This window comes from Algorimicrobium algoritergicola, assembly GCF_008086165.1.
Classification (GTDB): domain Bacteria; phylum Bacteroidota; class Bacteroidia; order Flavobacteriales; family Flavobacteriaceae; genus Algorimicrobium; species Algorimicrobium algoritergicola.
This window is the reverse complement of the sequence record NZ_VSKL01000002.1, coordinates 1-115,343: the sequence shown is the minus strand read 5'-3', so window position 1 is coordinate 115,343 and position 115,343 is coordinate 1. Positions and strand designations below refer to the sequence as shown.

General features: G+C 34.2%; 112 protein-coding genes and 2 tRNA genes (1 of these 114 running past the window's edge). 61 read left to right on the top strand and 53 right to left on the bottom strand.

Annotation, left to right across the window (positions count from 1 at the left end; all coding sequences use genetic code 11):
* The 5 genes from ES675_RS06500 to ES675_RS06480 form a co-directional block, all read right to left on the bottom strand.
* Window positions 1-4,739, bottom strand: partial view of a T9SS type B sorting domain-containing protein gene (locus tag ES675_RS06500; protein WP_066249668.1) — the 5' portion only. Its footprint begins 4,912 nt before the window's first position; only the first 4,739 of its 9,651 coding nucleotides appear in the window; its start codon is at window positions 4,737-4,739; the stop codon falls past the left edge of the window.
* Between the two features lie 71 nt (window positions 4,740-4,810).
* Window positions 4,811-7,531: a PorP/SprF family type IX secretion system membrane protein gene (locus tag ES675_RS06495; protein WP_082985877.1), complete on the bottom strand. Its 2,721-nt coding sequence runs from the start codon at window positions 7,529-7,531 to the stop codon at window positions 4,811-4,813.
* Complete coding sequence (locus ES675_RS06490) at window positions 7,532-8,932, bottom strand: T9SS type B sorting domain-containing protein (RefSeq protein ID WP_231931264.1); 1,401 nt, start codon at window positions 8,930-8,932, stop codon at window positions 7,532-7,534.
* A 197-nt stretch (window positions 8,933-9,129) separates the two neighbouring features.
* Window positions 9,130-10,431, bottom strand: a complete 1,302-nt coding sequence (locus tag ES675_RS06485; protein ID WP_066249659.1) for a hypothetical protein — start codon at window positions 10,429-10,431, stop codon at window positions 9,130-9,132.
* 281 nt (window positions 10,432-10,712) lie between these two features.
* Window positions 10,713-11,165, bottom strand: a complete 453-nt coding sequence (locus ES675_RS06480; protein WP_066249655.1) for a hypothetical protein — start codon at window positions 11,163-11,165, stop codon at window positions 10,713-10,715.
* A gap of 257 nt (window positions 11,166-11,422) precedes the next feature.
* Between ES675_RS06480 and ES675_RS06475 the strand changes: the two genes are divergently transcribed.
* The 4 genes from ES675_RS06475 to ES675_RS06460 all read left to right on the top strand — a co-directional run bounded on the left by ES675_RS06475 (window position 11,423) and on the right by ES675_RS06460 (window position 15,400).
* Window positions 11,423-12,202, top strand: a complete 780-nt coding sequence (locus ES675_RS06475) for a DUF3108 domain-containing protein (RefSeq protein WP_066249651.1) — start codon at window positions 11,423-11,425, stop codon at window positions 12,200-12,202.
* Window positions 12,203-12,209: 7 nt separating this feature from the next.
* Window positions 12,210-12,608, top strand: a complete 399-nt coding sequence (locus ES675_RS06470) for a hypothetical protein (protein WP_066249644.1) — start codon at window positions 12,210-12,212, stop codon at window positions 12,606-12,608.
* 85 nt (window positions 12,609-12,693) lie between these two features.
* Window positions 12,694-13,731: a M28 family peptidase gene (locus ES675_RS06465; RefSeq protein ID WP_066249640.1), complete on the top strand. Its 1,038-nt coding sequence runs from the start codon at window positions 12,694-12,696 to the stop codon at window positions 13,729-13,731.
* 112 nt (window positions 13,732-13,843) lie between these two features.
* Window positions 13,844-15,400 carry a M28 family peptidase gene (locus ES675_RS06460; RefSeq protein ID WP_066249636.1) on the top strand — a complete coding sequence of 519 codons (1,557 nt, stop codon included), beginning with the start codon at window positions 13,844-13,846 and terminating at the stop codon, window positions 15,398-15,400.
* A gap of 166 nt (window positions 15,401-15,566) precedes the next feature.
* Here the strand turns inward: ES675_RS06460 and ES675_RS06455 are convergent.
* From ES675_RS06455 to ES675_RS06445, 3 genes are all read right to left on the bottom strand, one after another.
* Window positions 15,567-15,642: transfer RNA gene (locus tag ES675_RS06455), tRNA-His, on the bottom strand.
* A 60-nt stretch (window positions 15,643-15,702) separates the two neighbouring features.
* On the bottom strand, window positions 15,703-16,425 hold the full coding sequence (gene bshB1 / locus ES675_RS06450; RefSeq protein ID WP_197503506.1) for a bacillithiol biosynthesis deacetylase BshB1: 723 nt from the start codon (window positions 16,423-16,425) through the stop codon (window positions 15,703-15,705).
* 2 nt (window positions 16,426-16,427) lie between these two features.
* On the bottom strand, window positions 16,428-17,585 hold the full coding sequence (locus ES675_RS06445; RefSeq protein WP_066255143.1) for a trans-sulfuration enzyme family protein: 1,158 nt from the start codon (window positions 17,583-17,585) through the stop codon (window positions 16,428-16,430).
* A 189-nt stretch (window positions 17,586-17,774) separates the two neighbouring features.
* Here ES675_RS06445 and ES675_RS06440 point away from each other — a divergent pair, with 189 nt between their 5' ends.
* Window positions 17,775-18,146 (top strand): hypothetical protein, encoded by a 372-nt coding sequence (locus ES675_RS06440; protein ID WP_066255148.1) that lies wholly within the window; start codon window positions 17,775-17,777, stop codon window positions 18,144-18,146.
* A 10-nt stretch (window positions 18,147-18,156) separates the two neighbouring features.
* Here ES675_RS06440 and mscL read toward each other — a convergent pair whose 3' ends face one another.
* The 4 genes from mscL to ES675_RS06420 form a co-directional block, all read right to left on the bottom strand.
* Entirely contained in the window at window positions 18,157-18,600 is a 444-nt protein-coding gene (mscL, locus tag ES675_RS06435) for a large conductance mechanosensitive channel protein MscL (protein ID WP_066255151.1), read from the bottom strand.
* 16 nt (window positions 18,601-18,616) lie between these two features.
* The gene (ccsA, locus tag ES675_RS06430; RefSeq protein ID WP_066255157.1) at window positions 18,617-21,829 is read right to left on the bottom strand and encodes a cytochrome c biogenesis protein; all 3,213 of its coding nucleotides are present in this window, start codon (window positions 21,827-21,829) and stop codon (window positions 18,617-18,619) included.
* Window positions 21,830-21,952: 123 nt separating this feature from the next.
* Window positions 21,953-22,357, bottom strand: coding sequence for a group III truncated hemoglobin (locus ES675_RS06425; protein ID WP_066255160.1), 405 nt, complete (start codon window positions 22,355-22,357; stop codon window positions 21,953-21,955).
* Between the two features lie 8 nt (window positions 22,358-22,365).
* Window positions 22,366-22,662 carry a hypothetical protein gene (locus ES675_RS06420; protein ID WP_066255163.1) on the bottom strand — a complete coding sequence of 99 codons (297 nt, stop codon included), beginning with the start codon at window positions 22,660-22,662 and terminating at the stop codon, window positions 22,366-22,368.
* 71 nt (window positions 22,663-22,733) lie between these two features.
* Here ES675_RS06420 and ES675_RS06415 point away from each other — a divergent pair, with 71 nt between their 5' ends.
* The 7 genes from ES675_RS06415 (at window position 22,734) to corA (ending at window position 28,055) form a co-directional block, all read left to right on the top strand.
* Window positions 22,734-23,321 (top strand): Crp/Fnr family transcriptional regulator, encoded by a 588-nt coding sequence (locus ES675_RS06415; protein WP_066255166.1) that lies wholly within the window; start codon window positions 22,734-22,736, stop codon window positions 23,319-23,321.
* Window positions 23,322-23,340: 19 nt separating this feature from the next.
* Window positions 23,341-24,132: a Rossmann-like and DUF2520 domain-containing protein gene (locus ES675_RS06410; RefSeq protein ID WP_066255168.1), complete on the top strand. Its 792-nt coding sequence runs from the start codon at window positions 23,341-23,343 to the stop codon at window positions 24,130-24,132.
* 109 nt (window positions 24,133-24,241) lie between these two features.
* Complete coding sequence (locus tag ES675_RS06405) at window positions 24,242-24,772, top strand: KdsC family phosphatase (RefSeq protein ID WP_066255172.1); 531 nt, start codon at window positions 24,242-24,244, stop codon at window positions 24,770-24,772.
* A 58-nt stretch (window positions 24,773-24,830) separates the two neighbouring features.
* Window positions 24,831-25,748 (top strand): geranylgeranylglycerol-phosphate geranylgeranyltransferase, encoded by a 918-nt coding sequence (locus tag ES675_RS06400; RefSeq protein WP_082985982.1) that lies wholly within the window; start codon window positions 24,831-24,833, stop codon window positions 25,746-25,748.
* Window positions 25,748-26,338, top strand: a complete 591-nt coding sequence (locus ES675_RS06395) for a Maf-like protein (protein ID WP_066255175.1) — start codon at window positions 25,748-25,750, stop codon at window positions 26,336-26,338. The genes ES675_RS06400 and ES675_RS06395 overlap by 1 nt, the downstream gene beginning before the upstream one ends.
* Window positions 26,339-26,408: 70 nt before the next feature.
* Complete coding sequence (locus ES675_RS06390) at window positions 26,409-26,954, top strand: mechanosensitive ion channel domain-containing protein (protein ID WP_066255178.1); 546 nt, start codon at window positions 26,409-26,411, stop codon at window positions 26,952-26,954.
* Between the two features lie 33 nt (window positions 26,955-26,987).
* Window positions 26,988-28,055 carry a magnesium/cobalt transporter CorA gene (gene corA, locus ES675_RS06385; protein WP_148367331.1) on the top strand — a complete coding sequence of 356 codons (1,068 nt, stop codon included), beginning with the start codon at window positions 26,988-26,990 and terminating at the stop codon, window positions 28,053-28,055.
* Between the two features lie 339 nt (window positions 28,056-28,394).
* Here the strand turns inward: corA and ES675_RS06380 are convergent, their stop codons facing one another.
* Window positions 28,395-29,207, bottom strand: coding sequence for a TlpA family protein disulfide reductase (locus ES675_RS06380; protein WP_066255185.1), 813 nt, complete (start codon window positions 29,205-29,207; stop codon window positions 28,395-28,397).
* Window positions 29,208-29,334: 127 nt separating this feature from the next.
* Between ES675_RS06380 and ES675_RS06375 the strand changes: the two genes are divergently transcribed.
* The 4 genes from ES675_RS06375 (at window position 29,335) to ES675_RS06360 (ending at window position 34,440) form a co-directional block, all read left to right on the top strand.
* A complete protein-coding gene (locus ES675_RS06375) occupies window positions 29,335-31,833 on the top strand; it encodes a PIG-L family deacetylase (RefSeq protein WP_066255187.1) in 2,499 nt (832 codons plus the stop codon).
* 123 nt (window positions 31,834-31,956) lie between these two features.
* Entirely contained in the window at window positions 31,957-33,648 is a 1,692-nt protein-coding gene (locus tag ES675_RS06370; protein WP_066255193.1) for a sodium:solute symporter, read from the top strand.
* A gap of 125 nt (window positions 33,649-33,773) precedes the next feature.
* A complete protein-coding gene (locus ES675_RS06365; protein WP_066255195.1) occupies window positions 33,774-34,250 on the top strand; it encodes a hypothetical protein in 477 nt (158 codons plus the stop codon).
* Window positions 34,240-34,440 carry a helix-turn-helix transcriptional regulator gene (locus tag ES675_RS06360; protein ID WP_066255197.1) on the top strand — a complete coding sequence of 67 codons (201 nt, stop codon included), beginning with the start codon at window positions 34,240-34,242 and terminating at the stop codon, window positions 34,438-34,440. Before ES675_RS06365 ends, ES675_RS06360 begins: the two co-directional genes overlap by 11 nt.
* Before the next feature lie 60 nt (window positions 34,441-34,500).
* On the opposite strand, the gene ES675_RS06355 is transcribed toward ES675_RS06360, so the two are convergent.
* Window positions 34,501-35,349 (bottom strand): DUF2911 domain-containing protein, encoded by an 849-nt coding sequence (locus tag ES675_RS06355; protein ID WP_066255201.1) that lies wholly within the window; start codon window positions 35,347-35,349, stop codon window positions 34,501-34,503.
* A 91-nt stretch (window positions 35,350-35,440) separates the two neighbouring features.
* Entirely contained in the window at window positions 35,441-35,875 is a 435-nt protein-coding gene (locus ES675_RS06350) for a hypothetical protein (protein ID WP_148367329.1), read from the bottom strand.
* A gap of 138 nt (window positions 35,876-36,013) precedes the next feature.
* Here ES675_RS06350 and ES675_RS06345 point away from each other — a divergent pair, with 138 nt between their 5' ends.
* The 15 genes from ES675_RS06345 (at window position 36,014) to ES675_RS06275 (ending at window position 47,382) form a co-directional block, all read left to right on the top strand.
* Window positions 36,014-36,658, top strand: a complete 645-nt coding sequence (locus tag ES675_RS06345; protein WP_066255208.1) for a TetR family transcriptional regulator C-terminal domain-containing protein — start codon at window positions 36,014-36,016, stop codon at window positions 36,656-36,658.
* 5 nt (window positions 36,659-36,663) lie between these two features.
* Window positions 36,664-37,974, top strand: coding sequence for an ABC1 kinase family protein (locus ES675_RS06340; protein WP_066255210.1), 1,311 nt, complete (start codon window positions 36,664-36,666; stop codon window positions 37,972-37,974).
* Window positions 37,974-38,594, top strand: coding sequence for a flavin reductase family protein (locus tag ES675_RS06335; RefSeq protein ID WP_066255213.1), 621 nt, complete (start codon window positions 37,974-37,976; stop codon window positions 38,592-38,594). Before ES675_RS06340 ends, ES675_RS06335 begins: the two co-directional genes overlap by 1 nt.
* Window positions 38,595-38,608: 14 nt before the next feature.
* Window positions 38,609-40,030 carry an SDR family oxidoreductase gene (locus ES675_RS06330; RefSeq protein ID WP_066255217.1) on the top strand — a complete coding sequence of 474 codons (1,422 nt, stop codon included), beginning with the start codon at window positions 38,609-38,611 and terminating at the stop codon, window positions 40,028-40,030.
* 149 nt (window positions 40,031-40,179) lie between these two features.
* Complete coding sequence (locus ES675_RS06325; protein ID WP_066255261.1) at window positions 40,180-40,608, top strand: hypothetical protein; 429 nt, start codon at window positions 40,180-40,182, stop codon at window positions 40,606-40,608.
* Entirely contained in the window at window positions 40,605-40,880 is a 276-nt protein-coding gene (locus ES675_RS06320) for a TIGR03643 family protein (RefSeq protein WP_066255220.1), read from the top strand. The genes ES675_RS06325 and ES675_RS06320 overlap by 4 nt, the downstream gene beginning before the upstream one ends.
* A 52-nt stretch (window positions 40,881-40,932) precedes the next feature.
* On the top strand, window positions 40,933-41,628 hold the full coding sequence (gene folE, locus ES675_RS06315; RefSeq protein WP_066255224.1) for a GTP cyclohydrolase I FolE: 696 nt from the start codon (window positions 40,933-40,935) through the stop codon (window positions 41,626-41,628).
* A 3-nt stretch (window positions 41,629-41,631) separates the two neighbouring features.
* Window positions 41,632-41,856 carry a hypothetical protein gene (locus ES675_RS06310; RefSeq protein WP_066255228.1) on the top strand — a complete coding sequence of 75 codons (225 nt, stop codon included), beginning with the start codon at window positions 41,632-41,634 and terminating at the stop codon, window positions 41,854-41,856.
* A gap of 12 nt (window positions 41,857-41,868) precedes the next feature.
* Window positions 41,869-42,552, top strand: a complete 684-nt coding sequence (locus ES675_RS06305; RefSeq protein ID WP_066255232.1) for an SDR family NAD(P)-dependent oxidoreductase — start codon at window positions 41,869-41,871, stop codon at window positions 42,550-42,552.
* Between the two features lie 30 nt (window positions 42,553-42,582).
* Window positions 42,583-43,101: a glutathione peroxidase gene (locus tag ES675_RS06300; protein WP_066255234.1), complete on the top strand. Its 519-nt coding sequence runs from the start codon at window positions 42,583-42,585 to the stop codon at window positions 43,099-43,101.
* Window positions 43,102-43,103: 2 nt separating this feature from the next.
* Entirely contained in the window at window positions 43,104-43,274 is a 171-nt protein-coding gene (locus tag ES675_RS06295; RefSeq protein ID WP_148367327.1) for a Lacal_2735 family protein, read from the top strand.
* 1 nt (window position 43,275) lies between these two features.
* The gene (locus ES675_RS06290; RefSeq protein ID WP_066255239.1) at window positions 43,276-43,740 is read left to right on the top strand and encodes a TspO/MBR family protein; all 465 of its coding nucleotides are present in this window, start codon (window positions 43,276-43,278) and stop codon (window positions 43,738-43,740) included.
* Complete coding sequence (locus ES675_RS06285) at window positions 43,740-44,201, top strand: SRPBCC family protein (RefSeq protein WP_066255243.1); 462 nt, start codon at window positions 43,740-43,742, stop codon at window positions 44,199-44,201. The genes ES675_RS06290 and ES675_RS06285 overlap by 1 nt, the downstream gene beginning before the upstream one ends.
* A gap of 2 nt (window positions 44,202-44,203) precedes the next feature.
* Entirely contained in the window at window positions 44,204-45,508 is a 1,305-nt protein-coding gene (locus ES675_RS06280; protein ID WP_066255248.1) for a cryptochrome/photolyase family protein, read from the top strand.
* 140 nt (window positions 45,509-45,648) lie between these two features.
* Window positions 45,649-47,382 carry an FG-GAP-like repeat-containing protein gene (locus ES675_RS06275; protein ID WP_066255253.1) on the top strand — a complete coding sequence of 578 codons (1,734 nt, stop codon included), beginning with the start codon at window positions 45,649-45,651 and terminating at the stop codon, window positions 47,380-47,382.
* A gap of 74 nt (window positions 47,383-47,456) precedes the next feature.
* Here ES675_RS06275 and murA read toward each other — a convergent pair whose 3' ends face one another.
* From murA to ES675_RS06260, 3 genes are all read right to left on the bottom strand, one after another.
* Window positions 47,457-48,776, bottom strand: coding sequence for a UDP-N-acetylglucosamine 1-carboxyvinyltransferase (murA, locus tag ES675_RS06270; protein ID WP_066252751.1), 1,320 nt, complete (start codon window positions 48,774-48,776; stop codon window positions 47,457-47,459).
* Between the two features lie 9 nt (window positions 48,777-48,785).
* Window positions 48,786-49,442 (bottom strand): DUF4290 domain-containing protein, encoded by a 657-nt coding sequence (locus ES675_RS06265; RefSeq protein ID WP_066252752.1) that lies wholly within the window; start codon window positions 49,440-49,442, stop codon window positions 48,786-48,788.
* 67 nt (window positions 49,443-49,509) lie between these two features.
* The gene (locus ES675_RS06260; protein ID WP_066252754.1) at window positions 49,510-49,803 is read right to left on the bottom strand and encodes a DUF493 family protein; all 294 of its coding nucleotides are present in this window, start codon (window positions 49,801-49,803) and stop codon (window positions 49,510-49,512) included.
* A gap of 91 nt (window positions 49,804-49,894) precedes the next feature.
* On the opposite strand from ES675_RS06260, the gene ES675_RS06255 reads away from it, so the two are divergent.
* The 5 genes from ES675_RS06255 (at window position 49,895) to ES675_RS06235 (ending at window position 54,440) form a co-directional block, all read left to right on the top strand.
* The gene (locus ES675_RS06255; protein ID WP_066252886.1) at window positions 49,895-50,437 is read left to right on the top strand and encodes an AAA family ATPase; all 543 of its coding nucleotides are present in this window, start codon (window positions 49,895-49,897) and stop codon (window positions 50,435-50,437) included.
* The gene (locus tag ES675_RS06250; RefSeq protein ID WP_066252756.1) at window positions 50,437-52,344 is read left to right on the top strand and encodes a RecQ family ATP-dependent DNA helicase; all 1,908 of its coding nucleotides are present in this window, start codon (window positions 50,437-50,439) and stop codon (window positions 52,342-52,344) included. The genes ES675_RS06255 and ES675_RS06250 overlap by 1 nt, the downstream gene beginning before the upstream one ends.
* Window positions 52,341-53,291 carry a methionyl-tRNA formyltransferase gene (gene fmt / locus ES675_RS06245; protein ID WP_197503493.1) on the top strand — a complete coding sequence of 317 codons (951 nt, stop codon included), beginning with the start codon at window positions 52,341-52,343 and terminating at the stop codon, window positions 53,289-53,291. The genes ES675_RS06250 and fmt overlap by 4 nt, the downstream gene beginning before the upstream one ends.
* A gap of 191 nt (window positions 53,292-53,482) precedes the next feature.
* Window positions 53,483-53,755, top strand: a complete 273-nt coding sequence (locus tag ES675_RS06240; RefSeq protein WP_048331437.1) for an HU family DNA-binding protein — start codon at window positions 53,483-53,485, stop codon at window positions 53,753-53,755.
* A gap of 124 nt (window positions 53,756-53,879) precedes the next feature.
* Window positions 53,880-54,440, top strand: a complete 561-nt coding sequence (locus ES675_RS06235; RefSeq protein WP_066252760.1) for a YqgE/AlgH family protein — start codon at window positions 53,880-53,882, stop codon at window positions 54,438-54,440.
* Here ES675_RS06235 and ES675_RS06230 read toward each other — a convergent pair.
* Window positions 54,433-55,278, bottom strand: a complete 846-nt coding sequence (locus tag ES675_RS06230) for an aminotransferase class IV (RefSeq protein ID WP_066252762.1) — start codon at window positions 55,276-55,278, stop codon at window positions 54,433-54,435. The two genes, ES675_RS06235 and ES675_RS06230, sit on opposite strands and share 8 nt — an antisense overlap.
* Before the next feature lie 56 nt (window positions 55,279-55,334).
* Window positions 55,335-55,721 carry an START-like domain-containing protein gene (locus tag ES675_RS06225; protein WP_066252764.1) on the bottom strand — a complete coding sequence of 129 codons (387 nt, stop codon included), beginning with the start codon at window positions 55,719-55,721 and terminating at the stop codon, window positions 55,335-55,337.
* A gap of 177 nt (window positions 55,722-55,898) precedes the next feature.
* On the opposite strand from ES675_RS06225, the gene ES675_RS06220 reads away from it, so the two are divergent.
* The 4 genes from ES675_RS06220 (at window position 55,899) to ES675_RS06205 (ending at window position 58,721) form a co-directional block, all read left to right on the top strand.
* Window positions 55,899-55,972, top strand: a tRNA-Met gene (locus ES675_RS06220).
* Between the two features lie 523 nt (window positions 55,973-56,495).
* Complete coding sequence (locus ES675_RS06215) at window positions 56,496-57,239, top strand: hypothetical protein (protein WP_148367325.1); 744 nt, start codon at window positions 56,496-56,498, stop codon at window positions 57,237-57,239.
* Between the two features lie 138 nt (window positions 57,240-57,377).
* On the top strand, window positions 57,378-57,956 hold the full coding sequence (locus ES675_RS06210; protein WP_066252769.1) for an NUDIX domain-containing protein: 579 nt from the start codon (window positions 57,378-57,380) through the stop codon (window positions 57,954-57,956).
* A gap of 525 nt (window positions 57,957-58,481) precedes the next feature.
* The gene (locus ES675_RS06205; RefSeq protein ID WP_066252771.1) at window positions 58,482-58,721 is read left to right on the top strand and encodes a type II toxin-antitoxin system ParD family antitoxin; all 240 of its coding nucleotides are present in this window, start codon (window positions 58,482-58,484) and stop codon (window positions 58,719-58,721) included.
* Window positions 58,722-59,094: 373 nt separating this feature from the next.
* Here ES675_RS06205 and ES675_RS06195 read toward each other — a convergent pair whose 3' ends face one another.
* The 10 genes from ES675_RS06195 to ES675_RS16595 all read right to left on the bottom strand — a co-directional run bounded on the left by ES675_RS06195 (window position 59,095) and on the right by ES675_RS16595 (window position 64,890).
* Window positions 59,095-59,478, bottom strand: a complete 384-nt coding sequence (locus ES675_RS06195; protein WP_148367323.1) for a hypothetical protein — start codon at window positions 59,476-59,478, stop codon at window positions 59,095-59,097.
* Window positions 59,427-59,711, bottom strand: a complete 285-nt coding sequence (locus ES675_RS06190; protein WP_148367321.1) for a hypothetical protein — start codon at window positions 59,709-59,711, stop codon at window positions 59,427-59,429. The genes ES675_RS06195 and ES675_RS06190 overlap by 52 nt, the downstream gene beginning before the upstream one ends.
* 60 nt (window positions 59,712-59,771) lie before the next feature.
* Window positions 59,772-60,236, bottom strand: a complete 465-nt coding sequence (locus tag ES675_RS06185; RefSeq protein WP_231931295.1) for a hypothetical protein — start codon at window positions 60,234-60,236, stop codon at window positions 59,772-59,774.
* 275 nt (window positions 60,237-60,511) lie between these two features.
* The gene (locus ES675_RS06180; RefSeq protein WP_066252783.1) at window positions 60,512-61,822 is read right to left on the bottom strand and encodes an Lcl domain-containing protein; all 1,311 of its coding nucleotides are present in this window, start codon (window positions 61,820-61,822) and stop codon (window positions 60,512-60,514) included.
* Window positions 61,823-61,834: 12 nt separating this feature from the next.
* Window positions 61,835-62,305, bottom strand: coding sequence for a T9SS type A sorting domain-containing protein (locus ES675_RS06175; RefSeq protein ID WP_066252785.1), 471 nt, complete (start codon window positions 62,303-62,305; stop codon window positions 61,835-61,837).
* A 212-nt stretch (window positions 62,306-62,517) separates the two neighbouring features.
* A complete protein-coding gene (locus ES675_RS06170) occupies window positions 62,518-63,579 on the bottom strand; it encodes an Lcl C-terminal domain-containing protein (RefSeq protein ID WP_066252787.1) in 1,062 nt (353 codons plus the stop codon).
* Window positions 63,580-63,591: 12 nt separating this feature from the next.
* Window positions 63,592-64,062 carry a T9SS type A sorting domain-containing protein gene (locus ES675_RS06165; protein ID WP_066252789.1) on the bottom strand — a complete coding sequence of 157 codons (471 nt, stop codon included), beginning with the start codon at window positions 64,060-64,062 and terminating at the stop codon, window positions 63,592-63,594.
* Window positions 64,063-64,274: 212 nt separating this feature from the next.
* Window positions 64,275-64,466, bottom strand: coding sequence for a hypothetical protein (locus tag ES675_RS06160; protein ID WP_066252791.1), 192 nt, complete (start codon window positions 64,464-64,466; stop codon window positions 64,275-64,277).
* Between the two features lie 169 nt (window positions 64,467-64,635).
* Complete coding sequence (locus ES675_RS16550) at window positions 64,636-64,785, bottom strand: hypothetical protein (protein WP_197503495.1); 150 nt, start codon at window positions 64,783-64,785, stop codon at window positions 64,636-64,638.
* 39 nt (window positions 64,786-64,824) lie between these two features.
* The gene (locus tag ES675_RS16595; RefSeq protein WP_231931298.1) at window positions 64,825-64,890 is read right to left on the bottom strand and encodes a hypothetical protein; all 66 of its coding nucleotides are present in this window, start codon (window positions 64,888-64,890) and stop codon (window positions 64,825-64,827) included.
* Window positions 64,891-64,930: 40 nt separating this feature from the next.
* On the opposite strand from ES675_RS16595, the gene ES675_RS06150 reads away from it, so the two are divergent.
* Both ES675_RS06150 and ES675_RS06145 read left to right on the top strand, forming a co-directional pair.
* The gene (locus ES675_RS06150) at window positions 64,931-65,119 is read left to right on the top strand and encodes a hypothetical protein (protein ID WP_148367319.1); all 189 of its coding nucleotides are present in this window, start codon (window positions 64,931-64,933) and stop codon (window positions 65,117-65,119) included.
* A 9-nt stretch (window positions 65,120-65,128) separates the two neighbouring features.
* On the top strand, window positions 65,129-65,722 hold the full coding sequence (locus ES675_RS06145; RefSeq protein ID WP_066252797.1) for an NUDIX domain-containing protein: 594 nt from the start codon (window positions 65,129-65,131) through the stop codon (window positions 65,720-65,722).
* A gap of 78 nt (window positions 65,723-65,800) precedes the next feature.
* Here ES675_RS06145 and ES675_RS06140 read toward each other — a convergent pair whose 3' ends face one another.
* Window positions 65,801-67,273 carry a T9SS type A sorting domain-containing protein gene (locus ES675_RS06140; protein ID WP_066252799.1) on the bottom strand — a complete coding sequence of 491 codons (1,473 nt, stop codon included), beginning with the start codon at window positions 67,271-67,273 and terminating at the stop codon, window positions 65,801-65,803.
* 519 nt (window positions 67,274-67,792) lie between these two features.
* On the opposite strand from ES675_RS06140, the gene map reads away from it, so the two are divergent.
* Complete coding sequence (gene map / locus ES675_RS06135; RefSeq protein WP_066252802.1) at window positions 67,793-68,557, top strand: type I methionyl aminopeptidase; 765 nt, start codon at window positions 67,793-67,795, stop codon at window positions 68,555-68,557.
* A gap of 193 nt (window positions 68,558-68,750) precedes the next feature.
* Here map and ES675_RS06130 read toward each other — a convergent pair whose 3' ends face one another.
* From ES675_RS06130 to ES675_RS06120, 3 genes are all read right to left on the bottom strand, one after another.
* Entirely contained in the window at window positions 68,751-69,074 is a 324-nt protein-coding gene (locus tag ES675_RS06130) for a hypothetical protein (RefSeq protein ID WP_066252804.1), read from the bottom strand.
* A 54-nt stretch (window positions 69,075-69,128) separates the two neighbouring features.
* A complete protein-coding gene (locus ES675_RS06125; RefSeq protein WP_148367317.1) occupies window positions 69,129-69,341 on the bottom strand; it encodes a hypothetical protein in 213 nt (70 codons plus the stop codon).
* A gap of 133 nt (window positions 69,342-69,474) precedes the next feature.
* The gene (locus ES675_RS06120; RefSeq protein WP_066252808.1) at window positions 69,475-70,641 is read right to left on the bottom strand and encodes a HEPN domain-containing protein; all 1,167 of its coding nucleotides are present in this window, start codon (window positions 70,639-70,641) and stop codon (window positions 69,475-69,477) included.
* Between the two features lie 152 nt (window positions 70,642-70,793).
* On the opposite strand from ES675_RS06120, the gene ES675_RS06115 reads away from it, so the two are divergent.
* The 10 genes from ES675_RS06115 to ES675_RS06070 all read left to right on the top strand — a co-directional run bounded on the left by ES675_RS06115 (window position 70,794) and on the right by ES675_RS06070 (window position 77,501).
* The gene (locus tag ES675_RS06115; RefSeq protein ID WP_066252810.1) at window positions 70,794-71,018 is read left to right on the top strand and encodes a helix-turn-helix domain-containing protein; all 225 of its coding nucleotides are present in this window, start codon (window positions 70,794-70,796) and stop codon (window positions 71,016-71,018) included.
* A 314-nt stretch (window positions 71,019-71,332) separates the two neighbouring features.
* On the top strand, window positions 71,333-72,670 hold the full coding sequence (locus tag ES675_RS06110) for a hypothetical protein (protein WP_066252811.1): 1,338 nt from the start codon (window positions 71,333-71,335) through the stop codon (window positions 72,668-72,670).
* A gap of 402 nt (window positions 72,671-73,072) precedes the next feature.
* Window positions 73,073-73,561, top strand: a complete 489-nt coding sequence (locus tag ES675_RS06105) for a hypothetical protein (RefSeq protein WP_066252819.1) — start codon at window positions 73,073-73,075, stop codon at window positions 73,559-73,561.
* A gap of 338 nt (window positions 73,562-73,899) precedes the next feature.
* Window positions 73,900-74,730 carry a nucleoporin Nup88 family protein gene (locus ES675_RS06100; RefSeq protein ID WP_066252821.1) on the top strand — a complete coding sequence of 277 codons (831 nt, stop codon included), beginning with the start codon at window positions 73,900-73,902 and terminating at the stop codon, window positions 74,728-74,730.
* 2 nt (window positions 74,731-74,732) lie between these two features.
* The gene (locus ES675_RS06095) at window positions 74,733-75,056 is read left to right on the top strand and encodes a hypothetical protein (protein ID WP_066252823.1); all 324 of its coding nucleotides are present in this window, start codon (window positions 74,733-74,735) and stop codon (window positions 75,054-75,056) included.
* 285 nt (window positions 75,057-75,341) lie between these two features.
* Complete coding sequence (locus ES675_RS06090) at window positions 75,342-75,866, top strand: SHOCT domain-containing protein (protein WP_066252824.1); 525 nt, start codon at window positions 75,342-75,344, stop codon at window positions 75,864-75,866.
* An 18-nt stretch (window positions 75,867-75,884) separates the two neighbouring features.
* A complete protein-coding gene (locus ES675_RS06085) occupies window positions 75,885-76,265 on the top strand; it encodes a hypothetical protein (protein WP_246126227.1) in 381 nt (126 codons plus the stop codon).
* A 6-nt stretch (window positions 76,266-76,271) separates the two neighbouring features.
* On the top strand, window positions 76,272-76,700 hold the full coding sequence (locus ES675_RS06080) for a J domain-containing protein (protein ID WP_066252829.1): 429 nt from the start codon (window positions 76,272-76,274) through the stop codon (window positions 76,698-76,700).
* A 7-nt stretch (window positions 76,701-76,707) separates the two neighbouring features.
* Window positions 76,708-76,914, top strand: coding sequence for a hypothetical protein (locus ES675_RS06075; RefSeq protein ID WP_066252831.1), 207 nt, complete (start codon window positions 76,708-76,710; stop codon window positions 76,912-76,914).
* 32 nt (window positions 76,915-76,946) lie between these two features.
* On the top strand, window positions 76,947-77,501 hold the full coding sequence (locus ES675_RS06070; protein ID WP_066252833.1) for a hypothetical protein: 555 nt from the start codon (window positions 76,947-76,949) through the stop codon (window positions 77,499-77,501).
* Window positions 77,502-77,526: 25 nt separating this feature from the next.
* Here the strand turns inward: ES675_RS06070 and ES675_RS06065 are convergent, their stop codons facing one another.
* The 5 genes from ES675_RS06065 to ES675_RS06045 form a co-directional block, all read right to left on the bottom strand.
* A complete protein-coding gene (locus ES675_RS06065; protein WP_066252835.1) occupies window positions 77,527-80,736 on the bottom strand; it encodes a type I restriction endonuclease subunit R in 3,210 nt (1,069 codons plus the stop codon).
* Window positions 80,733-83,186, bottom strand: a complete 2,454-nt coding sequence (locus ES675_RS06060) for a DUF262 domain-containing protein (RefSeq protein ID WP_066252837.1) — start codon at window positions 83,184-83,186, stop codon at window positions 80,733-80,735. The genes ES675_RS06065 and ES675_RS06060 overlap by 4 nt, the downstream gene beginning before the upstream one ends.
* Complete coding sequence (locus tag ES675_RS06055) at window positions 83,179-85,092, bottom strand: DUF262 domain-containing protein (protein ID WP_066252839.1); 1,914 nt, start codon at window positions 85,090-85,092, stop codon at window positions 83,179-83,181. The genes ES675_RS06060 and ES675_RS06055 overlap by 8 nt, the downstream gene beginning before the upstream one ends.
* A 306-nt stretch (window positions 85,093-85,398) precedes the next feature.
* Window positions 85,399-86,700, bottom strand: a complete 1,302-nt coding sequence (locus ES675_RS06050; protein WP_170244076.1) for a restriction endonuclease subunit S — start codon at window positions 86,698-86,700, stop codon at window positions 85,399-85,401.
* Complete coding sequence (locus ES675_RS06045) at window positions 86,700-88,280, bottom strand: type I restriction-modification system subunit M (protein ID WP_066252843.1); 1,581 nt, start codon at window positions 88,278-88,280, stop codon at window positions 86,700-86,702. The genes ES675_RS06050 and ES675_RS06045 overlap by 1 nt, the downstream gene beginning before the upstream one ends.
* A 335-nt stretch (window positions 88,281-88,615) precedes the next feature.
* Here ES675_RS06045 and ES675_RS06040 point away from each other — a divergent pair, with 335 nt between their 5' ends.
* The 3 genes from ES675_RS06040 to ES675_RS06030 all read left to right on the top strand — a co-directional run bounded on the left by ES675_RS06040 (window position 88,616) and on the right by ES675_RS06030 (window position 89,775).
* On the top strand, window positions 88,616-89,056 hold the full coding sequence (locus tag ES675_RS06040) for a DUF2752 domain-containing protein (RefSeq protein ID WP_066252846.1): 441 nt from the start codon (window positions 88,616-88,618) through the stop codon (window positions 89,054-89,056).
* A gap of 16 nt (window positions 89,057-89,072) precedes the next feature.
* Window positions 89,073-89,240: a DUF2367 domain-containing protein gene (locus ES675_RS06035; protein WP_082985932.1), complete on the top strand. Its 168-nt coding sequence runs from the start codon at window positions 89,073-89,075 to the stop codon at window positions 89,238-89,240.
* A gap of 181 nt (window positions 89,241-89,421) precedes the next feature.
* Window positions 89,422-89,775 (top strand): DUF6567 family protein, encoded by a 354-nt coding sequence (locus ES675_RS06030; RefSeq protein WP_066252848.1) that lies wholly within the window; start codon window positions 89,422-89,424, stop codon window positions 89,773-89,775.
* Window positions 89,776-89,926: 151 nt separating this feature from the next.
* Here ES675_RS06030 and ES675_RS06025 read toward each other — a convergent pair whose 3' ends face one another.
* From ES675_RS06025 to ES675_RS16400, 5 genes are all read right to left on the bottom strand, one after another.
* Window positions 89,927-90,160: a hypothetical protein gene (locus tag ES675_RS06025; protein ID WP_082985933.1), complete on the bottom strand. Its 234-nt coding sequence runs from the start codon at window positions 90,158-90,160 to the stop codon at window positions 89,927-89,929.
* A 5-nt stretch (window positions 90,161-90,165) separates the two neighbouring features.
* Window positions 90,166-91,068: an endonuclease/exonuclease/phosphatase family protein gene (locus ES675_RS06020; RefSeq protein WP_082985934.1), complete on the bottom strand. Its 903-nt coding sequence runs from the start codon at window positions 91,066-91,068 to the stop codon at window positions 90,166-90,168.
* A gap of 75 nt (window positions 91,069-91,143) precedes the next feature.
* Complete coding sequence (locus ES675_RS06015) at window positions 91,144-92,145, bottom strand: PorP/SprF family type IX secretion system membrane protein (RefSeq protein ID WP_066252852.1); 1,002 nt, start codon at window positions 92,143-92,145, stop codon at window positions 91,144-91,146.
* 8 nt (window positions 92,146-92,153) lie between these two features.
* Window positions 92,154-98,015 carry a PKD domain-containing protein gene (locus tag ES675_RS06010; protein ID WP_066252853.1) on the bottom strand — a complete coding sequence of 1,954 codons (5,862 nt, stop codon included), beginning with the start codon at window positions 98,013-98,015 and terminating at the stop codon, window positions 92,154-92,156.
* Between the two features lie 241 nt (window positions 98,016-98,256).
* Window positions 98,257-98,427 (bottom strand): hypothetical protein, encoded by a 171-nt coding sequence (locus tag ES675_RS16400; protein ID WP_170244075.1) that lies wholly within the window; start codon window positions 98,425-98,427, stop codon window positions 98,257-98,259.
* 360 nt (window positions 98,428-98,787) lie between these two features.
* On the opposite strand from ES675_RS16400, the gene ES675_RS06005 reads away from it, so the two are divergent.
* Entirely contained in the window at window positions 98,788-99,498 is a 711-nt protein-coding gene (locus tag ES675_RS06005) for a hypothetical protein (protein WP_066252854.1), read from the top strand.
* 227 nt (window positions 99,499-99,725) lie between these two features.
* Here the strand turns inward: ES675_RS06005 and ES675_RS06000 are convergent, their stop codons facing one another.
* The 7 genes from ES675_RS06000 to ES675_RS05970 all read right to left on the bottom strand — a co-directional run bounded on the left by ES675_RS06000 (window position 99,726) and on the right by ES675_RS05970 (window position 107,749).
* Window positions 99,726-100,391, bottom strand: coding sequence for a DUF5932 domain-containing protein (locus ES675_RS06000; RefSeq protein ID WP_066252857.1), 666 nt, complete (start codon window positions 100,389-100,391; stop codon window positions 99,726-99,728).
* Between the two features lies 1 nt (window position 100,392).
* Window positions 100,393-102,054, bottom strand: a complete 1,662-nt coding sequence (locus ES675_RS05995) for a tetratricopeptide repeat-containing sensor histidine kinase (protein ID WP_148367315.1) — start codon at window positions 102,052-102,054, stop codon at window positions 100,393-100,395.
* A gap of 320 nt (window positions 102,055-102,374) precedes the next feature.
* The gene (locus ES675_RS05990) at window positions 102,375-103,211 is read right to left on the bottom strand and encodes a universal stress protein (protein ID WP_066252864.1); all 837 of its coding nucleotides are present in this window, start codon (window positions 103,209-103,211) and stop codon (window positions 102,375-102,377) included.
* 73 nt (window positions 103,212-103,284) lie between these two features.
* Window positions 103,285-104,112: a universal stress protein gene (locus tag ES675_RS05985; protein ID WP_066252867.1), complete on the bottom strand. Its 828-nt coding sequence runs from the start codon at window positions 104,110-104,112 to the stop codon at window positions 103,285-103,287.
* A 308-nt stretch (window positions 104,113-104,420) separates the two neighbouring features.
* Window positions 104,421-105,164, bottom strand: coding sequence for a succinate dehydrogenase/fumarate reductase iron-sulfur subunit (locus ES675_RS05980; protein ID WP_197503499.1), 744 nt, complete (start codon window positions 105,162-105,164; stop codon window positions 104,421-104,423).
* A gap of 7 nt (window positions 105,165-105,171) precedes the next feature.
* On the bottom strand, window positions 105,172-107,082 hold the full coding sequence (locus ES675_RS05975) for a fumarate reductase/succinate dehydrogenase flavoprotein subunit (RefSeq protein ID WP_066252872.1): 1,911 nt from the start codon (window positions 107,080-107,082) through the stop codon (window positions 105,172-105,174).
* Between the two features lie 7 nt (window positions 107,083-107,089).
* Complete coding sequence (locus tag ES675_RS05970; RefSeq protein ID WP_066252875.1) at window positions 107,090-107,749, bottom strand: succinate dehydrogenase cytochrome b subunit; 660 nt, start codon at window positions 107,747-107,749, stop codon at window positions 107,090-107,092.
* Window positions 107,750-108,165: 416 nt separating this feature from the next.
* Here ES675_RS05970 and ES675_RS05965 point away from each other — a divergent pair, with 416 nt between their 5' ends.
* On the top strand, window positions 108,166-108,789 hold the full coding sequence (locus tag ES675_RS05965; protein WP_066252877.1) for a hypothetical protein: 624 nt from the start codon (window positions 108,166-108,168) through the stop codon (window positions 108,787-108,789).
* Here the strand turns inward: ES675_RS05965 and ES675_RS05960 are convergent.
* Window positions 108,773-110,299 (bottom strand): GH3 family domain-containing protein, encoded by a 1,527-nt coding sequence (locus ES675_RS05960; protein WP_066252879.1) that lies wholly within the window; start codon window positions 110,297-110,299, stop codon window positions 108,773-108,775. The two genes, ES675_RS05965 and ES675_RS05960, sit on opposite strands and share 17 nt — an antisense overlap.
* Before the next feature lie 160 nt (window positions 110,300-110,459).
* Window positions 110,460-111,785: a T9SS type A sorting domain-containing protein gene (locus ES675_RS05955; protein ID WP_231931297.1), complete on the bottom strand. Its 1,326-nt coding sequence runs from the start codon at window positions 111,783-111,785 to the stop codon at window positions 110,460-110,462.
* Window positions 111,786-111,910: 125 nt separating this feature from the next.
* On the opposite strand from ES675_RS05955, the gene ES675_RS05950 reads away from it, so the two are divergent.
* The 3 genes from ES675_RS05950 to ES675_RS05940 form a co-directional block, all read left to right on the top strand.
* On the top strand, window positions 111,911-112,300 hold the full coding sequence (locus ES675_RS05950; protein WP_066252881.1) for a hypothetical protein: 390 nt from the start codon (window positions 111,911-111,913) through the stop codon (window positions 112,298-112,300).
* 38 nt (window positions 112,301-112,338) lie between these two features.
* Window positions 112,339-113,352 (top strand): TQO small subunit DoxD, encoded by a 1,014-nt coding sequence (locus ES675_RS05945; protein ID WP_066252884.1) that lies wholly within the window; start codon window positions 112,339-112,341, stop codon window positions 113,350-113,352.
* A 466-nt stretch (window positions 113,353-113,818) separates the two neighbouring features.
* On the top strand, window positions 113,819-115,343 hold a 1,525-nt coding region (locus ES675_RS05940), incomplete at its 3' end, for an HYR-like domain-containing protein (protein WP_148367313.1).

Here is a 115,343-nt window from a genome sequence, read left to right as displayed (position 1 = left end):
GTTAAAGTAATGGTATAAGATCCTGCAGCAAGACCTGAAGTTTGTGTTCCATAATCAAACCCTGTTGTTGTATTATAAACATTAATTACAAATACAGGCTCGCCAACTGTTGTGTTAATTACAACATCAATTGCAGCGTTTTCATCACCATGACATAAAATAGGTTGTGTTTGCGTTACTGAAGCAATTTCAGGTAAAGTAAGCGTATCAATGGTGTTAACAGCTGAAAGTGCTGTACAGCCTTGCGCATCAGTTATTTGAAATTGGTACGTTCCATCAGTTGCGGTAGCATACGTAAATGGAGAACCTGTTGCGCCTAACGAAGTAAACGCACCTCCATTAATAGATACCTCGTAGGTAAATGGTGGATAACCTCCAGCAATAGTACCCGTAATAATGGCATCTGGCGCTGTTGTACAATCCAAGTCTTTAGTTACAATTGTACTTACGGTTAATTGAGCTGCAATAGTTTCAGCAGGCATTGTAAAAGTACATCCATACGCATCTCTTACTATAATAGTATATGTTCCTGGAACTAAATTATTAAACGTATTATTTGAAGTAAATGGCGCACCATTGATACTATATTGATAAGGTGGCTGACCACCAGATGCAGTCACCTCAAGGGTTGCTGCATTGATTGCATCATAACAATAGTCTGAAGTTACATTAATAGTAGCTGTTGGACTTGTTGGTACAAGTAAATCGAAAGTGGTTGTTACTGTACAACCTTGCGCATCCATTACAGTTGCTGTATACGTTCCTGTTTGTAATAGATTTGTAAAGGTATTACTCGCTTGCGCAGGAATTATAGTTCCATCTGGTAAGGTTAAACTATAGGAATTTCCGCCCCAACCTCCTGTTGCATTTATTACTACTTGTCCATTTCCATTACAGGTAATCGGGCTAATAGTTGTTGAAATACTTAAAGCTGTAGATGGACCATCTATAGTTAATGTTTCTGTAGCTTCACAATTAGTTGTCGTATCGGTTACAACAATTGTATACGTATCAGCAGATAAACCATTCAAAACTATAGGAGATGTTCCTGCTGTTGAAGCGCCTCCATTAATTGTATAGGTGAATGTTGTTGAACCAGATACCGTAAATTGAATAGATCCGTCTGAATCTCCAAAACATGTAACATTACTGATGTTTTGACCAACAACTGATAATGCTGGTAACGGATTAATAGTATATGATTCAATATAGGTACAATCATTTTCATCGCTAACTTGGAATGTATAGGTTCCAGGAGCTAAATCAGCAAATACATTGGACGTTTGGTAAGGTGTTGCCTCTGTTGCAGGTGCAATTATTTGATATTCTAAAACGCCAATACCACCCGTTGTTCCTGTAATCGTAATTGTTGACGTGTTTAACGGACAACTCAAAGCGGAATTATCAAACGTTAAATCTGTTGGAGGATTTAATGGATCAATAATAATACTACCTACAATAACCGCACATCCACTGCCATCTTGAACAGTAATAGTATATGTTCCATTTGATAAACCAGAAAACGTGTTTCCTGTTTGGAATGTAACACCATCTATACTATACGTATAAGGCAACGTTCCTCCTGAAACTCCTGAAACAGTAATTTCACCATTTGTCGTACAGGTATACGGCGTCGTTAAAGTAAGGGTTCCCGTTATAGGGTCGCTTTCAGTAATTGTTATCGTTTGAGGATCTGTAACACAAACATCCAGTCCGGATGTATATTGAACAACTACATTATAATCTCCTGCAGTTAGTGCTGTAAATACATTAGAACTCACAAATGTAACACCGCCATCAATACTATACATTAAACTGTTTCCGTTTGGATTGGTAACATTTACTGTAATGGAACCATTTTCGGAACCTTCACAAGCAATATTAGTTTGATCTACCGTAAATTCTGGTGCTAAAGTCGCTTCGACTGTTATAGAAGTTGTTGCTTCACAGTTATTAGAATCTATAACTGTAATATTATAAACACCTGGTGCTGTAACTACAATTTCAGGAACCGTTTGAAAAATTGTTGTACTATTTACAAAGTAAAAATAAGGTGGTGTTCCGCCATTGGCATACACTGTAATTTCACCATCTGTACAAGTTAAAGGGCTTGTAAGTGCTGAAGTAGCTGTCAATAATGGTGGTTCAATTATTTCAACATCTTCGGTATGCGTACATCCATCTTCAGTTTCAACTAAAGTTGTATAGGTTCCAGGATTTAAGTTTGAAAATGTGTAATTATTCTCTGTGATTGGTCCGACACTATTTACAAGTGTTGCACCATCATAGATAGAGAAGAAATATTGTGGACGCACATCATTGGCTGCCAACGTAATACTTCCTTTATCACCATAACAAAGTGGTTGTGCTACCGTTAAAGAAACGGTGAAATCGCGCGCTCTAATTTGAACATCTGGTACTGTAAAAACACACGGATTTGTTGATGCGCCTAACTGTCGGATGAAAATTGTATAAGTTCCTGCAACGCTAATTGGGAAAACATTACTTGCTTGGTACGTAACGCCATCAATGCTATATTCGTAACCATTTGGCACACCTCCAACAGTAATCTGTCCAGGAGTTGTACAGATAATATCATTACTAGTTACGGTTGGGTTTAAAACATTTTGATAAACATTAAAATAAAATTGATTGAAACAACCACCTTCATAATTTATCGTTAATCTAAATTGTCCAGAAGTATTCGCATTAAAGTTTGAACCAGTTCCTACTTGATTCCAAGTACAAGATCCATCTTCATTTGCACAATCTGCATTGACAACAGGCGTACAACTCCCTTCATCTAATTGTTCCCATATAATTGATGATGCATCTGTAATTTGTGTTTCAATTAACGTAAAATCATTAGCTCCACATAAAAAGATATTTGGTAATAATTTTCCATCATTTGGACACGTAACAACTTCATCGGCAAACGGAATAACTGGGTTTGTTAGTGTTGTACCTCCATAATTAGTGACTACAAAAGTTTGGGTTATAGATTGACAAGGTGCAATTGCTGTATTATATACATAATAAGTTCCTGTAGCATTAACGGTAATGGATTGTGTAGTTCCTATAACAGGTGTTCCTGTTGGACTTGTTGACCATGAATAAGAATCATAACCGTTACCCGCTGTTAATTCAACCGTATCGCCACAAAGAATGACGTTTTCAACGAATGCACAATCTAAATCCGCTAAAAAGTTAGTTGCTTGCGGTATAATTAAACAGCCTGTATTGGTATTTAAACTAGGATCGTCTGAAATGATAAAATTTGGATTTTCAATACCACCATAGGTTGCAAAAGCTTGATTGTTTACTATGTTTGAGCAGGCATCTGCTAAACTATCGCAACTTTCTACGACTTGTACATGGATTCGAATTTCAGTAACAGGATCGCCTTGTTCTACAATAGAATTATCGACGTTAAAAATAAGTTCTCTTGTAGCAGGATTATAACTTTGAACAGTTACGCCAGGAGGTAAAATACCCAAGTCGGCTGGGTAATTAAAAATAATATTTATAGGAAGTACGTCTCTAATCGTTAAGTTATTGGCATCATCATTTCCTGTATTATTAAAACCAATCACATAATTTAATGATGTACCTAAACCTACTGTTTGACCACCAATATCGACTCCAAAATCATCTTCTACTATTTTGGTTAACACGATTCTTGGTTCAATAATTTCGACAGCAAAAGCACAGAAGTAAGCAAAATATTGATCTTGATTACTTTCCAACCTAATTGTTGCTGATGTATCTCCATTTCCAATTACGGTATTTCCTGGATTAGGAATTACCATAATACCCGTATCAAAACCTAAAGTGTTTGCACTGTTAGGAACTCTGTTGTTAACAGGTAAGGCACTTAGTTGGGTAACGGTGGAATTAAAAAAGTTGTTTGCTGGTCTATCTACCGCAGACATCGTAACACCATTTAGTATCAATCTATCATTCTGAATAGGACTATCACCTTCTAGAGCAGCAAAAGCAAAGTTTGCCCTAACTGGAATAGGTGCCGGAACCGTGCGGAATCCTGAAACTGGAATGTTAACGTTAACAGAGCTATTTATAGAGCTAAAACCATCAAAACTAGTGATAGATTTCCCTGGTAATGTAGGATCTTCAAAAACAATAAAAAGTGACCATCCTGCTGATAAACCAGTTCCATTATAAGGATTAAAATTAGACGTCTCTCCTTGTAATGTTGACACGTTTCCTACGGTATAAGTCCCTAAATCGTTAGCTAAACCTGTAACAATTGAAGTAACATCTGCATAGCAGGAATATGGAAAACTACTTCCCGTTTCAACGCCATTGGCTTCATATATAACCGTTCCTACCACATCATTATAACCGCCAGTGGGTCCTTTAAACTTGACATTGGTTATTGGGTCGCTTCCATTCGTAACGGCTCCCCAATACAAACCTGCATGAACAATTCTATAACAGTTTGGGTTTGGAATTTCTAAATCGGCACTCGTAGAGTTAAAGGTTGATGCATCTCCATCAATATCAATATAGCGCATATCAACATTATGATTGTATACTGACGTGTTGTTGAATGGATTATTGCTTGGCCCTAAGATATTGTTTCCAATGAGACGAATATCGCCTTTTAAGTCACTGTTAAATCTTGGTGTGAAGGGCACAAAGTTTTGAGCTATTGTTTGGAAACTCATAAGAAGTATGGTTACAACAATGCTAATCTTAAAAAAAGTAGGTTTTTTCATGATATCTTAATTTATGTAATCATTCAATCTTTTTAAGGGGCATTAAAAAGAGCAAATGGGGTATTCTATGTTTAATCTTCTATCTTAACTACAGACATTTTTTGGTTATAGGGTTTATCTCCTTTCGTTTCTAGGGCTCTCATAGCCTCTTCTACATAATCAAATTTTTGATAGTAAATAAAATATTTACTGGAATTTACATCAAAAAAGAAATTAATATTTGATTGTCCAGCCGAAATAGCTTTTTCTAAAAAGGCATCTCTTTCGCTGACATTTTTATGCACGGCAACTATCATATAGTATCCATTATCAACGTTTTGAACACCTTTTAAAATTTGCACGTTACTACTCTGCTCCTCACCAGAATCAAAATCTTCAGCGGTAAAAGGAACCGTACTTATAGGCGTGCTGTTTTTAATTCTTTCTAGGGTAGCCATATCTTTATTATACCTATCCTTTTCATTATCGTAAAGCGCACGTTTAATTCGTCGTTTTCTTTCTATTTCTGTCGCTAATTTTATAGATTCTAATGTAGACACTAAACTAGCTCTTGTACGTTCTGCTTGTGCTTGATCAGCTTTTAAATCTCGAATTGTTTCTAAATAATATTTAGTGGTTTCATCATTCTTATTTGAACCTTTTTGAATTCGTTGAATGTATAGATTTTCTAAATTCTTAATGTCTTCGTTACGCTTATTTATAACAATATCTAAATCAGATTTTATAGCTTCCATAGCTCTGTTTTCCGCTGAAATACTCTTAAATGGTTTAGGTTCCATATAGATACCTTGCTCACTTAAATCATTTTCTTCTTTAAGATCTTTCAAGTCTTTATTTTTAGAAATAACAACTTCGTTTAATCGCACTAATAGTATTTCTTGTTCTTTTTCAGAATCTTTCGTGGATTCTGTAATAGTGTACATTGATTTAGCTAAATCATCTTTTTGCGTTATAGCAACATTCGTTTCTATTGCAAGTGTTTCGGCTGCTAATCTTGCTTCCTCTGCTACTTGATCTTGTGCGGTTGCTTCGGCTGCTAATCTGGCTTCCTCCACTGCTTGCGCTTGTGCGGTTGCTTCGGCTGCTAATCTTGCTTCCTCTGCTACTTGATCTTGTGCGGTTGTTTCGGCTGCTAATCTGGCGTCTTCCGCTGCTTGCGCCTGTGCTGTTGCTACGGCTGCCAATCTTGCTTCCTCTGCTGCTTGCGCTTGTGCAGTTGCTTCGGCTGCTAATCTAGCTTCCTCTGCTGCTTGCGCCTGTGCGGTTGCTTCGGCTGCTAATCTGGCTTCCTCTGCTACTTGAGCCTGTGCGATTGCTTCGGCTGCTAATCTGGCTTCCTCTGCTGCTTGCGCCTGTGCGGTTGCTTCGGCTGCTAATCTGGCTTCCTCTGCTGATTGCGCTTCCGCTGTTGCTTCGGCTGCCAATCTTGCTTCCTCTGCTGCTTGCGCCTGTGCTGTTGCTTCGGCTGCTAATCTAGCTTCCTCTGCTGTTGCTACAGCTGCTAATCTTGCTTCTTCATCTGCTTGAGCTTGTGCTGTTACTTCAGCTGCCAATCTATCCTCTTCTGCCGCTGCAGCTTCAGCCGTTAATCTTGCTTCTTCATCTGCTTGAGTTTGGTTTACACCTTCGTCTTGAGATTCGGCTAATGCTGTAGCCTTCGCTTCTCTTTCTATTCTAGCTTCTTCTTTTGCTTCTTCACGAGCAATCGCTTTAGCTTCTATAGCTAATCTTTTTTCTTCTAACTCCAAAACTTTTTGTTCAGCCAATTCTGCTTTGGCATCGGCATCCAATTTTGAGTTACTGCTCGATGAGGCAAGTGTACGTTTTTTCTGTTTTTTAATAAGTAGCGCTTGTTCTCTATCGTCACCACTATATTTAAATCGATTTCTAGTATTAAATTTATAAGCCAAGGTAAATTCATGAGATGAACCAAAGGTTGCTAAATCTCCCATAGCCTTTTCATAGTTATATTCTACAGAAATTTGTTCTGTCACATTCATTCCAATGCCTCCTGTTACGCCATATACTGTATTATAGCCAAGTTGCGCCCAAATACCTTTTGGAACCATTAACATGGCGACACCTGAAAAAATGGTTTGATCTGTTTTGAATTCAGATTTAACTAGTGCTGAAAATTTACTTTCATCAAAAAAACCACGACTATACATATATCCTGTGTACATAACATGTGCCTGAATACTTCGTTGTGGATCTTCTTTTAGTAGTTCGGAAGATTTTAAATTATATTGGACTAAATTATTTACAGACACACCAATATCGAAAAAAACCAATCCGTAGTTAATACCTGGACTGACGGTAAAAATTGAATTTTTAGAAATATTATCTAAAGAAGGATCTGGTTCGTTTAATACGACGCTTCCTTCATTAATACTGCTTGTATAGAATCCAAGATTCAATCCAAAAGTTAAATTACTATCTGTTTGAAGTTGGGCATTATAAGCCAAGTTAACAATCCCGCCAAATGTGGTTAAAACACCATGATTTTGTTGAAATAAGCCAACACCTACTCCCATGTTTTCACTATAACGTCCTGAATAGTTTATTAAATAGGTTACTGGTGCGTCTTCAAATTGAATCCACTCTCTTTTGTTCGTTATATTAATATACGTGTTTTGCTCTCTCACAAAACTAAAAGTTGGATTGGTTAAATATCTATTAAACTTTAAAGAACTTCTTACCGGAATAGCTAACGACACAACACCATCCTCCTGCGAGAAAGAAAGTTGTGTGGAACACAAGATTAAAGCTATTATTAGAAAAAATGTTCTCATTTATTTTATGATGGTTATAGAACCTTTTTTTGTTTTATTATCTGTTGTGGTAATCACATAGTAATAAACAGGATTTACACTATTAAAATTGATTTCGTTTTCTGGCCAATTATTTTGATAATCGGTTGTTTTAAGCGATACTTTTCCATAAGAATCCATGATAAGGACTTCAGTATTTGTTCCACTTACATATTCATTTGGAATAATCCATGTATCGTTAATACCATCAGCATTAGGACTTATAACATTTGGAATTTTTTCAACACTTGGGAAAGGGTCTATTGGTGCTTCAACTACAAACAAAAATTCATCTGAAACAAGGCAGCCTGTGGTTTGGTTAATAACGACTTGGTAATCTCCATATTCTGAAGCATCATAGGTGTTTCCATTTGCGCCAGGAATAAGTACGTTATTCAAAAACCATTGAAATTCTGGATTATTAGCTGAGGTTGTTACGTCTACATATAATGTATCACCAGAATCCAAGACGTTTACGTCGTCCACATTGATACTACTTGTAAAGCCTTCACTATCTAGATCAATAGATGCTGTTGTTGTACAACTTCCTAAATCAATACTTACAGAAAAAATTCCAGATAATGTCGTTTCGTAAGTTTGATTAGTTGCTCCAGAAATAACTTCGCCATTTAAAAACCACTGATAACTATTTCCTACTGTTGTTGTTAAAGTTGTTGCGCCACCACTTGGGCAAAATGGATTTCCTAGACTGGAAATAATGGCCATTGTTGAACCAGACGTAGATTCTGAAACTGCTACGCGATTAGAATATGAGTCTGAAGTACATGTACCGTAATTCGTTTCTACAAAATAAGTTCCAGGTGAATTAACGGTTAAAGTCTCGCCATCTTCCACAAAAACGGAAGTTGATGGACCTGTTGCTCTGTACCATTTATAGGTTAATGACGGGTAATTTAAAGGGGAATCGTTTATTCCAGTTCCTGGATTATCTATTGTTAAAATATAACTTCCGCCAGCACAATACGTTGCTACTGGAATTAAACTGTTAATTGAAAACGGTGTGTCTTGAATTTTATAATAGGCGGCAAATGTTGAAGATCCTGAACTTGTTGCTACTGGAGCCGTACTTTTAACGCGTAATCTATATGACTCACCAGATGTTGTAGTTGGTAAAGCAAAACTTAAAGTAGCTGGTGATGTTGTGATTGCTCCTGCTGTTGAAGTAGTAACCGTTGTGGCACTAGCAAAACTACCAGTTGCATCCGATAGCTCAATTATAAATTGATTTGTAGGATTTAATCCTGCTTCTGGAGAAAAACTAAAATTGACATTAAACGTATTAAAAGATTCCTTTGCACACGCTTGGGTAAATCCAATATTTGGAACACCAAAAGTTATCTGAGCCTTTATGCTCTGACTCATGGTTAGAACAAAAAAACACATTACAAAAAAGGAATTTTTTACAAAAGTAGTTTTATTCATACACTTTATTTATTGGTAGTCAGTACAAAAACAATGATTTATAAAAAAATTATGTTTATACATTTGAGGGGCTTAATAATAATTTAGACTTAATTAAAATGAATCTTCTAAAGAAGATTCATATAAAAACTAGAATTTTAATCATCATTGGATGCTATAATTTTATTTATACGCAATCTAAAATCTGGTTTTCTAGAATTTTGTAAATCAATAAAAGTTTCAGAATCCAATCCTTTTGAATACACATTGAAGAAACTACTATTTCCGTACCAGCTCTCTAGGTCTTCATTATTAGATTTATATTCTGTGAAAATATTTCCATTACAGTTATTGAAATACATTTCTGTAAATCGCACTTTATCTAAAGTTTCATTATTGATTCTAATTTTATTCTCAAATAATACAGCTGGATTAAATCCAGAGATTACACTCTTACTCATATCTAATTCTGCATATTCAGCAATATAAATAGCTTCTTTAACTAACCCTACTTTTATTTCAGACTGCAAATTATCACTAGCATTTATAAATGTTAAGTTAGTAGCCATAACGGATGTCTGTGGCTTTGAGAAGTCAATCTCCTCTTTATCGTTATTGTAGGATGCTACTTGTAAACACCTTGAACCTTCTGGGCTTGATATGTAAGATGATCTTACAGCTAGACTGTTATATAAGTTACATTGTGCGCCATAATTAAAACTGTAGTCTACTCTATTCGATTTATATGAAACGGCTTTACTTAAATTAACTTGTCCGCCATAAACATCAAACGAATTACCTTCAGAAAAACTGACCATAATGTTTTCTAAAATAGTTTGACTACCAACACCAGCCAATAATAACGCATTAAAATTCTCACCACTCTTTAGCTTCTTGCCAGCATATTCAATTCGTACATAACGTAAAACACCAGAGTTACTTCCGCCATTTTCACCACCATAGCTAATATGGTCATAAGAAGCAGATTTAAAATTATGGTTTACGGAAGATCCATTACCGAATTTATTGATTGGTGCATCTCCTAGAATAATGATTCCTCCCCAATCACCAGCTTTTTTCACACTTCTATTTGAAGTAAAAACAATAGGGTCGGTTTGTAAACCATCAGCAATTATGGTAGCGCCTTTAGTAATAATTAAAGCACCATTAGATTTAAAGTCTCCAATAATAACGGTTCCAGGCTCAATAAATAATGTCGCATTATTTGTAACAAAAACATTACCTAATAACATGTAGGTGTTTTTTTTACTAAGCTTTGTATCTGTTGAAATGTTTCCTGTTAAAATTTCGGTGGCTTCACCATATTCATTTAATTCTGGCTTAAATTCTGTCCAAGAATTTAACCAGTTATCAGTGCCAATAATACCCTTCTCTTGTTGAGAGTATGAATTGCAAAACACTAATAAAAAAATGCATAAGAGTTGGGGCAAATTTTTCATAGTTAAAATAGTTATTTATTAATCATAAATATTCTTTTTATTATATATCAAACATATAAATAAATTCCACTAAATACAAATAATAGCGACAAAATGCACAAATTAGCTCTATTTTGAGGTATTTTCTTACAAATATTAATATATTTTAAATAACTAGTAATTATTTAAGAATAAAGAAGAGTCTTGTAGAAAAAATCATTTAGAAAATACGCGCCAGAATTATCGTTGGTTTATAAAAAAGCAGGCTTACTTTCATATATGCTTTAATTAATAGACTTAAATTAAAATCTATTGTTTTCGCTATATATATGTAAGGCTTTTAATGTTTCTTCATAAAACAGAATAGCAGCAATTAAATTTGTCCTATCAGAATACGGTAAAATTTTATTCTGAAAATCCATGGTACTTAAAAAATAATCTCTAGTAGCATCAATTTGGGTATCTAATGCCGTTCTATTGTCTTTCGTATCTGGAATACCAAAAGTAGACATGGTAACGCCGGGCTTTGTTGCAAAAGCAATATATGGTAGAATTTTAATAATAATTTCAATTCGCTCATTATATAGCCCTAACAATACACCTTTTTGCATTTGCTCAAGTTCCTTTCTGTCATGGTATTTAGAAATACCAACATCTTGACTGATAATACTTTTAGGGGCATCCTTATTTTGGGCAGATGCAACGCCTGCCATCAATAGACAGGTTAAACAAAACAAAGTAATTTTAGATTTCATGTTGTAGGTTTTGGGGTTTAATATCACAAATTTATGCAATTAAACGAAAAAACCAAGCGTTTTGTCGATTATTTCATGTTTTTGCACATTTATTTTTTGTTGATAATGAAATCAAAACGCTAACATTCAGATAATAATGGAATTATGAAAACTTTAACACTTAAGAAATCTCTGAAATAAGCATACACTTTTTATAACATTTTACTTTCGGCACAATAAATGTTATTACCTTCGTTATACTAAAAACTAAAAATTATATGTTTAAATATTTTTTCATATTAAGTCTTTTTGTTGCTTCAGTAGGCTATACCCAAAACACAGCCGTTTCAATGAATGAAAGCTTAAAATTTACTGCAGCTTACAACATGTCTGGTATTATGACTGATTTAGCTGAAGTAACCATGGAAACGAGTCTTGTAAAGACTTCAAAAGTTACGCTTTTGCGTTTAAAAACTACGGCAACCACCTACAGCAAATGGGATAGTTTTTTTAAAATTCGTGATTTATACGAAAGCTATGTAAGTCCAAAAACTTTAACGCCTTATTTACATAAGCGTGATATTAATGAAGGTGGATATTACAAAGCTATGCAGTATAAGTTCAAAAATAAAACGAATACTGTTGAAAGCATCAAGAAAAAAAGACGTCGTGATGGCACCATATGGGAAGAAAAGAAAAACCTAAATATAGGTAGCTCAACCAACGATATTGTAACTACCATTTACAAAATGCGTAATCTAAATTTAGAACAAGCAACGACTGGAAAAAGCTTTCCATTAACTGTAATTTTTGATAATAAGGAGTTTAAAATTTCTGTCGTGTATTTAGGTACTGAAACGATTAATACTGCCATTGGAAAAAAATCGTGCTATAAATTAGGGATTTCCGTTAACAACAGCTCTGTCCTAAAAGGCTCTAATGACAATTTGTTATGGCTAACGGCAGATTCGAATAAAGTGCCTGTTTACGCTAAATTTAAAATAGCCGTTGGTAATGGTGAATTAAAAATAAAATCTGCTTCAGGATTAAAAAACTAAATACAACATGAGAATACTAATTATAATTTTAAGTTTAATTTCAGCTGCTTTTGCTGTAATTCTATCTATTTTACCAGTATCAAATTTGGCATTTATTCCTGCTATTCTAGCCTTTGTTCTTGGTTTTATTGGTTTCTATTTAACCAATAAAAAAGAAAAGCCAAAACACACTATAAAATTAGCCTTCCTATTAACTATAATTGCATTATCAATTTCCACATATAAAGCCATTTTTAATACATCGGAAGTTGGTAATACGGAACAATTAGAACTTACAGAACAACAATCTGAACAAGAAGCAATAGAGGTGTTAGAAGATTTGGATTTAGAGGATATGGAAGACATTGACTTGGAAGGTGTCGAATTTGAAGATGTCGATGTAGAAGAGATTGACATAGATATATAAAAATAATATATTCCAGTAATTTAAAAAGATAATACCTTCGGTATTATCTTTTTTTTCGCTTTATTTATAGGCTAAATAGCTATTAATGAAAGGACTTGTTATTGCTTCGGCACTTACATTAGTTGGTTCTTGTGCCACGACCCGTTATTCAACTAAAATTGAAAACATAAAAAACAATATCCAACTTACGGATAGTGCTATAGTTATGCGTTTTGCTAACACTATAACCGCTAACGAGTTAGAAACCCACCTTTTTGCTTATGCTTCAAATGATTTTCAAGGCAGAAAAACAGGAGAACTTGGTCAGAAAAAAGCGGTCAATTTCTTAAAAAAATACTACCAATCTCAAGAAATTTATTCACCAATAAAGGACTCTATATATTTTCAAGAAATTTCAAAAGAGTTTTTACCTGACGATATCAAATCCACAGAAAATGTTTTGGCTTATATAAAAGGATCCGAAAAGCCTGATGAAGTTGTTATTATTTCTGCACATTTAGACCATTTAGGAATTGAAGATAATAAGGTTTTTAATGGTGCTGATGATAATGGATCTGGAACAACTGCTTTAATGGAAATGGCCCAAGCTTTCCAATTGGCAGTAAAGGAAGGCTTTACTCCAAAACGAAGCATTCTATTTTTACATTTAACTGGTGAAGAGCTAGGCTTGTATGGTTCAACATATTATATTGAAAATCCTATTTTCGATTTGGGTAAAACCATCGTCGATTTAAATATTGATATGATCGGTCGTATAGATAAAAAACATAAAGACAATCCGAATTATTTGTACCTCATTGGAGCTGATAGAATCAGTAAAGAGCTCCATTTTATCTCTGAAAAAATAAATGATACGTACTTCAATTTAGATTTAGATTACACTTATAATGATGAAGAGGATCATAACCGTTATTATTATAGATCAGACCATTATAAATTTGCTCAAAAAAACATTCCCGTCATTTTTTATTTCAATGGTGAGCATGACGATTATCATCAAGTTACAGATACACCAGATAAAATTGAGTATGATTTATTAGCTAAACGCACACGACTAATCTTCAGTACAGCTTGGTATTTAGCAAATAAAGACCAAAAATTAATTCACAACGAAGATATTTAATAGCTTGTTAAAGTTTGTTAAATGTAAATGGTCATTTCCTTGAAGTGATTGGTTATTTCGTAATATTGTCTTTAACACAAAAATTATTTATTAACATCACTTATTTATAATTATGAGAAAATCAGTTTTTATTCTAAGTGCTACTCTTTTAGCATTTAGTTGTGGATCAACACAGGAAAAGCAAACACCTACAAAGGCTACAGAGATTGCTAATCCTATTGAATATGCTAATACCATAACGTCTGCCGAGCTAAAAGAAATGTTATACACCTATGCTTCTGATGAATTTGAAGGTAGACTTACAGGTGCAAAAGGACAAAAAATGGCTGTTGAATATTTAAAGCAACAATACATTACTATGGATGTTCCTGCAGCAAAAGCTGATGGAAATTATTTTCAAGATGTACCTTTAGAAGTTATGGAAGCACCAAAAGTTAACTTAACAGTTAATGGAAAATCATTTAAAATGATAGATGACTTCGTTTCAGCTTCAACATCTAATAATGGATCCCTTTCTGTGAACGATATTATTTTTGTCGATTATGGTATTGATGACGAAAAATACAACAGTTATGAAGATCTAACCGTTAAAGGTAAAGTGGTTTTAATCAAATCTGGTGAACCTAAAGCAGCTGATGGAAACTATGTAATTAGTGGTTCTGATGAAAGTTCAAAATGGTCAAATTTCAGACAAGAATATGCCGCTAAGCGGGATGCTGCTAAAGAACGTGGTGCTGTTGCAGTTTTATTTTATTATCCAGAAATTTATGCTATGGCTGCCCAACGATTTGGAGGATCTAGTGGAAGAATGTCATTACGAGGTGATGCAGATGATATGTTCTATTTTTTAATTAATACGGATTTAGCGAAAGCTATTATGCCAACTATTGAAACAGCTTCAAAAACAGAAACACTTGCCGTTCCAATGAATGTGGAGTATATAAATGCTTCGAATGAGTTTATGTCTGAAAACGTTGCTGCCTTTATTAAAGGTTCTGAAAAGCCAGATGAAATTATTGTGCTTTCTGCACATTTAGATCATGAAGGTATTAAGGATGGTGAAATTTACAATGGTGCAGATGATGATGGTTCTGGTACAGTTGCTATCATTGAAATTGCTGAAGCTTTTAAAACAGCCGTTAAAAATGGTCACAGACCAAAACGTTCTATCTTATTTTTACACGTTACAGGTGAAGAAAAAGGTCTATTAGGCTCCCGTTACTATACAGATACAGATCCTATTTTTCCTTTAGCAAATACCGTAGCTAACTTAAATATTGATATGATTGGTCGTACAGACCCAAAACGTACGGAAGGTGCAGATAACTATATTTACTTAATTGGAAGTGATAAATTAAGTCAAGAGTTACATGATATTTCTGAAGAAGCAAATAAGACCTATATGAACATTGAATTGGACTACACCTTTAATGATGATAATGATCCAAATCGTTTTTATTACCGTTCTGATCATTATAACTTTGCTAAAAATAACATTCCAGTTATCTTTTATTTTAATGGAACACATGATGATTATCACCAACCAAGTGATACACCAGACAAAATCCGTTATGATTTACTAGAAAATAGAACGCGATTAGTATTCTATACGGCTTGGGAATTAGCAAACCGCGAAAACAGAATTACGGTTGATAAAGTAAAAGAGTAACCCGTTACCAAATAAAGTTAAAAAAGCCTTTTAGAATTAAACTAAAAGGCTTTTTTGTTTTCAAATACATATGTAATTTGCTGCTAAATAATTAGTTGCAAATTAAAACAGCAAACAGCACATACAAAAAAAGCCTTTCAGAAATTCTGAAAGGCTTTATAATTTTGGGTGGAAGACGGGATTCGAACCCGCGACCCTTGGTACCACAAACCAATGCTCTAACCAACTGAGCTACAACCACCATTTTAATAGGTCTGCAAAGATAATTTAATTCCTATTTCCTGCAAAGTATTTTTGAGAAATTATTTCAAATCAAACAAACTATTTATTGCTGGGTAGCGTTCTACTGTAAAACCTTCAGCATAATTAACGCCAACAATCCGCCCTAAATCTCGAGCCCTATAGTCCACACTATCAGTAAAGTTCTTACTTGAAATAGGTGTTTCAGGCTCTGTACTTTTAGGATCAAAAAACTGGGTTTTATAAGCATAAACTGCAGCTAATTTTTTTTCCATATAACCGGAAATATCCACTACAAAATCTGGTTCTAGGTATTTCCATTGTATATAATGATACACTAGTTTTGGCCGCCAAGGCTTTTGCTGTGTATTGGACTCTGATAATGTGGTTTCAATTTTAAGTAATCCGCTTAAAAAACAAGCATTACTTACCACATCGCTACCCTTTCCATGATCAATATGTCTATCATCAATAGCATTGCATAAAACCATTTCAGGTTGATATTTCCGTATCATTTTTATAATCTCTAATTGATGGGTTTTATCATTTACAAAAAATCCATCTGAAAAACCTAAATTTTCACGAACAGAAACACCTAAAATTTGTCCGGCTTCAGCAGCTTCAGCATCGCGTGTTTCTGCAGTTCCTCTAGTTCCTAATTCACCACGCGTTAAATCAATTATTCCAACTTTTTTACCATTAGCTATTTCCTTTGCTATTGTGCCTCCGCAACCTAATTCCACATCGTCAGGATGTGCACCAAAGGCTAAAATATCTAGTTTCATACTTATTTAGTTTTTGTTTTATTTATAGCTTGCTCAATATCAGCTAATAAATCCTTTTTAGTTTCAATACCTACAGAAAAACGAATTAGTTGATCGCTAATACCAATCGCATCGCGTTCCTCTTGTGTTAATAACGCATGCGATGTTAAATATGGCGATAAAACCGTACTCTCAACACCTGCTAAACTCATAGAAGATTTAATAAGTTGTAAGTGCTTTTGGAATTCTAATGCATCCAAACCATCTTGCAATTCAAAGGACATCATAGCACCAAATCCATGCATTTGCGCTTTAGCCAATTTATATTGGGGATGTGATTTAAGTCCTGGATAATATACTGCTTTTACATCCGGATGCTTTTCTAGATATCTAGCAATTTTGTTTGCATTTTTAGTTTGTGCTTTAACACGTAAAGCCAGCGTTTTCATACTACGTTCCAACATCCAAACGGTATAATCACTTAAATTACCACCAAAGTTTTTAGCTACATGCCAGATTTGACTTATTAAATCATCTGAAGCGGCTAAAGCCCCAGCCAATATATCACTATGACCACCCAAATACTTGGTTGCCGAATGCATGATAATATCAATACCAAAATCAATTGGGTTTTGATTAATAGGGCTTGCAAACGTATTATCAATACTCGTTAAAATATTATGAGCCTTTCCTAATTTGGCAACACCTTTAATATCTGTTATAGTAAGTAGCGGATTTGAGGGTGTTTCAATATGAATTAATTTCGTATTAGGTTGAATAGCGGCTTCAAAATCCGAAACGTCATAACCGTTTGTAAAAGTGAATTCAATACCAAATTTAGGAAACTCTTCACGTATAAAATGGCTAGCGCCTCCATACAATGTATTTTGAACCACTAAATGATCACCAGATTTTAAGAACGTAAAAAACAGGGCACTTAAAGCTGCCATTCCCGATCCGAAAATTAACGCAGATTCTGTATGCTCTAATGCCGCAATTTTTTTGGATAAATGCTCTTGGTTTGGCGTATTAAAATATCTTGGATAACGTTTCATATCAACATCATCAAACTCATAAGATGTGGAGACATAAATAGGTGAAACAGCTCCTTTAAACTGCTTATCCTCTATTTCTCCAATGTGTGTGCATATCGTATTAACACCATATTTTGAATGCTTCATAAACTTAAATTTTAGAACAACTAAATTACAAATTATCTACACGTAATAGTGCAAAATGCAATAGGCTTTTTAGGATTTCTTATCATTAAATCGCCTAAATATATATGGTAAATAAAATATTATATTGATTGTCAGGTTTTTAACATATTTTTTAAAATTTACATCAAAATTTTTACTATATTTGTAATTATGACTTCAACAGAACTACAAGAAAGCACCGCGTTTTTAAAAGAATCTTTAACCTATTTAGAGAATTTAGGTTACGACAACATCAAAGCCGATATGGAAGGATATGAATCTCCAAAATCATATCATAAAAAAGGTTCAGATGTAACTATCACACCTAATATAGTTGCAGAAAAAGCAGGAAGAAAGCACTATTTTGAAATTAGCTTAAAATCTGACGAACAGATTTTATTGAAATCAAAATGGCGTTTTTTAGATGTTTTAACGCGCATGAAAGATCATCGTTTTAGAATCATCACGCGTCGTGGTCATTACAAATTTACACAAGACATGTTGGATGATTTAAATATGGATAAGGATCTTATTAAATTATAAGTCCTACCTCCTATTTAGATTTTTTCATTAATTTATTTTGTTCCTCCATTAAATCAGTCAATTTAGTGAGTAACTCAATATCCTTTGGCGTGGAAACCGTATGGTTTTTCGGGTCTTGAGATTTCGCACGCAATCTATTCAGAAACTTTACGATTATAAAAATAGTGAAACCTACAATTAAAAAATCTAAAAAGGCTTCACTAAAAGCACCATATCCAATAGCGACTTCATCTGCAATAGTCTTACCAGCATCGTTTAAAACTTCATGACGTAAAATAATACGTTTATCCGACAGATTAACACCTTCTACTAGCAAAGACAATGGTGGGAGAAATACCTGTTTCACTAATACATCTACCAATTTATTAAAAGCAGCACCTATAATGATACCGATAGCCATATCCATCATGTTGCCTTTTACAGCAAACTCTTTGAATTCCTTTAACAACTTCATGAAGACCTACCGTTGTTTATTTTTTATAAAATTTGGCGTGTTTTCTATATGCAAAGAATCCTATTACAGCAACAATACCAAAAGCTATAGCTATAAACTTCACACTTACAATCTGATCACCACTTGCGTAAGAATGTAGACCTGCTAGGTAGAAATTCACTCCAAAATAGGTCATCATAATACTTGAGAACGCAATAATGGAAGCAAAATTAAATCCAAATCGACTACGTAAACCAGGAACTAAACGCATGTGAATAACAAATGCATACACCATAATACTAATTAAAGCCCATGTTTCTTTTGGATCCCATCCCCAATAACGACCCCAACTTTCGTTGGCCCACATACCTCCTAAAAAGTTACCAATGGTTAGTAGAACTAAACCAACTGTAAGTGCCATTTCATTTATAATGGTTAACTCTTTAATATTGATTAATAATTTATCTTTATTATCTTTTGTGGTAAATATCATTAAGAATAACACCACAAGGCCCAATATTAAACCGAGTGCAAAAGGCCCATAACTTGCCACAATAATTGACACGTGAATCATTAGCCAGTAACTATCCAAAACTGGCTGTAAGTTAGCAATAGCTGGATCCATCCAATTCCAATGTGCCACCATTAATATAATGGCCGTTACAAATGCTGTTGCTGCAATGGTTAAATCGCTTCGTTTTCCAAATGCTAATCCGAAAAACATAGTTGCCCAGGCAACATAAATCATGGATTCATAGGAATCACTCCAAGGTGCATGACCTGAAATATACCAACGTACAGCTAAACCTAATGTATGTACTATAAAAAGTAAAAGGATAACAACCTTGAAAACGGTTACTACTTTATCAATGGTTCTATTATTATCCCTAAAAATCTGAATAATAAGAATGATAAACATCAACGCTGACGCATACATATACCAACTAAACAAATTCTTGAAAATATCGTAATGATTGTAAAGAACTTCTGTCTTTACTTTTTCGTCTGAAAGCATTACATCACTTCCATACTTTTTCTGTGTTTTGGTGAAGGATTCTAAAATTTCATTAACCTTTGTATAATCGCCAGATTTTTTAGCCAAATTTAATGTCATTAAATATGCGCTAAATCCATTGTTTATAAAGTTTCCATAAAGTGAATCTTTAATATTTTCACGATGTCCATCACGTCTGAATTCAACAGAGGATATCCATTTATTATTTTCATCGTCTGGAATTGGAAAAATGCGTAATGCATAACCATCAATTGTATTGTATAATAAATTAACACGTTGATCGGTTTCTTTAAATTCCTTTTGATGACCATTAGGTATTTGTGCTTTATAGGCTTCTTCTAAATAAGGCGCTAACTTGTAATTTCCTTCAGGCGTGAAGAAATCAACAAGGGGAACATATTCTTGATCTTTTGGCACACCAATTAGACTTCTAATAGAATCTCCTTTTTGACGCTTTAAATATATAATAGGAACATTATACCAAAGTAATGGGCTTTCTTGAATGGATAAGAAAACCTGATTGGCATCAAAATCTTCGTAAGTATCGTGCTTACTTAACTTCCGAAGCATTTCTGAAGCAAATGTATTAACAGGCATCATACGTCCACCAATATCTTGAATCACCAAATGTCCAAACTTATCAGCGTGTTCTTTTGGTGTTATATTGACAGCTAAAACCGAATCAATTTGAGCCTTTGTAGGTCTGCTATCATTATGACCATGACCATCATTAGGTGTATGTACTTGAGCAAAACCAGTTAAGGTAAACGCTAACATTAAAATACTGGCTACTTTGGTTTTAAATCTATTACGCTTCTTGTTTTTAATGGCTGTTAGTTTTCTTTCCAGATCGCCAAAACGGGTGTTTTTATCAAATAATATAGCCATTAATCCTAGATATAATAACATGTAACCTATGTAAGTCACCCATGTGCCTAACATATCATGATTTACTGATAATTTGGTTCCTAATTCATCGGGATCAAAACCTGCTTGGAAAAAGCGATAACCACGATGGTCTAAAATATTATTCATAAAAACGCGGTAATCAAAATCGCCTTCCTCTTTATCAATAATAGTTACTTCACTCGCAAAAGCTGAATAACTGTTGTCAGTTCCAGGATACTTATCAGCAATAAAATCATTTAACTTAATACTAAATGGTAACTCTAATACTTTAGAGCCATACTTTACAGCAATATCCAAACCGCCTATTTTAACTTGCTCAAAAGGTTTACTATACCCTTGACCTCCTAATAGTTTAACGCGTTTCGTTTCGCCAGCTGAAGTTACTTTTAAAACCACTCCATTTTCATCGCCACGTAATAACTGGGATTTTTTTACCACATCAAAATCTCCTCTAACCACAGGTTTTGGAAATACCATTTGCATATTACCAATAACGTAACGCGATCTTAAAATAAGTGGCTGTATGCTATCCTTTACCAATAACCCGGTTTGTCCTGTTGCCATGGTCATGTACTCACCTTCAAAAGGCGATTCAATACTTAATTCCCCATCTTTATAGGTGATATTTACCGCACCATCTTGAGGTTTATTCAAAGAAAAAAGTACGTTATGTAAACTTTGTGTTTCACCTACTTTTAAGAAGTGATTATGTGGTGCACCATCTCCTGCTTCCACTATTTTTAAATATTCATCACCTGTTTCATTTGGAACCACATCTAATTCGGCACCGCCAATATATTTTTCTAATTCAAATTTTACATCTTGACCATTATAATCGGTAGCATAAGAAAAATCATTTTCTAATCTTGGTGAAAAATCAACTTCTTCTTCAATAATTTTTCGTTGCGCCATTCCGTCCACCATAAAATCGCCATCAATATAAGCCGTGATGTAGGTTTTTTGGGTTAGGAAAGAGTTTTCTGTTTCGCCTTCACGAATAGCCATCATACCTTCAAAACCAATATATCTAGTAATTCCAGCACCTAAAATGATTAATATAAAGGACAAATGTAGCGTGAGTGTTGCCCACTGATTTAAACGCCACAAGCGGTATTTTTTAATGTTTCCTATAAAATTAATTATGAACACCAACATGATGCCTTCAAACCACCACGTGTTATAAATCAGATTTCGACTGTAAGGTGTTGGGGATGTTTCTTGTCCTGCATCCATAAAGGTGCCAATTGCCATAGCTGCGGCAAAAGCAATAAATAATACAGATGTTAATCGGGTTGAAAATAGAAATTTAGCGAGTTTATTTAGCATAACTTGAGACTCAAAAATTGAATTGTGCAAATTTAAGGTTTTGTTTTATAAATTATAGCAAATAAACCAAGACTTTTATAGATATGTTTTATCTCGATATAATTAACAAAATGTAAAAAATGCTTAAGTTGTTGATGGTCTAGCTTGAAAGATATTTAAATACATAAAACTTCCCATTTTTCGAGCACGACGCTTGGCGTTTTCAGCGACTTCGCCATCAAAATGCTCTTCTATTGTTTCAAACCATAAATTTAACCAAGCACCAAAATGATGTTCGGTAATAGCGTGATTATTTTCCTTATCTACCTGAACATGCACTTCAAGGGGGTTTCCGTAATATTTTTTTTCTAGTTTCCGAGTCATAAATAAACTCGTTTCCCAGAAAGTTGTTAAACGATCAATATGTGCATCCCAATCGGTTATCACACGATTAAAAAAAGGTCCTAAAAATTCGTCAGCACGAACTTTATCGTAAAATGAAGAGACTAAAAGAAAGACATCGTCTCGGGTTTCTATATTTTTTTTCATGCGAAGCGTTATGACAATTGATATACATTAATTGCTATCAGCAAAATATTGGTAGTGATACTTGCTAATAAAATGGGAAAAATAATTTTAGTTTTAATTTGCGCAAAAATTACGGCATTATAACTCATGGCTAAAACTACGCACAAAGTTAGTTCAAAAAATTTAAACGATCCGTTTGGACTATTCATTAAAATATACATGGCTGCAATAGATCCAATACAACTTTGCAAAATAATAGTTAATGGAATATAGAGAATATAGTTCTCATTAAAGTCTGTAATAGCTTGTTTATATAAAGATTTCATAATAGTGTTTTTTTGTTGAAACAAAATTCTAAAACTTATCTTTGTTTATTTATGATTCAAATCATATCACCATGATTCCAATAGCTATTTTAGAGAAATATCAAGCAACCCTTAAAACCTATTCTAAAGGTCAAGTGATTTTTAGAGAAAATGAGGAAGCACATTTTTATTTTCAAATTAAACAAGGGAAACTAAAAATGTTTAATCATTCGGAAGATGGAAAAGCCTTTATTCAAGGTTTTTTTGAGTCTGGAAAATCATTTGGTGAACCACCATTATTTCAAAACTCTAATTATCCTGCTTGTGCACAATGCATTACAGATTGTAGCATCTATATGCTACCTAAAGATCGCTTCTTTGAATTATTAGAAAACCACCCAAAGGTGCATTTAAAACTCACCAAGATTCTATGTAAGCGCATGATTTATAAGGCTAAAATAATTCAAGAACTTTCTATCCATCCGCCAGAACATCGGATTTTAACCTTATTAAATCACTTTAAAGAAACAGCGAATACTGCAGAACTTTATGAGGTAAAGCTAACACGACAACAAATTTCCGACCTTACAGGATTGCGAGTTGAAACCGTTATTAGAACCATAAAACAATTAGAAAAGGATAAAAAATTAATCCTAAAACGTCATAAAGTTTATTTATAATTATGCGTATTTTAGCCTTATGATTTCAGTAAGTATTATTGGCGCAGGAAATGTGGCCACCCACCTATATAAAGCATTTATTAACGCAGAAACTATTTCAGTTGTACAATGGTACAATCGAGATATTAGAAAATTAGCCATGTTTCAAAGTGACGTGGAAACAATTGATGATTTATCGCTACTAAAGCCAGCCGATATTTATATAATTGCTGTTAGTGATGATGCTATTTCGGGTATTTCCGAACAACTCCCTTTCGAAAACCGATTTGTGGTTCATACCTCGGGAAGTGTTAGTGTTTATGATATAGACAAGAAAAACCGTCGTGGTGTTTTTTATCCATTACAAACATTCTCTAAAAACGTTCCTATGAACATGGAAACGGTTCCTATTTGTATTGAAACTATAGGTAAAAAAGATGCGCCTCTGTTAAAATTGCTAGGTAAAAGTATGGGCTGTAAAACGCATAAGGTGAATAGTGATCAGCGTAGAACATTACATTTAGCAGCTGTTTTTGTTAATAATTTTACCAATCAATTATATCGTGTGGCTCATGAAATTACAGAATCTGAAGGTGTAGAATTTGATATTTTAAAACCGCTCATTTTGGAAACCGCTAATAAGGTTCAGAATATTTCGCCGTATTTAGCGCAAACTGGACCAGCCAAACGCAACGATAAAAAAACAATTAAAAAGCATTTAAAATTGCTTGAAGATGAACAGCATCAAGCTATCTATAAATTGTTTACAGCATCCATCAAAAAAACCCAAGGTGTTAGTAATAAAAAAGTAGTTAAAAATAAAACACAATAGCTTGTTACGAGTTTCAATAGAAAGCATGAAATTGCAATTTCTTATTGAATAATTAGCTTATTCACCTCAAAACTCATTTACTAATTACCCAATAACATATTAATAAATTATGGAAACTAAAAGTTATAAAGAATATCTAGAACATATTACCACTTTTATATTTGATGTGGATGGTGTTTTAACTGATGGAACGGTAACCGTTTTAACATCTGGTGAAATGCTTCGTAAAATGAATATTAAAGATGGTTATGCTCTAAAAACAGCAATAAATAAAGGATACAAAATCTGTATTATTTCTGGCGGCTCCAATGAAGGTGTTCGTGCTAGATTACAAGGTTTAGGCATTACAGATGTGTTTTTAGGCTCACATGACAAAATTGAACAGCTAAATTTATATATGTCACAAAATAACATCAAGTTGGAAAACGTATTATATATGGGTGATGATATCCCCGATTATCCAGTTATGAAACTTGTAGGCTTACCTTGTTGTCCGCAAGATGCGGTTCCTGAAATTAAAGTCATTTCAAAATATATTTCTCATAAAAACGGTGGTCAAGGTGCTGTTCGCGATGTGATTGAACAAGTTTTAAAAGTTCAAGATAACTGGCAAGGTAATTTTGATGCCAAATATGATTAATTTCTTTTTTAATAAACCAGAATCTAACGCTTCACTAAACACCTACTAAAAATCAATTATGCAAAGTATTTTATCACTAATTCGTTGGAAAAATTTACTCATGATTGCCTTGGTGCAATTACTCATTAAATATGCTTTGTTGGAGTCTTTTGGTGTAACCATTACCTTAAACGGGTTTGGGTTTTCATTACTTATTATAGCAACACTATGTTTAGCTGCAGGTGGTAATATTATTAATGATATTTTCGATCAAGATACAGATGCTGTTAACAAACCCAAAAAGGTGATTGTTGGCAAATCCATTTCTGAAAAAACGGCTTACAGTCTTTTTATTGGCTTTAATGTGGTTGGTGTGCTTATTGGTTTCTATTTATCGCATTTGGTTGGCCGCTCTGGATTCTTCGCCCTTTTTGTGGTTGTTTCTGGACTACTTTATATTTATGCTTCCTATTTAAAGCAAATGATATTAGTTGGTAATATTGTTATTTCGGCATTGATTGCTTTAAGTATTATCATGGTGGGATTGTTTGAATTATTACCAGCCATTACACCGCAAAATCAAGAAACACAACTCACTTTCTTTAAAATTATATTAGATTACGCCCTGTTTGCTTTCTGCATTAATTTAATAAGAGAATTAGTAAAAGACATTGAAGATATTGATGGCGACTACAAAGTTGGCATGAACACACTACCAATTGCTATTGGTCGTGCTCGTGCAACACATGTTACGTTGGCACTGACGTTTATTCCGTTGGCTGCCGTTATCTATTATGTCATAACATATCTGTATCACAACCTATGGATTGTAGGTTATTTTTTAATTTTTATTATAGCGCCATTAATTTATATCATTATTCGTTTGTTTCAAGCAAAGCTAAAAACTGACTATCATTTTATTAGTAGTTTGCTTAAAATAATTATGCTTTTCGGAATGTTATCGCTGCTCATATATAAATATAAACTCCTTGGATAATGCTCAACGAACAATTAAAAAACTTCAGACTCATACTTGCTTCAGGTTCTCCGAGAAGGCAGCAGTTTTTTAAGGAATTGGAATTGGATTTTGAGATTATTTTAAAACCTATAAAAGAAGAATTTCCAGAGCGTTTAACTCATTTTGAAATCAGCGATTACTTGGCTCAATTAAAGTCCTTACCGTTTAAAGCCGATTTAAATCCCAGTGACATTCTCATTACCAGTGACACCATAGTTTGGCACAATAATAAAGCGCTTGGAAAACCTAAAGATGCAGAAGATGCTTTTAATATGATTAAATCCATGAGCAATACAACGCATGAGGTAATAACTTCGGTTTGTTTTACTACTATAGAAAAGCAGAAAACCGTAAATGCAGTCACTAAAGTCACATTTAAGGCGTTAACAGATGCCGAAATTAATTACTATATAAATACCTGTAAACCGTTTGATAAAGCTGGTGCTTATGGCATTCAAGAATGGATTGGACAAATAGGCATCACTAAAATTGAAGGGTCATATTTTAATGTGGTGGGATTACCAACGCATTTAGTTTATCAAACCCTTCAGCAATTTATTTCTTCTTAAATATACCATAAAACAAATCTATTTTCACAGTTTCTATACTATCTTTGCTCACTTAAAATATTGATTATTCATGGAGTTTTTTGAAACCTATAAATCTGAATTTTTAGCGAGTATTATCTTACTCGCCATTTTATTAATTATCCGTTTTATTGCTAAAACACTTATCAGGAAAATAGGTCATAAAGCTGGCATTAATGATGCGCGAATTCATTTAATTTCGCGTTATGCTACTGCTACCCTTGTTCTTATTTGGTTGTTAATTGAAACCATTATATTAGGTGCAAAATTTGAAGATTTAGCATTAGTTTTTTCTTCTGTATTTGCTATCATAGGAATTGCTCTTTTTGCTATATGGTCCATTTTAAGCAATATTACTTCAGGAATTATTATGTTTTTTAATTTCCCGTATAAAGTAGGAGACAAAATTTTAATCCACGATAAAGACTTCCCAATTGAGGCTATTATTGAAGATATTGCTGCATTTCAATTGCATTTACGTTTGGATAATGGGGATTTAGTAACCTATCCAAATAATTTAATTCTACAAAAACCAGTTACCCTACTAAAAAAGGATGCTATTGCCTTACCACTAGACGATGGTACTGATGCTATATAATTTTTTCAAATAATTGTTGTAAATTTCAATATTATGGGTAAGAAAAGAACATCAAAATACAAGAAACATGTTGGCAAATCGCCTGGTGCTATAGTTTATACAGGTGAAAAAAATGCACAAAAACTCTTCATTGAATCGTTTGACTACGGTCCCGATTTCATAAATGAGCAGGAACTTCAAAATATTGACGAGGTCTTTAAATTCAAATCCACCGATTCCATTACATGGATTAATATTAACGGACTAAATCACATTAACGAAATTGAAAAAATAGGCGCACATTACAATTTACATCCGCTTGTTTTAGAAGATATTGTCAACACATCTCAACGTCCAAAAATTGATGAATACGAAGATTATATTTTTGTGTCTTTAAAAATGCTGTATTATGATGTTGACGAAAATATTACCATCGAACAAGTCAGTTTTGTATTAGGAAAAAATTACGTGCTCACCTTTCAGGAATCCGAAGGTGATGTTTTTGATACGGTTCGGGAGCGACTGCGTGCTGGAAAAGGCCGAATTCGCACCTTGGGTTCTGATTATTTACTTTATGCTTTAGTAGATGCTGTGGTAGATCATTATTATATTGTGAGTGAAACCATGGGTAATAAAGTGGAAGATTTAGAAGACTTACTTTTTAGCGGAAACGTTAAAGACGATTTAAGCCAGCAAGTATTAAGCCTTAAAAAAGAACTATTAAAAGTCCGACGCTCTATATTTCCATTGCGTGAAATAATCAGTCGCATTCAAAAAAGTGATAGTGATTTGATTCTTAAAAAAAATCTTCAGTTTTATAATGATGTCTACGATCACATTATTCAATTATCCGATAGTATTGATATTTTCCGCGAAATGATTTGGAGTTTAATGGATATGTACATGACGACCATTAGTAATAAAATGAACGAGGTCATGAAAGTACTAACCATTATTGCTACTATTTTCATTCCTCTAACCTTTATTGCGGGTATTTATGGTATGAATTTCGATAATATTCCCGAATTACATAATCCCTACGGTTACTATATTTTATGGGGAATTATGTTCCTTATTTTTATTGGAATGATTTATTATTTTAAACGGAAGAAGTGGTTGTGATTTATAAAATAAGGAGCCATTAGATGACTCCTTTAAAATTACTATTTCTTTTTTTGAAATTTTTTTAGTGATGCAAAGAAAAGGTATTTGACTACTTTATTAACAATAAAAAAAATTATAACACCTATCAAATAAGCTAATATAAATTTTAAAATATTGTCATACCAAAGGTTTCTATAATTTTCATAAAAAGTTAATAGCAAGAGTAAAATGAAAACAAAACCAAAGTCATATATCTTGTCAGATTTTTTAATATTTCTATTTTTCATGACATGTTGTTTTAATTTCCGCCAAATATATCTATTATTAAATAGTAACTTTTTAGTTAAATCAAAAACATCACATTGGCGGAGGCGGTGGAGATCGCCTATTATTGTTTAAAGTAGAAAGATGCTCTAAATCCAATACTTTAAGTAAGTCACGCACATTATTTAATACCTTTTTTATTTTACCATCTTTATTAATTATAAAATGCGTAGGAAACATTTGAACGTTAAGTGAATCTGAAATAAAACTATTTTGATTAGGAATTACGGCATAATTAAATTGAGTATTTTTAAGAAAAACCTCCAAATCTGGCTTTGAATCTAATGCTAGGCTTACAAAAATTGTATCATTTGATTTTCTTCGTTTGTTGACAATTTTATTTAGAATTGGCATTTCTTCAACGCAGGGCTTACAAGCAACAAACCAGCATTTTAGAATGATTGTTTTTCCTTTCAGTGAATTTGTACTAAAAGAATTTCCTTCTAAATCTTCAAAATTAAATTCTGGAAAATACTTGCCTTCATAAGAATAATGATTCATGGCTATTTTTGCTCTTATTTTTACAATATGACTAACGCTTTTATTCGACGAATCACTCATTTTGAACAATTGGTATGCTTCTGCTGAATCCTTTCTTTTAATTTTCAAAGGAAGGTACTCGCCAGATGCTAATTCTTGTAAAAACAATTCTTTTGATATAATAATAGACCTCTCATCAACTCCTAAAAAATCTACATTCAAATCAATATTTTCATTATAATATGTAACCCATTTCTGGCTGTCATTTTCCAATGATTCCATGTGCCCAATTATAACAAACTCTTGCTTATCATTTAAACAAGAGCTAAATAAAAGTAAAACACCTAAAATTATATTGATTTTCATGGTTTAAAATATTTTTGGTGTTGTTAAGATATAAAAATAAGAGAAATATATTTCGTTAAAAAACCATTAAATCAAACCATCGAAGCAACTGACTTTATTATATTTGGTCTTTTATCACAAAGCCATTATGACGAAACAATTACGCATACTTTTTTTACTAGCTTTAAGCATTACATTTTCCTACGCACAACAGCCCAAAAAACCCAATAGCTCCGAGATTTATGAGTCCATTAAAAAACTCAACTTTTTAGGATCGGTTTTATATGTCGCAGCTCATCCAGATGATGAAAACACACGCCTTATTTCCTATATGGCAAATAACGTCAAAGCAAGAACTGCCTATTTATCCTTAACACGTGGTGATGGTGGTCAAAACCTCATTGGTCCAGAAATTCGAGAACTTTTAGGTGTTATTAGAACGCAAGAACTCTTAACAGCTAGATCTATTGATGGTGGCGAACAATTATTTACACGTGCCAACGATTTTGGTTATTCCAAACATCCAGATGAAACGTTAGCCATTTGGAATAAAGAAGCCGTTTTATCTGATGTGGTTTTAGCAATCAGACAATTTCAACCAGATATTATTATCAATCGTTTTGATCATAGAAGTCCAGGAAGTACACATGGTCACCATACCAGTTCAGCTATGTTAAGCTTGGAAGCTTTTGATTTGGTTGGCGATGCATCGGTTTATCCAAATCAATTAGATACTACTACAATTTGGCAACCACAACGTATATTTTTTAATACATCGTGGTGGTTTTATGGTAGCCAAGAGAAATTTGATAAAGCGGATAAAAGCAAATTAATTGGCTTGGATACCGGAATCTATTTTCCTTCTAGCGGTTTAAGTAACCCTGAAATTGCTGCGCTAAGCAGAAGTCAGCATAAATCACAAGGTTTCGGAAATACTGGAACTCGTGGTAGCGAAATGGAATATATTGAATTGATAAAAGGTACCATGCCAACCAATCAAACCAATTTATTTGAAGGTATTGATACCAGTTGGAATCGTGTAAAAGGTGGTGCCAAAATTGGGACTATTTTAAAAGATGTGGAAGCCAATTACGATTTTAAAAATCCTTCTGCTTCCCTTCCGAAGTTAGTTGAAGCCTATACAGGTATTCAGAATTTAGAAAACAAGCATTGGAAAACTATTAAAACCAAAGAAATTAAAGCCATTATTGCTGCTTGTGCTGGTTTATTTGTAGAAGCTGTTGCCGAAACGAATCAAGCGACATCAGGTGAAAGTATTCAACTAAATTTAGAAACTATTAATAGAAGTTCCGCAAAAATGACGTTGGTTTCATTCACCAATCCAGATGGATTAGAAGTTCAGAAAGGCATTGCGTTAAATGAGAATGAATCCATAAAAATTCAAGAAATATTTCACATACCAAATACCGATAATGCTCCTGTAACAACACCTTATTGGTTAATTGAAAAAGGAAGTTTAGGCATGTATAAAGTTTCGGATGAATCTCTAATCGGCAAACCGGAGTCACCAGATTATTTCAATGTAACTTTCAACGTGAATATAGCAGGAACGAGCATTCCATTTACCAAACCTGTAATTTATAAAACCAACGATCCTGTTAAAGGCGAAGTCTACAAGCCTTTTGAAATTATCCCAGAAGCTTCGGCTAGAATTGCTGAAAAGGTCATCATTTTTGAAACAGAAAACACCAAAGATATTCCGGTTAGCGTTAAAGCTGGTCATGATAATTTAGAAGGAACGGTTCGTTTATCAGTTCCTAAAGGCTGGAGCGTTTCTCCTGAAAACCATGATATCAACATCATTAATAAAGGCGAAGAACAAACGGTTTTATTTTCGGTAACGCCTCCTATTAATCAAAGTGAAGGTTCTATCAAACCAATTATTACGGTTAATGGGAACACCTACTCCAACGAACTCATAGAAATAGATTACGATCATATTCCTTACCAGACAGTTTTATTACCTAGCGAAAGCAAAGTGGTTCGATTAGATCTTAAAAAGAAAGGTGAAAACATAGCCTATATTGCTGGTGCTGGTGATGTAGTTCCAGAAAGTCTACAACAAATTGGTTACACAGTAACGACAATTGAACCAGAAGCAATCACCTCTGAAAACTTAAGTCGTTTTGACGCAGTTGTCATTGGAATTCGTGCTTATAATACAGTTGAAACTTTAAAATTCAAACAATCTGTTTTGTTCGATTTCGTAAAGAATGGTGGTAATATGGTGGTTCAATATAATACCAGCCGCGGATTAGTAACTGATGAATTGGCACCTTATACATTAGAATTATCGCGCGATCGTGTAACCGATGAGTTTGCCGAGGTTAAATTTTTAGCGCCAAATCATCCTGTTTTAAATATACCTAATAAAATAACGCAAACAGATTTTGAAAACTGGACGCAAGAACGTGGATTATATTTTCCAGATACATGGAGTAAAGACTTCACACCTATCTTGTCCATGCATGATAAAGGCGAATCTGCCAAAAAAGGAAGTTTATTAGTCGCACAATACGGAAAAGGGTACTACATCTATACAGGTTTAAGTTTCTTCAGGGAGTTTCCTGCAGGTGTTTCTGGTGCGTATCGCTTATTTGCAAATATTCTATCATTAGGAAAATAAAACTGAAAAACTAAAAACCATGAAGCCAGAAAAATACAAATGGGAAAAAATGTATACGATTTTACTCGTTGCTAATGCACTTTATATCATAGCGTTTTATTTCATCATGCAAGCCTTTTAACTATGCAAACTCTCGACTGGATTGTACTATCCATTACTTTATTTACAATTGTTGCTTACGGAACCTATCAAACACGAGGCAGTAAAAATGTTCAAGATTTTTTAAAGGGTGGTAATACCTCTAAATGGTACACTATTGGTCTGTCAGTAATGGCAACGCAAGCCAGTGCTATTACTTTTCTATCAACACCAGGACAAGCCTTTAATGACGGAATGGGTTTTGTGCAATTCTATTTCGGACTGCCAATTGCCATGATTGTCATTTGTATGGTATTTATCCCTTTGTATCACAGACTAAATGTGTATACCGCCTATGAATTTCTTGAAAATCGTTTCGACTTAAAAACCAGAACATTAACCGCTATCCTATTCCTTATTCAGCGTGGTTTGGCTGCTGGTATAACCATTTTTGCGCCTGCCATTATTTTATCAGTTGTATTAGGTTGGAATTTATTATTACTAAATGTCATTATCGGAATCCTTGTTATAATTTATACAGTTTCTGGTGGTACCAAAGCGGTAAATGTGACGCAGAAACACCAAATGGTCGTTATTTTTACAGGAATGATTATCGCTTTTATTCTTATTGTGAATAAACTACCAGAAAATATCACATTTAGCAATGCTTTGGATATTGCTGGTGCGAGCGGTAAAATGGAAATTTTAGATTTCTCATTCGACCTAAATAACCGCTATACATTCTGGAGTGGTATTATTGGTGGAACGTTTTTAATGCTTTCTTACTTCGGAACGGATCAAAGTCAAGTGCAACGCTATTTGTCTGGAAAATCAGTTCGTGAAATGCAATTGGGCCTTATGTTTAACGGGCTTTTTAAAATCCCTATGCAGTTTTTTATACTGTTGGTTGGTGTTATGGTATTTGTGTTTTATCAATTTAATAAAGCGCCAATTAACTTTAATCCTGTAGCAACTGAAGTGGTTTTAAATACAGAATACGCTGAAGAATACGAACAACTTCAAGCTGAACAAGATGCCATTTACGATACCAAACAATTATTAATCGCCGATTTTATAGCCAATAAAAATGAAGCTTCCATAGCAGGCGTTGCTTCTGCAAATGCTAAAAATGATAGTATTCGTGAGCGTGCGCGCTATTTAATTGATAAAGCTGGCGAAACTAAAGGTGTTAAAGTAGAAAGCAATGATAAGGATTATGTGTTTATCAACTTCATTTTAAACAATTTACCACGTGGTTTAATTGGTCTCTTATTAGCCGTTATATTAAGCGCAGCTATGTCAAGCACATCTAGTGAATTAAACGCCTTAGCTTCTACAACAACTATTGATTTATTTAAAAGAAACACGCGCGAAAGAACTGATACCGAAATGGTAAAAGTATCACGTTGGTTTACATTAGGTTGGGGAGTTATGGCTATTCTAGTTGCTTGTGTCGCCAATCTTGCCGAGAATTTAATTCAGTTAGTTAATATAATTGGTTCTATTTTCTACGGAAATGTATTAGGAATTTTCTTATTAGCCTTTTTTGTAAAAGCTGTTAAAGGTCGTGCTGTATTTATTGCAGCCATAATAACCCAATTTTTAGTAATCTCATTGTTTTTATTAGACTCGTATGAATACATAAATTTACCATTCTTATGGTTGAATTTTGTAGGATGTGCCATTGTTATGGCTATTGCTATAATGATTCAGTTTACGAGCAAAAAACTAATTTAAAGCATTAATAATCCATCTCCTTTTAGTTTTCTAATTGTCTAGTTCTCATACCTTTTTGTCAAATTAACTTGTCAATATGTAAAGTTTATTTTACATTTGAATTGTCAATTTAAAATCGGACAATTATGAAAACTAATTATTTATTGCCACACAAGTACAAGGTAGTTGGTTGGGTATTGCTTATTCTTGGACTACTTTCAGGTATCTTTTTATATGCTACAGATTTTGAACCTAATATAATAAAACTAAACGTTTTAAGCATTTATAATGGTGATAGTCTATTTACAGGAACTGAAGAAGGATGGTTTAAAATTATAAAGAATGGAATCGTTGATGAACTTTCAGCGCTCGCTATCATTATTGGTGGCTTAATAGTTGGTTTCACCAAAGAGAAAATAGAAGATGAATTTATTTACAAACTCCGAACCGAATCGCTGGTTTGGGCTATAATTGTAAATTATACCATTTTAGCGTTTGCTGTCATTTTTGTTTATGATATGCTATTTTTTAACGTGATGATATTTAATATGTTTACACCACTTTTCATCTTTATTATTCGCTTTAATTTCTTAAAATTAAAATCTACTAGCCATGACGAATAATTTAAAAGTAGAGCGTGCCAGACATAACATGACCCAAGCAGATTTGGCTGTGGCTATTGGAGTTTCCAGACAATCCATAAATGCCATGGAAAAAAACAAGTATGTACCATCTACTGTTTTAGCCTTAAAGTTAGCACGACTATTTAGCAAACCTGTTGAGGAATTGTTTCAATTAGATAGTACCGATTAACCATAAAAAAAAGCGACTCGGTTATACCAAGTCGCTTTTGTGTTTTATTTGGATTACTAATTAATTAGCTCCCCATTCTTTTAATGATTCCTCATTAAATTTCACATATTGCATGTTGCCAGCTTCTTTTGAAGCTTCCATAGATTTTTTAGCTAATTCAATAGCACCTTTAGTATCACCAGCTTTTGCATAAATTAAAGACTGCTGTCTTAATTGATAAAAAGCAGGTTCATCCATCATACTCATAGCTTTATCAATCCATTCTTTAGCTTGTTTAATGTCCTTACCTTCGCTGTAGTAGTACGCTGCAGAAGCGTAGTAATCACTAGCTTTCGGTGAACCATTTAAAGCATCATTAATAGAAGCTAAAACTTTAGAATCCGTAGGCACGGTAAATGGTACACCTATATATGTGTTTTCCCATAACATTTCTAAAGTAGCACCTCCTGTTTGGATGTTATTAATATCAATAGTAAATGTTTCAACAGTAAATGGAATTGGCTCTACCTTCACTTTGGCAATAGCAGCAACTTGACTTTCGTCCCATTTTTCTGGCGTTCCCCAGTTATTGGTATCTGAATAAAAATAAACTTCCCACATAGATTCTCCTGGCTTTGCAAAAATAGCATAAGAACCTGCTTTTAATTTATATTCGTTAATAGTAACAGGGTCACTAAATGTAATAATGGTATTCTTGTTAGCGCCTGTTCGCCACATTTTATCAAAGGCCTCAAGACCTCCAAATATTTTTCTTCCTTTAACACCTGGTCGTGAATATTCAATAGTCACATCAGTTAATCCAACCTTTTGTTCCACTTTACTTAACGGACTTGGTTGCGGTGTTGTTACTTGGGCTTGAATGCTAAATGTTAACACAAAAGTCGCTAAAATTAGTATTGCTTTTTTCATAGTAATTAAAATTAAATTGATTTATTTTTTATAGTCCACAAAAATACGATTAAACAGCTTAAAGCTTGTTAACTAAAGTATAAATTAATGCCTAATCATTAGAATCTTTAAAGTCCCATTTACTATAAATACTGCGTTGAATTTGACCAAAGTTTTCTAAATGATTCACATATTGATCCGTTGTTAAAATACCTTTTAATTCGCCATTCATTTTACCAACTAATACGTTATATTTTTCGTGTATTTCATCACGTGTGTAACTTTTATCTGAATCGTTTAAGCGGCTCATATCAAAGACATACTTATTTACAATACGGTCATATTCATCACGGAGCTCTGGTGATAATTTCATGTCATTAACACGATCATAAAACCAGCGCTGCATATTTGCTCGCTCTTCAATAGAATAAATGGTATCTACTTTTACTTGCTGAAGTTCCGATTCTTTAACGGTTTTGTTTTGAGCAAAACTCATGTTTGCTACTAATAAAAAAATACCTAAATATAGTATGTGACTTGTTTTCATAAATGTTAAGTTTTCTTTAACAAAGATACTATTTTTTATCAATGGATGACGTACTATTTTAGGACTCACAAAATTACTGTTTAACTTTTACTTAAATCACTTAAACATTTTGTACCTTTACACAAGAATTTAATTATTATGGCAAAAAAGAAAAATATCACCCAAGACAAGCTTATTTCATTCTACATGGATCATGTTTTAATGAACAACCATGCACCAAAAACCGTGTATGCATTTGCAAAAGACAACAATTTTGAGGAAGCTGATTTTTATAAAAACTTTGCTTCTTTTGAAGCTTTAGAGAAATCTATTTTCAAAGCATTTTTTGAAAACACCTTACAAATGTTAGAGAAAAGCGACGAATATCAACATTTTGATGCTAGAAATAAACTATTAAGCTTTTATTTTACCTTTTTTGAAAATCTAACGGTAAACCGAAGTTATGTAGTTTATGCGCTTGAAAACAAAGGTTTAAAATCATTAAGTACGCTTTCTGAATTACGCCACGCCTTCAAAAAGTATATTGATACATTAGAAATTGAAACTCTTGATGTTAAGGAACCTCGTATTGTAAAACTTCAAGATTACTCTAAACAAGAATCTTTTTGGATTCAACTTTTAATGATTATAAAATTTTGGTTAGATGACACATCACCTTCCTTTGAAAAAACAGACATTTTTATTGAAAAATCGGTGCACGCTGGTTTTGATTTAATGGATATCAAACCACTAAAAAGCGTTTTAGATTTAGGGAAATTCCTCTTTAAAGAAAAAATGCAGTAAAGCCTATGAAAACAATTGATAGTATTCCGACAAGCAAAATACAGCGTGCTAGCAAACTGGTAAAAACAGGCGCTAAAGTTGGTGTGAATTATTTAAAATATTATGGTGATAAACTCACCAAAACTGAACAGGAAGCTAAAGAGAAACTAAACCAGAATAATGCGGAAGATATTTATGATGGCTTAAAACAATTAAAAGGTAGCGCACTTAAAGTTGCCCAAATGTTAAGCATGGAAAAAAGTATTTTACCACAGGCTTATGTGGAAAAATTCTCGTTAGCACAGTTTTCTGTTCCACCATTATCACCACCTTTAGTAGTAAAAACATTTAGAACCTATTTTGGAAAACCACCAGAAGAAATTTTTGACACCTTCAATTCCACTTCGGTCAATGCTGCTAGTATTGGACAGGTTCACATGGCCGAAAAAGATGGAAAAAAGTTGGCTGTAAAAATCCAATACCCTGGTGTTGCCGAAAGTATCCAATCCGATTTGGCCATGGTAAAACCCATCGCTATTAAAATGTTTAACATTAAAGGTAAAGATTCTGATAAATACTTTAAGGAGGTTGAAAATAAACTAGTTGAAGAAACAAATTACATCTTAGAGCTTGAACAAAGTCAAGAAATAGCCAAGGCATGTTCTCATATTCCCAATTTAAAATTTCCCGAATATTATCCAGAATTATCCTCCGAACGGATTATCACTATGGATTATATGACTGGCGATCATTTATCTGAATTTACGGTAAAAAACACCAATCAGGATTTGGCAAATACAATCGGACAATCGCTTTGGGACTTCTATATGTTTCAAATTCATAAGCTCAAAAAAGTTCATGCCGATCCGCATCCTGGAAATTTTTTAATTTCAGAAGAAGGCAATTTAATAGCGTTGGATTTTGGATGTATGAAAACCATACCTGAAGATTTTTATGTGCCGTATTTTGAATTAGCTGAAAAAGAAAGCATAGAAAACCCGACTATCTTTCGTGAAAAAATGTTCAAATTAGAAATATTAAGACCAGACGATTCGCCAGAAGAATTAGAATTTTTCTCAAATATGTTTCATGAAATGTTAAGTATTTTCACGCAACCATTTCATGCGGAAACTTTCGATTTTTCGGATCCGTCATTCTTTGGCCGTATTGCAGACTTAGGTGAGAAATATTCAAAAAACACCGAATTGCGCAAGATGAATGGAAATCGAGGTTCCAAACATTTTATTTATATAAACCGAACGTTTTTTGGGTTGTATAATTTAATGTTCGATTTAAAAGCGAAAGATGTAAAAATCAATAATTTTTATAACCTATAATGAAGCATTTTAGCCATGAAGATATTTCGGAGTTGGAACACCTATATAAAATAAACCTTATAAATAGTTGTTCTGGTTTTAAATCGGCCAATTTAATTGGCACCAAATCTGTAGATGGCATTGAAAACGTGGCTATATTTAGTTCCGTTACGCATCTTGGTTCAGATCCACCTTTATTGGGTGTTTTTATGAGACCAACAACGGTTGCCAGAAACACCTATGATAATATAAAGGAGACTGGTTTTTACACATTAAATCATGTGCATGAATCTATAGTTTCTGAAGCGCATCACACATCGGCTAAATATGATAAACAGATTTCTGAATTTGATGTTACCTCTTTAAAAGCCGAATATAAATCTGGAATAGATACGCCTTTTGTAGAAACAGCACCTGTACAGATGCACATGGAATTTATTGAGGAATACAACATTAAATCCAATGGAACCATATTAGTTATTGGTAAAATAAAAAATCTATTTATTCAAAATCATTTATTAGAAACTGATGGTTTCGTTAATTTATCCAAGGCACAAGTTGTCACCATCAATGGATTAGATGGCTATGCTATTCCAGAATTAAAGGAGCGTCACGCGTATCAACGACCGAAACCAATTTAAAATACCCAATAAAAATGAAAATTCTTGTCACAGGTGCAACAGGTTATATTGGCAAACGCTTAATACCATTACTTGTTCAAGATGGTCATCACGTTATTTGTGTGGTTCGCGACATTTTAAGAGCCGATAAGCTTTATGTTGAAGATCCTCATATCGATTTTATTGAAGGTGATTTTCTAAAACCAGAAACATTAACTAACCTTCCGGAAGATATTGATGTGGCTTATTATTTAATCCACTCCATGTCTAATTCCTCCAAAGATTTTGAAGATTTAGAAGCGCGTTGTGCCGAAAATTTTAAAACTGCCATTACAAAAACCAATGTTCAACAAGTTATCTATTTAAGCGGTATTACTAATGATAAAGAGTTATCTAAACATTTGCGCTCACGCAAACAGGTTGAAGAAATTCTAAAATCTGATAGTTATGCCACCACTATTTTCAAGGCAGGAATTATTGTAGGTTCTGGAAGCTCATCATTTGAGATTATTCGCGATTTAGTAGAAAAATTACCTTTTATGATTGCACCAAAATGGCTTAATACCAAAACACAACCATTAGCCGTTCGGGATGTTTTAAATTATTTATCAAAAGGTGCTGGAGACAAACGGTTATATAATCAGTCTTATGATATTTTCGGCCCTGAAGTGCTCACATACAAACAAATGTTATTGGAATTTGCCGAAGTCCGTAAACTCAAACGCTACATTTTAACAGTTCCAGTTATGACACCCAAGTTATCATCATACTGGTTGTATTTTGTTACATCAACATCCTACAAATTAGCATCGTCTTTAGTGGATAGTATGGGTGTTCAAATAATTGGTAAACCAAGCAATATAGAGGAACTTTTAGATGTAAAACCTTTGTCATATAAAGAAGCTGTTTCCTTGGCTTTTGAAAAAATAGAGCAAAATAGTATTATTTCTAGTTGGAAAGATTCCATGGTGAGTAGTGGACGACTTAAAGATAGTTTTCATAAATATGTGAATGTGCCAAAGTATGGTTGTTTTAAAGATTACAAGGAACGTCCAGTTACAGACCCAGAAGAAACTATTCGGAAAATTTGGGCAATTGGCGGCAATACTGGTTGGTATTATGGCACGCGTTTATGGCGCTTACGTGGCTATATGGATAAAATGGTTGGCGGTATTGGCTTACGTCGTGGACGCACAAGTCCAACCGAATTACATGTAGGTGATTCACTCGATTTTTGGCGTGTTATTTTTGCCGATAAAGACAAACAAAAGCTCCTACTCTATGCTGAAATGAAATTGCCTGGCGAAGCATGGTTAGAGTTCAAAATTGAAGATAATAAACTGAAACAAACCGCAACATTTAGACCACGTGGATTAGCAGGACGACTGTATTGGTATAGCGTATTGCCGTTTCATGGTTTTATTTTTACAGGTATGATTAACAAACTTGTCACCTAGTTGACGAAATTAGATTTATTATTTTCTATTATCATTTTTAAAACAAATATCTCAATATCTAATTCTATCCCAAACAATTGTTAATTTTTGTTTAACTTCTACTAATAATTGTTAAACATTTTGTAACTTTGATATTAAATGCAAGTAATTTGATATTAAACAGTACATATCACGACAAAGGACATAAAGAAGTTATTTCGGACCTCATTGGAAAGCCTTATAGTTTTTTTCAGGCTATGAGGCTAAAAGGTATTGGGTCTAAACGTATGGTTATTAACGAGACTAGTCCTAATTTACAACCCTATTTAAACCGCGTGTCAGATATAAATTATGCAAATATTGAAATGCGTTCGGGTGGTATTATAATTTATATCAATAAAGGTTTACAAAATTTTTCGTGGGTAATTCCATATTATCAAGTGGTATTATATAAAACCAATGGTGCGAGTATCCATGCTCAAGGAAAATTTATCAACTTTAAAAACAATACCATGTTTAAAGAAAACAAAATCTTCTTTAAACGCTTATTAGACGCTAAGGTGGTTTATGACCAACGTTTTAATTTTAGAGATTCATGACAGTATTTACAGAACGTGAGATTGACAGAATTATTGAAATGGCCTGGGAAGATCGAACCACATTTGAAGCTATTCAGTTTCAATTTGGATTAGAAGAGCAGGATGTTATAAACCTTATGCGACGAGAAATGAAACCAAGCAGTTTCAAAATGTGGCGTAAACGGGTTCAAGGCAGAAAAACAAAACATGAAAAATTACGCGCTTTTGAAAAAGGACGTTTTAAATGCAGTAGACAAAAACAAATTACCCACAATAAAATAAGTAAACGCTAATGGTGCTTTGCCTTATTAAGAAAATAAGGACAGCACGTAATAAAAAGAGAGTATGAAAATACAAACAAAATCTAATAATCAAAATCCCAACGCTTTAAACGGTTTTTCTACTGATATGATTGGTGACGATCATTTGTCAACTGGTTTAGAAACACCTATGAAATCTGACGCTTTTAAACTTTCTGATTCAGAAAAAAAGGAACGTATTTCTGTATTATTTGAAGAAATTATGGATGTTTTGGGATTAGATTTAAACGATGACTCCCTTAAAGGAACACCAGATCGTGTTGCTAAAATGTATATTGATGAAATATTTTCTGGTTTAAATCCCGAAAACAAGCCAAAAATTGCCTTATTTGAAAATAAGTACCGTTATAATCAAATGGTTCTAGAAAAAAATATTACCTTTTACTCCAATTGCGAACATCATTTTGTACCCATCATTGGTAAAGCACATCTGGCCTATATTTCTTCTGGAAAAGTAATAGGATTATCAAAGCTAAACAGAATTGTGCAATATTTCGCAAAAAGACCACAGGTACAGGAACGTTTAACAAATCAAATAGCTAACGAACTCAAAACTATTTTAGACACAGAAGACATAGCCGTTATTATAGATGCCAAGCATTTGTGCGTGTCTTCACGAGGCGTTAAAGATGATGCCTCTGCAACCGTTACTGCTTATTATGGTGGTGCATTTAATTCACCAGAAAAAATAATCGAATTACAAAACTATTTAAATCATTAAATTATGGATACAATAGAACGCGCTCTAGAATTTGAGCAAACCAATCTAAAATCATTATCCACAAGCGATAGAATAAAAATATCTAGAGAAGCTAAAGAACTTATCTTGGAATTAAACACAATTTACAAGAAAAAGAAGGACGAAAGCATCATGGATATTATGAAGCGTTTAACAGCGATTAAGCAAAAAGTTGAAAAACGCTTAAAAGGAAGGCCTTTAACAGCATAGACTAGTTATATAATGAAAACATATATTATTGTTGGTGGTAGCAAAGGCATTGGTCGCGCAATTTCCGAGAAATTATTAGAAAATCATTATGTTATTAATTTAAGCAGATCTAAACCTGATTTTGATCATGATAATTTAAAACATTATTCGGTTGATATTTTAAGTGATGAATTACCTGATTTAGATCAAGCTGATGGCTTAATATATTGCCCTGGAAGTATCAATTTAAAGCCAATTGGCCGTTTAGATTTAGATGATTTTCGTTCAGATTTTGAAATTAATGTTATTGGTGCTGTTAAAGCAATTCAAAAATACCTCCCAATAATTAAAAAAGGAGATAAACCATTCATGTTATTTTTCAGTACAGTTGCTGCAAAATTAGGGATGCCGTTTCATGCTAGCGTGGCTGCTTCAAAGTCGGCTGTGGAAGGTTTGGTAAAATCGGTTGGTGCCGAATTAGCACCTACAGTTCGCGTAAACGCCATTGCTCCTACTGTTACGGATACCGAATTAGCTTCAAAATTATTACGAAACAAAAAAATGATTGATAATATTACGGAGCGCCATCCCCTTAAAAAATTCTTAAATCCAACTGAGGTCGCCGAAATGGCTTCCTTTTTAATATCCGATCATGCAGCCTCTATTTCTGGCCAAATTTTCGAAATGGATTGTGGCATTGTATCATTCAAAATATAACTCATGAAACACGTATTTACACTTATAATTATGTTTAGTTTATTTAGTAAAAGTCAAGCACAAACCGAACCAACACAATCCATTTATGATATTGCAATCAATGGTTTAAATGGTGAGCCCCTGAATCTATCAGATTATAAAGGAAAACATATCTTATTTGTGAATGTAGCTTCCGAATGTGGTTTTACTGGTCAATATGAAGATTTACAAAAGCTATATAACACCTATAAAGACAACCTCATGGTAATTGGCGTTCCATGTAATCAATTTGGTGGACAAGAACCAGGAACAGCAACCGATATCCAAACGTTCTGCCAAGCTAATTATGGTGTGACATTCCAAATGACCGAAAAAGTGGATGTTAAAGGCGACAACCAACATGCGCTTTATAACTGGTTAACGAATCAAGCTTTAAACGGTAAATCTAGTTCCAGTGTTAAATGGAATTTCCAAAAGTATTTAGTTGATGGAAACGGACAATTAGTAGACTATTATTTCTCGGTTACCAATCCTATGAGTGGAAAAATTACTAAAAATTTAACGCTATAATTATGTTCGGACTCTTTAAATCAAAATCTGAAATTGAAAAACTTCAGAAACAGTATGAAGTTATAATGAAAGATTGGCATCGACTATCTACAACCGATAGAAAAGCCAGCGATTTAAAATACGCTGAAGCTCAAAAAATCGCCGATAAAATAGACGTTTTACAAAACAAGTAATATGAAGTTTTTTCCGCTCTTAATTCTGTTTCTAGTCATTAACTTTGGTAGTTTAGCTATTGGAAGTTGGCTTATGGGTGATGGCGCAACGTCTCCTTGGTATACCAATCTAAATAAAGCGCCTTGGACACCTCCAGGTTGGGTTTTTGGCGCTGCCTGGACATTAATCATGATTTGTTTTTCGGTGTATTTAACCTATCTGTTCAAGGATTACAAATCGCCTTTATTACTAAGTGTATTTGCACTTCAGGTTGTTTTAAATGTCGCTTGGAATTTTCTGTTTTTTAATCAGCATTTGGTTCTATTCGCTTTAATCACGATTGTTTTACTGACACTTGTTATCTTTTATTTCTTTTTCACCTTTCGTATGGATGCCATGAATTATTGGCGCTATTTATTATTACCCTATATGATTTGGCTCTGCATTGCCACCTCTTTAAATCTTTACGTTTTACTATATAATTAATGAAAATTTACACCTTACACGCCAAGCAAAATCTTCCGATTTCTGTTGATCAGGCATGGAATTTTTTGTCAGACCCTAAAAATCTTAAAATTATAACGCCAGACTACATGGGCTTCAATATCCTTTCAGGAGCGGACAGACCTATGTTTGCAGGTCAATTAATTCAATATATTGTAACACCAGTTTTGGGTATTAAAACCAAATGGGTAACAGAGATTACACAGGTAGTTGATAAAGCATATTTTGTGGATGAGCAACGTTTTGGACCGTATGCGCTATGGCATCATAAACATTTTATTAAAGCCATTGATGGTGGTGTGGAAATGGAAGATATTATAGATTATAAAGTTCCCATGGGTATTCTAGGTCAAATGGTACATCCATTAATTGTAAAGCCCAAATTAGATGAAATTTTTGCTTATCGTCAGAAAAAACTAATCGAATTATTTGGAACACTATAAGCATGAAACAACCCATAAACATATTTTGGTTCCGAAGAGATTTGCGTTTAGATGATAATCGTGGTTTTTATGAAGCTCTAAAAAGTGATCATCCCGTTTTACCTATTTTTATTTTCGATTCTGAAATTTTGGAATCCCTTCCAAAGGATGATGCACGCGTAACGTTTATTTATAATACGCTGCAAACCATGCGTAAAACACTTCAAGATGAGCATAGCAGCAGTATTGCTATATATCACGGAACACCTGAAAGCGTTTTTAAAAAGCTTGTAGAGTCGTACGAAATTAATACCGTTTTCACCAATCGCGATTACGAACCCTATGCTATAAAGCGTGATAAAGATATTGAAACCTTTTTAGAAGAAAATAATACTGCTTTTAATACATACAAAGATCAGGTAATTTTTGAAGAAAATGAAGTTGTAAAAAATGATGGTGATCCCTATCGCGTTTACACACCTTTTATGAAAACATGGAAGGCAGCTTTTAAAACCATTGATTTAGAAATATATTATACCAACAGCTATTTGGATAATTTAGTTGAGAACACCCGATTACCGAATTTAGAATTATCGGATTTGGGTTTTGAGAAATCGACACAAGAAATAACTGATTATGATGTAACACCCACTTTAATTCAAGAATACGAAGCCAAACGTAATTTTCCAGCTAAAGATGCAACTTCGCGTTTAGGACCACATTTACGATTTGGAACGGTGAGTATTCGAAAAATGGTTAAAAAAGCCATTGCCGAAAAAAATGAAATATTTTGGCAAGAACTCATTTGGCGGGAGTTTTTCATGCAAATTCTTTGGCATTTCCCTCATACATTAACCAAGAGCTTTAAACCCAAATATGATACTATAAAATGGCGCAATAACGAAACGGAATTCAAAGCTTGGTGCCAAGGAAAAACAGGTTATCCTTTGGTGGATGCTGGTATGCGCGAATTGAATGAAACCGGATTTATGCATAATCGTGTACGCATGTTGGTTGGTAGTTTTTTATGCAAGCATTTGTTAATTGATTGGCGTTGGGGAGAAGCTTATTTTGCGGAAAAATTACATGATTATGAAATGGCCAGTAACATTGGAAATTGGCAATGGGTTGCTGGTTCTGGTGTGGATGCAGCACCTTATTTTAGAATTTTTAATCCAACTACTCAAATTGAAAAATTTGATAAAGATTTAAAATATATTAGTAAATGGGTTCCCGAATTTCAAGAACTTACCTACACGTCTCAAATAGTAGATCATAAAGAGGCACGAGAGCGCTGTTTAAAAGTTTATAAGGAAGCTGTCAGTTAAAATAGTATTTTAAAAAGCTGTTCTCATCTTGAATACGCACCTTTTTTTTACCTAAAATCGTTTTTTATATACACATAATCAGATAATTAACTCATATCCAGAAGCTTTGTTTTATATTTATTTTATAAAATAGATATAACATGATAAAAAAATTACTTATCGCGCTCACATTAATCCCCATGATTAGTGTTGCTCAAATTTCTTTTACTAGTGGAAACGGTAATTTGGTAAACGCATCTTTAAAAAGTGGTGTTGCTATCGGTGTTTCTGATATGAATGGTGATGGTTTGGACGATATTATTCGTTTGAATGGCGCCTCTTCTTTAGAAATAGAATACCAAAACACTAATGGTATTTTTACCCGATTAAATTATGGAAGCACAAGTGGTTCCAAATGGGGAATGGCAATTGCGGATGTTGATAGAAACGGTTATAACGACATTTTAATGGGTGGAAGTTATAACGGTTTAAAAGTATATACAGCCAACAGTTCGGGCACAAATTATAGCTCTAATCTGCTTACTTATCAAATTTTTGTTCAAAACTTAAACTTTGCAGATATTGATAATAATGGCACTATAGACATCTTTGCATGTCATGATAATGGTTTATCCAAAGCGTACAGTAATGATGGTACAGGCGCTATGACAGAAAATCTTGGATTAATTAATACGGCTTCTACTATACCTTCAGATAATTCTGGTAATTATGGCAGTATTTGGATTGATTATGATAACGATGGTGATTTAGATTTATATATTTCTAAATGCCGTCTAGGTGTTTCCAATCCCAATGATGGTAGACGTGTAAATTTACTTTTCGAAAATGATGGCAACAATAATTATTCTGAAGTTGCTGTTGCTCGTGGTTTAGTTCCTTACGGTCAATCTTGGGCTGCTGCATTTGAAGATATTGATAATGATGGCGATTTGGATTGTGTTATTGTTAATCATGATATTACCAGTATGATTCTTGAAAATGATGGAAATGGAACTTATACAGACATCACAGCTTCATCAGGAATTGCAACATCATTGGATAATTTAGGTGATGGTGGCATTCAAGTCATCATGGAGGATTTTGATAATGATACCTTTGTCGATATTTTTATAACCACTAGAAATGGTATTCATAAACTATACAAAAATGATGGTGATAATACCTTTACAGAATTACCTAATCCGTTTCCTTTACCGTATAATACAAATAGAATTCAAAGTGCCGCAGTTGGTGATTTAAACAATGATGGTTTTGTAGATGTTATGGCTGGTTTTGGTTCTGGTTATAATAATCCTAGTAGTAATAATCCAGATAGACTGTATTTTAATAGTGGAAACAGTACGAATAATTGGACTCAAATTCTTTTAGAAGGAACTACTAGCAATATCAACGGAATTGGTGCTCGTATTGAAATTTATGGTGCTTGGGGAAAACAAATTCGCGAAGTACGTTCAGGTGAGAGTTATGGTATTATGAATTCCCTAAAGACACATTTTGGGTTAGGAACTGCTACAGCTATCACTAAAATTGTTGTAAAATGGCCATCTGGAAATGTAGATGAGTTATTAGCACCAGCCATTAATCAATCTATAACTATTACTGAAGGCTCTACATTAAGTACTGCCAATCCTGAAGCAATTTCTAAATTGCGTATATATCCGAATCCAACGTCTCGTTTTATTACGGTTGAAACCAATAATAGAAATTCAAATGTTGCCTATTCATTATATGATGTTTCAGGAAAACTATTGCAAGCAAACCAAACGCTAAACGTTAATAAGCAAATTCCATTGCAATCATTAGCAACTGGTATTTACATGCTTCAATTAAACATTGATGGCGAAATAAGTATGCGAAAAATTATAAAAGAATAATTTCAGTTTATTCCATAAAAAAATGCTTCTAAACTAATTAGAAGCATTTTTTTATATATCCAAATAAACGTTATTTATTCGTTCTCTTTTTGTCTGTCAATAAAGGCACCAATAGCACGTAGGCGTGTATCAATATTTTCGTAACCACGATCTATTTGTTCAATATTGTGAATGGTTGACGTTCCTTTAGCTGAAAGTGCAGCAATTAATAAAGAAACACCTGCACGAATATCTGGCGATGTCATGGTTGTTGCTTTTAATTGCGATTTAAAATCGTGACCAATTACAACTGCACGATGTGGATCACAAAGAATAATCTTGGCTCCCATATCAATTAATTTATCCACGAAAAACAAACGACTTTCAAACATTTTCTGATGAATTAAAACGCTACCTCTAGCTTGTGTAGCAACGACAAGAATAATGCTCAATAAATCGGGTGTAAATCCTGGCCAAGGCGCATCAGAAATAGTCAAAATAGAACCGTCAATATAATTCTGAATTTCATAACCATCTTTATGAGCTGGAATATGAATATCATCACCTTGCTTTTCTACTGTAATTCCTAATTTTCTGAATACGTCTGGAATCTGCCCTAAATCATCCCAACTGGCATTGGTAATAGTCAATTCACTTTTAGTCATTGCGGCAAGACCTATCCAACTTCCAATCTCAATCATATCTGGCAACATGGTATGGTCTGTACCTTCCAAGTTGTCAACGCCATCAATAATAAGCATATTGGAACCAATACCACTTATTTTTGCTCCCATCCTATTCAACATATTGCAAAGTTGTTGCAAATACGGTTCGCAGGCAGCATTGTATATGGTTGTTTTTCCTTCTGCTAAAACTGCTGCCATAACAATGTTGGCAGTTCCAGTTACTGATGCTTCATCTAAAAGCATGTAAGCTCCTTTTAGCTTATCAGCTTCTACACCATAAAAATAATCTTCTCTATTATATCGGAATTTAGCCCCTAATTTAATAAAGCCTTCAAAGTGTGTATCTAAACGACGACGGCCAATTTTATCACCACCTGGTTTTGGAATATAACCTTTTCCAAATCGTGCTAACAATGGTCCAACGATCATAATGGATCCACGCAAACCGCGACCATCTTTTTTAAAGGCTTCAGATTCTAAATATTTTAGATTAATAGCATCCGCTTGAAACGTATAAGTACCTTGATTTATATGTTCAATTTTAACACCTAAATTTTTTAGTAAGTCTATTAATTTATTAACATCCACAATATCTGGAATGTTATGAATTGTTACTTTTTCAGGAGTCAATAAAACAGCACATAAAATTTGTAATGCTTCATTTTTGGCACCTTGAGGCTGAATTTTACCTTTTAATTGGTGGCCTCCTTCAATTTTAAATATACCCATGCCGTTTTTTTAATAGCGTTTTCTACTTCTATTTGTATTACTTTTTTTCTGATGACTCTTTTTAGTGCTTGAGCTTTTAGAACTGTATTTGGATTTGCTTCGCATTAAACTTGTTGCATCTGTTAAATCTTCATCTGCATTTAGCAAATTAATTTTACCACCAGAAAGCTCGCGTAAATGTTCAAAAATTACATCATCTTCAACCGTATCTTTATTCCAATTTAAGAAACACTTTTTCATGTGATTTGCAATCGTGAAAATAAGGGCCTCTTTAAGTTCGCCTTCTTCCCAAGTATTTGCCACATCAATCATGGTTTTAATATTATTCCCGTAGAAACGATATTTTGGAAAATTCTGCGGATATGGTAAATGTTCTGGTCGCTCATTTAATGTTTCCTTATCAGGTATACCATAGGGAGAATCCACATCAAAATCAAAATCAGACATGATAAATAGTTGATCCCACAACTTGTGTTGAAAATCGGGAACATCACGTAAATGCGGTTGAATATTTCCCATTACGGAAATAATAGCATGAGCTAGTTTATTACGTTCTTCTTTGGTTTCACGTGTTTTAGCATAATTAATCATCTTTTGAAGATGACGTCCGTATTCTGGAATAATTAAATGCTCACGTTCTGAATTGTATTCTAAATGATCTATCAAAATATGTGTATGTGTAGAGTTTACTTATGGCACGTAGTTTTGTGCATGCGCAAAGTACAAAAAAAAACTAAAGACTAATAACGCCTTTAACGTTTTCTGTAACTTCTTTGTATTTAGCAATAACGTCTTCAGGCGATTTCATTTTAACGTTAATAGAAACGCTCGTATATTTTCCCTTTTTAGACTCCTTTGTTTGAATTACGGCACCCATATTATTGAAAATATTTTCAATATCTTGAATAGATTCAAATTTCGTTTCAACAATAAATTTATATAAATACTCGGCTGGCCATAAAGCTGTATCGTAGAGCTGACCTTTTAGCTTTTCGTAAAAAGCGTCTATTTTTTGATTCTCGTCCATTATAATTTTTATTAAAAACAAAGATAGTATTTCCTTGTCATTTTTTAGTTTCCTTTTTAATTACGATTTTTACATCCAAAATCTTGCCAATTTGAAAATAAAGAAAATAGTTATCACTGGAGGACCAGGTACTGGGAAAACATCAATCATTAACGAATTGAAAACTCGCGGCTATGTTTGTCTGGATGAAATATCACGTCAAATAACTTTAAAAGCTAGAGAAGACGGTGTAGACCAGCTCTTTTTAACCCAACCTCTATTGTTTAGTGAACTGCTTTTAAAAGGGCGTGAAGACCAATTTAATCAAGCCAATACTCAAAGTGAAAGCTTTGTTTTTCTAGATCGTGGTATTCCCGACGTTTTGGCATATATGGATTTTATAGGCGATGACTATCCGGAAAAGTTTAGAGAAAGCTGTAAAAAGCATAATTATGACTTGGCTTTTATTTTAAAACCTTGGCAAGACATTTTTGTGAGTGATAGTGAACGTTATGAAAATTTTAATCAAGCTATTGAAATTCATGACAACTTATTAAAAACCTACGATAAATTCGGTTATAACCTATTAGATGTTCCGTTTGATACGGTTGAAAATCGTACTGCTTTTATTCTGAATGTTGTTAAAAACTTATAATGCAACAGCCCATTGACATATTGGAGCGTTATTGGAACTACACCAGTTTTAAACCGCTTCAAGAAACCGTTATCCAAGCCGTTTTAGATGGCGAAGATACCTTTGCTTTAATGCCAACCGGAGGCGGAAAGTCTTTATGCTTTCAAGTTCCTGCTTTGGCAAAGGATGGAATTTGCATTGTTATTTCGCCATTAATTGCATTGATGAAAGACCAAGTGCAAGCTTTGCAAAGCAGAGGTATTAAAGCTATGGCTTTGACTAGTGGCATTCATTATAACGAATTAGATACGCTTTTAGATAATTGTATTTATGGAAATTATAAATTTCTATATTTATCACCAGAGCGACTTCAACAAGAGTTAGTACAAGATAGGATTCGCCAAATGCCTGTCAATTTAATTGCTGTAGATGAAGCACATTGTATTTCGCAATGGGGAAATGATTTCCGTCCAGCTTATAAAAACATCAAACTACTCCGTGAATTACAACCTACAGTAAATTGCATTGCATTAACAGCATCTGCAACACCAGAAGTAGTAGAAGATATAATTAAAGAACTCGATTTTATAAGCCCAAAAGTTCTCAAACAATCCTTTAATCGGGATAATTTAGCCTACATGACTTTTGATGCTACGGATAAGCATTATCATTTGGAGCGCATTTTAAAGAAGAATAACGCACCTTCCATTATATATGTCCGAAATCGATTAGCGACTATAGAAATCAGTCAGTTTTTAGAAAAGAAAGGATTTTCAGCCACCTTTTTTCATGGTGGTTTATCCAATACTGAAAAAGACACCAGGCTTCAGGATTGGCTTCGTGAGAAAAAACTAATCATGGTTGCCACCAATGCCTTTGGAATGGGAATTGATAAACCCAATGTAAAAACGGTTATTCATTTAAATCTACCTGAAAGTTTGGAGAGTTATTTTCAAGAAGCTGGTCGTGCTGGTAGAAATGGCGACAAAGCTTTTGCCGTTATTTTAAAGAATAATTCCGACAAAAGTAAATTAGAAGATCAGTTTTTAAACGTACTTCCAAGTGTGGATTTCATGAAACAGGTTTACAGAAAGCTCTGCAACTATTTTCAAATTTCTTATGGTGAAGGCGTTGGTTTTGTAGAAGACTTTAATTTCAATCACTTCTGTAAAACCTATAATTTTAATACGCTTATAGCCTTCAATGCCATTCAGACTTTAGATAGAACCAGTATTATTTCTTTAAGTCAGCAATTTAATAAACAAACTAGTGTTCAATTTATCGTTTCAAACACCCAATTATTTCACTATTTAAGTAAGCATGCGCCATTAAATATTATTGTCAAATCTATTTTAAGAAGTTATGGTGGAATTTTTGAACATGAAACAAAAGTCAATACCACGAGAATAGCTGAAAAAGCATCTATATCTGAACACCAATTAATTCAAGCTTTAGAAAAACTTGAAAAAGATGACATTATTAGTTTGCAAATTTCTAAAACCGATGCGCAAGTCACGTTTTTAGAACCTCGTGAAGATGATAAAACCATCAATAGGATTACACATATTATTAATCAGCAGAACCAGTTAAAACATAAGCAAGTATCTGATGTTTTAAAATATATTTCAAACAATACCATTTGTAAAAGTGTCCAACTCCTCACCTATTTTGGCGAAAAAGATGTGAACGATTGTGGAATTTGTTCGGTTTGTGTTGAACGAAAAAACAAAAAGAAAGCACCTGCGGATTTTAAAACCATAAAAAACGCCATTATTACCAAATTAGAAGCAACGGACTGCTCATCTAGAACATTAACAGAAGCATTAGGATACCCAGAGAAAGACATTCACAACGCTCTGAAATTATTATTAGAACATCATATTATTATAGTAACCACTATTAATACCTATAAATTATCTCATTTATGAAAACCGACTTACGCATCGTATTTATGGGCACGCCAGATTTTGCTGTTGCCATATTAGACGCCATACTTGCCAATAATTACCAAGTAGTTGGTGTAATAACCGCTCCTGATAAACCAGCAGGACGTGGCCGAAAAATTAACGAGTCAGCCGTTAAGCAATACGCACAAAAGCAAGGTTTGCATATTTTACAACCTACCAATTTAAAAGATCCTGATTTTTTAGAAACCCTACAAGCACTTCAAGCTCATGTTCAAGTAGTTGTAGCATTTAGAATGTTACCGCAAGCCGTTTGGCAGATGCCAGCTTTAGGCACTTTTAACTTGCATGCATCCTTATTACCCAACTATCGAGGTGCTGCACCAATAAACTGGGCTATTATAAATGGCGAAACGGAAACCGGTGTTTCTACCTTCTTTATAGATGATAAAATTGATACAGGTGATATGATAATGCAGAAAGCAGTTGCCATAGAAGAAACAGACCATGTAGGCACCTTACATGATAAGTTGATGCATACAGGTAGTGAATTAGTTATTGACACTTTAAAACGCATTGAAAATGGCACCGTTGAAACCACACCGCAACCAAATACCAATGAATTAAAAGAAGCCAACAAACTAAATCGGGATAATTGTAAAATAGATTGGAATGATTCCATAGAAACTATACATAATAAGGTACGTGGTTTAAATCCGTATCCTTCTGCATGGTGTTATTTAAATAATAATGAAGAAACATTAGAAATTAAAATTTACGAAACTCATAAAGAAATAGCCGAACATAACTATTCAAAAGGACAAATAATCGCCAGCAAAAAAACACTAAAAGTGGCCGTCACAGATGGTTATATTTTTATTGATGCATTGAAATTACCAGGTAAGCGAAAAATGGCTATAAATGACCTCTTAAATGGCTATAATTTTCACGATGAAGCCAAAATGCTGTAAACCCTTATGAATGCTCATATTTCAAAAAAACCGATGAAATACACTCGCTTTATTAACAAATCGGTTAAGTTATCAACAAATTTAGGTATTTCCCTTGCTATTACTTGCATGGTACGATAATCCGTATAAATTTGTAATGGATTTAACAAAAATGTTTAACCAACAATTTATTAATAATTAAACTTTAAATTATGAACAAAACAGATTTAATCGATGCAATGGCAGAACACGCAGGAATTACTAAAGCAGCTTCAAAGAAGGCTTTAGAATGTGCGTTAATTGAAATTGAAGGCGCTTTACAAAAAGGTGACAGAGTTTCTTTAGTAGGATTTGGATCTTGGTCAGTTTCTAAAAGAGCTGCAAGAGATGGAAGAAACCCACAAACAGGAAAAACTATTAAAATTAAAGCTAAAAATGTAGTTAAGTTTAAAGCTGGTTCAGATTTATCTAGAGCAGTAAACTAATTATCGCTTAATTAATAAGTATAAAAGGTCTTCGTTTCGAAGACCTTTTTTTGTTATTAATGGTAGCATCTGTTTGTTATTAACAAAAAAAATATTAGATTTATAATAGAAAATCTATCACTATATGATTTCAATACAACCAAAAAAAGGAAACTTGCTTATTGCCGAACCTTCTATAATTGGTGACATCTCCTTTAACCGTTCTATCATTCTTTTAGCCGATCATACGGATGAAGGCTCTATTGGATTTATTTTAAATAAACCCTTGGAGTACACTATCAGTGATTTAATTCCCGAATTAGACGCCACTTTTAAGGTCTATAATGGCGGACCCGTAGAACAGGATAATCTTTATTTTATACATAAGGTGCCAGAACTCATTCCGAATAGTGTAGAAATTTCTTTAGGAATTTATTGGGGAGGCGATTTTAATAAAGTAGCCGAATTAATTGCCAATAATGAGATAAATGAAAAGAATATTCGCTTTTTTCTTGGGTACTCGGGTTGGGATGCGGATCAATTAAACGCCGAATTAAAAACAAATTCCTGGGTTGTAACTGAAAATATTTATAAGCAAAACATTATAGAAAAAAACTATGAAACGTTTTGGAAAGAAAAAATGATGGAATTTGGTGGTGACTATACCATTTGGTCCAATGCACCTGAAGACCCTACTTTTAACTAGATAATCTAATTTTTACTTGTAATTTTTGTAATAACATTTTGGCAACCGTATTGTCAAAAGTTTTCTTTCGGTATTTACTAATAGGCTGAATACCCGTTATGACATTGGTTATAAATAACGCATCGGCTTTTTGCAATTCAAAAGGCGAAATAGATGTTTCTTCTAACTTATAATCAGGCAACTGTGCAATAAGCTCCATAATTTGTTTTCGCATAATACCTTTCAAGCAACCATCAGAAAGTGGTGGTGTTTTAATACTATTCCCACTTACTAAAAACAAATTCCCGTTTAAAGCTTCTACTACTTTTTTATCCGTATTCAACAACAACGCGTTTTGTAAGCTGTTTTCTTCAGCATACACACTTCCTACCACATTAATCGCTTTATTATTAGTTTTTAAGGTGGATAATAAACTAGGAGACACGTAGAAATCTTTAAACAAATCCACTTCATAATCCCCATCATTCATTAAATAAAAATCAGCATCTAGTGCGTTAACAGCAATAACAAAACCCACCTCTTTACTTGTTGGACTATACAAACCACCTTCACTTCGAAATACGGTTAATTTAACACGCGATGTATGGTTTGCAAGCTTATTTTCAGTTAGGGTTTTCTGAATTTCAGCTTCCAGGAATTCCATAGTAAAATTCATAGGGATTTCCATACGCATGATTCGCATGGAAGCCATCAGACGAAAATAATGATCCTCCCAAAACAAGAGTTTACCATGTGAATATTTACAGGTTTCAAAAACAGCGTCACCATAGGCAAAACCACGATTATTTATAGATATCACGTTGCTATCATCTGTTATATTTCCGTTGAAATTGATCATAAAAAAAGTCCCGAATTTTATTCGGGACAAAGATATGTTTTATAATAGAAACCACCTTAAGCGGAGCCCAATACTTGTTTTAAATCGGAAATTTGGTTATCCCAAAGCATCTTTGCTTCATCCACTTCATCTTCTTCGGCAAAATCGACAATCATAATAGAAACATCTTTGGTAATCTCATCCACTTGAATACGAATTTCAAAGAAATAAGGTTCCCCTTCATCGGCTGCCCAACGAAATTTAATACGTTCACCACTTTTTTTACTGACTAAATTAGCTTGTTCTTCAGAACCATCCCAGATAAATTTAAAAAGCTCGCCTCTTGAATTTACGTTTTCGGCAAACCACTCGGAAAGGCCCGAAGGTGTTGATATATATTGATATAATAATTGAGGTGAAGCCTGTATTGGAAACTCCATTTCAAATTTTACTTTCTCACTCATAGTTACATAATTTATGCGCTCAATATATACATTTAATTGCTAAAAACTCAAACTATTTTTTATAAATATTTTTAGTCACTTTTTATTTGCACGGAATAAATTAGTTGTTATATTTGCAGCCTTAAAAACTGGTGAAAACCAGTTTAAATTAAGAGATTCCTATTTGTACAGGAATATGGCGAGGTAGCTCAGTTGGTTAGAGCGTTGGATTCATAACCCAGAGGTCACGGGATCGTGCCCCGTTCTCGCTACGATTTTTTAATCACTTGAAAAACAACGGTTTGGCTTTCGCTAAACCGTTTTTTTATGCATACCGTTTTTGATTACCTTGCAAGAGAATTTGAAAATGAATACGAAAGTGAATACGATTCAACCTTGAAGAAAAAATATTCAACACCCAAAATCTACTCTGCAGACGACAACCTTACTAAACGATGGTATAACAATTCTCCGTTTTTTTTAGCCTAAATAGCGCAACCAAACACCTGAAAACAACCGCTATAAACACAAATTGAGACGTTTAAATTCAAACCTCTGGATTTACTGTTTTAGGTTACTGTCATTTATTTTAAGTTTCTAGCTATACTTTCTTCAGGGGCAAAAGCTTTAAACTCTGTCCAGCATAACTAAGCATTTATGTGCCTACTAGCATCCCAATTCATGTGAAGCTGCTTGCGCCCATAAGGTTTACTGGGGTTATGTATAGGGTATCCATAGGGTTGATACGCTATACCTATTGGTTATATAGCTGTTATTTACTATATTAGTATGACCATGGCACGACAAAAAGGACCTTTTACAATTTCGGGAACGCTGGGCGACGTTAATTATTACATAGCGCGTGGTATTGGCTATGAACGAAAACCTGGCGGTGGGTTTGATGGGTATGCTATAAAAACCAAAGCCAGTATGCAACCCGTTCGCGATAATTATAACGAATTTGGGACTTGTAGTCGGCTTAATAAGCAATTTCGTTTGGCCTTATCGCCGCTTTTAAGTGGTATTAAAGGTAAGTTATTTTACTCCCGAATGATGCAATTGTTTTTAAACATTAAAGCATTAGATACCGTTTCCGAACGCGGCAAAAGAACTGTGAAACAGGGCTTGCAAACAGCCAAAGGCAAGCGCTTGCTTAAACAGTATCACTTTACACCCAAGACCCCTTTATTAAGAACATTAACGGCTAGCGCTTCTTTTAATTGGGCAACGCAGCAGTTAGAAATAAGCCATTTTAATCCGCGTTTATTTAAAACACCAAAAGGGACCACGCATATTGGCGTTACTTTAGGGGTATTAGACTTTGATTATGATACGCGCGATTCCACTTTAGATGTCTCTCCTACTTATCTTATTGACATTACTACTAGTTCATCTATTAGCCTTGTTCCCGATACGGTGACGGCTCCTATGCATTTTGGCGTAGCGGTTTTGGGTGTGCGTTTTTACGAGGTTATTGACGGCGAGGTTTATGATGTACCGGCTTCCGTTGGGGCTTGTGTTTTGGATTGCTTGGGGTGATTATAGGCAGCCGTATTCTCGCCTTTACCCTGAAAACATATTGGCTGTTACTACATGAATTATATTTACGATTCCTTAAAAAATTAATTGGCAAATACCATGTCTATATTTCGATACACTTTTTAAAACCTAAACATCATGAAATACCACCTACTTCAAGAAGGCATTGTATATGATAATGTCTTCCAAATCAAAAAGGCTAGAATAAAACATGATCTGTTTAATTCGGACACTATTGAAGTGGATCGGTTTTGTTTTGAACGGGGCGATTCCGTTGCCATTGTTTTGTATGAAAAAGACACAGACTCCTTACTGTTTACCAAACAATTTCGCTATCCAACGATTAAGGAATCAGATGGTTGGATCCTGGAGCTTACTGCAGGGTCTCTCGAGGGTAATGAAGACCCAGAGCAGCGTGTGAAAATGGAAGTTGAAGAAGAAATTGGTTATCAGGTAAATGGACTGGACTTTATCAGTTCGTTTTTTGTTTCGCCCGGCGGAAGTTCTGAACGCATTTTTCTTTACTATGCCGAAGTAAATTCATCCGATAAAGTTTTTAAAGGTGGCGGTATGATCGCCGAAAAAGAAGATATTCAATTGGTAAAAATGCCCGTTAATGACGTTCATATCCTCTTTAAAAATAATCAGGTTCGCGATGCTAAAACTATTATTGGGATTCAGTGGTTTTTAGGGAAACACCGTATAAAAATTAAATAGATCATAAATCAACCTCAAGTATGTGATAAGCATATACATCAATTGGGCCTAATTTTGGTGGGGATGAATATTTAGAAACGCTAATTTACTGCTGACACCATAAAACAAGTCTTTCCCGCTCCACAAAAGAGGGTGCAACTAAAGTGGATATCGTCCAATTAAAATGCCATTAAAGCCTTATCATACAGGCAACAATTTAGCTCCTAACCCACAATGGTGCTACACCTTGTTTTGATACGGTAACTGGCGAAGTTGGTTATACTTTTTGTCTCTTTACGGGTATCCGAAGCATTTATAAAAATAGCTTGTTTATATTTATCCCTATGTATTAATGACTAGAAATTTACGTAGTTCTATGTGTTTTTTGAATGCCTTTAAGTTTCTATATTGGAAATAGCAATATGTTAAGGGTTTGTGGTGTATATATAGCACATATATATGCATACTTTTACTTAAACCCCTATCCTGTGTGCCATTTGGCTACGTTACCAAGATTTGGTATACTTGAGGGGAATTATAGTCAAAATGGGAAAAAACACATCAATATCACTCGGAAATCATTTTGAGGATTTTATCAGAGAGGACGTAAATTCAGGTAGATATGGTTCGGTAAGCGAAGTTATTCGTTCTGCATTACGTTTGCTGGAATGCGAAAAAAAAGAAAAAGACTTAATTAAAGCTCTCGAAGTCGGAGAAAATAGTGGTTTTATTGAAAATTTTGACCCAAAACAAAATCGGACTGAATTACATCGCAATCACTTTTGAGTAAACAGCCATACCGAATAAGTAAACAAGCGATTGAGGATTTAGACAAAATATGGATTTATACGCTTAACAAATGCTCTACAGAACAAGCCGACAGATGTAACGCATTATCTGACTGGAAAATCCGTAGAACAAACTCTAAAAAACTATCGAGTAACTAAAATCAAATCGCATCTGATTTTTTTACAGAAACGTGGAAAATGAAGTTGTAGAAACTGTTAGAATTTTACACCAGATAATGGGTATTAAAAAACGACTGTAATAAAAAATGGCACACAACAATAAAAAACCAACAGTACACTATAAAAGTACTGTTGGTTTTGTTTTTCTAAATGCTTTCATAAAAGAACATTATATGTTTTAGAGCTATGGATTAATTCATATTCTGCCATCCACATGATCCAGGAATTGGCTGACTATGTATTCTAAACAACAAATCACCTTGTGCATTTGGCGTTGAAGCAGAAGCTTCATGACTACTACCATTAAGGTAATTACTATTCGTTGCAAAAGTGGTCTGCCATACATTACAAAACGACAGGAACGTTTGTACCCCTGCATTAACCGGTTTAGGCGTCGCTAATTTAAAAGTAAACCAAGTAAAACTTGAATAAGAAGGAATTGTAAATTGTTCATACCCCATACTACCAAAAAAATCAATATCATGAGGTCCAGGACCACGATTCCCGTCTTTTACGAGTAACTCTATAGCACAATTTGTCCAGCTATAGGAGATGTAAATGATTGGGTAATACAATAAATACCTCTCATTTCTGAACCTGTAAAAATTTCGTTTAATATTTCAGCTTTATCCGTTAGTATGGCATAGATCTGCAACCTTTTCGCATCCGTATTATACTGTACCATGCCTTCCACTGGAGTTGCTATTGCATCAACTTCAGTTTGTGTCATTGAAGGAAAAACAACTGGCAATGGCGTTGCAATTTCCATCGAAGATTCTGTATTTGGTGTTGCCCGTACCTCTAACAATTTGCCCTGTGTTTATAAGGTCATTTCCATTGGCATCATTTCCAACAACCAATACTTGCTCTATGTTTGCAATTCGTTTGTAGGGTTAGCATCTGCATCGTCTACCAAATCGTTTGTGACACTTTCAGCCGTTTTTGCATGTAACGCATAAGGCACACTTAATAACTGGCTCATACCTATAATAGTGTAACTGGCAGCTCCAGTTGGATCGGTTTCTGTTTTTATAAAGTAGCTGTCTGCAGCCCAATCTATGGTCGTGAAATGGCCACTTACAACAGATCCTGTGCCTATTTCTACAGTCACTAATCCGTTAACGTTAGAGGTTGGCGTTTGGGTTTCTACATAAACTGCTGTTCCTGTTGCTGTAGTTTGCAAAATACTTATTTGCATGCCTACGGCTTGATTAGTCACTAATGCATCACCACTGTCTCTTACAACCGCTTGGTAGCTCATTTTCTCTGGCGTTTGGGCAAAGGTGGTTGCTGTTAGCAATATGGCTGCTAAAAAGGTGTATATCTTTTTCATATTTACTATTTTAATTTCAGAATTATTTAAAAACTCATTTAAAAATGCTGTTTTTTCTTGCGCTCTGTTAGCACTGTAAATACAGCGCATTAGCACCAATACATCGCGCTCCATATCGCTACCCAAACTATACTTGTATTCTTTAGGGAAATTTTTGGTGCATATATAAATTTATAATACTAGTTTATAAGTATCTCTGTAAACCGGTAACTCCGTATGTAGTGCCATTTTTAAAAAATAAAAACCGTCCGCTTACGCGGTACTATTATAAATAACTAAAAAGCTCGAACTGCACGCACAGCGAGTGTGTTGCCCTTAAAGCCGCTGCCCAGATTACCATTGGTGAAATCCTGTCTCCACACGAGACTGGCATCGACCTCCGTAGAACTCCAGAAGTAATAAGAAGAAAAATTAGCACCTCCATTAGCCGTTGCTGAAGCATTTATAGCTGCTTCATTTAGGTACATTTCATTCAACTCATCTTTACTCGGTAAAAACCAATCGTTAAAACCACCACCCGTATAGGCTTTTGCCAAACCTGCTGCGTAATTAGTTTCTACTGCACCTTGTGCTGAAATTATAGTTGCTGTATTTGTTATTCCAGTACCTATTGCAGTACCTGTTGCTCCCGTAGTTGTGTAAGACCCGTTATACCATTGTATCCCTGTACTTTGGTTTTCTATGGCACAAACTAAGCCATGCGTATTATCTGTTGGGTCTACCCAAAAAACAACGCCACCTTCAATGAACTGACCAATTTCTGCTTCATCTATTTGATTATCACAATTATTATCTATATTGTCTCCAGCTATTTCTGGGACTCCTGGATTTATTGTTGCATCACCATCATTGCAATCACCCACTGGTTTTACTGTTGTTGTATATCCTGTTCCTGGTGAATCACATTGTGTTACTGTAGAAATGGCAAAACTATCGCCATCTGCGTCTAAATACCAAATTGTGTCTGGATTGATGGTAGCATCAGTATCATTACAATCGGTATTATTACTTACATAACCATTAGGTGCGCTAAATGCTACATACGTACTGTTAATATCGCCGTAGCCATCGCTATCTGCATCTTCGTAAAAAATTGTGCCCGCATAAGGATCTGCCCATACTGGTGTACCACTACTGCTTATGGTTAAAACTTGCCCTTCAAGGCCTCCTGTAGGAATTCCGTTTTCTACTGTTTTAGCATGCAATGCATAAGGCACACTCAACAACTGGCTAGTACCTGTAATTGTATAGTTGGAACCGCCGGATGGATCAGTTTCTGTTTTTATAAAGTAGCTAGAAGCAGACCAATCTATGGTTGTAAAACCGCCACTTACAATGGTCCCTGTACCTATTTCTATGGTTACTAATCCGTTAACATTAGTGGTTGCCGTTTGGGTTTCTACATAAACCGCTGTTCCCGTTGCTGTAGTTTGTAGTATACTTATTTGAATCCCTACGGCTTGGTTGGTTAATAAATTACCGCCACTGTCTCTTACTACCGCTTGGTAGCTCATTTTCTCTGGCGTTTGGGCAAAGGTTGTTGCCGTTAGCAATACTGCTGCTAAAAAGGTGTATAAATTCTTCATAATAGGTTAATGTTATTTTTTTATAATTTTAAATGTTTTTAATGCTTGGTTGTTTTGGCTTACCTTAAGAATGTAAGTACCTGATGCTAAATTTTCCATGCTTATTTTACTACGTTCTTGAGATACAGATCCTTTTACAACTACTCTGCCTTGTAAATCGAATAAAGCATAGCTTAAATCTGTTAGTTTGGCATCGCTTATGGCTAATACCACATAATCTGATGTAGGATTAGGATAGGTAACAGCAGTTAAATTTACGGTGGACAGTTCGAGGTTACTTAAGGTAAAAAGTTCGATACTTTGTTGCACACCTTGGGTTAGGGTACCACTTCCTGTATTGGTGGTATATACCAATTGCCCAACAGTATAACTGAATGAACCACCACTGCCTGTGGCATTGCCTCCGGAGGCTGGAATGGCTTTTTGTGAGTACATTAATTGTGTAGCAAAGAATAGACAGGCTATTAGTATTGTTTTTTTCATAGAATTATATTTTGTTAGGTTCGTATGTTGGTAAATATTATTTTAATATCGAGAGATACCTATTAATTTAAATAGTATTTACTAAAAGTATCAAACATGGTGCTTAAAAGTGGGTATTTAACATGGACAAAAACATGGACAAAATTAAAAAACAAACATAAAATGCTCATAATCACTATTTTGATTATTGTTTAAAATATGTATTTTAATAATTAAAAAGCCCGAACAGCACGCACACTGGTTGCGAAGCCCTTATTGTTGGTGCCCTGATTACCACTGCCGAAATTTTGTTCCCACGCGCTATTGCTATCGCCCTCCGTAGAACTCCAGTAGTAACCATAAAAAATAGCACCTGCATTTGCGGTTGCTGTAGCATTTACAGCTGCATTATTTAGGTACATTTCATTCAACTCATCTTTACTCGGTAAAAACCAATCGTTAAAACCACCACCCGTATAGGCTTTTGCCAAACCTGCTGCGTAATTAGTTTCTACTGCACCTTGTGCTGAAATTATGGTTGCTGTATTTGTTGTTCCGGTACCTATTGCAGTACCTGTTGCTCCCGTAGCTATGTAAGCCTCGTTATACCATTTTATCCCTCCACCTTGGTCTTGAATAGCACAAACTAACCCATGCCTATTATCTGTTGGGTCTACCCAAAATACTACGCCACCATCTCTAAAGTCGCCTACTGTTGCTGGTTGTGTCTCTAAAGTTGTAATTCTAGCTTCTAGTGTTGCTATTAAATTATCTACATAAGCTTTAGTTGTTGCATCTTGAGCATCGGTTGGGTCGGTTACGTTTTTTAATTGTGTATTTGCTAGGTTTCCTAAAGTTGCAACATCTTCCAAAGTTTGCGTTTCGGTTACGCTTTCAGCCGTTTTTGCATGCAAGGCATACGGCACACTTAATAACTGGCTCGTACCTGTAATGGTGTAACTGGCACCTCCTGTTGGATCGGTTTCTGTTTTTATAAAATAGCTGTCTGCAGACCAATCTATAGTCGTGAAATCACCGCTTACAACAGCACCTGTTCCTATTTCTAAGGTCAGTAATCCGTTAACATTGGTGGTTGGTGTTTGCGTTTCTACGTAAACTGCTGTTCCTGTAGCTGTAGTTTGCAAAATGCTTATTTGCATGCCTACTGCTTGGCTGGTTACTAAAGCATCACCACTGTCTCTTACAACCGCTTGGTAACTCATTTTCTCTGGCGTTTGGGCAAAGGTTGTTGCCGTTAGCAATACTGCTACTAAAAATGTGTATAAATTCTTCATAATAGGTAAATGTTATTTTTTTATAATTTTAAACGTTTTTAATGCTTGGTTGTTTTGGTTTACTTTAAGGATATACGTCCCTGATGCTAAATTCTGCATGCCTATTTTACTACGTTCTTGAGATACAGATCCTTTTACAACTGCTCTGCCTTGTAAATCGAATAAAGCATAGCTTAAATCTGTTAGTTTGGCATCGCTTATGGCTAATACCACATAATCTGAAGTGGGATTAGGATAGGTAACAGCAGTTAAATTTACGGTGGTCAGTTCGGGGTTACTTAAGGTAAAGAGCTCGATACTTTGTTGCACACCTTGGGTTAGGGTACCACTTCCTGTATTGGTGGTATATACCAATTGCCCAACAGTATAACTGGATGAACCACCACTGCCTGTGGCATTGCCTCCGGAGGCTGGAATGGCTTTTTGTGAGTACATTAATTGTGTAGCAAAGAATAGACAGGCTATTAGTGTTGTTTTTTTCATAGAATTATATTTTGTTGGGTTCGTATGTTGGTAAATATTATTTTAATCTCGAGAGATACCTATTAATTTAAATAGTATTTACTAAAAGTATCAAACATGGTGCTTAAAAGTGGGTATTTAACATGGACAAAAACATGGACAAAATCAAAAAACAAACATAAAGTGCTTATAATCAGTATTTTGATTATTATTTAAAATATGTATTTTAATAACTAAAAAGCGCGAATAGGACGAATGGCGCTTGCGATCAACTTTTCCTTGAGGATCGGAATACCATTGGAAAAATTCTTCCCCCGTGCGAAAGATTGATCGAACTCTGTAGAACTCCTGAAGGCATAAGTATTAAAAATAGCACCTCCATTAGCAGTTGCTGTAGCATCAACAGCTGTTTTATTTACATACATTGGTTTAATTCATCCTTACTGGGCAAGAACCAATCAGTAAAACCGCGTCCGATATATGCCTTTGCTAAACCTGCGGCATAATCTGTTTCAGTTGGACCTTGCGCTGTAATAATAGCAGCTGTATTGTTTATTCCTGTACCTAATGCAGTACCTGTTGCTCCCGTAGCTATTAAGCCCCATTATAACATTGTAACCCTGTGCTTTGGTCTTCTATGGTGCCTTTTCCTGTTAATGGTGGCCCAAATGGTAGTCTATCGTTATCCGCTAAAAACTTATTTTTGGCATCTATTTTATCGACATTAAATGGTGGATTTGCCATCACGAAATCGCACCTTCCTGTTAGGTTGTACGGATTGGTTTAAAAGCTGTTGGCTTCTATAATTTCACCTTCTATTCCATGTATAGCCAAGTTCATTTTAGCCAAACGTGTGTTGTTACTTTTAAGCTCTGTACCATATGCTCTTATGAACGCAAGTACTTTTGATAAATTCTTTGAAAATGATAATGGAATAGTATCCAATGTAAATAGTCAATTACATTTGAATGAAATAGAAATGATTATCTACAATAAAATTAACAAAAACAACTGGAGATTAGAGCAAGAAAAAATCCCATTAGAATATGTTAAAATGCCAATGAATAGCCAACGCTGAAGGCCACCAATGAAATACCGACTACTTCACGAACGCCTTGTATTTGATCATGTCTTCCAAATCAAAAAGGCTAGAATTAAACATGATCTGTTTAATTCAGGCAGCATTGAAGAGGATCGGTTTTGTTTTGAACGGGGCGATTCCGTTGCCATTGTTTTGTATGAAAAAGACACAGACTCCTTACTGTTTACCAAGCAATTTAGATATCTCACTATTAAAGAACGGGCTGGCTGGATACTTGAGCTCACAGCCGGCTCTATAGAAACTCATGAGGAACCAGAACACCGTGTGAAAATGGAGGTTGAAGAAGAAATTGGTTATAAGCTAAACGGGCTAGACTTTATCAGTTCGTTTTTTGTTTCGCCTGTCGGAAGTTCTGAACGCATTTTTCTTTACTATGCCGAAGTGAATTCATCCGATAAAGTTTTTAAAGGTGGCGGTATGACAACTGAAAAAGAGGCTATTCAATTGGTGAAAATGCCCGTTATAGAGGTCCATAAACACGTCAAAAACAATCAATTTCGCGATGCTAAAACTATTATTGGGATTCAGTGGTTTTTGGGGCATACCATGTACGGAAACAAAGCGTTTCAAGCTCTTTAGGATTCGAGCGTGTTCTTTAAAATATAAAAAAAAGCGCCACACTTCAGGTGGCGCTTTTCACTATTACAGCATTCCAAATTATTTAACTACTAGCTTTTTGGTGGCCTTCGCATTCACGCCTGTTAATTCTAAAATATACAAACCAGCATTCAAATTCAAGAACATATTATTCGCACCCATTTGAAGTGTTTTCTGCATGATTAATTTTCCATCTATACTGTATATTTTCATGTGTTTAAAAGCCGTATTATGGGATATATTTAGTTGTCCGTTTGTAGGATTCGGATACATGGTTACGGCCTTCAATTGGTGATCGTCTATACTTAAAAAGCCACAATCTACGGGGTCAAAGCTTACTAATCCTAATGTCGCATTATCGCTTTGATGCACGATTACGGCTTCGGCATCAGCAAGGGTGTTTGGCGCATTGGTTTCATCCCAACAATTATTCATGGCCATTAATGCGTTGGGTGTATTGTTATAAAGTGCGTAAGTTATGCCACCGTTTCCATTTTCAGAAAAGACATTTTGGCCTACATTTGCTGCGCCATCACCCAAGTTAATAGACGCTTCTCCAATAACCGTTATTCCCCAGAGGTTTCGACGAATTTGATTCCCACTAGCAATGACTTCCATACCGCCCGAAGACGTATTTAACGAAATACCACTTCCACCCACGTTGGGGCTTCCTTGTGTATCATTGTCTTCAATCCTATTATTTCTGACGTAAGCAAAGGCATTGTTTCCAACAATGGTCAGACCATATCGGTTATCGGTAATGCTATTGTCATCGATTATGGCATTTATGGTACCTCCAACGAAGTTCGACACGGCAATACCACCTACCATATCCAAAGTACGATCGCCTTTAATGGTATTTTGAATAATTTGAATGGGTTCTGCAGTCCTTGTCGTCCCCATGTTAATTTGAGGGCGGTTGGAATTTGCTTGATTATTCCCTTCCATATAATTATTAAAAATATACGGTGATACGGCACTATTAGCACCCGAGCTTATAGCTGGCGTTTGATTAAAGGTAATCGTGTTGTTGGTGATTTGTGGCATACCTCGCGAAAGCGCAATAACGCCACCGGTTGCAACACCTGACACGTTATTAGTAATCAGACAATTGTTAATTGTAAACGTTTCGGTAAGCACACGTAAGCCGCCGCCATATTGAATGGTGCTGTTTTGAATGTTGATATCGGAGAACTCTTCAAAGCGAAAACCCTCGTAAGGAGCTGCTGGGTCTATGGCCGTAAAAGTCACACCATCTGCATTGACGTTAAAGGTGCCAAAAACGGTGATGCGGATATCGGCTGCTAGTTCCAATGTCACATCGGAATTTATAAGAAAGGTATCTGTTGTGGAAATTATCAAATCATCCACCAAGGTATAAGTGGTGCCTGTTACCGAAATGGTAGCCGGACTTGCCGCCACCAGATCCTCTAAAGTAAAGGTTGTTCCTGTATCTGGTGTGGTATAAACTTGAGCGGAAATTATTCCAACACCACCGATAAGTACTAAAAAATTGAGTAGTAGTTGTTTCATGATTTTATGTTTTAATTTTCATAAAGTTAAAACATATTGCTGGGATTGGCTGTTAAAAATGTGTTTTATAGTACGCCGTTTTGGTGGTTTGCTTCTAAATGTATCTCACAACCGGTATTTGGTTAATTTAAAAAATCGCGCTTTTAGTTGTAAAAGCGCCATTTTAAAGAAGTCATTTATGCTACTAGAGGGGATATTATTCAATTAAAAGGTTCACTAAAACCGTATCATACCGTTAAAAACTTACCGTCTAACCCTTATGTAAAAAAACCTATTTTGATACAGAAACTAGCAAAATTAAAGAGATTTTATGGTAACTGATGCGGATAACCCTAATTTTTTTAAAACGCGCTTTTCTATTTTTACCTAAACTATTTATGCGCTGAAAATTTATTCGTGCTATTATTTTTTAAGTTACTTTTAGTTTCTATATTGAAGATTAAAATGTGATTATATTTGTGGTGTCTATATACAAACCATGACTTATACCAACCGTTGTAAGCAATTAAAGAAAATAACATGTCGATAACAAAAGAAGACGAATTAATTGGAATGAAAAAGATTAGTGACGTTGTTGGAACTACACTAAAATTAATGAGAGAATATGCTAAAGTTGGCATATCTACAAAAGAACTAGATGCCTATGGAGGAGACATTTTGAAGCGTTATGGGGCTAAATCAGCACCCTATGAAACGTATGGATTTCCTGGTTATACGTGTATTAGTATCAATAAAGAAGCCGCACACGGAATACCATCCGAGAAAAAAATATTGCAAGAAGGCGATTTAATCAATATTGATGTTTCAGCGGAGCTTAACGGTTTTTGGTCTGACAATGGTGGCTCTTTTGTTCTAGGTAAAGACATCCATAATCACCAACCGCTTGTAGATGCTTCTAAAAATATATTACGCAAAGCCATAAACCATATCAAAGGTGGTGTGAGAATTTCTGATATTGGCTATATAATAGAAACGGAAGCAAAAAAATCAGGATTTAAAGTCATTAAAAACTTGGCTGGTCACGGCGTTGGTAGAAGTTTACACGAAGCGCCAGAAAATATTTTAAACTACAGCGTTACAAGTAACAGAGAGCGATTCAAAAAAAATACAACAGTAGCCATAGAAACTTTTATCTCAACAAGTTCAACTGTTGCTGTAGAATTGAATGATGGTTGGACATTAGTCGGTAACAAAGGTGGATACGTCACCCAACACGAGCATACCATACTTATAACGGATAAACATCCACTTATATTAACCGAATCGAATGCCATTTGGGATTAAATACCTGGGTACAACCAAGTAACGGAGTCAAAATCGGGCCTCCCGATAAGCAAGCAGTAAAGCCATACTTCCATGTCACTAAAATACCTCTATAAATTTCGTAATCACTACATCCTGATATCAGAAAATGTATTTAGACTGTAAATGCTATAGCCGTTGTGTTACTTATTTATTTAGAACACCCGCCCTACACCTACTTTTCTTGGTTTAATAAGGCATTCACCTCATCCAGGAATGCGCCTTCCTCAAACGGCAAGAGTTTTTGTGCCAGCTCCAAAGTTTTCCGAATGTCGCTTCCATGATTTTTTATGCGTGGCGGTGCATACACATCACCTTGCGTGGCCAAAATACTCACATTAATTAAGGCTTCTATGGTTATAAACACATCTTGATACCCTTCAAACTGCAAATACTTGGCTTTAAATTGCTGTTTTTGAATATCAGACGGTTCTAAAGTGTCCAAGTGCTGCTTGGCTGATTTCAAGAGGGCTTTGAGTTTCTTTTTTTTTGCTTTCATCTGGCTTGCAATTTAATTGGTGGTTCATACATGTTATGACACCCTGTTATCCTTTTAGGCTTTTTTGCTAGCCCCATCCGCTAGTATTTCGGTAATGTTATCCAATCCATACATTTGGTCGTGAGGCAAGAGGTCAATGACCATCTCAATAACTTTGGTTACACTAGCTATAGGCGTTTTATGGGGATGCTTGGATTCCACAAAACTGCCATGGCCATCCAGCGCATAATAACAGACTTCCAAAAGGGCTGATATGGAATTGGTCATGTCCGCCTGGTCCAACACTTCAAACCCCACGGTTTTTCTGATTCTATTTCCAAAAGGTTCTTCTCGGAGGCCCGAGAGGTTTTGGAGGTGCTCCCGGATAGCTTGTAATTTGTTTGTATCTGTCATGGCTTTTTTATTGGTCGTCTATGGCTGTTTTTAAAGCTTCATCTCTGATGGTGTCTAGCATCTCCATTTCGGTATAGGGTATCATATCCAGGATATACCCCAACACTTCTTTAATATTAAATTCTGGATCGGGAATGTACCGCGTCCCACAGTAGTCGGATTCCATAGCCAGTAAACAGACTTTTACCAGATTGGCTATCATGTAGGCGGTATCCAAATAGCCTTCTGTAAGCAGTTCCATGGTGTACAAACCGGTTCTTACCCGATGGGGTTTTAAGCTGGGAAAATCCCGTTCGGATAACGATTGTATAAAATCAGCCTTTTCGGTGGCATTTGGTGGCGGGCATGACGCATGGGGTTCCCGACGTTCTTTTGGATTTGTTAGGGGATTTGTACAGGCCTCCCATAGGGTTGTATATATACGGGTTACCATGGCTTCTAGGGCTTTGGCTTTCTCCAGGATCCGTTGGAGCTGTTCCGAATTAATATGATAGTGGTTTTCATAGCGCGCCGTTATATAAGCCGCATCCAACAGCTGTAACAAGCTGTGCTCCTCCTCTATTTCCGTATCAAACAGATTTCCGAGGTCTGGCCCAAAGTCCTTGATATAGGTTTGCAGTTCTTTTATACGATGGCTTTTACGCGCCTTGCCCATGGTAATAAGCGCTGCAAACCGAAACCACAGTTCAATGTACTGGTGCAGCATATAGGCCGCATGGGACAACTGATGGTTGTCCATAAAAAAAGTGGCCCCCTCTAAAAAGCCCGCTAGTTTTTGGCCTTCTTTTTTAAAGCTTGCTTGTAGGTTGTTGGGTGTGTTTTGGGGGATTTGGTATTCCTGAAACCGATCCGGTTCGGCCTGGGGACTTTGATAAATTAGTTTATCCCAGCTGCAGTGATACACAAAAAATAGGTTGTCCGCTATAAGTTGTTCCTCGGCATAGTCCAATGGGAATATCCGGTATAGCATAGCGGTTTCTTCCTGACATATTTTGGCAACCATGGCCGATAACTTTTGTGTTAAAGCCGAACAGGACTCTGAAAGCACCACAATTAGTAACGGTTTGTTGCTACCTGCCAACAGGGTGTCTGACTCGTAAATATATTTTACGTCTAAAAGCGCTACTAGTTTGGCTATAATCTGGCTCTGGGTTGTCTGGGTTGCGTTGTCCATATTCGTTAATTTAGAATGTTACTTTTCTTAATAATTCTTTAGTAATTCTAAACAAATCTATATATAATCTAATTAAATTCCAAATAAAAGTTTAGAAACTCTACATTTTTCTATATTAAAAGTATATTTATCTATTAAAATTCGGAATATTTATGACATCACTTGGATTGTATCTGACAAAAAAATCAGTGAATAGAGCTATGGTTTCAAGACGCACTGGAATTAGTCAAGCTAGACTTTCTCAATTGAGTTCAAATGCAACAACAAAGCTCCGTGCTGATGAACTGTATTTAATTGCTTTAGCTATAGATGTGGATCCAGGAGACTTATTAAAGGAAGTGTACAAGGACTTAAAACTCCCCAAAGCAGAAGAATAATAAAAAAAGAATCTGCTTTAACGCGCGCTTCCAATACCTATTTACACCCTGAATGTATTGCTACTAGAGGCCACACCACGATTTCCAAGATTTAAGAGCAAACTCCTTTACACTTTTTATTCCCCTATTACGGATATCCGTAATGTTTATAGACCTCCCTCCCCTATTTTTACCCAAAACTTATTGACACACAGAAAACTACGTAGTTCTACGTATTCCTAATTTGGGTCTAAATACGTTATATTTTCATAATGGAGATATAGACAATTGTCTGTATCCAATTGTTGGCAGCAACCTAAAAAAACACTAAGCAAATGCTAGATAAACATATAGTTGATTTTAATGAAAGTCTAATTGGACTAAGAGACTTTGTGGAATTAATAGAGCCTTTCCTTAATGATAAAGTTGAAGAACACGACCAACACGTTAGACCGTTAGTTCTTTCTGCAATGTTGAAAGAAGTATTGACCGAACAAACAGATATGGAAGGTGAGGAAAGAGATAAACTTGTAGAAATGCAAGAAAAAATCCAAAGTCAGATTGATACTAAATATTCGGAGGAAACAGAAGTTTTGATTGTAAAAGACAAAACTGATGACAATAAGGTTAAATCTTTCTCAATAAAAATAAAATCCAACAACGATAAAATTGTAGACCATATTTCAAACTCTAAAATAGTAAATAAACACATTAATTTACTCTATACTAACTCTTTAATCTCACTACTTAGCAACGTAGAATGGTTTTTCTCACAAATTCTACACTATTATTATGATGAACACCCTGAATCAGCAGGTGTTCAAAAAAGGACTTTGACTTTAAAAGATTTAAAAACGTTTAGTTCAGTCGATGATGCGGAAAAATATCTTATTGATGTTAAAATAGATGAAGTCCTAAGAGGAAACTTTGAAAGTTGGGCTAGCCTTCTAAAAGAAGAAATTGGTCTAGGTCTTGGATATCTTAAACCAGTTATGGATGAACTTATTGAAATATATCAAAGACGAAATTTGTTTGTTCACAATGGAGGTGTTGTCAATTCAATCTATATATCAAAAGTTAAAGAGAGTTTAAGAAAAAATATTGACGTTGGTGATCAACTTGAAGTGGACAAAAATTATCTAGAAAATTCAATTTGTCAATTGCAAAAGGCATTTATTTTAATAGGTGCCGAACTTTGGAAAAAACTAAATCCTGAAGATGAAAAAAGAGGAGAAATACTTGGAGAAATAGTATATGAAAACTTACTTCATTCAAGATGGGATATTTGCGAAGGGCTTTGTTATTTCTCAATTAATGACTCTCAAATAAACCCAGTAGATAAAGTTATTGCTCAAATTAATTATTGGTTATGTAAAAAAGAAACAGACGATTACAAATCAATTGAAAAGGAAATTAATAAAGCTGACTATTCTGATAAAAAGGAGATTTTTCAATTGGGTTTATTTGCATTACGTGGTGAAACAGAAAAATTAATTAATATTTTACAAATTGTCCTCGAAACTAATCAAACAAACATTGAACGTTTAGAAGAATTTCCAATACTTAGAGAATATAGAGAAACAGCTGAATACAAAGAATTCAAAGCACAGTCGAAATTCTTTAAGGAAGAAAATAAGGATGTTATAACACCTGAAACGGTAGAAAAAGAATAACGGCAGCTGCCAACATTGGCTATAATGCTAAAAAAAAATCGTTCATTGAAAATACAGTCTCGTTAAGAGATGAAAATTTTGGTATTCAAAGTTACCAAGTCTATTGATTTTACTATACTCTTAATCAGAGTTGTACAGACTATTAATCCAATTGAATTAATAAAAACCTTAAAAACAATGATTATGATAAAAATAGAACAGATTAAGAAAAGTACTGTAAAGGAAAAATTTATAAATTTTATTAAAAGTATGGTTGTGGGATTAGCACTAGTGGAGAAAAGAGTCGGTCTTATTCCTCTGATTATAAAGTATAGATTTCAATAGTTTACTTGTTAACCGAATTCCAAGACGAAGTGCGTAGGGAGGTTCGAATCCTCCCTTCTCCACCAAATTTTGAAAATAATGGAAATAGGAAGTTTTAAAATATCAGGACATTCAACAAAAAGAGAATGGGCAGTTTACTTATTCATTGCAACACCAATAAGCGAAAATGGTTTAAAGAAAATATATGTTGGTAAAGTTGGAGACAATCGAGACGGTTGTAATCCTGTGATATCAAGAGTAGGAAATCATTTTTCTCATAATAAAATTCATTCTCAAATTCGGAATAGAATTGGAAAAACGGAAGATTATAATTATGAATATTTCTACTGTCATTTCGGAGAATATGAATTGAATCAAGAAAGTAGAATTAAAAGCAGACAAAAAACCAACGAATTAGAAAGAGAACTGAATAGAATTGTTCAGAAAAAAATAGACACAAACAGTTATGAACTATTGAATCCATACAAAGGAAATCACATTTCTAAATCAAAAAGAATCGAACGTTCGGAATTGATAAATGAATCGGAAAAGAATTTATTGGAAAGATTATGTGAAAAAGCACTATAGACAACAAAGTATTGTTGCAAAAATAAAATTGAATTAATTTTTTACCGGGTAAATTCTGTAAGTATCTGCATATAGCAATACAAATAATTCGGAAATTAAATAGTTTTATTACCCTGTTACGGATACCCGTAATTTATATAAAACGAGTTTCATTATATTTACTCTAAACTTAATAATGCCCTGAAAATTAGTTGGTTTTACGTGTTTTTTGGATGACTTTTAGTTTCAATATTGTGAGATTGAAATGTGGAAAGTATATGGGGCTAGTAGATTGTGGCTATATGTATACCATTTTGGATACACATTGTTAGGTTTCATTTGAAAAACAAATCGAGAATATGAATAAAATTACAAAACTGACTTTAATTTTGTTAATTACTATTTTAAATAGTTGCGGAATTCCTCAATCCGAAGTTGATAAATTAAATTCTGAAATCGAAACATTAAAAAAAGAAATTGACGAATGTAAAAACGGAGCTGACAAACTTTTTGGAAGAGCAAATTTATATTTTGAGCAAAAAGATTTTAGCAAAAGCAAGAGCGAATTAAATAATTTAATTCAAAAATATCCTGTTTCTACAGAAGCAGAAAAAGGTAAAAAACTTCTTACCAAGATTGATTCAGAAATAGAAAAATTAGCTGAACTCAAAAAGAAAGAAGAAATCGCAAGAAAAAAGGAAGAGGAAAAACGACTTGCCAGTGCAACAAAAAATATGAGAAAGAAATATGACGATATGAACGAAATAACTTGGTATCGAGACAAATCTTCACCTCAATATAATGACTACAACGGATTTTTTGGATATTTCGGAAAGTCGAACACTGGCAGCCCATTTTTAAGATTAAGAATACAATACGCAGCAGACGATTGGTTATTCATAGAAAGATATGTAATCAAAGTTGACGGAATTACTTATGAAATTGCTGAAGAAAAATATGGAGAAATAGAAACTGACAATGGTTCTGGCGGAATTTGGGAATGGTTAGATAGAGCTGTAACCAAAAAAGAAATGGAAATAATGAATGCAGTTTCTAATGGAAAAGATGTAAAAATTAGATTTATTGGAAAGCAATATTATAAAGACAAAACTATTAATTCATCCCAAAAACAAGCCTTACGAAATGTTATAGATGCTTTTGAGGCAATGGGAGGAAAAATATACTTATAAATATGAAAAGATTTTTAAAAATACTTATCCCATTTATTATTTTAGGACTTTTATTCCGATTCTTTTGTGGAATTTTTATTATTCATCCAATGGGAGCAATTCCAGAAGGAACCTCGATAGTATATTTCAGAACAGGACTGAATTTACCTTTTATAGCTTCCGCCGATGGAATTTTAGAAAAATCTGGTGCAGGAGTTAGTCTTTTAGGACGTGGAATTTTAATTGGTAAACTTGCTGAACCAATAATGGAAAAAGAAATTTTTAGATTTAGTTATTCCGAGACTTTGTATTTATGGTCGACTGATGGAAAAACTTATGAAAAATAAAAAATGCAACCTAACACTAGAAACCGTTGCACAACGCTCTAAAAATTTTTAAACAATACACATTTAAGCCCTTTTTAGGGCTTTTTTAATTTCCTGGGATCATGCTCTTACTTCAAACTTCCAACGAACAAAATACTATTTTTCAACACTTTACGGATAACCGTAATGAGAAATCATTATTTCATACTAATTTCACACTTAAGTTGAAACTAACTATAAATTGAATTCCGTAACAACAGAAATTCAAAATAATAAAAGAATAGTTATAGCCTAAAAACAAATAAAATGAAAAAGATTTCAATATTACTTTTTACAGCACTTTTTGCCTTCAATTTATCAAATGCACAAAAAAAGCAAGAGAAATTAGAAGCGTACACAGCGTCAAATGGAATAACCTATAAAGTAGATGATGAGATTAAGCTTGGGCGCGGTTCTGATACTAATGGGAAATTTGTTTATGTTAATATTGGTGGCTGGGCAGTTTCCACAAATCCAGAGCAAAACCGACTTGGTGCAGGTAACGCTGGGCTAATTGTAACCGTAAAAAAAATCATTAAGTATAACTACAAAAGATATAAAGGCGTCTATTTTACCGTAGGCGGAGGGAATATAACAAATTACATATTAGATATCGAAAATGCCATTTCAACATGTGAAGTCGAAAACTGTGTTGATCAAAATACCGCAGTCCAAGCAAGCTCAGACAAATACGACAAGTTATCGAAAATAAAAGGTCTATTGGATGAAGGCGTTTTAACCCAAGAAGAATATGATGCCGAAAAGAAAATAATTTTAGAAAATAATAAATAAATTATGTGGCATAAAATAATGGAAGTAACTGAATGGTTCGGAGAAATGGCTGAACGATACAGATTAGTAAAAGATTTCAATAGAGCAGCAAAAAATTCATTTATTGCTGGAATTGCCCCCACACTTCTGGAAGCAAAAATCACAAAAGGAGATAGTAATTACAAACACGCGTTTTCAAAATGGAGAGGCGGCGGATTCAGAATAAAGGCACTGTCTGGACGAGTGCTCGAAAAAAGTGAATTAATAGAAATTGGTAGAGTTGTTTTGGACAACGAATCTCTGACTAGAAAAATGATATCTCTTGGTTGGGACACTCTAGAAGTTCATGCAAATCAAGGTTACAACGGAACTAAATGGGCATTAAAAGACCACGCTAATATTGGAGGGTTTATAAACTAATTTTTTATGAGAAATATCTTTTTACAGTTAAAAACGGATCATGTGGTAACGGAAACAATATCCAATAGTGATTCAAATTCTCTTTCAATATGGTTCTGGATAGCATTAGCAGAACTAATTATTATTGCATTCTTAATTATAACAATAAAAAAGAAACAGAAGAGTCTGAAATTTGCAGATTTATCAAAAGATAAAATTCGGAATGCAAAAAAATCTGATATCGATATGGACAATCTTATGAATAGTATTAATAGTTCAAAAGATTTATACAAAGAATTGAGCAGAACCTGTCATCCGGACCGTTTTATTAATTCAGACAAGCAAAACATCGCAGAAGAAATTTTTCAAGAGATTTCTAAAAACAAAAGAGATTTCAAAAATTTAACAGAACTAAAACAAAGAGCTATAACAGAACTAAACATTAACCTTAAATAACATAAGAATGGAACAAGGAGGCGTAGTAATAGTAATCCTAATTTTAAGAATTGTTGGAGTACTTGTTTGTGTAAACAAAGCAAAAGAACTTAACCGTAGCACAGGAGGCTGGGGCTTTTTTGGGTTTGTATCACCAATTATAGCAATGATTTGGATTCATTGTATGAAACCAGTTATGAAGTGGGATGAAAATCTGGAAATAAACGATAAATAATAGTAATAAACACATACTAAAAACAAGTTGTTATGAAAAATTTAATTTTAGGATTTTCTGTAATTGCATTATTGACCTCATGTGGAGATACTACAACTAAAACGACTCAAGTTGGCCAAAACACTTTTGTCCATCAGGAAAAAGTATTCCGTATAATTGACAATGAAATCACAGAACTTGGTAATTTAAAAACGGACACTATTACAAAATCCACGGTATTAAACCCTAAACTTAAAAACTATGGAGAAATTGGCCTTGACTATGTTAAGAAAGGTGCAAGCTCTAATTTAACAGCCGTCTATAGGGGAGATATTTTATATTTCAAAATGGAAATTGAAGGGCTGAATGATTTAAGAGAAAAATATAGTGGAGGTGGTCTTTCTATAAATTTTCTTGATGAATATGGTTTTCAGATACATAGCACAACTACTGAAATGAATGAGTTAATTAGAATAGTCGGTTATGATAATGAGACAATGAATTTCGAATATAACGGAAAGACCCAAATGAGTTCAGAAGTTTACAAAGCAATCTCTACATATTCAGTTTCTTCATTTTTAAGAAAGAAAGGGAAGTATGGATATTAGAACTTAAAAAATCGCTTGATGTTTATTAAACAGCTTGGGCATAAACACTCTTCCCTCCACCATAATAATTAGAATAAATATGTTGATACACATTGGCTGTTTTGATGCCTACTTCTTCATCGGAATAAAAGTCTTGTGGCAAGTATAACAGATTATCATAAATAGCACTTTTAACTTGTGCTTTTATTTGTCTACTGTCACGCCAATTATCAATCTTAAGTTTTTCAGACTTTAAAGCCTCCAAGGTTTTAGAAGCAACTTTCTTAACAGCTTTTAGTTCTTTAGTGGACAATTCTTTACCCTCTTTTAGCAAATCAAAAATAGCAAGTGTTTCTTGGTCGTTTAATTCCTCACGTACCACACGTTGTTCTTCAAATGATAAATCTTGAATAAAAGTATTTAGATTATTAAAAGCTTTTATGGTGTCCTCCAAGTTTTTCCCATTATTGTATACATCTATGATTTCTTTGTAACGGTCGTAAAATTCAATACGTAGCGGATTTTCCTTTAGCATCTGTTCTAAACGCTGTTCAATCGCATTTTGTAAATTAAAAACCAACGTATTTTTGCGTGGTGTTTTTGCGAAAGCTGCACGTAGCTTATCAAAATCTAATGATGATAAATCGACATAAACATCATCCTGTGGTTCTTTAACACCTGAATCTTGAATAATAATGCTATCACTTACGATGGCTTGTAAGTCCATGATAATTTGTGTGACATCAGCAGCCTTGACATTCTGATTCAATGCCGTGTAAATGGCTTCAATAGCATTAAAATCTGACACGTGTTTCTTTAAGGTGTCGGAAGGAAACAAAGCTTTATATTTTCTAAACACATTACGAGCCATCATTTCAAAGGTGGTTCTGGTGGTTTCATTTAAACAAACAGAATCCACAGCATCCTTAATTTTAGCTATTTTGGACATAGGTTTTGCGTCTTTCAATTCTTGAAGTGAAAAATTCAATTCCTTTAAATAGGCTTTGACATCTTGAATAGCTTGTTTCAATTCTACCTCAACATTTTTTAAAGGCTCTACAGGACTTCCTGTTGGTTTTCCTTTCCCTCCAGATTTACCACCTTCGCCATAAATAGAATATGCGTGTTCCAATTGTTTATAAACATTACCATAATCTACAATTAAACCATTTTCCTTTTCATCGTCATACACACGATTTGCTCTTGCTATGGTTTGCATTAATGTATGCCCTTTTATTGGTTTATCAAGATATACGGTAGAAACACAAGGTGCGTCAAAACCTGTAATCCACATGGCACAAACAATGGCTAAACGGAATGGATTTTCTTCATCTTTAAATTCCTTTTCTAAATTCCGTTCTACAATTTTTCGGCGATGCACTTCAATATCTAAATTCATTTTTTTGAATTTATCTACTTCATTTTGCTCGCTACTTACTACCACACAAACTTCGGTTTCCTTAACCTTATTATACTTGCGCCTTAACTCCTGCGCTTCTTGTTGGTCCTCGGCGTTTTTAATACGCGTTTCCAATTCTTGTAAATAGTCAGGCCAATATTTCATAATAAGCTGATACATTCTTACAGCCGTTGGTTTATCCAGAGCCACATACATAGCTTTACCTTGATACCCACGTTCGTTAAAATGCCAAACCAAATCTTTAGCAATAGCATCTAATCGTGCTTGCGCTGTTAAAACAGGATAATCCCTACTAAATAAATATTCTAATTTCTTCTTTTGGTCATCGTCCAAATCTTCATTTTCAAAAACGTCAGCCATTTTCTCGTCCAATTCGGGATTGGTAATGTCCAGCTTTTCACCACGATTTAAATAACGCAGCGGCAGAGTGGCTTCATCTTCAATAGCACGCTTAAAATCGTAAACCGACACATATTCACCAAAAATATTTTTAGTTAACTCCTCCTCTTCTTTAATAATGGGTGTTCCCGTAAATCCTAAATAAGACGCATTTGGTAAACCATGAAAACGCATATTTCGCGCGTAAGTTCCTGATTGGGTTCTATGCGCTTCATCACTAATAACGATCACGTTTTTACGATTCGTAATTAAAGGATATTCACTTTCTAATTTCGGGACTATAGAGAATTTATGAATCAACGTAAAGACATAGCGGTGATTTTCAGCTAATAACTCCCGTAAATGCTCACGGCCTGTCATGCCTTTCTTCTTTCCGGCAATCACATTTTTATCATTAACCACACCAACCCCAGAGAAGGTATCATATAACTGATTTTCCAACTCCGTTCTATCTACAGCAATTAAAAACGTGTATGAACCCCCTAACTTTCTGTGAATCTTCTCGCACAAAAACACCATGGAATATGATTTTCCAGAACCTTGCGTATGCCAAAACACACCCAACTTCCCTTCTAAATCTTCAATATTGTTTACATTTCCAATGACTTTGTTAACGCCAATATATTGGTGGTTTTTAGCCATTAATTTCACCACATCGCCATGAGAATCGTCAAATAATAAGAAGTTCTCAAAAATATCCATCAAGCGCTTTTTATCACAAGTACCTCGAAGCATGGTATCTAAACTGACTTCGCCCTCTTCAGCTTCTTCAATACGTTTCCAGTCTAGAAAATACTTGTATGGGCTGGTAATGGTTCCTACTTTGGCATCCATACCATTACTTAAAATGACAAATGCATTGTTATGAAAAACCTGTGGAATGGTGTCTTTATAATCCTTTAAATTATCTGAATACGCATGACGTAAATCTTGATGGTGGGCTTTCAACTCAAAAAACACAAGCGGAATGCCGTTTACAAAACCAATAACATCTGGTCGTCTTAAATAGAGCTCTCCTAAAACTTCTAATTGGCGTACTGCCAAAAAGTGATTGTCTTTATACTTATTAAAATTGAAAACGCTGAGCTTGGTTTTTATAAGCTCGCCTTCATCATTGGTATAACTAACAGGAACCCCATTTTTAAGTAAGTCACTTTTTTCTTTATTGATGCTGCCCAAAGTTTGGTCTGCTACGTTTTGTGTGATTCTATCAACAGCTTGCTGATAGGCTAATTCTGGATGGTTTGGGTTTAATTTTTTAAGCGCTTGCAGTAAATAACGTGTTAATACCACCTCGCTTTTATCTTCTCTACCTAATAAACCTTTTTCTCCAAAAGATTCTTTTTTCCATGCGGAAACCACAGACCAACCCAATTCTTCTAAAACCTCTTGGGTTGCCAATTCTATTAAACCGTCTTCTGAATATTCGTAGCTCATAGATTCTTAATTTTATAAAAAACACTTTTGTCATTAGTTTCAGAAAATATTTCATCTTTAATTGTAAACATGAAGTTTGTCACATCTTCATCAGTAATGACGTCATCATAATCATATTCTTTAATATAAAAAATATCGTTTTCGATGTCTTCATCAATAATATCAAACTCTTCTTTAAAATCTTTTTTAGCTCTTGAAAATCCTATTTTTAAATCCCCATAACTATCCAATATTACCTCTAAAGTATAATCTTCATAAATTTTATACAACTCAATTTTAAAACCTGCATAGTAATTAGTTCCATTACAATCTTGATCTGTTTCAAAATCATAATCTTCTATTAAACGACTAACTATATCATTTCTTTTAACATCAATCATTACCCAATCATTATGACTTCTGGGTCTGTGCACATAGAAATGATATTCCCACCATTTAGAACTTATAGCTTTACTATTTTGTAACCAAGTATGAAACTTACCATTGTAATAAAAACTTCTATGCGCATTTTTAGCTCTTAAAGCGGCTTCTTCTTCGTCACTCCAGCTTTCTATACTAGAATCTAAGCTAACTAATTCCTCTAAATATTCTTTAAGCTTCTCTGTTGATTCATATGTAGAATAACTATTAATTATTTCTCCAATCCAATCTTTTTTTCTGAGTAAAAATTGCCAATTGAAATGTGCATCTGCAAAATCAAAGCCCTGTAAAGTTGACCATTTCTTAATTTGACTTAAGACAGAACGCATGATGAGATGCTCTTTATAATACTCATTATTAGATCCACTACTATTAAAAAGAGTTTTCGCTATTTCAAATTTAGATTTGAATTCTGATATAGTAATACTGTCGTTTATCAAAAAACCAATATTACCAGTAAACATTGAATGGCTCTCTGCTTTTATTATTTCTTGCTCCCACTTATCATTCGATAAAATTAATTGAGATTTTAATCTTTCTTCTAATAATTGAGATTTAAGGGTTGAATTATCAATTATGTCTATAACTTCATCTTCAATTAAGTATTGATAGATGTTATCTGAACCATTTGAAAGTTTATGTACTAATCTCATGGCATTAATCATATTAGGAATAGTTCTAATATCAGGATCTATAATAATATTCCAAACCACACGCATCCAATTCTTAAATTTATCAATATTGAATTCGTTTTTTTCGAGATATATGGTAATTCCATAAAATAAAATACGCTGACGTTGATTTATTACTTCAGTAAATAAACTCCAATTATCTTCTTTGCTCCATGAAGGGTATATACAATCTTTAAGGTTACTATAATTTTTAGAAAGTGCATCTAACACTTTTTCTGATTCTTTAATTACACTCTGTTGTTTAAATATCGATTGATGCAAATCAAAATTATCATAAGACATTGAAGCGTCTTCACCTTCCTTGCCATAAAACTTAATAAAAAAGGCTGTTTTTTCAATAGTGTTAATTTCTTTATTCTTAACTATAAAAGCATTTAGCAAATATCTATTCCAAAACCTTTGAAAATAGGGGTCTACAATAGCTTTATTTTCATCGTTGTTTTCACCTTCATCATTATTTTTATCTTCATTACTATCTAATTCTACCACACATAATTCCCAAAAGATATTAGTCCAATCTGTATCTAATTTTGTGGCAAACCTTAAATAATATGGCATATCTTGCTTATGATGATGCACCATTTCTTGATATTTAGAACTATCTGGGTTTTTATCATCTTTAAGCCAATTTATTAAATCTGCTTTAAAATTTTCATAATCTGATAGTTGCTTCCCTCTTGCATTCATTTTTATATACAATTCATCAGACAGTTCAAAACCATCCAAAGGAAGTATATAAAATGTTAAATTTGATAAATTTGAAAATAAAGCCTCATTGCTTAATTGATATTTTTCATGAATAGTATCCAACATCACTAGCATAGACTTAACTGTTGGGTCTTTTTCAAAAATTGCAAAATACCAAGTTGAATTCCTAATTTCATCGCTGGGTCTTTGCTTAAAACTTAAATTTATTTCACACAACTTGTTGCAAAAACCTCGAGCAGTTGCTCTTGTTGCATAGGTAAAGTTTTTAAGTTTATTGTTAAGCTCTAAACTCTGCTCTGCATCTAACTCTCTATTCCCAATATACCAATACAATAAAAACAAAGTTGTTAAACGTTGCTGGCCATCTAGTGGTATAAAATAATCCTTATCATCTAATTGCTTAATCGACCCATAAATAAAATCGAGCTCTAGAGCTTTATTTTTATCTAAAGCTTCAAAAATTGAGTTCAAAAACCGTTTTCGTATCTCACTTGCTCCTTCGCGTCCATGTGCATAATCTCTTTGGATCATTGGGATTTGAATACCATCAAAAGCATACACTTTATCTTCAGCTAAACTTTCTATGATAATAGTTTCGGATAACAAGTTTAAAAAATTATACTTATTCATTACTGCTTACAATTTGAGGTTTTACTGGTAAAAATTCCGTTAATGTATCTTCTATAACAACTCTGTAAGTTGTAATGTCCTCTGAAGACCATTGTGTTCGCGAAGTTCCTTTGGTATCAAAATATTTTAAAAATAAATTTTTTGTGCAAATAGGAATAAAAACGCCTAAAGTATCTTTCTCTATTATTTTTCTTCTTTTAGTAGGGAATAAAGCATTCCCGTAGCCTCTATTAGTACCTGCATCTAATAAAGTAAGGTTGCCAATGTTATTTTTAACTTCTTCATCATTTTCAGACTCGCCTACTAATGCAATAATTTTACTATAAATCTCATCAAAACTGACGCCAGATTTTGGATTCTTTATGAAGGTATTTATTTGATTATATAAGTCTTCATCTTCTATCTTTATATCAATTAGTGCTGTTTCAAGCCACTCTACCTTTGTTTTTTCATTTTTAAGGCCATTCGTATTAAAAGAATCTATATGTTCCACATCCCAGCTTGTATGGTTTCCATTTTCATCTATAATATCTTTAAACGCTTTAAACGGAAACTTGGTTAATACAATCCTAAATTTACTCTGCTGTATCATGTATTGTAGATTAAAAAGTAACAATACTTCTCGGATCGTTTTTTTGTTTTTATCACTAAACGATAAGTCTAAAAACGGCGGTTCATTTTGAATAGATTTCCATTTAAGATGTTCAAATTGTTTTTTAATTCTCTTTTTTAATGATGTTTCAATATCATCTTTAGTTTGTAAAATAGCTAATGTTTCAAAATCCTTTTCTGTATATAATTTTATATTGACAAGAGATTCTCCTGAAGCAATTAAAAAGCCGATATAATGATATAAAACAGGATTGCTATACCACTCTTGAAACGTTAAAAAGTAATCTTTAACAATTTTCCAAGTATCATTTAAAGATTCAAAATTTTTAGTGTTCTCTAATTTTTGATAGAAGAATCTAAAAGTAGCATACCTATCAGTACCAATTTCTTTAATTAAATCAGCATCTTGTTTTTTTTCAACCTCGCATATTAAATCAAAAATAAATTCTATTCTCGCTGGGATTTTATTTTCAGATTCGTTTAAAAACCACCAAAAGTCATCATCCTGTAACGTGTTTTCTATTCTATCCCAATCATTAGCAATCTCTAACTGCCTAAGCTTTGCTATTTCATTTTCGTTTTCATCTTTATTGGTTCCATAAAAGCGCTCTTGTAAAAACAAGGCTTTAATAAGTTCTGAATTTGTTAAGGATATTTTGCCTAGATTAATACGTATAAACGTATCAATAGCATTTTCGTCTTTATTTATTTGATACCAAATAACTTGAAGTACACCATTGAAGTTAGTTTTATCATTGTAATCGTGGACTAAAGTGTTTAAAATAGACTCTCTGGCAGAACGCGGTTTTTCTTGCTTATCAAACCAATTATTGACATATTCGTAAGCTTTAGAAATATGATACGAATCTATATTATCACGATTACCAATTGGTATTTCATCTAAAAAGGCTGAAATTTCTTCTCTCGTTTGGTATTCTATGGTGTACAAAGCTTTGCCATATTCTTTTTCCAAAGCTTGTCCATTAAGGTGTTCTCTCACTAAATACAACAGTAAAATACGAAGCGTTGTTAAGCGTTGTTGACCATCTACAACTTCCCAAGTTGCTTTAATGTTTTTCTCGTTATCTTCTAACTGATACTTTTTTACAACAATAGGTTGCAGACAATAAAACTCACCATCCATTTTATGTTGTTTCACTGAAAACGTATAAATATCATTCAGTAAATCTTCAACCTGCCGTTTATTCCAACGATATCCCCTTTGATAGGCAGGAATATAAAATTGCTTTTCTAATAGCTCGTTAATTGAATAAAGTGTAATCGTATTATTCATTTAAATTATTTTTTATCAAAGTTTTGTCCAAGAATGAAAGGAAGCTTGAGAGCAACCTAATGTGCTTGGAGTATTCTTGGTTTGCACCAATGTACCGCATTTTTTGCAACTATAATTTGTAGTGCCAACTTCACCAAGTTTAGACCATGAGTGAAAACTTTTTACCGAACACCCAAGAGTACTTGGAGTTGAATCTTTTTGAATTGCAATGCTGCAATTTTTGCACTGATACACATTTAAAGCCATATTATCGATTTATTAAAGAACTGCCTACTATACTCGGTTTTCGGCTACTCCGTTTTGTTTTTATTTTCCATAATTAACACTCTCTTCCGCAATTATACCCAAACCTGCATTTACCTCCAACCCATCAACAACCTGCCCTGAGCTTGCCGAAGGGTCTATCATCCCACTCATCAAACGTGGTAACAAAATATCGCGCGCTTCTTTTAAATATTGGTTTTGTTTAGTTAAGTTTTTAATTTGTTTATCAATATTGGAAGCAAAATCATTGAACTTTATATTAATTTTTTCTGAAGCCTGAATTATGTCAATTCTTTCAACATCTTTTTTAGTCACGGAATTGTAAATTGCTCCTCCACCCATTAAATTATCTTCATAAAAAATATTCTGAAGTTGATATAAAAGAAAACTGTTCCAACCTCTTTTATGGTTGATTGAAGCCAAACCACGACCAATAATTAATTTCTCTATTGCTACATTAAGTCTTCCAACAGGTGCGCGTACACTAAACAAAATAAAATCTTCTTCTGCTAATCTTTTTCCTTGTGTCGACCACGAAGAATTTGTTGGAAATCTAAAACCATAATCCTTAACTCCTTGATGAAATGGTAATCCAATTTCTTCATTATTATAGAATTCTGATTTAGGACTTGTACCCATAACTAAATTAGCACATTCAACCAACTTCACTTTCTCCCAACCAACAGGCAAACCACTTTCCTCATCAAACGCCACATCCTCATAACCAGGAAACTTAAAACGCACAAACCACTCTTCATAGGTTTGTTGTGCTTGTTCTTCTAATAATTTTATGCGTTTTAGGTTGTTTTCTATTAAATCATCATAAGAAGTTAAAATGGTTGCTATTTTGCGTTGGGTATTTAGTGGTGGAAGATTGATTTTAATGCTTAAAACATCGCCACCGCTAATATTTGCTTGATTAGAACCACCCCTTGCTCTTAAACCAATATTTTCAAAGAAATATTCTGAATTCAAAAAATAAAATAAAAAGTCGTGGTCGCATATTTCTTCATTAACCTTAAACTTACCAACTCTTTGATTTAACAAGAGTGTTTCATTTAGCCTTGATTTTGCTACACGACCTACAGCAGATGCCGGCTGCGTTATATGTGAGCCCGTTAATGCAATTACAATATCATTTTTATTGATATGATACTTTTTGTTCAACTCAAGAAAAGAACTAGAAACTTTAGCACTTTCATCTATTATAAGAATTTCATTTTTTAAACTTTTAATTTTGATAATTGGTATTTCACCTAAATCACTAAAGTCTTTTGATTTAAAAGCAAAACCATTAATTACTTTGGTAAGTTTATTTAGTTTGACTTCTTTCCAACCTTCCATCATAATTTCACAGCTTGTATTTGCTCCATTAAACTATTGGCTTCGGTATTTAGTTGTGCTAATTCGGTATGAATTTCTGTCATACGTGTCTTATAGTCAAAATCCATATCAATATCAATCTTCACACCAACGTAACGTCCTGGTGTTAGGCTATAATCTTGCTCTGCTATTTCTTGAATAGTGGCTATTTTACATAAACCTTCTACGTCTTGGTAGGTTCCTTTTGGAAAGTGTTCATGAAACCAAGCATTGTCTTTGCTTACACCTAAATCGTTCCCTCTAAAGGCATTCATTAAAGCGGTTAAACCTTCTAAATGTTCGTCGCTAAAGTCATTAATGGTTGTGCTTACTTTGTTAAAGGTGTTACGTGCATCTATCATTAAGACTTTGTCTTTGTTTTCTGCTTTTTTTCCTTTGTTAAAAAACCAAACGTGACAAGGTAAACTACGTGTGTAAAAAAAGTTATTGCTAATGGCAACAATGCATTCTACATCGCCAGATTCAATTAATTTTTGGCGTATGAGTTTTTCGGCATTTCCAGCATCGGTTGCAGAACTTGCCATGACAAAACCTGCTCTACCTGTTTCATTTAAATAAGAATGAAAATACTGCATCCATAAATAATTCCCATTACTGATGGTTCCCTTTCCTGTTAATGGTGGACCAAATGGTAAACGATCGTCATCTGCTAAAAACTTATTTTTCGCATCAATTTTATCGACATTAAATGGTGGGTTCGCCATTACGAAATCGCACTTTCCTGTTAAGTGGTGTGGATTGGTGTAAAAACTATTAGCTTCTATAATTTTACCTTCTATACCATGAATGGCAAGGTTCATTTTGGCTAAACGTGTGTTGTTGCTTTTTAGTTCTGTACCATAAACTCTTATGGTTTCGTTTACTTTTTTATGTTCGTGGTTTTCTACAAAATGAGCGGTTTGCACAAACATACCACCAGAACCACAAGCGGGATCATGTACAATACCATGATTGGGTTGTATAAAGTTTACAATGAGGTTTACTAAAGATGGTGGTGTAAAAAACTCGCCGCCTTCTTGTGCGCCTGCTCCTTGCATAGAGAATTTCATTAAGAAAAACTCGTAAATACGACCAAACACATCGCCTTTAGCATGTTTTACGGCGTCTTTATTAAAGACACGTACTAAATCTCGCAATAGTTTATCATCAAACTCTTGGTAGCTTTTTGGTAGAATACCTTCTAAATCTGGATATTCGGCTTCAATAAGCTTCATGGCATTGTTAATAGCTTCGGCTATGTTTTCGCCTTCTGGTAAATCTGCTAAATAATCGTACTTGGCTTTTTCAGGCAAGAACATAGCACCTTCGCCTGCATAATCGCCTTTATTGGCTTCGCGCTTTTTACCTGTTCGTGGGTTTATAGGAAGTTTTTTTTCTACATCTATTTTAGCGTCTTCAAAACGATTTTGTGCAAAGCGCAGTAATACTAAACCTAATAATGGGTCTTTGTACTCGGCTGCTGTTAGTTTAGAGTTTGCTCTTAAATCGTCCGCTGCATCCCAAAGTTCGGTTTCAAGTTGCTTTATATTTTGATGGGTCATGTTGGTTTTTCAATTAAGAGCTTAAAAATAGTATTAATATTAAGTTTAAGCTAATCACTATTGTCTTTTACTAACAATTATAACAAGTTGTAAATCGTGATGTATCAAATTTAAAAATTCTAGGATACTTTTTCTTACTGATTCCCGTAAGCCAATAAAATGAGATGCTACTTTTTTCCGCTTTACGGTTTACCGTATAGAAATCTTGGTAATAGATTATACTTTTAACTCCAAGATAAAACAAACGTATTACTGCAATATTGTGAAACTCAATTTAAAGCAATAATCAGTAAAATAAATAGAGAAAAATTAAAATTACTTACTAAAAAGATAAAATGGAAATTGCAATAATTCCCAAATTCTTGATTATAAACTTGACTGATGACTATTATAAACAAAATGATTATAATATTTTATTAAGCAATATTTTAATAATTATATTTTTCGCCTTTTTTGGCAATGTACTACTTCCAATTTTAAGCCAAATCCCACATTTTTGCTTAATTGATAAACTTACAGGTATTGAATGTCCAGTTTGCGGTACAACAAGAGCATTTTGCGAAATATCAGGCGGAAATTTTTATCAGGCATATACATTTAACAAAACCAGTCTTTTAGTCGCTCTTTTCTTTATAAGTCAACTTCCCTTAAGATTAATTTCCCTTTTAAAAATAGCAAAAACAAAGACTGTAAATAGCATTTCAAAATACTTTAGTCTCGCAATCCTGACTACAATACTAATAAACTGGATTATAACATTATTTACTAACTATTAACTAAAACAATTAAAAAATGGCAAATTTATCGTGCCCAAAATGTGGCGAATTAACAAAAAAAGGAGGATATAAAGGCTGGCAAATTATTGTCGCTATATGTTTCTTTCCATTAGGTCTTTTAGCCTTATTGGCTGACAGAAACCCTACAAGTTGTCAGAAGTGCAGTCATACATGGCAAGGCTAAAATTAAATTATTCATCCGGAATTATCAACCAATTCCGGATTTTGATTTTTAAGTTTCAGGTATTTATATCTTTTATTTAAATAAATATGAAACATCAACATTTTATAAAACGGAATATCAGGTCGGAATATGCCGAATGAGACCATAAAATTGAAGTAGGTGAAAATTCAAATATTATTAAATGAAAAAAATTATTTTATGTTTAGCTGTTGTTAGTTTGTTTGCATCATGTAGATCAAGTCTTCACCATGGAGGTTTTAATCAAATAAACCAAACACAGACTATTTTATCCAGCGCAAACTTTACTGTTTTAGGCAGTTTTAAAGGTATGGCTACAGAAAAAATTGTAACTGGGAATATTACGAATAAAGAAGGGATTATTTCTCAAGCTAAAGCCAATATGCTAGCTAATGCTAAAGCAGCTGGCGTAGAATTAGTAGGAAGTAGAACTCTTGTTAACGTATCTGTGGATATTATAGAAACAAAAAAAAGAATTAGTGCTACCATTTCAGCGGAAATTATTGAATTTAAATAATAGTACACGGGCAGTTAGTAATTTTTCTGCCCTTTTATTTATTTATACCCTAGCATTTATTTACAAACACAGTAACAAAGTCTTCTGATTTTTTAGTGTTTCTTTCACCAATACTTCGGGCTTATGAAATACTTGTTGTTAATTACAGAATCTAATCCTCCCAACCACAAAGTGTTTTGCTTTTTTGCTTGGCATCACTTAATGTCGTTTTTACTATAGCTGCTTTGCAATTAGAAAGCCCACGACAGGTTTTTGATAAATGGTATTTTTTGCTGTATTTACCTTGGCAGAGATATACATTAGAATCTGACGCATTAAAGGACGTTGTGGAGAGCATTAACAAACTGAACGAGAATCCTAAAAGAATTTTATTAGTTAATTTCATAGTGATTAATTGGTTTTAATAGTCGTTTGTAAAAACACAGGCAAATGATCAGATATTTTGCGAGCAGCTTCTAAATTATTACAGGTTTCAATATAATCGATTACGCCTGAATTTACTACTGAAAATCCGTTTGAAACATACATATTATCAATAGCATGGCTTAAATATCCCCCTGACTTGCAGCTGCGTTTTAGGGTTGTTTTTTTATTATTTAATGCGGCTTTAAAGCCTAGATTATATAAATCATTCCAAACGGGATGATTTTCATTTAAATTGAAGTCGCCAGCAATAATAATGTTATTTGAGTTTAGTCGGTTTGGATAGTCTTTAAAATACTGTATTTCCAATTCAGGACTGTCGTCATGCTTTCTAGAATGAAAATTGACTATATAAAGTTCTTCATTGCCATTTTTTAATTTAAACTTTCCGATATAAGGTTCTCTATATACTTTTGTTTCTAATTCTTTATCCAAATACGCTCTTCCTACTATATCTATTTTACTGGTTTTCCATAAAAAGGCATAGCGCTCACTCATGTAAACAGATGGGCTTTTAGTAGGATCACTAATCCGATAATCCCATTTTGCACCTCTTCTATTCAATTCATCAGCTAACTGGGCCACTTTTTGCGCTCCGGCAGGATGTTTGGCTACGACTTCTTGGATGAGCACCAGATCATAACCTTTCAACACATTTGCCATAAAAGCTATTTCTTCGGTGTTTTTGGATTGGCCTAGGTCTTGGATGTTCCAGGAGGCTATATGAATACTTCTTTTATTTGAACCTTCGGCGTTTTTGTCTTGAGCATAGTTTAAGGTACAAGAAAACAACACTAAAATTAGGGTCGTAAAAAATGTCAACCCGTTGCGCATACTTTCATTTATATTTCTTTTATAAGAACTTGACATTTTTACGGTAATTTGGTGAAATCGGGTTTCGTTATAAGTTTTAAAAGCCTGATTTATGGTTTGAATATATTCCTATTAACGCTTTCTACTCCTATCTGTATTGCAACTACGACATCTGGAAAGGTAGGTTAATGAAAATTCATAAACGCCGTTGGTATTTCCTATTTTTGAGGTATTCATATCATAGGAAAAACCAAATCTAAATTCAGAAAGTTCTAATCCAAGAAAGGCATTGACAGAGGTTAACATGTGGCTATTATTATCGTTTTTAGCAGGATTTGTAGCAGCAGTAATACCTAAAAGAAGTTGCCGCACTTGAAATAAGGAACCAATATCTAATCTGTTATATTCACTTTGCTGCATATAGTTAACCGTCATCATAACACTATTATCCCTTAAAAAAGGGAAACGATAATTACCATGTATGGAGTAAAATATACTTAAAGGCACCTTTTCTCCTTCAACAAAAGAGATATTGGGTCTGTTAAGGTGTTTTACAGACGCTCCAAACCAATACGTTGTTCCATTAAACTCTTCTTTTTCAAAAACAACACCAGCTGAAAAGTCTAAAAAATAAGGATTGCTGCTATTATTTCTTAAAGGATCTACAGAAACTGGGTTAATAAATCCTGTATTAATATTAATTTGATCAGCTAAAGTTAGATTTCTAAAACTATTGCTTTTGTTACCAACTCCAACCTCTAATCCTGGTCTGAAAAACCAACCACTATTTAAGTTAACACGTTGGGCATAATTTACATTTACCTGATAATAACTATAATTATTAAAGGACTCGTATTGCCAAACAGCATTAACTCCAAGACCAAAACCTAGCCTTGGACCATAATCGAAGGATTGACTAGCAAACGCATATTGGGTTGTTAGTTTCAAGTCTAAATTTGGCCATTGCAAGCGGCTTAAAAAGCCAGCATACGTTCTGCCATTATCTTCAAATCCAGCAAATCCTGGATTTAAAGTTTCCTGAATATAATTAGCTTGTGAGAAAATGGGGTCTTGTGCCTTTGCTGAATAAACAGAAAGAACACAAACTATAAAGAGTATTATTTTAAATTTCATTCTAGCTTTTATTTAATAAATACAAATGGACCTTTCTTTTCAATTATATCATCATAAAATGTACGCGCTCTAAAGGTGTAATAGTAATTTCCGTTTTCGGCTTCTTCATTTTTAATCTTACCATCCCATCCTTCTAAATCATCACCTGATTCGGAATAAATAAGACTTCCCCATGTATCATAAACATTGAGCTCTAATTTTTTAAGCCCTATGTGCTCTGGACCGAAAAAATCATTTAGTCCATCATCATTCGGTGTAAAAGCATCAGGCATGATAAGTTTATACCCTTTTTCTACAATCAAAGTAATTATTTGCGTGTATGTACAACCAAATGGATACGTTACAGTTTGAGTGACGACATAATTTCCGACTTGTAAATAGGTGTGTATTGGATTTTCTTCAGCTGAAAAATTTCCATCACCAAAATCCCATAAAATACTTACATAATCACCTGTAGCTGTATTGGTGAATTGAATAGGATCTTGAATGGCAAAAATGCCATAGTTACTATAACCAAAAGACGTTGTTTCAAAACCAGGATTACCTAAAACGGGAATATCTACATTAACATTATAATTGGTACTACAGCCCTGACTATCTATCACTTCTAAAACAACAAGCCCATTAATATCCGTGGTCATAATTTCATTATTTAAACCACTAACCGTTCCGCTTGACCAATTAAACTGAAATGGTGGTACGCCTCCACTTGCCAAAGCTACAAATGTTTGATCAACGGTTTGTGCTTCACAATCAACTTCTGACTGAACGTCTACCTCCAACATTAATGGTTCAAATCGAGAAACATCCCAACTATCTTCTATTTGACAACCATTGGCATCAGTAACAGTTACGTAATAGGTGTTTGGTGGAATATTATTTAAATCTTCCGTAACGGCTCCGTTAGACCATGCTATATTAAAAGGAGGTGTTCCTCCTGCAATTAGTAAATTAATGGCACCACTATTCGTATCATCACAATCAAGCGCATTTGTAATATTAGCAGATAATTGTAATGGTAAAATATTAAATATGGTAAAGGAGTCCTGAATAACACATGGTGTTCCATCCGTTATTGTAACCGAGTACGTTCCTGGCGGTAAATTATTTCTTTCAACTCCAGCGGTACTGTCATCATCCCAAACTACAGTAACAGGATCTATACCTCCTTGAAAATTGAGAATGATGCTTGCGTCATTTTCTCCAGAACAAGACATTTGGGTCACTACAGGATCTATTAAAAATAGTGGAGCCTCTTCTATCTCAATAGGAAAAGCTTTGATACAATTTATAGCATCTGTAATGGTAATCGTATAAATTCCTGCTGATAAATTGATTTGCGACATTCCTGTTCCAAAATTACTCCATGCAATATCGTAAGGAGGAATACCTCCCGAAATATTGTTTATGGTAATCGATGCATCATTATCTCCATAACATTCAATCTCTGTTGTTGTAACACTGATAATAATTTCATCATTTTGAGTTATTATGAAATCTAACGAATCAAAACAGCCTGAATTATCTGTAACTACAACCGTGTAATTCCCTGCTGTTAAAGCATCAATATTTTGGAGGTTACTAACAAATCCGTTAGGTCCTGTCCAAGCAAAAGTATAACCAGGTCTTCCACCAACAACATCTATATTTATAGCGCCAGTTGAATCGCCAAAACAAAGCACATTTGTTTGTTCGATTGGAGAAAGCACTAATAAAGGTGGTTCAACCACAGAAAAGCTTTCTATAATAGGACCACAATTATTGGCATCCATTATAGAAATCTCATAATTTCCTGGCCCCAAATCGGTAAGGTCTTCGTCAGTTGAAAAAGGTTGTCCATTCAATGTCCAATTATATGCGTAAGGCTCTGTACCTCCTATGATATTAATATCGATACTACCATCATTAGCGCCAAAGCAAGATATTGTTTCAGGATCAAAATTAATGGAATCAAAAACTAATTCGTCTGGCTCTGTAATCACAAATATTTCTGAATAAGGACAACCACCATCGTCTAAAATGTCCAATGTGTAAGTTCCTATTTCAAGATTAAAAATATCTTCATCCGTACTAGTAAATCCATTAGGTCCACTCCAGTTTATCAGATATGGACTGCCACCTGAGAATGGGACACCTCCTGTAATACTAATTTCTATAGATGCATCGTTGGATTCAAAACAGGAGTTATTATTTGGTGTTGCTGCAACTGATATAGATGGATTAACAGTAATGACGACCTCAAACGTATTTCCGATACAATCACCCGATTGAGGTGTTATGGTATATGTTGCGGTTGCAGGATTAACAGTTGTATTTTCTAAAACCTGTGAGATTGTTGTAGTTGGTATTAACTGTTCAACTGCTCCATTAATGGCTCCTGCGGGATTTACGATTGGCGCAGGCCAAGTATAAGTTGTGTTTAATGGCACAATATCTCCATTTGTAGTATCTGGAATAATTGAGAATACATTATCACTACAAATTAATGCCGCGTAATCACTAATTTCTGGTACTTGATTAATAGTAATTTGAACAATTTGTGTTGTTAATTCGCCACAACCTCCAGCGGAAGAAGTGATGACACAGTAATAATAAAATGTTCCAACCGTTGTATTGGGAATTACTAATGTACTTGAGTTGGTGCCTATCGGATTTGGAGTATCTGTATCATTTGTGTCATTAGAGTACCACTGATAATCTGGAACACCAACAGTATTATTAATAATAACCTCCAGATTATCTATAGTATCACCTAAACAATATTCGGCAGCTAATGGTTGAGAATCAATAGATGGACCAACATTAACCGTAATGGTTACAGTATTACTAGTACCATTACAATTTAAAGTATTGGGTTGGCTAATTTCACAATAATAATTATAAATGCCTGCTGGCAATGAACTGTCATGATTAAAAGTACTCACATCAGCATCAGCATCATTAACTTCAGAAACGGGAGCGCCATTTAAATACCATTGAAATGTATAATCATCATTGTTTATAGTGCCATCCCCTGTTAAATCAATACCGCCAGATACTTGCGCTATTAATAAGTCTGCAGTCACATTGGTACAAATATTTTGATCTGTGGGTGTAAGGACAACTTCAGGATCTTCAACAACTTCAATGCTGAAAATTTGACTCGAAACATCTGAACATCCTAAACTTTCATCAACATCAATAGTAACATAATAGTAATAGATTCCTGGAGTATTTAAAATACCTGGTGAAAAAATAGTGCTATTTGTTCCGACTGGTGTATCTGTTCCGTCTATTATAGTATCATTAGAAACAAACCAATTATAAATAATGGATCCTGCACCACCGTTATTACCAGTAAAACTTAAATCTGCCGCAGTTGCGCCTGAACAAATAATTTGATTTAAAGGTGTTTCATTACTAATAACAATATTGGGTGTAATGGTTATAGAAACTGGTATTGAGGCAATTTCACTACAACTGCCTGTCCCTCCTAAATTGACAATACAAAAATAATAAAGCGTTCCCAATGCATCGGTTGGTGGTTGATAATCAGCTTGTGTTCCTTCTGGACTAGAAACGGCTGTGGTATTTGGATCTGTTGGATCATCTATACCTGAATCGTTATAATACCATTGATAAGTTGGTGTTCCTGTTGTATTGCTAGACAATGTAAAGGTTAATACATTAGCAACGCCATCAATACAATATGTTCCGCCATTAGGCTGTGTAGTAATAGAAGGGCCAGCATTTACTGTTATCGTAAATTGCACTGGATCTCCAGGACAATCGCTCACTAAATAGGGTGTTACCGTATAAATTACAGTTCCTACAGTACCACCACTTAAAGTCAAAATATGCGCTGGAATGTTATCGGAATTACCTGACGTAATGACACCTGTAACATTCCCCGTTGGAGATGTCCCCACCCATTCATAGGTTGTATTTGAATCATCAGAAGCGAGAATAATATTATCCGTACTTGATCCAGAGCAAAGCGTTTGGTCTAAAACAGTGTTTGCAATAGTAGGAACAGGAGAAATTACAAATTCTTCGGTATCTGTTATTGTTCCACAAGCAGTAGATACTTCAAGACTTAAAACATACGTGTTAAATGTATAAAAGCTAATCTCTGGCGATTCTGAATTTTGATTGGTACCATTAGTAAATTCCCAATCTGTGGGCGATGTTCCTATATTAATACTCCAGTTATAGGTTCCGCTATCTGGACTGCAACTGTTTACATTAGCTGTTGGCGACACAACGGCTGACGAATCACAAAAATCAGTAATAGCATTGATTTCGACTTGTGGAGGCGCCGTTACAAATATTTCTTGAGGTATGCTGGAAGTTGTTCCGCAAGAATTAGTTCCTTGCAGAATAATCTCATAGGTTCCTGCATTCGTAAACTCAATTACAGGGTTTTCAGAATTCGCATTGGTTCCATTAATAAAATTAGCGCCATTGGATGTCCCACAAAAACCTGCTGTATAATTAATTAACCACTCAAAAGTTGGCGTACCGCATTGATTAGAAATACTTGTAGTGTTATTGAAAATAGTGGTGAATGGTGCGCAGCCTTCAGTATCATTTGATGTAAATTCAGGAGCTATAGGTATTTCAATACATATATCTTGTGTGTATATTGATTCGTCACAAGAAAAATTATCTCCAGTAAGAGTTACTGTATAAGTTCCAGGAGTTGAAAAAGTATGATTTACAGTTTCATAACCAGTAGTTAAAACAGTAGTCGTACCATCCCCGAAATCCCAAATAAAATTAACATCTGATGAACAATTAAACCCATAACCTGCTTCGGTCGTATTTATGAATTCTACAGCAGTATCTATACAGCTGACATCTGGAGCTAAAAACCGTGCTTCTGGACTTATAATTATTAATATGTTTGGAAGTGTTGCTGGATTTGGGTTGGGAGAGCAAGCATTTCTTATCCATAATCGAGCTACAAATTCATTAGGGCAACTAGATTGGGTATAAGAATGTGGAAGGATAGGAAACGGCAATGAACTTGAAGGATTGGTTGCATTATAAAAGGATGAGCTTACTAACTCTGTTTGAGAATAAGTAACAGTACTTCCATCACCATAATCTATTTCATAAGTTGTATCAGAGGTATTTGTACCCCAATTTGTTATTTCAAATTGAATTTCGGCGGTTGGAGCACATAAATTTTGAGTGTTTCCTGGTCCAGAAATTCCTCCCGAAGGATTAGTTGCATTCTTAACAATATAAGTTTTAGTATTAGAACAACCATTAGCACCATTAGCCGTAATGCTCATATTATAAGTACCAAAACCCACATAATTATGAGAGATAGGGAAATTAATATTATTTTCAGTTGCAGTTCCATCACCCCAATTAATACTATATGAATTAACACATGACGATGAAATCGAGTTATTACCAACTTCAACTAAAAATTCGGAACTAACACTTGTATTGCCACAATTATTGAAAGGTCCAGCAACACCTGGATTAGTATCAACAAAACTAATATTTGGTTTTTCCTTCACAGTAACTATTTCTGAATCAGTACTTGTTAATCCATTAGCGTCTGTAACTGTAAGCGTTACTGTAAAATTTTGTGTTCCACCGCAACCTTCTGCTTGAAAGACATGACTAGGGTTTGCTAGTGTAGAAATAATTCCATCTCCAAAATCCCATGAATAAGTAAAAGGATTATCACCCGTAACGGTTGATGTAAAAGAAATACTTTGTCCAGAACATGTATTATTGTTATTAAATGTAAAACTAACTATTGGATCCGCATTCGTAGATTTGTTAAATACATTAATTGTATTAAAAGCTATTGAAGAAGTAATTATTATAAAAAAAACAATTCCAGAATAAATATATTTACTACTTCTCATATCTTATTAATTAATTTTATGAAACACTTTTCCCTTAAAAAAGTTAGACTACACATTTTAATAATTAACTAATAAAAATTTGTAAGTCGGTATCTAATTGATTTTTAGCCAAAACAAACAAATATATATTTTGCAAATGAAATCACCTTACGGTATCCCGTAACCAAACTAAAAAAAAGAGAATCATTCATTTCTGAATACAATTCTCTTTTCTTTAACATGACTAAAATGAAATCACAACCTAATCATCATCTCCTGGCGGCGGCGGCGGTGGTGGCGGCGGAATATCGCCTTCATTGCCACAACAATCCGTTGCTTGAGCACTTGTTTCATCTGCTACACTGGTTGGTGTACAGGAATAGAATGCCATATTCATGGCAAGCATAAACAGTATTAGATATACTTTTTTCATTTGATTTTAAATTAAAATTGAACAATCGTATGGCTGTCCACCTATTTCATTGGAAATTGACTATTCAGCAATACGCGCTATTGTGCGAGAAGACGTCATTCTCGCTTGAGAAGTATGGAGTTAAAGACAGATGACATGATTACTTCTCATAGGCACATAACCCATCTTTAAAACTCCACTTAGATTGATTTTCGCAAGCCTATGCGATTAGGCATCAATCAATCATAAGTCAAATGAAAGGAAACTGATTTGTTTGGGTTGGAAATACAATGGATGTCTATTGGAAAGATTTAGGAAATCCATTTCCAACAAATTTCCAATGAATAATTATGTAACTTTATTCCCTAAAACACCTTCTAAATGCATAAAGAATTACTAATTAAAGCCTTCGAAAAAGCGCGGAATGAACTCATTAAACAAGGTATTCAAAACCCTTCTGCGGTCAAGATAGCTGAAGAGCTTTCATGGTATATTCAAGAAAAGGAAGGATTCTCGCTAGGAGAACGGACATTTAGAGATTACTATACCAATGCCCTTAAAAATGAAACAGAAGATATTGAGGTAAAACAGATAAAAGTCATTAATGGACTATGTCACTATTTAGGATTTGACCATTATATTGACTTTATAAATGAACAATTACCAAAAGTAAAATCGAACCACTCGGTCAATAGTAAATCATTCTTTCAAAAACATAAAATTGTTATTATTTTACTACTTGCAGTAACTACTACATTTATAATCTACAATTCGGTTACAAAGCAAAAATGGATGCTTTGGGAAACTGATCATTATGTTGCAGCTGATTTTAATGCGAAATTATTAAAAGAAGGTATTCTTAAATTATATGATCAAGACCGTATTGAGAACTTCCGAAAAGTAAATCCTGATTGTCAAACTAAATTTTTCAAAGAGGATGGCATAGAAAATTTATGGTATGGGAAGAATCAAGATGGTACATTAGAGTTTTTTACGTCATTAGGCCTACACCCTGGAACGGGTAAAACCTTAAAGAAAATTACAAAGCATATGATTAATAAATACATTTGTGATACTTATAAATCGGATTAAGAATAAGAAACATAAAATTGAACAAAATGGTATTTTCTATCCTTCAAATTAACCAAATAAAATAACACATTCTTCCAAAAAAAATTTAAAACTGATACCAAACGAAAAAAGCGCACAGAATCTGTGCGCTTAAAAAACTCCCCTGTTTTTATCTCAATAAATAGCAAAGCAAACATAAGATGCTTTTATTATATATCCTTACTGTTTTCCGTAATGACATGAATTTTTTAAATAAGCCCTAAATCTTTAACAATAGCCACTAAATGAATGGCATTTTTTGCTTTAAATTGAATGCGGAGTTTATTAAGTCGTTTTTCAATGGAACTCAAACTACTTGGCGACATGCCTTTTGCCTTATATTGCTGACTGATTTGCTCCTGTGATAAACCTAAAGACAATTGCTTTAACAAGAAAATATCATAATCATCAATTTCTAAATCAGACTTTTTACTCAACGCTTGCGAAACAATTCCTGAAACATAGCGTTCGTTATTAGAAACCGCATTTATGGCTTCGTTCAATTCAAAAAGTCCGCGTCTGCCCTTGCATACATACCCTTTTACACCATACTCATTTATCAGGCGCTTGACGGTTTGAGCCCTATCTTCAATGGAGTAAACAATAATTTTTAACTCTGGAAAACTGGTATGCAACGCTTTTATTAAGTCTTCACCTGATGCATATTTTTGATCTCTATGATCTTTTTTAAACGATAAATCTGTTATCAATAAATCGTAAGGCTCCTCACTTAAGCTGGCACTTTGAATCCGCAAATACGCATCATCACAGTACTGAACGGACGTGACATTGGTGATTTTCAACGTATCCAGAATGGTTAACATCCCTAAATTAATACTAATTAAATCGTCTGAAACTATAACTTTTTTAAACATCTTAAACTTTAATAAAAGCACTGAAGCCTTGGTTAATTTGAGACTTAAAAGTAATAGAACCATTTAAAGTATCTATACGGTTTTCCGCATTTTGCAAACCATTTTGTTTTTCTATGCTACATCCAACACCATTATCCGAATATTGAATATGCACTTTTTGACCGTTTTTAGTGAAGTCCAAAACAACTATTTTTGCAGCGCTATGTTTTTTCATGTTGGTCATTAATTCTTGAATGACCCTATACATAGCTACTTTTTTATTCACGGATACGGTTTCCCAGTTTATTTTTGAAATGCCTTTTATAATGATATTCGTATCCGAATTTTGATAGTTTGATATTAAATCTTTAAGGAGTTCTTGATAATTATTTGTGACATCAATTTCATGATATTCTCTAGAAATATCTCTAGTTTTTTCATAAACAGCTTCTAAATCATCTAAAATACCATCACGACTCATGGTGGATTGCTGCAATTTATTCATTAGATGATACACATCATTAGCCACCTCATCATGTACTTTTTTAGAAATCCGGAGTTCGGTATTATAAACCTCCAATTGTTTTTGTTTTTTGTGCCGATGCCGCGTTATTAAAAACCAAATAAAACCCAATACGATAATAAGAATGGCTGTGTATCCGTAAATTAACTTTAAGTTTTTCTGCTTTTCAGCTTGAAGTAAATTAGCACTGGCAATTTTTTCCTGTTTAAATAAATCATATTTTTTGGAGGTATATTTTCCTTCGGTTAATAGATTATTTTCTTCTATACCATCACTAATCTGTTTATACAGTTGTACTTCTGAATCGCTTTTTAAACCAATTACCAAATCCAATGTCTCTGAAATAATATTAGAATTATTCGTTTCTTTGGCCAAAGCGAAAGCTTTTCTTGCGTATGTTTCTGCTATAATGGTATCACCTGTATCCGAGTAATACTTGGATAAATCATTGAAACTTCCAATTACTTCACTTCCATTTTTCAAAGCTTCACGCATAGCAAGACCTTGTGTTAAGTAAGTCAAGGCATCTGGTTGCTTGAGTTTCCCCTTAACTATTCCATAATTATTGAGAATACGCGCTTTTTCTGTGGAATCCTCAACTTCTGCCAACGAATTATAGAGGTTTTCAAATTCTGTAAGTGCCAGTTTCCAATTCCCTGATTTTATAAGCGTAAATCCAATATTATTTTTAAGTTTAATTTGATGTTGTTGTTCTGTAACTAATTCTAACGCCTTTCGATAATAAGTAATGGCTTTATCATAGTCCAATAATTGACGATATATTTTACCCAGCTGGTTGTAAATTCCAATACGACTTTCAGTGGTCGTAGAATCTACTTTCATATTATCCAGCAAGCTTAAAGCTTCAATGGACGAATCTTCGCTATCATAAAAGAAACCCAATTTATATTGAATAATTGCTATTTGTCGCAAATTGTAAATGGCATGCGTAACATGAGACTTTTTCAAATTTTGCTCTTTCGTTTTGTTGTAAAATTCAAAAGCCTGTATTAAATCATCCTTGTCTCGCGGATTCTTTACCTTTTTTCTAAAATAATCAGCACTGTCTTTCGTTTTTTGCTGAAATGCATAGCATGGTACGGCATTAAGAATTAGAAAGCCTAGTATAAAAAAGAAATGGAATAATTGCTTGTTGATCATGCAGTAGGTGTTAAATCTATAAGCTTAAAGCCTACACCGATTTGATATAACGAATTAATCACATTCATAAGCAAGTTCATTTATATAGCTATAAATCGTTTCCAATAGGACATGTTTTCTGTTTATGAAGTGCCATAAAAATTAGTTTAATTTAGGTGTCATATTTTACAAATGACACCTTGTTTTGTGCACATTCTTTTCTAAGATTCTTTTAAATCACTTTTGTAAATGCATGCCATCTTTTCGCCATACGTTTTTATATAACCAACTATTTGATACAAGTTGTATCCACAAAATTCAACATCGTTTAATAAGCGTTTCTAGTCCACACGTGGTATAACCAGAAATGGAATTATAGAATGATAGCCCATTTTTTTAATAACAGGCTCCTTAATTAATTTTTCAACAAAGCTATGCTCAAAATTAATCATGGTAAGAATATTACTCTTGTTTTCCTTTATAAAACGGGTTATAATTTGTTCCTTTTTTCCAGATTCGGTAAGCCAATTAAAATTAATATCATAGTTCTTGAAATAGGTCTTTAGCATGTCAACATTTTCAAGCTGTGTGTCTTCAAGTTTATCCTTTTTGTTAATATGAACAATCTCAATTTTAGACCCATGTAAATCTGCTATTTCTTTAATAAATTTTAACTCTTCGCCATAAAAGCGATTAAATTTTGTGGGGAAAACCATATTATTTGGTTTCACATATTCAAAATTACCTGGAATTAACAAAACAGGACAATGTCTCATTTTATTCATGACTGTAACCGTATTACTACCATATAAAAACTCTTGAGCGCCTGTAGCACCTTTGGTACCCATAACAACTAATCGTATATTATGTTTTTTAACAGCAACTTCCATACAATCCAATACAGAACCTTCACTAAAAATAGTTTCAAAGGTATGATCGCGATCTTTACTTTCCAGTATTGCATGATCTTTAAGCGCCATCAATTTTTTCTTTAATTTATTTTGAACGGGCTCTATTGCACTTTGCGGAATATGTGATCGTGCTCCAGAATTTAAAAACGTCCAAGCGTGTGAAAAATAAAATGTACACGGCTCGCTAGCATATAAATTTAAAGCATACAAAGCTGCACTCCAGGCATTATCTGAAAAATCAGTAGGTAATAAAATGTGATGTCTCATAAGTAAAATTCATTAAGTGATTGTCGGTATTATTAAAGCGACACCTTTTTATATGGGTTCATTAAAATCTGTTTTAACCAGGAATAACTAAAAATGGAATACTGGATTTAAAGCCTAATTTTTTAATAATAGGTTCTTTCATAAAGCTTTCAATAAAACTATGTGGATAGTTTATCATAACTAACATATTAATATCAAATTGCTCTATAAAATCGGTTATACCGCGTTCTTTATTTCCTTCTTTAGGCATAGAATGAAAATTGTGCGTAATATTTTTTAAAGATGCTTTAAGTTGATCCAAATTGTAATCCTGTGCTTCTGAAATGTCATGATCTTTATTAATATGAACAATTTCAATTTTAGAATCAAACAGGCTGGCCAACTCTTTTAATGGCTGCAATTCATCACCATAGCTGCGATTAAAATCTGTTGGAAACGCAATCTTTTCTGGTTTTTCAAATTTAAATTCATCTGGAATCGCTAAAACGGGACAATCCTTCACACTTTGAATAATACTTACCGTATTACTTCCGAAAATAATTTCTTCTGCTTTTGTGGCGCCTTTGGTTCCCATTATAAGCATATCAATTTTTTGCTTTTTTATGATGGATTCTAATGAATCTTTGAGATCATAAGCACTTAAAATAGTTTCAAATTGATGGTTGGCATTGGCATGATTCTGTTCTGCTTTTGCTTTAACCTCTGCTAGACCGTTTTTAGCATTTTCGGTCATAACACGTGTTAGTTTACTAGACATGCTAGATTTAGTAGACCCCTTTATTATAGACGAATGTAAAAAATAAAATGTACACGTTTCCGCCTCATACAGTTTAAAGGCATATAAAGCTGCAATCCAAGCATTATCAGAAAAATCGGTTGGTAATAGTATGTGTTTTCTCATAAATTATATCATAAATTAATGCGATAAGTTAAAGCTTCTAACGCGCTTTTCCTATGATAAAAATCATAAGTTTCATGGTATAATCTACAAAGAGATTTTAAATTTAAACCATAAAATTTATTAGGCAAATACACGTAAAGAGGTTTTAAAATAAACTCAAATTAATAATAAAAGACTAATATATCGATTTTATAGACATCTGTCAATAGATACGGTAATTCTAATCATTTAAAACAACCACGTAATAAGAAAACCGCTGTACTAGAGTATTTTAGTTAATAAGAGAATACGCTGTATTTACGCGTCCTTTACCCAAATAATTTCGCCTTTATATAGCGTGCATTCATTTCTGCAATACTACGTATAGAAATTTCGGCTGGACATTCCACCTCACAAGCGGCCGTAAACGTACAGCTCCCAAAATTTTCTAATTCCATTTGGGCTGTCATATCCAACAACCGTTTATGTGCTTCCGGTTGACCTTGCGGTAATTTATTGAGGTGATTTATTTTTGCAGATGTAAATAAGGCAGCAGATGCATTTTTGCACGTTGCCACGCAAGCACCACAACCTATGCAAGCAGCCACATCCATAGCCGAATCCGCCACATCTTTGGATATGAGAATGGCATTAGCTTCGGCGGCAGTACCCGTTTTTGCCGTTATAAAAGCGCCTTGTTCCATAATTCTATCAAAGGCCGTTCTATTAACTACTAAATCTTTAATAACCGGAAAAGCAGCTGCGCGCCAGGGTTCTACAACAATGGTATCCCCATCTTTAAAACTACGCATATGCAATTGGCAGGTCGTTATATGATCATGCGGTCCGTGTGCTCTACCATTAATAAACACACCACATTGTCCGCAAATACCTTCCCGACAATCGGACTCAAAAGCAATGACTTTTTCATTTTTTAAAACAAGGGTTTCATTCAGATAATCCAAGGCTTCTAAAAAGGACATATCTTCCGATAATCCATCAACAATATATGCTTTTAGAGATCCTTGAGCATCAGAATGATCTTGTCTCCATATTTTAAAGGTTACTTTCATCTGGTTATTATTTATAACTTCTTACCGTTGGCTGAATATATTCAAATTCCAAAATTTCTTTATGTAGCTTAAAATCTGCTTCTTGATATTCCCATACAGAAACGTAGGCATAATCCGCATCATTTCGTTTGGCTTCGCCTTCTTCAGTTTGGTATTCTTCCCGAAAATGAGCGCCACAAGATTCGTTTCGTTGAAGCGCATCTGTACACATCAGAATGGCTAACTCCATAAAATCGGCCAAACGCAGCGCTTTTTCCAATTCAGGATTCATTTCATTTGCGCTTCCAGTAACTTTGACATCATTCCAAAAAGCGACTTTAATTTGTTTTATTTGAGTAATGGCGTTTTCTAATCCCACTTTATTCCGACTCATAGCACATTCTTGCCACATAACTTTTCCCAACTCGCGATGAAAATCATCCGAAGTTCGACTGCCATTTATATGTAATATTTTTTGAATTTGTCTCTGAACGTCCTCCTCTACTTTGGCAAATTCAGGATGTTCTATGCTAGGATGTTCCGCTTGTAATTCGCCTTCTAAATAATTATTAATGGTATTCGGTAAAATAAAATACCCGTCAATACTAGTTTGAAGAAGCGAATTCGCGCCCAGGCGATTGGCTCCATGATCGGAATAATTACATTCACCTATAGCATATAAACCCGGAATAGTGGTCATTAACTCATAATCTACCCAAAGTCCACCCATGGAAAAATGGGCTGCTGGCGAAATTTTCATCGGCTCATGATAGGCGTTAATTCCTGTTATTTTTTCATACATGGTAAACAAATTCCCATATTTATCGGTAATGGCATCCTTTCCCATTTTTGCAATAGCATGCTTAAAATCTAAATACACGGCATTTTTCAATTGGCCAACACCATGACCAGCATCTATGCGTTCTTTTGCTGCTCGCGAAGCAATATCTCTAGGTGCTAAATTTCCAAAACTCGGATAGCGCCTTTCTAGGTAATAATCGCGCTCTTCTTCGAGAATGTCTTGAGGCTTTCTAGAATCGTCCTTGTTTTTAGGCACCCAAATCCGACCATCATTACGAAGGGATTCAGACATTAAAGTCAATTTTGATTGCGCATTACTAGTTTGTGGTAAAGCAGTGGGATGAATTTGTGTAAAACTAGGTGCAGCAAAAAAGGCACCGCGTTTATGAGCCTTCCAAATAGCACTTCCGTTGCAACCTATGGCCAAAGTAGACAATCTGAAAACACGGGAATAACCACCTGTGGCTAGTACAACGGCATCAGCAGCAAATCGTTTAATAGCACCAGTTTCTAAATCGCGCGCAACGACGCCTTTTGCTTTTCCATTAATAACAACTAGGTCCAATACTTCATGCCTTGGTAGCATGTCCACTTTTTTGGCGCGAATCATTTTAGATAATTGCGAATAAGCCGCCAAAACCAGCTGCTGCCCAGTTTGTCCGCGTGCATAAAACGTACGCTGTACTTGCACGCCACCAAAACTTCTATTAGCCAAAACACCACCATACTCGCGTGCAAACGGAACACCTTGCTGCACAAAATGATCTATTAAGGGTGCTGATAATTCAGCCAATCGATAGGTGTTGGCTTCGCGCGAACGGAAGTCGCCACCTTTTAACGTATCATGAAACATACGCCAAACACTATCCCCATCATGCTGGTAATTTTTGGCTGCATTTATGCCACCTTGAGCGGCTACAGAATGTGCCCGTCTTGCAGAGTCCTGATAACAAAAACATTGCACCTGATACCCAAGTTCGGCCAACGTAGCTGCTGCTCCAGCGCCTGATAATCCAGAACCCACAACCATAATATTGAGTTTCTTTTTATTGGCTGGATTGATTAAGTGCGATTTTGCTTGATAGTTTTTCCACTTATCTTCTAGCCTGCCTTCTGGAATTTTTGAATCTAATGTCATATACTTACTATTTGAAATAAACGATTATTGGTATGATCCCAAAACCTACGCTAACAATAATGGCATAAATAAGTGCAATTTTAGCCAATACTTGAAGTCCTTTTTCATGATAAAATCCCAAGGTTTTAAAAGCTGATTTAAGGCCATGATGCAAATGAAATCCTAGTGGAATCATTAAAATTGTGTAGAAAAGCACGTAATAGATATTATGAAATAAGGCAAAGGTAACTTCGTAAACATCTATATTTCCGGCTATATCTGTTCCTACGTCCTCGCCTATTCCCAATTTAACGCGTGCCCAAAAATTAACCAGATGAACACCCATAAAAATTAAAATAAGCACCCCTAAAACGCCCATATTTTGAGAAGCCCAACTACTGGTTTCATGTTTATGATTAATGATATAACGATCATTTTTTGCACGACGGTTTTTATAGGTGATTATGCCAGCATAAATAACATGAAAAACAATAGATAGATACAGTAAATAAGCCACAATCATAATAAGTGTGCTTTCTCTTAAAGTGGTCGAATACGCATTGTATAGGCTTCTAGCCGTTGCTTCCGGAAATAACAAGAGTATATTTGCCGACAAATGAACCATCAGAAAAACACAAAGAAATACTCCTGTTGTGGCAATGATACTTTTTTTTATAAACAGACTCATGACTGGTTGATTTATGTAAGATTAAAGACATCGAAAATTATCTAATTAAAACCGTCACTAAAAATAGGGTTTCATACTGAATAGAAAAAGCTTAATACGAATTTAAAAGATATAAGATTGATGAACCATCTGTTATTCACCTAATAAACACAGCATTTTCCAGAATATTCGAAAATCAATACCTAATTATTCATTTGGGTCAAGATTAGCATCTAATCAGTTTAAAAAAACAATCAAAACCCCGTAACTTGTGTTCACACAATCCATTTATGGCGTCACAGAAAAAAAGACGCAATTTATATGTATTCGTCTGGATAAAACTTCTAAAATGGAAATCACGAATTTTTAAGATTTTGGATAGCTATTTATTTAAATGCCTTACCAATTTATAAATTATTCGTTATACTAAAAACGCTATGAAACCCATTATACTTTTAATACTATTTATGACAACACTAAACACTTACGCTCAAAAAATAATTCCTAAATCTATAGAAAACGAAACAAAAGCTGCTTTGGATTTTTATCCAACTTTACGGGATGTTGGGATTGAGATAAAGTTTAAAAAGAATATTAAAAAATCGACCATGCAGGCACAGCCTAAATTTGGAAGTTTTTTTAAACCGAGAGAATATCGAGACTATGTAATTTTAATTAGTGAACGATTTAAAATTTCAGATAAAGAGTTTTCGACTAAAGATATACCATCGGATATTTTAATTGGTTGGATAGGTCATGAACTCGGTCATATAATGGATTATCAAGACCGAAGCAATCTGAATCTTATTTGGTTTGGTGTTAAGTACTTGCTTTCCGAAAATCATATTATTGAGGCCGAACGTGCTGCTGATACCTTTGCTGTTGCTCACGGTATGGAATCGTATATTCTGAAAACAAAAGATTTTATTTTGAACAATGCCGATATTACACCTTCCTATAAATTACGAATCGAAAAATTTTATCTTTCGCCCGAAGAAATCATGGATATTGTAAACGAACGCGATGGCGTGGTTCCCGATGAGGCTACTTCTGTGAAGTAACAAAGGCTTCCCAATCCTGAAATTTATCTTCTTTCATAACACGTTCCATTTTTACTTGGCCACCTTTTTTCTTGTTGGCAGCACTCCATTCATGAAAAACAGCTGGCGGAATGAGTTGCACTTTTACACCTTTTAAAGCTTTTCCACGCGCCACTTTATAATTCTTATTGGCGGTCTTTAAAAAACCATCTAAAGCTTCGGCCACTTCATCAGAATTCAATGAATCTTCACTCCCAATATACCAGCTATGATAAAATTCATCATCAGCGCCACGTTGCGCACAAATAGTATATTCAGGAATTTTAGTGTTGAATTTTTGTTCTAATTGCTGCATGGCATCATCCATTTTATTCACCGATAATTGCGATCCAACCGTGTTCAGAAAAAATTTGGTGCGACCTGTAATTTTTATTTCGGCGCGTTCTACATTTGTAAATTCAATAGTATCACCAATTTCGTAACGCCAAGCACCACTTACAGTACTGATTATTAAAACATAATCTTGATTGGTTTGCACATGTGCTAACGTTATAGAAGGTGCGTCAGGAACCAAAGAGCCATCTTCATTAATATATTCTGGTTTCATAGGCACAAACTCAAAATAAATACCATTATCAGTAACCAATTGCATAGCATCTGTTTCTGGTCTGGCTTGAAACGCCATAAAACCTTCAGACGCTAAATAGGTATCAATAACCGTAATAGGATGTCCCATTAACGCATTAAAACTCTTTTCATACGGACTAAAAGCCACACCTCCAGACGTGTAAACTTCTAGGTTTGGCCAAATTTCATGAATATGCTTTAAGTTATGTTGCGCAATCACTTTTTCCAACATGAGTTCTATCCATGATGGAATGCCACTAATGGCGCCAATGTCCCAATTTTTAGCATTGTCGGCAATTCGCTGCACGCGCTCATCCCAATCTTCAATTTTAGCAATATCTTCCCCTGGCTTATAATAACCACGGAACCAAAACGGAATATTACTGGCTGTTATTCCACTGATTTCGCCTTCTAAATGATCTTTGTTTTCTTGCAAATCTGTAGAACTCCCCAGCATCATGATTTCCTTTTCGAAAAAATCGGCTTCAAAATCAAAATTACTTAACGCGAATACTTGATTGATACCTGCTTGTTTTATAGCGTCAATCATTTCATCCGTTACAGGAATACGCTTACTACTTTTTCCTGTTGTGCCTGAACTTAAAGCAAAATAGTTCGGGTGGCCTGGCCAAGTTATATGGTCTTCCCCATTTTGATAGCGATACCACCATTCTTTTTGAATTTTATTATAATCGAAATACGGAACTGTATCAGAAAATGCTTTTGCAAGATCATCCGAATCTAAAATAGATTCAAACTTATAATGCTTTCCAAATTCTGTATTTTCCGCTTGAGTAAGTAAATTTTTCAACACCTCTTTTTGAGCTTCCACCGGATTCAATTCCGGCGTAAATGTGTCTTTAATTTCAATAATACCTTTGATAATATTTCCGAGTATAGCCATGTGGTAAAGTTAAAATTTTTTGTTTTTATTCTCTAATCAGGCTAAAGCGTTTTTTGACTGTAAAAAATAAAAAGTGAACTGAAATTACTAAAAACAAAAACTGAACAAGAAAATAAATCCTGTTCAGTTATTGTTTATGGCTATTTAGAAATTAAACTTGTTAGTGTTTTAAAAATCTAAAAGTATGTGTACCAACTTCTGTTTGTAATTTTACAAGATATGGACCCGTTGCTAATTCGGAAACCTGCAATTGCAATGTAGATGCTGCCGTATTTTGAGCATAAACTTCCTGACCCAACATATTGAAAATAGTTACGCCTTGAATGGTAGATTTATAACTAATATTCAAAAAGTCTTTTGTTGGAATCGGATAAACAGAAAGCGCATTTACTTCAAACCTATCCGTACTTAAAGGAGCTATATTTAATGTAAAATCCAGTGCTTGTCCGTATCCAGGATAAATGCCTTGACCGAATGCATCAAATTCAATTCCACATGGATTTATTTCCGCTGGAGAGTCTGAATCGGTATATGTTTTTGTAATTCTTATTCGTGTTTCACCTAAAACAGCATCTGTTGGCACCAGAATATCCATACTGACGCTAACGCCATCGGTTCCATCGGTATTGATTAGTGTTCCTATTTCGTATATTTCACCAGCATCATCTAAAATATCATTTTGGTTCCAATCTATGAATGCAACAATATCCGTATCAAAAGGGCCATACGTGTTTCCAGTGACTTGCAAAGCATAGGTTTCGCCAGCAGCTATATTAACAACTGTAGCGGTTTCATCTACTAAAGCCGATTCTATATCTAAATTTGTAATGCTCGTTCCATCAAAATTTACGGTCGTAATTTCTTCAACAGAAACAGCACCAGCATCGGTAATTTCACAATACGGATTCGGAAATGGCAACACAACTGCTGCCTCAACTAGCAAGGTAAAATCTAATGCTTGACCATAACCTGGATAAATACCTTGACCGAATGCATCAAACTCAATACCACAGGGATTAATTTCTGCCGGGGAATCAGAATCATTATATGTTTTAGTAAGTCTGATTCGTGTTTCACCTAGAACAGCATCGGTTGGAATAACAATATCAAAAGTTACGGATATCCCATCGGTTCCGTCCGTATTAGTCAGTGTTCCTATTTCATATATTTCACCAGCGTCATCTAACACCTCATTTTGGTTCCAATCTATGAACGCAACAATATCGGTGTCAAAAGGCCCATAGGTATTACCAGTTACTTCCATGGTGTATGTGTCTTCTTGCGTTACCGCTACAACCGTTGCAGTTTCGTTAATTAATACAGAAGCCACATCCGTATTTGTTATTGTAGTTCCGCCAAAATCTACGGATGCTATTTCTTCAACGATAACATCTGTAGCATCTGTAATTTCGCAATACGGGCTTGGAAACGTTTGCGCTTGCATACCAAGGGATAGTAAAAAAAGCACTAAAGTAATTTTTTTCATAAGTTTTAAAATTTGATTTCAAACCAAGTTAGTAAAATTAAACGGAACATGGGATATCAATCCTTTTAACAAAATTTGTTAATGTTTTTATTTCTGATTAAAAAACGAATAGTTTCGCAAATCTCATGATTAAAAAAAATCCATATTCTAATAAGTTGTCACGCATTTTTTCAATGCTTGCCATTTTGTTCGCTTTAAGTCCATGTTCGGCTAAAGAGACATTTTTAGGAACTCTAGAAATCGATTTTCAACGTCCTGCCCACAAAACAATTGCTACTCATTTTTCTGAAATCTGCCAATTAGCAACTGTAGATGGATTTCAAGTAGTAAAAACAACAGAACTTCAAACTTTAAAATTAATAGCGACTAAACCCTCTATTAATTTCGCGGATTTATCGCCTAGTGTACAACCACGTATTGGCGTAAAATACAGCAAAAAAACATCTGGTGTTAGTCCGCCATTCTACATATTATATCAATGTTTAAAATTAGATACTGCAGCAACTTACGCTTAATAGTCTCATATTTTTTTTAACATTTATATACATTTTACATGAAACAATTTTCAAATCAGTCGTATAACACGGCTGGACTTTTTACATTAGCCATCCGCCTAGTAGTAGGATGGACCTACTTTTCAGCCTTTTGGCGCCGCGTAGCATTAGCAAATAAGTTAAACCCTGATGAAGCGGGCTATATAGGCGAAAAATTCAATCATTTTCTTCCCAACGCATTAGGTATTAAACCCATAATTGAATATTTGGTGTTAAATCCAGATGCTTTATGGTGGGCCATGGTTATTTTCACCATCATAGAAGGTATTGTTGGTCTCCTAATTATTCTAGGTCTTTTCACGCGACTCATGAGTATTGGGGTCTTCTTTTTAGCCATGGGTATTTTGCTCGGTTCAGGATGGATTGGCACCACCTGTTTAGACGAATGGCAGATTGGTGTACTAGGTATTGCCACCGGGTTTACCTTATTTTTAAGCGGTAGTGGCCATTATTCATTAGATAAATTACTAATGGATAAAAACTATGTATTTACACGAACCAAATGGTTTGGCTTTTTAGGCTCAGGTATTTTGCCGATTAAAAATTTAAAACCGATTGTTCTGTTTGGTGCTTTAGCTATTTTTTCATTAACACTATTTACCAATCAGTATTTTCATGGCGGTGTTTTTGGAACGCTTCATAATAAATCCATAAAACCAAAATTAGAGTTAAGCCAGGCTACCATTTCTAATAATACTTTGGAATTTCAAGTATATCGTGTGGAAGGTGTGGATGTATATGGATCCTTTTTAATAGGTATGGAATTAATGGATTCGAATGGAAAAACAATCATGTCTTTAAATGGAACTGATTTATCACGTTTTCCAACAGATCAAATTAGTAATCATTATGTGGCGAAAATAAAACCTGGTGTTCATAGTCTGATTATTCCATTGGGTGCAAAAGCCGATATTTCAATATCTTTAAATGATACCGATTACAACCCGAATAGCAGTCATATTTTAAAACTGACAGATATTAGCGGGTTAACTTGGGAAATTAATGTGAATTAAAACGTTTATTTTATAATTAATTTATAAGGCGTTCCGGAGGAGTTACAAACCTTCGGAACGTTTTTTTTAAAAGAAGAAATATTAATTTTGATACACAAATTTAAGATTTAAATCAACCACTTAAAAAGCAAATTGCATTTCATCGGATTTATCATAACGTTACTCGACTAAAACTTTTCACTTCATCAATAGTAAAACATCAATTAAATTTCATTATCCGGAAATACTTGATATACTGCGTTTTACATCAAAAAGTGAGTCGTTTACTATAGTTTAATTAAATACAAAGAGTATATTAACCGTTTACCGAATAAATTTCTAGACCGCATTTCCATAGGTTATTTTTGGGCTCCCTCAGTTTACATAATTAATAATAGCAGATTTAAGTAGTTTCTAATCGCGTCTTTATTTAAAACCGATTTTAAGAAATTTCTGACAGTTTATTATTAAAAAATTAACCGCTATTATGAAAAAAATTACTTTTTACTCGTTATTACTAATTGTTCTTACTATTAGTATTCAAGGTTTTTCTAAACCAATTAGTTCAGATCATTATTCTGCAAATACTAATCAGGTTACTTTTTTCAGTAATCCGCTAAATGAGCATGTGTCGTTGCGACCGGATTTTGAAGAATCTTTTAGAGAAAGTTCAGCTAGTCGTGCTATCACTTACTGTCCAACAGATTTTTCAGTAAATGTAGATCCCGGCACTTGTGGTGCAGTTGTTACGTATACCATGCCTGCAACAGATTTAAGTGGCGGATCTATGGTATTAACGTCAGCTCTTGGAATTGGTGATACCTTTCCAGATGGTCCTACTACCGTAACCTATGAAGAACGCGATGCTGTAAATATGCCTACCGGGCAAATTTGTAGTTTTGTTGTTACCGTTTTAGATAATGAAGACCCTGTTTTAACACCAGGTATAGATAGAAATGTTAATTTAGATGCTAGTTGTGAAATCACCATTCCAAATGTTTTAGGAACGGCTACAGATAATTGTGATGTCGCTTCCGTTACCCAAAACCCGATTGCTGGTTTTGTAATATCTGCGGTTCATAATCAGACAATTAATGTTACGGTTACGGCAACAGATGATTCTGGTAACACGGATGTTGAGACTGTTGTATTGACAGCGAAAGATGTGATTAATCCTTTAACACCAACCCTTGCCGATTTAACAGATGAATGTTCTGTAACAGCTGCAGCGCCAACAACTACGGATGCCTGTGCGGGAACTATTACAGGTACAACCACTGACCCGTTAACGTATAATACACAAGGAATTTATACTATTACTTGGAATTTTGATGACGGGCATGGAAACGACATAGATGTTGTTCAAAATGTAATAATCACAGACAACACAGCGCCTGTAGCTGATATAGCAACACTTGCTGATGTTACAGCTGAATGTTCGGTTACATCCTTAACTGCTCCTACTGCTACTGATAATTGTGGTGGAACTGTTACCGTTACTAACGATGCTTCTTTACCGATTTCTACCCAAGGTACTACAGTCCTTACTTGGACTTATAATGATGGGAATGGAAACACTTCTACGCAAACGCAAAATATTATTATTGATGATGTTACACCTCCTGTTGCTGATGTGGCTTCGCTTGCTGATGTTACTGCTGAATGTTCGGTTACATCCTTAACTGCTCCTACTGCTACTGATAATTGTGGTGGAACTGTTACCGTTACTAACGATGCAACTTTACCGATAACAACGCAGGGAACAACTGTTGTTACGTGGACTTATACAGATGTGATTAGTAATGCATCTACGCAAACGCAAAATGTCATAATCACCGATAATACAGCTCCTGTTGCTGATGCTGCTTCGCTTGCTGATGTTACTGCTGAATGTTCGGTTACATCCTTAACTGCTCCTACTGCTACTGATAATTGTGGTGGAACTGTTACCGTTACTAACGATGCAACTTTACCGATTACAGTACAAGGAACAACAGTCGTGACTTGGACTT

Excerpts from the sequence above, each read along its gene's own strand:
- ES675_RS06495 (WP_082985877.1), bottom strand. The coding sequence starts at position 7,531 with ATGAGAACATTTTTTCTAATAATAGCTTTAATCTTGTGTTCCACACAA.
- ES675_RS06490 (WP_231931264.1), bottom strand. The coding sequence starts at position 8,932 with ATGAGTCAGAGCATAAAGGCTCAGATAACTTTTGGTGTTCCAAATATT.
- ES675_RS06485 (WP_066249659.1), bottom strand. The coding sequence starts at position 10,431 with ATGAAAAATTTGCCCCAACTCTTATGCATTTTTTTATTAGTGTTTTGC.
- ES675_RS06480 (WP_066249655.1), bottom strand. The coding sequence starts at position 11,165 with ATGAAATCTAAAATTACTTTGTTTTGTTTAACCTGTCTATTGATGGCA.
- ES675_RS06475 (WP_066249651.1), top strand. The coding sequence starts at position 11,423 with ATGTTTAAATATTTTTTCATATTAAGTCTTTTTGTTGCTTCAGTAGGC.
- ES675_RS06470 (WP_066249644.1), top strand. The coding sequence starts at position 12,210 with ATGAGAATACTAATTATAATTTTAAGTTTAATTTCAGCTGCTTTTGCT.
- ES675_RS06465 (WP_066249640.1), top strand. The coding sequence starts at position 12,694 with ATGAAAGGACTTGTTATTGCTTCGGCACTTACATTAGTTGGTTCTTGT.
- ES675_RS06460 (WP_066249636.1), top strand. The coding sequence starts at position 13,844 with ATGAGAAAATCAGTTTTTATTCTAAGTGCTACTCTTTTAGCATTTAGT.
- bshB1 (WP_197503506.1), bottom strand. The coding sequence starts at position 16,425 with ATGAAACTAGATATTTTAGCCTTTGGTGCACATCCTGACGATGTGGAA.
- ES675_RS06445 (WP_066255143.1), bottom strand. The coding sequence starts at position 17,585 with ATGAAGCATTCAAAATATGGTGTTAATACGATATGCACACACATTGGA.
- ES675_RS06440 (WP_066255148.1), top strand. The coding sequence starts at position 17,775 with ATGACTTCAACAGAACTACAAGAAAGCACCGCGTTTTTAAAAGAATCT.
- mscL (WP_066255151.1), bottom strand. The coding sequence starts at position 18,600 with ATGAAGTTGTTAAAGGAATTCAAAGAGTTTGCTGTAAAAGGCAACATG.
- ccsA (WP_066255157.1), bottom strand. The coding sequence starts at position 21,829 with ATGCTAAATAAACTCGCTAAATTTCTATTTTCAACCCGATTAACATCT.
- ES675_RS06425 (WP_066255160.1), bottom strand. The coding sequence starts at position 22,357 with ATGAAAAAAAATATAGAAACCCGAGACGATGTCTTTCTTTTAGTCTCT.
- ES675_RS06420 (WP_066255163.1), bottom strand. The coding sequence starts at position 22,662 with ATGAAATCTTTATATAAACAAGCTATTACAGACTTTAATGAGAACTAT.
- ES675_RS06415 (WP_066255166.1), top strand. The coding sequence starts at position 22,734 with ATGATTCCAATAGCTATTTTAGAGAAATATCAAGCAACCCTTAAAACC.
- ES675_RS06410 (WP_066255168.1), top strand. The coding sequence starts at position 23,341 with ATGATTTCAGTAAGTATTATTGGCGCAGGAAATGTGGCCACCCACCTA.
- ES675_RS06405 (WP_066255172.1), top strand. The coding sequence starts at position 24,242 with ATGGAAACTAAAAGTTATAAAGAATATCTAGAACATATTACCACTTTT.
- ES675_RS06400 (WP_082985982.1), top strand. The coding sequence starts at position 24,831 with ATGCAAAGTATTTTATCACTAATTCGTTGGAAAAATTTACTCATGATT.
- ES675_RS06395 (WP_066255175.1), top strand. The coding sequence starts at position 25,748 with ATGCTCAACGAACAATTAAAAAACTTCAGACTCATACTTGCTTCAGGT.
- ES675_RS06390 (WP_066255178.1), top strand. The coding sequence starts at position 26,409 with ATGGAGTTTTTTGAAACCTATAAATCTGAATTTTTAGCGAGTATTATC.
- corA (WP_148367331.1), top strand. The coding sequence starts at position 26,988 with ATGGGTAAGAAAAGAACATCAAAATACAAGAAACATGTTGGCAAATCG.
- ES675_RS06380 (WP_066255185.1), bottom strand. The coding sequence starts at position 29,207 with ATGAAAATCAATATAATTTTAGGTGTTTTACTTTTATTTAGCTCTTGT.
- ES675_RS06375 (WP_066255187.1), top strand. The coding sequence starts at position 29,335 with ATGACGAAACAATTACGCATACTTTTTTTACTAGCTTTAAGCATTACA.
- ES675_RS06370 (WP_066255193.1), top strand. The coding sequence starts at position 31,957 with ATGCAAACTCTCGACTGGATTGTACTATCCATTACTTTATTTACAATT.
- ES675_RS06365 (WP_066255195.1), top strand. The coding sequence starts at position 33,774 with ATGAAAACTAATTATTTATTGCCACACAAGTACAAGGTAGTTGGTTGG.
- ES675_RS06360 (WP_066255197.1), top strand. The coding sequence starts at position 34,240 with ATGACGAATAATTTAAAAGTAGAGCGTGCCAGACATAACATGACCCAA.
- ES675_RS06355 (WP_066255201.1), bottom strand. The coding sequence starts at position 35,349 with ATGAAAAAAGCAATACTAATTTTAGCGACTTTTGTGTTAACATTTAGC.
- ES675_RS06350 (WP_148367329.1), bottom strand. The coding sequence starts at position 35,875 with ATGAAAACAAGTCACATACTATATTTAGGTATTTTTTTATTAGTAGCA.
- ES675_RS06345 (WP_066255208.1), top strand. The coding sequence starts at position 36,014 with ATGGCAAAAAAGAAAAATATCACCCAAGACAAGCTTATTTCATTCTAC.
- ES675_RS06340 (WP_066255210.1), top strand. The coding sequence starts at position 36,664 with ATGAAAACAATTGATAGTATTCCGACAAGCAAAATACAGCGTGCTAGC.
- ES675_RS06335 (WP_066255213.1), top strand. The coding sequence starts at position 37,974 with ATGAAGCATTTTAGCCATGAAGATATTTCGGAGTTGGAACACCTATAT.
- ES675_RS06330 (WP_066255217.1), top strand. The coding sequence starts at position 38,609 with ATGAAAATTCTTGTCACAGGTGCAACAGGTTATATTGGCAAACGCTTA.
- ES675_RS06320 (WP_066255220.1), top strand. The coding sequence starts at position 40,605 with ATGACAGTATTTACAGAACGTGAGATTGACAGAATTATTGAAATGGCC.
- folE (WP_066255224.1), top strand. The coding sequence starts at position 40,933 with ATGAAAATACAAACAAAATCTAATAATCAAAATCCCAACGCTTTAAAC.
- ES675_RS06310 (WP_066255228.1), top strand. The coding sequence starts at position 41,632 with ATGGATACAATAGAACGCGCTCTAGAATTTGAGCAAACCAATCTAAAA.
- ES675_RS06305 (WP_066255232.1), top strand. The coding sequence starts at position 41,869 with ATGAAAACATATATTATTGTTGGTGGTAGCAAAGGCATTGGTCGCGCA.
- ES675_RS06300 (WP_066255234.1), top strand. The coding sequence starts at position 42,583 with ATGTTTAGTTTATTTAGTAAAAGTCAAGCACAAACCGAACCAACACAA.
- ES675_RS06295 (WP_148367327.1), top strand. The coding sequence starts at position 43,104 with ATGTTCGGACTCTTTAAATCAAAATCTGAAATTGAAAAACTTCAGAAA.
- ES675_RS06290 (WP_066255239.1), top strand. The coding sequence starts at position 43,276 with ATGAAGTTTTTTCCGCTCTTAATTCTGTTTCTAGTCATTAACTTTGGT.
- ES675_RS06285 (WP_066255243.1), top strand. The coding sequence starts at position 43,740 with ATGAAAATTTACACCTTACACGCCAAGCAAAATCTTCCGATTTCTGTT.
- ES675_RS06280 (WP_066255248.1), top strand. The coding sequence starts at position 44,204 with ATGAAACAACCCATAAACATATTTTGGTTCCGAAGAGATTTGCGTTTA.
- ES675_RS06275 (WP_066255253.1), top strand. The coding sequence starts at position 45,649 with ATGATAAAAAAATTACTTATCGCGCTCACATTAATCCCCATGATTAGT.
- murA (WP_066252751.1), bottom strand. The coding sequence starts at position 48,776 with ATGGGTATATTTAAAATTGAAGGAGGCCACCAATTAAAAGGTAAAATT.
- ES675_RS06260 (WP_066252754.1), bottom strand. The coding sequence starts at position 49,803 with ATGGACGAGAATCAAAAAATAGACGCTTTTTACGAAAAGCTAAAAGGT.
- ES675_RS06250 (WP_066252756.1), top strand. The coding sequence starts at position 50,437 with ATGCAACAGCCCATTGACATATTGGAGCGTTATTGGAACTACACCAGT.
- fmt (WP_197503493.1), top strand. The coding sequence starts at position 52,341 with ATGAAAACCGACTTACGCATCGTATTTATGGGCACGCCAGATTTTGCT.
- ES675_RS06240 (WP_048331437.1), top strand. The coding sequence starts at position 53,483 with ATGAACAAAACAGATTTAATCGATGCAATGGCAGAACACGCAGGAATT.
- ES675_RS06235 (WP_066252760.1), top strand. The coding sequence starts at position 53,880 with ATGATTTCAATACAACCAAAAAAAGGAAACTTGCTTATTGCCGAACCT.
- ES675_RS06230 (WP_066252762.1), bottom strand. The coding sequence starts at position 55,278 with ATGATCAATTTCAACGGAAATATAACAGATGATAGCAACGTGATATCT.
- ES675_RS06225 (WP_066252764.1), bottom strand. The coding sequence starts at position 55,721 with ATGAGTGAGAAAGTAAAATTTGAAATGGAGTTTCCAATACAGGCTTCA.
- ES675_RS06215 (WP_148367325.1), top strand. The coding sequence starts at position 56,496 with ATGGCACGACAAAAAGGACCTTTTACAATTTCGGGAACGCTGGGCGAC.
- ES675_RS06210 (WP_066252769.1), top strand. The coding sequence starts at position 57,378 with ATGAAATACCACCTACTTCAAGAAGGCATTGTATATGATAATGTCTTC.
- ES675_RS06205 (WP_066252771.1), top strand. The coding sequence starts at position 58,482 with ATGGGAAAAAACACATCAATATCACTCGGAAATCATTTTGAGGATTTT.
- ES675_RS06185 (WP_231931295.1), bottom strand. The coding sequence starts at position 60,236 with ATGAAAAAGATATACACCTTTTTAGCAGCCATATTGCTAACAGCAACC.
- ES675_RS06180 (WP_066252783.1), bottom strand. The coding sequence starts at position 61,822 with ATGAAGAATTTATACACCTTTTTAGCAGCAGTATTGCTAACGGCAACA.
- ES675_RS06175 (WP_066252785.1), bottom strand. The coding sequence starts at position 62,305 with ATGAAAAAAACAATACTAATAGCCTGTCTATTCTTTGCTACACAATTA.
- ES675_RS06170 (WP_066252787.1), bottom strand. The coding sequence starts at position 63,579 with ATGAAGAATTTATACACATTTTTAGTAGCAGTATTGCTAACGGCAACA.
- ES675_RS06165 (WP_066252789.1), bottom strand. The coding sequence starts at position 64,062 with ATGAAAAAAACAACACTAATAGCCTGTCTATTCTTTGCTACACAATTA.
- ES675_RS06160 (WP_066252791.1), bottom strand. The coding sequence starts at position 64,466 with ATGTATGTAAATAAAACAGCTGTTGATGCTACAGCAACTGCTAATGGA.
- ES675_RS16550 (WP_197503495.1), bottom strand. The coding sequence starts at position 64,785 with ATGGCAAATCCACCATTTAATGTCGATAAAATAGATGCCAAAAATAAG.
- ES675_RS06150 (WP_148367319.1), top strand. The coding sequence starts at position 64,931 with ATGAACGCAAGTACTTTTGATAAATTCTTTGAAAATGATAATGGAATA.
- ES675_RS06145 (WP_066252797.1), top strand. The coding sequence starts at position 65,129 with ATGAAATACCGACTACTTCACGAACGCCTTGTATTTGATCATGTCTTC.
- ES675_RS06140 (WP_066252799.1), bottom strand. The coding sequence starts at position 67,273 with ATGAAACAACTACTACTCAATTTTTTAGTACTTATCGGTGGTGTTGGA.
- map (WP_066252802.1), top strand. The coding sequence starts at position 67,793 with ATGTCGATAACAAAAGAAGACGAATTAATTGGAATGAAAAAGATTAGT.
- ES675_RS06130 (WP_066252804.1), bottom strand. The coding sequence starts at position 69,074 with ATGAAAGCAAAAAAAAAGAAACTCAAAGCCCTCTTGAAATCAGCCAAG.
- ES675_RS06125 (WP_148367317.1), bottom strand. The coding sequence starts at position 69,341 with ATGACCAATTCCATATCAGCCCTTTTGGAAGTCTGTTATTATGCGCTG.
- ES675_RS06120 (WP_066252808.1), bottom strand. The coding sequence starts at position 70,641 with ATGGACAACGCAACCCAGACAACCCAGAGCCAGATTATAGCCAAACTA.
- ES675_RS06115 (WP_066252810.1), top strand. The coding sequence starts at position 70,794 with ATGACATCACTTGGATTGTATCTGACAAAAAAATCAGTGAATAGAGCT.
- ES675_RS06110 (WP_066252811.1), top strand. The coding sequence starts at position 71,333 with ATGCTAGATAAACATATAGTTGATTTTAATGAAAGTCTAATTGGACTA.
- ES675_RS06105 (WP_066252819.1), top strand. The coding sequence starts at position 73,073 with ATGGAAATAGGAAGTTTTAAAATATCAGGACATTCAACAAAAAGAGAA.
- ES675_RS06100 (WP_066252821.1), top strand. The coding sequence starts at position 73,900 with ATGAATAAAATTACAAAACTGACTTTAATTTTGTTAATTACTATTTTA.
- ES675_RS06095 (WP_066252823.1), top strand. The coding sequence starts at position 74,733 with ATGAAAAGATTTTTAAAAATACTTATCCCATTTATTATTTTAGGACTT.
- ES675_RS06090 (WP_066252824.1), top strand. The coding sequence starts at position 75,342 with ATGAAAAAGATTTCAATATTACTTTTTACAGCACTTTTTGCCTTCAAT.
- ES675_RS06085 (WP_246126227.1), top strand. The coding sequence starts at position 75,885 with ATGGAAGTAACTGAATGGTTCGGAGAAATGGCTGAACGATACAGATTA.
- ES675_RS06080 (WP_066252829.1), top strand. The coding sequence starts at position 76,272 with ATGAGAAATATCTTTTTACAGTTAAAAACGGATCATGTGGTAACGGAA.
- ES675_RS06075 (WP_066252831.1), top strand. The coding sequence starts at position 76,708 with ATGGAACAAGGAGGCGTAGTAATAGTAATCCTAATTTTAAGAATTGTT.
- ES675_RS06070 (WP_066252833.1), top strand. The coding sequence starts at position 76,947 with ATGAAAAATTTAATTTTAGGATTTTCTGTAATTGCATTATTGACCTCA.
- ES675_RS06065 (WP_066252835.1), bottom strand. The coding sequence starts at position 80,736 with ATGAGCTACGAATATTCAGAAGACGGTTTAATAGAATTGGCAACCCAA.
- ES675_RS06060 (WP_066252837.1), bottom strand. The coding sequence starts at position 83,186 with ATGAATAAGTATAATTTTTTAAACTTGTTATCCGAAACTATTATCATA.
- ES675_RS06055 (WP_066252839.1), bottom strand. The coding sequence starts at position 85,092 with ATGAATAATACGATTACACTTTATTCAATTAACGAGCTATTAGAAAAG.
- ES675_RS06050 (WP_170244076.1), bottom strand. The coding sequence starts at position 86,700 with ATGGAAGGTTGGAAAGAAGTCAAACTAAATAAACTTACCAAAGTAATT.
- ES675_RS06045 (WP_066252843.1), bottom strand. The coding sequence starts at position 88,280 with ATGACCCATCAAAATATAAAGCAACTTGAAACCGAACTTTGGGATGCA.
- ES675_RS06040 (WP_066252846.1), top strand. The coding sequence starts at position 88,616 with ATGGAAATTGCAATAATTCCCAAATTCTTGATTATAAACTTGACTGAT.
- ES675_RS06035 (WP_082985932.1), top strand. The coding sequence starts at position 89,073 with ATGGCAAATTTATCGTGCCCAAAATGTGGCGAATTAACAAAAAAAGGA.
- ES675_RS06030 (WP_066252848.1), top strand. The coding sequence starts at position 89,422 with ATGAAAAAAATTATTTTATGTTTAGCTGTTGTTAGTTTGTTTGCATCA.
- ES675_RS06025 (WP_082985933.1), bottom strand. The coding sequence starts at position 90,160 with ATGAAATTAACTAATAAAATTCTTTTAGGATTCTCGTTCAGTTTGTTA.
- ES675_RS06020 (WP_082985934.1), bottom strand. The coding sequence starts at position 91,068 with ATGTCAAGTTCTTATAAAAGAAATATAAATGAAAGTATGCGCAACGGG.
- ES675_RS06015 (WP_066252852.1), bottom strand. The coding sequence starts at position 92,145 with ATGAAATTTAAAATAATACTCTTTATAGTTTGTGTTCTTTCTGTTTAT.
- ES675_RS06010 (WP_066252853.1), bottom strand. The coding sequence starts at position 98,015 with ATGAGAAGTAGTAAATATATTTATTCTGGAATTGTTTTTTTTATAATA.
- ES675_RS16400 (WP_170244075.1), bottom strand. The coding sequence starts at position 98,427 with ATGAAAAAAGTATATCTAATACTGTTTATGCTTGCCATGAATATGGCA.
- ES675_RS06005 (WP_066252854.1), top strand. The coding sequence starts at position 98,788 with ATGCATAAAGAATTACTAATTAAAGCCTTCGAAAAAGCGCGGAATGAA.
- ES675_RS06000 (WP_066252857.1), bottom strand. The coding sequence starts at position 100,391 with ATGTTTAAAAAAGTTATAGTTTCAGACGATTTAATTAGTATTAATTTA.
- ES675_RS05995 (WP_148367315.1), bottom strand. The coding sequence starts at position 102,054 with ATGATCAACAAGCAATTATTCCATTTCTTTTTTATACTAGGCTTTCTA.
- ES675_RS05990 (WP_066252864.1), bottom strand. The coding sequence starts at position 103,211 with ATGAGACATCACATTTTATTACCTACTGATTTTTCAGATAATGCCTGG.
- ES675_RS05985 (WP_066252867.1), bottom strand. The coding sequence starts at position 104,112 with ATGAGAAAACACATACTATTACCAACCGATTTTTCTGATAATGCTTGG.
- ES675_RS05980 (WP_197503499.1), bottom strand. The coding sequence starts at position 105,164 with ATGAAAGTAACCTTTAAAATATGGAGACAAGATCATTCTGATGCTCAA.
- ES675_RS05975 (WP_066252872.1), bottom strand. The coding sequence starts at position 107,082 with ATGACATTAGATTCAAAAATTCCAGAAGGCAGGCTAGAAGATAAGTGG.
- ES675_RS05970 (WP_066252875.1), bottom strand. The coding sequence starts at position 107,749 with ATGAGTCTGTTTATAAAAAAAAGTATCATTGCCACAACAGGAGTATTT.
- ES675_RS05965 (WP_066252877.1), top strand. The coding sequence starts at position 108,166 with ATGAAACCCATTATACTTTTAATACTATTTATGACAACACTAAACACT.
- ES675_RS05960 (WP_066252879.1), bottom strand. The coding sequence starts at position 110,299 with ATGGCTATACTCGGAAATATTATCAAAGGTATTATTGAAATTAAAGAC.
- ES675_RS05955 (WP_231931297.1), bottom strand. The coding sequence starts at position 111,785 with ATGAAAAAAATTACTTTAGTGCTTTTTTTACTATCCCTTGGTATGCAA.
- ES675_RS05950 (WP_066252881.1), top strand. The coding sequence starts at position 111,911 with ATGATTAAAAAAAATCCATATTCTAATAAGTTGTCACGCATTTTTTCA.
- ES675_RS05945 (WP_066252884.1), top strand. The coding sequence starts at position 112,339 with ATGAAACAATTTTCAAATCAGTCGTATAACACGGCTGGACTTTTTACA.